The organism is Pseudomonas sp. S5D5, from assembly GCF_003013355.1.
GTDB lineage: Bacteria > Pseudomonadota > Gammaproteobacteria > Pseudomonadales > Pseudomonadaceae > Aquipseudomonas > Aquipseudomonas aylmerensis.
Window position 1 is genome coordinate 6,554,969 of sequence record NZ_PTEO01000001.1, and the last position, 115,343, is coordinate 6,670,311.

General features: G+C 61.3%; 105 protein-coding genes, 1 tRNA gene and 2 pseudogenes (2 of these 108 running past the window's edge). 61 read left to right on the top strand and 47 right to left on the bottom strand.

All coding sequences use genetic code 11. The features are described from left to right. Window positions 1-176, bottom strand: the 5' end (the start) of a protein-coding gene (locus tag C9990_RS29955) for an OprD family porin (protein ID WP_065899631.1). Its footprint begins 1,141 nt before the window's first position; only the first 176 of its 1,317 coding nucleotides appear in the window; its start codon is at window positions 174-176; its stop codon lies beyond the left edge, outside the window. Window positions 177-584: 408 nt separating this feature from the next. On the opposite strand from C9990_RS29955, the pseudogene C9990_RS29960 reads away from it, so the two are divergent. After that, window positions 585-2,673: pseudogene (locus C9990_RS29960) on the top strand (TonB-dependent receptor). Between the two features lie 92 nt (window positions 2,674-2,765). Here C9990_RS29960 and C9990_RS29965 read toward each other — a convergent pair. The 3 genes from C9990_RS29965 to C9990_RS29975 all read right to left on the bottom strand — a co-directional run bounded on the left by C9990_RS29965 (window position 2,766) and on the right by C9990_RS29975 (window position 7,356). After that, window positions 2,766-2,984: a hypothetical protein gene (locus C9990_RS29965; protein WP_065899629.1), complete on the bottom strand. Its 219-nt coding sequence runs from the start codon at window positions 2,982-2,984 to the stop codon at window positions 2,766-2,768. 234 nt (window positions 2,985-3,218) lie between these two features. After that, complete coding sequence (gene aguA, locus C9990_RS29970) at window positions 3,219-4,325, bottom strand: agmatine deiminase (RefSeq protein WP_065899628.1); 1,107 nt, start codon at window positions 4,323-4,325, stop codon at window positions 3,219-3,221. Window positions 4,326-4,446: 121 nt separating this feature from the next. Further along, window positions 4,447-7,356, bottom strand: coding sequence for an aminotransferase (locus tag C9990_RS29975; protein WP_106805429.1), 2,910 nt, complete (start codon window positions 7,354-7,356; stop codon window positions 4,447-4,449). A 148-nt stretch (window positions 7,357-7,504) separates the two neighbouring features. On the opposite strand from C9990_RS29975, the gene rfbB reads away from it, so the two are divergent. The 7 genes from rfbB to C9990_RS30010 are packed head-to-tail and all read left to right on the top strand — an operon-like array spanning window position 7,505 to window position 14,576. After that, the gene (rfbB, locus tag C9990_RS29980; RefSeq protein WP_106805430.1) at window positions 7,505-8,587 is read left to right on the top strand and encodes a dTDP-glucose 4,6-dehydratase; all 1,083 of its coding nucleotides are present in this window, start codon (window positions 7,505-7,507) and stop codon (window positions 8,585-8,587) included. Further along, window positions 8,584-9,459, top strand: coding sequence for a glucose-1-phosphate thymidylyltransferase RfbA (gene rfbA / locus C9990_RS29985; protein ID WP_065899625.1), 876 nt, complete (start codon window positions 8,584-8,586; stop codon window positions 9,457-9,459). The genes rfbB and rfbA overlap by 4 nt, the downstream gene beginning before the upstream one ends. Next, window positions 9,456-10,001, top strand: a complete 546-nt coding sequence (gene rfbC / locus C9990_RS29990) for a dTDP-4-dehydrorhamnose 3,5-epimerase (RefSeq protein ID WP_065899624.1) — start codon at window positions 9,456-9,458, stop codon at window positions 9,999-10,001. The genes rfbA and rfbC overlap by 4 nt, the downstream gene beginning before the upstream one ends. Further along, window positions 9,998-10,867: a dTDP-4-dehydrorhamnose reductase gene (rfbD, locus tag C9990_RS29995; RefSeq protein WP_106805431.1), complete on the top strand. Its 870-nt coding sequence runs from the start codon at window positions 9,998-10,000 to the stop codon at window positions 10,865-10,867. The genes rfbC and rfbD overlap by 4 nt, the downstream gene beginning before the upstream one ends. Before the next feature lie 36 nt (window positions 10,868-10,903). Further along, complete coding sequence (locus C9990_RS30000) at window positions 10,904-12,712, top strand: ATP-binding protein (RefSeq protein WP_106805432.1); 1,809 nt, start codon at window positions 10,904-10,906, stop codon at window positions 12,710-12,712. Then, window positions 12,709-14,094 carry a sigma-54 dependent transcriptional regulator gene (locus C9990_RS30005; RefSeq protein ID WP_065899621.1) on the top strand — a complete coding sequence of 462 codons (1,386 nt, stop codon included), beginning with the start codon at window positions 12,709-12,711 and terminating at the stop codon, window positions 14,092-14,094. The genes C9990_RS30000 and C9990_RS30005 overlap by 4 nt, the downstream gene beginning before the upstream one ends. Window positions 14,095-14,120: 26 nt before the next feature. Beyond that, a complete protein-coding gene (locus C9990_RS30010; protein ID WP_106805433.1) occupies window positions 14,121-14,576 on the top strand; it encodes a YiiD C-terminal domain-containing protein in 456 nt (151 codons plus the stop codon). A 357-nt stretch (window positions 14,577-14,933) separates the two neighbouring features. Here the strand turns inward: C9990_RS30010 and cysQ are convergent, their stop codons facing one another. Continuing rightward, complete coding sequence (cysQ, locus tag C9990_RS30020) at window positions 14,934-15,770, bottom strand: 3'(2'),5'-bisphosphate nucleotidase CysQ (protein ID WP_065899619.1); 837 nt, start codon at window positions 15,768-15,770, stop codon at window positions 14,934-14,936. After that, window positions 15,767-16,333, bottom strand: coding sequence for an ADP compounds hydrolase NudE (gene nudE, locus C9990_RS30025; RefSeq protein ID WP_065899618.1), 567 nt, complete (start codon window positions 16,331-16,333; stop codon window positions 15,767-15,769). The genes cysQ and nudE overlap by 4 nt, the downstream gene beginning before the upstream one ends. Before the next feature lie 87 nt (window positions 16,334-16,420). On the opposite strand from nudE, the gene yrfG reads away from it, so the two are divergent. After that, complete coding sequence (gene yrfG, locus C9990_RS30030; RefSeq protein ID WP_106805435.1) at window positions 16,421-17,083, top strand: GMP/IMP nucleotidase; 663 nt, start codon at window positions 16,421-16,423, stop codon at window positions 17,081-17,083. Between the two features lie 108 nt (window positions 17,084-17,191). On the opposite strand, the gene lysM is transcribed toward yrfG, so the two are convergent. After that, window positions 17,192-17,632, bottom strand: coding sequence for a peptidoglycan-binding protein LysM (gene lysM / locus C9990_RS30035; protein ID WP_106805436.1), 441 nt, complete (start codon window positions 17,630-17,632; stop codon window positions 17,192-17,194). A 132-nt stretch (window positions 17,633-17,764) separates the two neighbouring features. Here lysM and C9990_RS30040 point away from each other — a divergent pair, with 132 nt between their 5' ends. The 4 genes from C9990_RS30040 to C9990_RS30055 all read left to right on the top strand — a co-directional run bounded on the left by C9990_RS30040 (window position 17,765) and on the right by C9990_RS30055 (window position 22,895). Beyond that, window positions 17,765-18,652, top strand: coding sequence for a LysR family transcriptional regulator (locus C9990_RS30040; protein WP_065899615.1), 888 nt, complete (start codon window positions 17,765-17,767; stop codon window positions 18,650-18,652). A gap of 97 nt (window positions 18,653-18,749) precedes the next feature. Beyond that, window positions 18,750-19,589, top strand: a complete 840-nt coding sequence (gene fdhD, locus C9990_RS30045) for a formate dehydrogenase accessory sulfurtransferase FdhD (RefSeq protein ID WP_065899614.1) — start codon at window positions 18,750-18,752, stop codon at window positions 19,587-19,589. Next, on the top strand, window positions 19,586-21,934 hold the full coding sequence (locus tag C9990_RS30050; protein ID WP_065899613.1) for an FdhF/YdeP family oxidoreductase: 2,349 nt from the start codon (window positions 19,586-19,588) through the stop codon (window positions 21,932-21,934). The genes fdhD and C9990_RS30050 overlap by 4 nt, the downstream gene beginning before the upstream one ends. A 481-nt stretch (window positions 21,935-22,415) precedes the next feature. Continuing rightward, window positions 22,416-22,895, top strand: a complete 480-nt coding sequence (locus tag C9990_RS30055; protein WP_065899612.1) for a glycine zipper domain-containing protein — start codon at window positions 22,416-22,418, stop codon at window positions 22,893-22,895. 122 nt (window positions 22,896-23,017) lie between these two features. Here C9990_RS30055 and C9990_RS30060 read toward each other — a convergent pair whose 3' ends face one another. The 3 genes from C9990_RS30060 to C9990_RS30070 form a co-directional block, all read right to left on the bottom strand. Continuing rightward, window positions 23,018-23,449, bottom strand: a complete 432-nt coding sequence (locus tag C9990_RS30060; RefSeq protein WP_065899611.1) for a thioesterase family protein — start codon at window positions 23,447-23,449, stop codon at window positions 23,018-23,020. A gap of 24 nt (window positions 23,450-23,473) precedes the next feature. Continuing rightward, on the bottom strand, window positions 23,474-25,411 hold the full coding sequence (locus C9990_RS30065; protein WP_106805437.1) for an ATP-dependent DNA helicase RecQ: 1,938 nt from the start codon (window positions 25,409-25,411) through the stop codon (window positions 23,474-23,476). 285 nt (window positions 25,412-25,696) lie between these two features. After that, window positions 25,697-26,872: a tetratricopeptide repeat protein gene (locus C9990_RS30070; protein WP_106805438.1), complete on the bottom strand. Its 1,176-nt coding sequence runs from the start codon at window positions 26,870-26,872 to the stop codon at window positions 25,697-25,699. 175 nt (window positions 26,873-27,047) lie between these two features. Here C9990_RS30070 and C9990_RS30075 point away from each other — a divergent pair, with 175 nt between their 5' ends. The 6 genes and pseudogenes from C9990_RS30075 to C9990_RS30105 all read left to right on the top strand — a co-directional run bounded on the left by C9990_RS30075 (window position 27,048) and on the right by C9990_RS30105 (window position 31,317). Then, window positions 27,048-27,218 (top strand): YhfG family protein, encoded by a 171-nt coding sequence (locus C9990_RS30075; RefSeq protein ID WP_106805439.1) that lies wholly within the window; start codon window positions 27,048-27,050, stop codon window positions 27,216-27,218. Further along, window positions 27,218-27,816 (top strand): annotated as a pseudogene (locus C9990_RS30080) (putative adenosine monophosphate-protein transferase Fic). Before C9990_RS30075 ends, C9990_RS30080 begins: the two are co-directional and overlap by 1 nt. Before the next feature lie 718 nt (window positions 27,817-28,534). Further along, a complete protein-coding gene (locus C9990_RS30090) occupies window positions 28,535-29,017 on the top strand; it encodes a hypothetical protein (RefSeq protein WP_065899607.1) in 483 nt (160 codons plus the stop codon). A gap of 4 nt (window positions 29,018-29,021) precedes the next feature. Then, window positions 29,022-29,666 (top strand): DUF1493 family protein, encoded by a 645-nt coding sequence (locus tag C9990_RS30095; protein ID WP_106805440.1) that lies wholly within the window; start codon window positions 29,022-29,024, stop codon window positions 29,664-29,666. 269 nt (window positions 29,667-29,935) lie between these two features. Continuing rightward, window positions 29,936-30,292, top strand: a complete 357-nt coding sequence (locus tag C9990_RS30100; RefSeq protein WP_065899606.1) for a DUF1493 family protein — start codon at window positions 29,936-29,938, stop codon at window positions 30,290-30,292. Between the two features lie 173 nt (window positions 30,293-30,465). Continuing rightward, a complete protein-coding gene (locus C9990_RS30105; protein WP_106805731.1) occupies window positions 30,466-31,317 on the top strand; it encodes an EamA family transporter in 852 nt (283 codons plus the stop codon). A 57-nt stretch (window positions 31,318-31,374) separates the two neighbouring features. On the opposite strand, the gene C9990_RS30110 is transcribed toward C9990_RS30105, so the two are convergent. Both C9990_RS30110 and hslO read right to left on the bottom strand, forming a co-directional pair. Beyond that, entirely contained in the window at window positions 31,375-32,916 is a 1,542-nt protein-coding gene (locus C9990_RS30110) for a phosphoenolpyruvate carboxykinase (protein WP_065899605.1), read from the bottom strand. Between the two features lie 179 nt (window positions 32,917-33,095). Next, entirely contained in the window at window positions 33,096-33,998 is a 903-nt protein-coding gene (hslO, locus tag C9990_RS30115; protein WP_065899604.1) for an Hsp33 family molecular chaperone HslO, read from the bottom strand. A gap of 124 nt (window positions 33,999-34,122) precedes the next feature. Here hslO and C9990_RS30120 point away from each other — a divergent pair, with 124 nt between their 5' ends. Next, the gene (locus C9990_RS30120) at window positions 34,123-34,926 is read left to right on the top strand and encodes a phosphatase PAP2 family protein (RefSeq protein WP_106805441.1); all 804 of its coding nucleotides are present in this window, start codon (window positions 34,123-34,125) and stop codon (window positions 34,924-34,926) included. 185 nt (window positions 34,927-35,111) lie between these two features. Here C9990_RS30120 and C9990_RS30125 read toward each other — a convergent pair whose 3' ends face one another. Then, window positions 35,112-35,519, bottom strand: a complete 408-nt coding sequence (locus C9990_RS30125; protein ID WP_078046385.1) for an RNA-binding S4 domain-containing protein — start codon at window positions 35,517-35,519, stop codon at window positions 35,112-35,114. A 116-nt stretch (window positions 35,520-35,635) separates the two neighbouring features. On the opposite strand from C9990_RS30125, the gene C9990_RS30130 reads away from it, so the two are divergent. From C9990_RS30130 to rimK, 3 genes are read left to right on the top strand one after another with little or no spacing between them, the layout of a single operon-like run. After that, window positions 35,636-36,415: an EAL domain-containing protein gene (locus C9990_RS30130; protein WP_106805442.1), complete on the top strand. Its 780-nt coding sequence runs from the start codon at window positions 35,636-35,638 to the stop codon at window positions 36,413-36,415. A gap of 31 nt (window positions 36,416-36,446) precedes the next feature. Then, window positions 36,447-36,911, top strand: coding sequence for an ATP-dependent zinc protease (locus C9990_RS30135; RefSeq protein ID WP_371856063.1), 465 nt, complete (start codon window positions 36,447-36,449; stop codon window positions 36,909-36,911). After that, window positions 36,908-37,813, top strand: coding sequence for a 30S ribosomal protein S6--L-glutamate ligase (gene rimK, locus C9990_RS30140; protein ID WP_003187674.1), 906 nt, complete (start codon window positions 36,908-36,910; stop codon window positions 37,811-37,813). Before C9990_RS30135 ends, rimK begins: the two co-directional genes overlap by 4 nt. A gap of 102 nt (window positions 37,814-37,915) precedes the next feature. Here rimK and C9990_RS30145 read toward each other — a convergent pair whose 3' ends face one another. Beyond that, window positions 37,916-39,229, bottom strand: coding sequence for an ATP-binding protein (locus tag C9990_RS30145; protein WP_065899599.1), 1,314 nt, complete (start codon window positions 39,227-39,229; stop codon window positions 37,916-37,918). Between the two features lie 116 nt (window positions 39,230-39,345). Continuing rightward, entirely contained in the window at window positions 39,346-40,086 is a 741-nt protein-coding gene (ompR, locus tag C9990_RS30150; protein ID WP_065899598.1) for a two-component system response regulator OmpR, read from the bottom strand. Between the two features lie 357 nt (window positions 40,087-40,443). Between ompR and C9990_RS30155 the strand changes: the two genes are divergently transcribed. From C9990_RS30155 to tauD, 7 genes are all read left to right on the top strand, one after another. Then, window positions 40,444-42,768, top strand: coding sequence for a Tex family protein (locus tag C9990_RS30155; RefSeq protein WP_065899597.1), 2,325 nt, complete (start codon window positions 40,444-40,446; stop codon window positions 42,766-42,768). Next, window positions 42,768-43,151, top strand: coding sequence for a PaaI family thioesterase (locus tag C9990_RS30160; protein WP_106805443.1), 384 nt, complete (start codon window positions 42,768-42,770; stop codon window positions 43,149-43,151). Before C9990_RS30155 ends, C9990_RS30160 begins: the two co-directional genes overlap by 1 nt. Before the next feature lie 214 nt (window positions 43,152-43,365). After that, a complete protein-coding gene (gene gshA, locus C9990_RS30165) occupies window positions 43,366-44,949 on the top strand; it encodes a glutamate--cysteine ligase (RefSeq protein ID WP_106805444.1) in 1,584 nt (527 codons plus the stop codon). 243 nt (window positions 44,950-45,192) lie between these two features. Further along, window positions 45,193-46,170, top strand: a complete 978-nt coding sequence (gene tauA, locus C9990_RS30170) for a taurine ABC transporter substrate-binding protein (RefSeq protein WP_065899594.1) — start codon at window positions 45,193-45,195, stop codon at window positions 46,168-46,170. Window positions 46,171-46,187: 17 nt separating this feature from the next. Next, complete coding sequence (gene tauB, locus C9990_RS30175) at window positions 46,188-46,967, top strand: taurine ABC transporter ATP-binding subunit (RefSeq protein ID WP_065899593.1); 780 nt, start codon at window positions 46,188-46,190, stop codon at window positions 46,965-46,967. Next, entirely contained in the window at window positions 46,964-47,800 is an 837-nt protein-coding gene (tauC, locus tag C9990_RS30180; RefSeq protein WP_106805445.1) for a taurine ABC transporter permease TauC, read from the top strand. Before tauB ends, tauC begins: the two co-directional genes overlap by 4 nt. Window positions 47,801-47,821: 21 nt before the next feature. Continuing rightward, complete coding sequence (gene tauD, locus C9990_RS30185; protein WP_106805446.1) at window positions 47,822-48,658, top strand: taurine dioxygenase; 837 nt, start codon at window positions 47,822-47,824, stop codon at window positions 48,656-48,658. Window positions 48,659-48,839: 181 nt separating this feature from the next. Here the strand turns inward: tauD and C9990_RS32390 are convergent, their stop codons facing one another. The 5 genes from C9990_RS32390 to epsC form a co-directional block, all read right to left on the bottom strand. Then, window positions 48,840-49,127 (bottom strand): hypothetical protein, encoded by a 288-nt coding sequence (locus C9990_RS32390; protein ID WP_157955108.1) that lies wholly within the window; start codon window positions 49,125-49,127, stop codon window positions 48,840-48,842. Between the two features lie 59 nt (window positions 49,128-49,186). After that, on the bottom strand, window positions 49,187-50,224 hold the full coding sequence (mgrA, locus tag C9990_RS30195; protein ID WP_010214105.1) for an L-glyceraldehyde 3-phosphate reductase: 1,038 nt from the start codon (window positions 50,222-50,224) through the stop codon (window positions 49,187-49,189). Window positions 50,225-50,332: 108 nt separating this feature from the next. After that, entirely contained in the window at window positions 50,333-51,661 is a 1,329-nt protein-coding gene (locus tag C9990_RS30200) for an OprD family outer membrane porin (protein WP_106805448.1), read from the bottom strand. Between the two features lie 179 nt (window positions 51,662-51,840). Beyond that, window positions 51,841-53,802: a choline transporter BetT gene (gene betT / locus C9990_RS30205; protein WP_162946137.1), complete on the bottom strand. Its 1,962-nt coding sequence runs from the start codon at window positions 53,800-53,802 to the stop codon at window positions 51,841-51,843. 355 nt (window positions 53,803-54,157) lie between these two features. Beyond that, entirely contained in the window at window positions 54,158-55,084 is a 927-nt protein-coding gene (gene epsC / locus C9990_RS30210) for a serine O-acetyltransferase EpsC (RefSeq protein ID WP_065899585.1), read from the bottom strand. Window positions 55,085-55,250: 166 nt separating this feature from the next. Here epsC and C9990_RS30215 point away from each other — a divergent pair, with 166 nt between their 5' ends. From C9990_RS30215 to C9990_RS30270, 12 genes are all read left to right on the top strand, one after another. Further along, window positions 55,251-56,246: a D-cysteine desulfhydrase gene (locus tag C9990_RS30215; protein WP_065899584.1), complete on the top strand. Its 996-nt coding sequence runs from the start codon at window positions 55,251-55,253 to the stop codon at window positions 56,244-56,246. A gap of 282 nt (window positions 56,247-56,528) precedes the next feature. Continuing rightward, the gene (gene tcyJ, locus C9990_RS30220) at window positions 56,529-57,323 is read left to right on the top strand and encodes a cystine ABC transporter substrate-binding protein (RefSeq protein WP_106805449.1); all 795 of its coding nucleotides are present in this window, start codon (window positions 56,529-56,531) and stop codon (window positions 57,321-57,323) included. Beyond that, entirely contained in the window at window positions 57,323-57,988 is a 666-nt protein-coding gene (gene tcyL, locus C9990_RS30225; RefSeq protein WP_065899582.1) for a cystine ABC transporter permease, read from the top strand. Before tcyJ ends, tcyL begins: the two co-directional genes overlap by 1 nt. A 3-nt stretch (window positions 57,989-57,991) precedes the next feature. After that, on the top strand, window positions 57,992-58,738 hold the full coding sequence (gene tcyN / locus C9990_RS30230; protein WP_065899581.1) for an L-cystine ABC transporter ATP-binding protein TcyN: 747 nt from the start codon (window positions 57,992-57,994) through the stop codon (window positions 58,736-58,738). A 379-nt stretch (window positions 58,739-59,117) separates the two neighbouring features. After that, window positions 59,118-59,894: a hypothetical protein gene (locus C9990_RS30235; protein WP_106805450.1), complete on the top strand. Its 777-nt coding sequence runs from the start codon at window positions 59,118-59,120 to the stop codon at window positions 59,892-59,894. 187 nt (window positions 59,895-60,081) lie between these two features. Beyond that, the gene (locus C9990_RS30240) at window positions 60,082-61,323 is read left to right on the top strand and encodes an SfnB family sulfur acquisition oxidoreductase (protein WP_065899579.1); all 1,242 of its coding nucleotides are present in this window, start codon (window positions 60,082-60,084) and stop codon (window positions 61,321-61,323) included. A gap of 25 nt (window positions 61,324-61,348) precedes the next feature. After that, on the top strand, window positions 61,349-62,542 hold the full coding sequence (locus C9990_RS30245; protein WP_106805451.1) for an SfnB family sulfur acquisition oxidoreductase: 1,194 nt from the start codon (window positions 61,349-61,351) through the stop codon (window positions 62,540-62,542). Then, window positions 62,542-63,894 carry an LLM class flavin-dependent oxidoreductase gene (locus C9990_RS30250; protein WP_106805452.1) on the top strand — a complete coding sequence of 451 codons (1,353 nt, stop codon included), beginning with the start codon at window positions 62,542-62,544 and terminating at the stop codon, window positions 63,892-63,894. Before C9990_RS30245 ends, C9990_RS30250 begins: the two co-directional genes overlap by 1 nt. A 70-nt stretch (window positions 63,895-63,964) precedes the next feature. Continuing rightward, the gene (locus C9990_RS30255; RefSeq protein WP_065899576.1) at window positions 63,965-64,780 is read left to right on the top strand and encodes a MetQ/NlpA family ABC transporter substrate-binding protein; all 816 of its coding nucleotides are present in this window, start codon (window positions 63,965-63,967) and stop codon (window positions 64,778-64,780) included. Then, window positions 64,777-65,892 (top strand): methionine ABC transporter ATP-binding protein, encoded by a 1,116-nt coding sequence (locus C9990_RS30260; RefSeq protein WP_106805453.1) that lies wholly within the window; start codon window positions 64,777-64,779, stop codon window positions 65,890-65,892. Before C9990_RS30255 ends, C9990_RS30260 begins: the two co-directional genes overlap by 4 nt. Continuing rightward, a complete protein-coding gene (locus C9990_RS30265) occupies window positions 65,882-66,526 on the top strand; it encodes a methionine ABC transporter permease (RefSeq protein ID WP_016974994.1) in 645 nt (214 codons plus the stop codon). The genes C9990_RS30260 and C9990_RS30265 overlap by 11 nt, the downstream gene beginning before the upstream one ends. Window positions 66,527-66,634: 108 nt before the next feature. Beyond that, entirely contained in the window at window positions 66,635-67,264 is a 630-nt protein-coding gene (locus tag C9990_RS30270) for a bifunctional 2-polyprenyl-6-hydroxyphenol methylase/3-demethylubiquinol 3-O-methyltransferase UbiG (protein WP_106805454.1), read from the top strand. Here the strand turns inward: C9990_RS30270 and C9990_RS30275 are convergent. The 4 genes from C9990_RS30275 to C9990_RS30290 form a co-directional block, all read right to left on the bottom strand. Beyond that, window positions 67,258-69,432 carry a glycoside hydrolase gene (locus tag C9990_RS30275; protein WP_106805732.1) on the bottom strand — a complete coding sequence of 725 codons (2,175 nt, stop codon included), beginning with the start codon at window positions 69,430-69,432 and terminating at the stop codon, window positions 67,258-67,260. The two genes, C9990_RS30270 and C9990_RS30275, sit on opposite strands and share 7 nt — an antisense overlap. A 228-nt stretch (window positions 69,433-69,660) precedes the next feature. Further along, a complete protein-coding gene (locus C9990_RS30280; protein ID WP_065899572.1) occupies window positions 69,661-72,726 on the bottom strand; it encodes an efflux RND transporter permease subunit in 3,066 nt (1,021 codons plus the stop codon). Beyond that, complete coding sequence (locus C9990_RS30285) at window positions 72,723-73,793, bottom strand: efflux RND transporter periplasmic adaptor subunit (protein WP_106805455.1); 1,071 nt, start codon at window positions 73,791-73,793, stop codon at window positions 72,723-72,725. The genes C9990_RS30280 and C9990_RS30285 overlap by 4 nt, the downstream gene beginning before the upstream one ends. Continuing rightward, the gene (locus C9990_RS30290; RefSeq protein ID WP_106805456.1) at window positions 73,790-74,893 is read right to left on the bottom strand and encodes an efflux RND transporter periplasmic adaptor subunit; all 1,104 of its coding nucleotides are present in this window, start codon (window positions 74,891-74,893) and stop codon (window positions 73,790-73,792) included. The genes C9990_RS30285 and C9990_RS30290 overlap by 4 nt, the downstream gene beginning before the upstream one ends. Before the next feature lie 121 nt (window positions 74,894-75,014). Between C9990_RS30290 and C9990_RS30295 the strand changes: the two genes are divergently transcribed. Then, a complete protein-coding gene (locus C9990_RS30295; protein ID WP_106805457.1) occupies window positions 75,015-76,175 on the top strand; it encodes an AAA family ATPase in 1,161 nt (386 codons plus the stop codon). Between the two features lie 133 nt (window positions 76,176-76,308). On the opposite strand, the gene C9990_RS30300 is transcribed toward C9990_RS30295, so the two are convergent. The 7 genes from C9990_RS30300 to C9990_RS30330 form a co-directional block, all read right to left on the bottom strand. Beyond that, window positions 76,309-77,163, bottom strand: a complete 855-nt coding sequence (locus tag C9990_RS30300) for a transporter substrate-binding domain-containing protein (RefSeq protein WP_106805458.1) — start codon at window positions 77,161-77,163, stop codon at window positions 76,309-76,311. After that, complete coding sequence (locus C9990_RS30305) at window positions 77,160-77,936, bottom strand: amino acid ABC transporter ATP-binding protein (RefSeq protein ID WP_106805459.1); 777 nt, start codon at window positions 77,934-77,936, stop codon at window positions 77,160-77,162. The genes C9990_RS30300 and C9990_RS30305 overlap by 4 nt, the downstream gene beginning before the upstream one ends. Then, a complete protein-coding gene (locus C9990_RS30310; protein ID WP_106805460.1) occupies window positions 77,933-78,592 on the bottom strand; it encodes an amino acid ABC transporter permease in 660 nt (219 codons plus the stop codon). The genes C9990_RS30305 and C9990_RS30310 overlap by 4 nt, the downstream gene beginning before the upstream one ends. Further along, on the bottom strand, window positions 78,573-79,238 hold the full coding sequence (locus C9990_RS30315; protein WP_057725386.1) for an amino acid ABC transporter permease: 666 nt from the start codon (window positions 79,236-79,238) through the stop codon (window positions 78,573-78,575). Before C9990_RS30315 ends, C9990_RS30310 begins: the two co-directional genes overlap by 20 nt. Window positions 79,239-79,930: 692 nt before the next feature. Continuing rightward, entirely contained in the window at window positions 79,931-80,713 is a 783-nt protein-coding gene (locus C9990_RS30320; RefSeq protein ID WP_063033612.1) for a MetQ/NlpA family ABC transporter substrate-binding protein, read from the bottom strand. A 149-nt stretch (window positions 80,714-80,862) separates the two neighbouring features. Further along, window positions 80,863-81,783, bottom strand: a complete 921-nt coding sequence (locus C9990_RS30325; protein WP_106805461.1) for a sigma 54-interacting transcriptional regulator — start codon at window positions 81,781-81,783, stop codon at window positions 80,863-80,865. A 49-nt stretch (window positions 81,784-81,832) separates the two neighbouring features. After that, a complete protein-coding gene (locus C9990_RS30330) occupies window positions 81,833-82,414 on the bottom strand; it encodes an alpha/beta hydrolase (RefSeq protein ID WP_065899566.1) in 582 nt (193 codons plus the stop codon). Between the two features lie 694 nt (window positions 82,415-83,108). Here C9990_RS30330 and C9990_RS30335 point away from each other — a divergent pair. The 3 genes from C9990_RS30335 (at window position 83,109) to C9990_RS30345 (ending at window position 85,314) form a co-directional block, all read left to right on the top strand. After that, window positions 83,109-83,396 carry a hypothetical protein gene (locus tag C9990_RS30335; RefSeq protein WP_256595145.1) on the top strand — a complete coding sequence of 96 codons (288 nt, stop codon included), beginning with the start codon at window positions 83,109-83,111 and terminating at the stop codon, window positions 83,394-83,396. A gap of 122 nt (window positions 83,397-83,518) precedes the next feature. Next, entirely contained in the window at window positions 83,519-84,367 is an 849-nt protein-coding gene (locus C9990_RS30340; protein ID WP_106805462.1) for an EamA family transporter, read from the top strand. After that, window positions 84,367-85,314: a LysR substrate-binding domain-containing protein gene (locus C9990_RS30345; RefSeq protein WP_106805463.1), complete on the top strand. Its 948-nt coding sequence runs from the start codon at window positions 84,367-84,369 to the stop codon at window positions 85,312-85,314. Before C9990_RS30340 ends, C9990_RS30345 begins: the two co-directional genes overlap by 1 nt. A 101-nt stretch (window positions 85,315-85,415) precedes the next feature. Here the strand turns inward: C9990_RS30345 and C9990_RS30350 are convergent, their stop codons facing one another. From C9990_RS30350 to C9990_RS30365, 4 genes are all read right to left on the bottom strand, one after another. Further along, window positions 85,416-85,817, bottom strand: a complete 402-nt coding sequence (locus C9990_RS30350; protein ID WP_010565408.1) for a biopolymer transporter ExbD — start codon at window positions 85,815-85,817, stop codon at window positions 85,416-85,418. A gap of 1 nt (window position 85,818) precedes the next feature. Continuing rightward, the gene (locus tag C9990_RS30355) at window positions 85,819-86,541 is read right to left on the bottom strand and encodes a MotA/TolQ/ExbB proton channel family protein (protein WP_106805733.1); all 723 of its coding nucleotides are present in this window, start codon (window positions 86,539-86,541) and stop codon (window positions 85,819-85,821) included. Window positions 86,542-86,592: 51 nt separating this feature from the next. Further along, a complete protein-coding gene (locus C9990_RS30360; RefSeq protein ID WP_065899560.1) occupies window positions 86,593-87,411 on the bottom strand; it encodes an energy transducer TonB in 819 nt (272 codons plus the stop codon). 238 nt (window positions 87,412-87,649) lie between these two features. Next, the gene (locus C9990_RS30365; RefSeq protein ID WP_106805464.1) at window positions 87,650-88,501 is read right to left on the bottom strand and encodes a LysR family transcriptional regulator; all 852 of its coding nucleotides are present in this window, start codon (window positions 88,499-88,501) and stop codon (window positions 87,650-87,652) included. A 105-nt stretch (window positions 88,502-88,606) separates the two neighbouring features. Between C9990_RS30365 and C9990_RS30370 the strand changes: the two genes are divergently transcribed. From C9990_RS30370 to C9990_RS30380, 3 genes are all read left to right on the top strand, one after another. Then, a complete protein-coding gene (locus C9990_RS30370) occupies window positions 88,607-89,068 on the top strand; it encodes a nucleoside deaminase (RefSeq protein ID WP_106805465.1) in 462 nt (153 codons plus the stop codon). Further along, the gene (locus C9990_RS30375; RefSeq protein ID WP_106805466.1) at window positions 89,055-90,224 is read left to right on the top strand and encodes a CynX/NimT family MFS transporter; all 1,170 of its coding nucleotides are present in this window, start codon (window positions 89,055-89,057) and stop codon (window positions 90,222-90,224) included. Before C9990_RS30370 ends, C9990_RS30375 begins: the two co-directional genes overlap by 14 nt. Before the next feature lie 97 nt (window positions 90,225-90,321). Beyond that, window positions 90,322-91,257, top strand: coding sequence for a LysR family transcriptional regulator (locus C9990_RS30380; RefSeq protein WP_083221306.1), 936 nt, complete (start codon window positions 90,322-90,324; stop codon window positions 91,255-91,257). Here C9990_RS30380 and C9990_RS30385 read toward each other — a convergent pair. Continuing rightward, window positions 91,148-92,242, bottom strand: a complete 1,095-nt coding sequence (locus C9990_RS30385; RefSeq protein ID WP_106805467.1) for a fatty acid desaturase — start codon at window positions 92,240-92,242, stop codon at window positions 91,148-91,150. The two genes, C9990_RS30380 and C9990_RS30385, sit on opposite strands and share 110 nt — an antisense overlap. Window positions 92,243-92,343: 101 nt before the next feature. Between C9990_RS30385 and C9990_RS30390 the strand changes: the two genes are divergently transcribed. Next, window positions 92,344-93,348, top strand: coding sequence for an AraC family transcriptional regulator (locus tag C9990_RS30390; RefSeq protein WP_065899554.1), 1,005 nt, complete (start codon window positions 92,344-92,346; stop codon window positions 93,346-93,348). A gap of 455 nt (window positions 93,349-93,803) precedes the next feature. Here the strand turns inward: C9990_RS30390 and C9990_RS30395 are convergent, their stop codons facing one another. Further along, window positions 93,804-94,175: a response regulator gene (locus C9990_RS30395; RefSeq protein WP_065899553.1), complete on the bottom strand. Its 372-nt coding sequence runs from the start codon at window positions 94,173-94,175 to the stop codon at window positions 93,804-93,806. Window positions 94,176-94,213: 38 nt separating this feature from the next. Further along, window positions 94,214-94,900, bottom strand: a complete 687-nt coding sequence (locus tag C9990_RS30400) for a Crp/Fnr family transcriptional regulator (protein ID WP_106805468.1) — start codon at window positions 94,898-94,900, stop codon at window positions 94,214-94,216. Between the two features lie 83 nt (window positions 94,901-94,983). On the opposite strand from C9990_RS30400, the gene C9990_RS30405 reads away from it, so the two are divergent. Then, on the top strand, window positions 94,984-95,511 hold the full coding sequence (locus C9990_RS30405; protein WP_106805469.1) for a DUF962 domain-containing protein: 528 nt from the start codon (window positions 94,984-94,986) through the stop codon (window positions 95,509-95,511). A gap of 108 nt (window positions 95,512-95,619) precedes the next feature. Here the strand turns inward: C9990_RS30405 and C9990_RS30410 are convergent, their stop codons facing one another. The 6 genes from C9990_RS30410 to dibA all read right to left on the bottom strand — a co-directional run bounded on the left by C9990_RS30410 (window position 95,620) and on the right by dibA (window position 101,990). Continuing rightward, window positions 95,620-96,600, bottom strand: coding sequence for a sulfate/molybdate ABC transporter ATP-binding protein (locus C9990_RS30410; RefSeq protein WP_065899550.1), 981 nt, complete (start codon window positions 96,598-96,600; stop codon window positions 95,620-95,622). Window positions 96,601-96,603: 3 nt separating this feature from the next. After that, on the bottom strand, window positions 96,604-97,476 hold the full coding sequence (cysW, locus tag C9990_RS30415) for a sulfate ABC transporter permease subunit CysW (protein WP_065899549.1): 873 nt from the start codon (window positions 97,474-97,476) through the stop codon (window positions 96,604-96,606). 13 nt (window positions 97,477-97,489) lie between these two features. Beyond that, window positions 97,490-98,308: a sulfate ABC transporter permease subunit CysT gene (gene cysT, locus C9990_RS30420; RefSeq protein ID WP_065899548.1), complete on the bottom strand. Its 819-nt coding sequence runs from the start codon at window positions 98,306-98,308 to the stop codon at window positions 97,490-97,492. A gap of 199 nt (window positions 98,309-98,507) precedes the next feature. Next, entirely contained in the window at window positions 98,508-99,518 is a 1,011-nt protein-coding gene (locus tag C9990_RS30430) for a sulfate ABC transporter substrate-binding protein (protein WP_053137687.1), read from the bottom strand. 75 nt (window positions 99,519-99,593) lie between these two features. Then, window positions 99,594-99,776, bottom strand: a complete 183-nt coding sequence (gene oscA / locus C9990_RS30435) for a sulfur starvation response protein OscA (protein WP_003170956.1) — start codon at window positions 99,774-99,776, stop codon at window positions 99,594-99,596. Window positions 99,777-100,079: 303 nt separating this feature from the next. Continuing rightward, window positions 100,080-101,990: a phosphodiesterase DibA gene (gene dibA, locus C9990_RS30440; RefSeq protein ID WP_106805471.1), complete on the bottom strand. Its 1,911-nt coding sequence runs from the start codon at window positions 101,988-101,990 to the stop codon at window positions 100,080-100,082. Between the two features lie 166 nt (window positions 101,991-102,156). Between dibA and desA the strand changes: the two genes are divergently transcribed. Beyond that, a complete protein-coding gene (gene desA, locus C9990_RS30445; RefSeq protein WP_065899546.1) occupies window positions 102,157-103,341 on the top strand; it encodes a delta-9 fatty acid desaturase DesA in 1,185 nt (394 codons plus the stop codon). Between the two features lie 188 nt (window positions 103,342-103,529). Further along, window positions 103,530-104,531, top strand: coding sequence for a sensor domain-containing diguanylate cyclase (locus C9990_RS30450; protein ID WP_065899545.1), 1,002 nt, complete (start codon window positions 103,530-103,532; stop codon window positions 104,529-104,531). Window positions 104,532-104,630: 99 nt separating this feature from the next. Here C9990_RS30450 and C9990_RS30455 read toward each other — a convergent pair whose 3' ends face one another. The 3 genes from C9990_RS30455 to gabD form a co-directional block, all read right to left on the bottom strand. Then, a complete protein-coding gene (locus C9990_RS30455; protein ID WP_106805472.1) occupies window positions 104,631-105,839 on the bottom strand; it encodes an HDOD domain-containing protein in 1,209 nt (402 codons plus the stop codon). 138 nt (window positions 105,840-105,977) lie between these two features. Next, the gene (gabT, locus tag C9990_RS30460) at window positions 105,978-107,255 is read right to left on the bottom strand and encodes a 4-aminobutyrate--2-oxoglutarate transaminase (RefSeq protein ID WP_025855478.1); all 1,278 of its coding nucleotides are present in this window, start codon (window positions 107,253-107,255) and stop codon (window positions 105,978-105,980) included. Window positions 107,256-107,436: 181 nt separating this feature from the next. After that, window positions 107,437-108,879 (bottom strand): NADP-dependent succinate-semialdehyde dehydrogenase, encoded by a 1,443-nt coding sequence (gabD, locus tag C9990_RS30465; protein ID WP_058426343.1) that lies wholly within the window; start codon window positions 108,877-108,879, stop codon window positions 107,437-107,439. A 371-nt stretch (window positions 108,880-109,250) separates the two neighbouring features. On the opposite strand from gabD, the gene C9990_RS30470 reads away from it, so the two are divergent. The 8 genes from C9990_RS30470 to C9990_RS30505 all read left to right on the top strand — a co-directional run. Continuing rightward, a tRNA-Arg gene (locus C9990_RS30470) sits at window positions 109,251-109,327 on the top strand. 167 nt (window positions 109,328-109,494) lie between these two features. After that, window positions 109,495-110,730, top strand: coding sequence for a tyrosine-type recombinase/integrase (locus tag C9990_RS30475; protein ID WP_106805473.1), 1,236 nt, complete (start codon window positions 109,495-109,497; stop codon window positions 110,728-110,730). Window positions 110,731-111,009: 279 nt separating this feature from the next. Next, a complete protein-coding gene (locus C9990_RS32875; protein WP_256595146.1) occupies window positions 111,010-111,867 on the top strand; it encodes a hypothetical protein in 858 nt (285 codons plus the stop codon). 100 nt (window positions 111,868-111,967) lie between these two features. Further along, window positions 111,968-112,249 carry an AlpA family transcriptional regulator gene (locus tag C9990_RS30485; protein ID WP_106805474.1) on the top strand — a complete coding sequence of 94 codons (282 nt, stop codon included), beginning with the start codon at window positions 111,968-111,970 and terminating at the stop codon, window positions 112,247-112,249. Further along, window positions 112,246-112,551 carry a hypothetical protein gene (locus tag C9990_RS30490; protein ID WP_106805475.1) on the top strand — a complete coding sequence of 102 codons (306 nt, stop codon included), beginning with the start codon at window positions 112,246-112,248 and terminating at the stop codon, window positions 112,549-112,551. Before C9990_RS30485 ends, C9990_RS30490 begins: the two co-directional genes overlap by 4 nt. Before the next feature lie 530 nt (window positions 112,552-113,081). Continuing rightward, window positions 113,082-113,366 (top strand): hypothetical protein, encoded by a 285-nt coding sequence (locus C9990_RS30495; RefSeq protein WP_106805476.1) that lies wholly within the window; start codon window positions 113,082-113,084, stop codon window positions 113,364-113,366. Next, the gene (locus tag C9990_RS30500) at window positions 113,363-113,635 is read left to right on the top strand and encodes a DUF3077 domain-containing protein (RefSeq protein WP_106805477.1); all 273 of its coding nucleotides are present in this window, start codon (window positions 113,363-113,365) and stop codon (window positions 113,633-113,635) included. The genes C9990_RS30495 and C9990_RS30500 overlap by 4 nt, the downstream gene beginning before the upstream one ends. After that, window positions 113,632-115,343, top strand: the 5' portion of a protein-coding gene (locus tag C9990_RS30505; RefSeq protein ID WP_106805478.1) for a DUF927 domain-containing protein. Its footprint extends 1,177 nt past the window's final position; only the first 1,712 of its 2,889 coding nucleotides appear in the window; the start codon lies at window positions 113,632-113,634; its stop codon lies off the right edge, out of view. The genes C9990_RS30500 and C9990_RS30505 overlap by 4 nt, the downstream gene beginning before the upstream one ends.

A 115,343-nucleotide genomic window follows, 5' to 3' on the forward strand; every position in this document is an offset into this window, starting at 1 on the left:
CACTCGGCTTTATCTTGCTTGCCGTTCTTGTAGTCACGGCTGATGTAGGCGTTACGTGCTGCGATGTTCAGGTGGCTGTCTTCAACAAAACCCTTGGATTGCTCCTGGTCGTTGGCCATTGCCTGAGTGGCGCTCAAAATCCCCAGAGCGATCAGACCCATCCGTTGCTTCAACATTTCTTATATTCCTTATTACTGGTTGAGTACGCGCTGTGACACCAGGCTCCGTGTCGCTTTTCTGGTGTCGACTTTTCCAGGAAAAAAGAAAGCCCGCGGACGACTTAACTGCCGCGGGCCTTTTTTATTGGATGAGTCATGGCGGTTAGCCACAGGCGTTGGGCGCAATCCTAGTCGCGCGTTGAACTATGTGTCAATTTCGTGAATCGTCTGTATTTAGGCGAAATAATTCTAAGCAAAGGCCTATTGCCGCTCTGTAAACGACAAAAAATCGCCTTTGGCGACCTCTGAAACACATTTAGTAACATATTTCAAAGCCGATACATTTGGGAATAGATAACGCACGTAAATGCAAAGCATTACCATTAACGCGCAATTTCCTCCCTAACAATTCGGATACATTTCCCCATGCCAGCCCCACGCCTGATGCCCCTCACCCTTGGGCTCTCTGTTCTGCTGTCTGCCGGTTTTGCCAGTGCGGCGACCACCCTGCCCGAAACCTCGATCAGCGCCGACGCCGACGAAGACGATCCCCGCGTCAGGGAAACCACCACCGCCACCCGCACCGCCACTGCGGTGCGTTATGTGCCCCAGGCGATTGACTCGGTAAAGACCGAAACCCTGCGCGCCTACGGCATCAATGACCTCGGCCAGGCGTTGAGCGGTATTCCCAACGTGAGCAGCGGCGCCGACACACGTTTCGACAGTTTGCGCATCCGTGGCTTCGACGCGAGCAATGATTTCTATCTGGATGGCATTCGCGACGACAGCCAATATGTGCGCGACCTGCATAACATCGAGCGCATCGAAGTGCTCAAGGGGCCAGCAGCCGTACTTTAACGGGCGAGGCGGTCAGGGAGGGATCGTCAACCGCGTGAGCAAACTGCCCATCGCCGGCCACGCCTCGAGCATCGAGGCCCAGGGCGGCAGCAATGATTTGCGCAGCCTGTATGCCGATCTCAGCGCCGACCCCAGCGACACCCTCAGCCTGCGCCTGAACATGGGCAACCAGGACAACAACAGCTTTCGCGATGGCGTCAGCGGCAATCGCCAGTTGTTCGCACCGTCCATGAGCTGGCAACTGACCCCGGACCTGAACTGGCTGGTGCAATACGAATACAGCCGCTACAACCGCACGCCGGACCGTGGCATCCCCGGCGTCAACGGCCGCCCGGCGGATGTGAGCCGTGGCACCACCTACTTTGACAGCCGCGATTACATCGACGACAAGACCCAGTCGCTGCGCTCCAAGCTGGCCTACGAACTCAATGACAATTGGCAACTGCGCCAGACGTTGGGCGTGTTCAAGCTCGACAGCGATTTCGACAACACTTACCAGACCGCCTACGCGCCTGCGACTAACAGCGTCACACGCCAGCGCTGGCAGCAGGACCTGACCACCCTGAATATCTTCAACAACCTTGAGCTCGAAGGTGGCTTCAGCACCTTTGGCCTGGAGCATCGCCTGCTCAGCGGCCTTGAGCTGGGCAGCCAGCGTCGCGATCCCAAGCTGTACACCGCGACAGCCGTCAGCCGTGGCGGGCAGGCCGTGCCGAGCCTGGACCTCAACCAGCCGAATCGCCACCTGAGCCACACCGGGCGAATGAGCGTGTCGCGCAACAATCACACTGAAGTCGACAGCCGCGCCGTATACGTACAGGACCAACTGCGCCTGAATGATCAGTGGCAATTGCTCGCTGGCCTGCGCTACGACCGATTTGAAGTGGACACCAAGAACAAGCTGCTCAACACCCGGCAGGCGGTCGAAAGCCACAGCACCAGCCCGCGCTTCGGTGTGGTCTGGACGCCGCTGGAACATCACTCGTTCTACGCCTCGTGGAGCAAAACCTTTTCCCCGGCGGGCGGCGGCGTGATCGGCATCACCCCGAACGCCACCGGCAGTGTCAACGACCTGAGCCCCGAACTGACCAAGCAGAAGGAAATCGGGGTCAAGAGCGACTGGCTCGACGACCGCCTCAGCACCACCCTCGCCGTGTACGAACTGGAACTCTACAACCGCCGCACCAGCGACCCGCTGGACCGCACCATCACCTTGCTCAGCGGCCTGCAGCGCTCGCGTGGCGTGGAGCTGACCGCCACTGGCAAGATTGTCGGCAATTGGTCGGTGCGCGGCGGCATCGGCTTGCAGGACGCTACGGTCGTGAAGGACAACAACGGCTTTGAAGGCAAGCGCGTCAGCGATGTCGCCAAGCGCAATGCCAGCCTGTTCCTCACCTGGAAACCGGAAATGGGTTGGTACGCGGAAACCGGGCTGACCCTGGTGGGCGACCGTTATGCCGACAGCCTCAACACCGTGGTCATGCCAGGTTATGGTCGCTGGGACGCATTGGCCGGGTTCCGTCAAAAGGAATGGGACCTGCGCGCGGCGCTGAATAACATCGCCGATAAAACCTACTACGCCTCGGCGACCAGCGTGGCGCAGATCCAACCAGGCGAGCCACGCAGCCTGGTGGTCACAGGCACCTACAGCTTCTAAATTCCCCCTCCACCTGTAGGAGCCGGCTTGCCGACGATAGCGTCGGCGAGATCAGCGCAGGCCCAAGGCCGTCGCCGCCGGCGAGCCGGTTCCTACAAGGGTGCGATCAATTCACACAGCGCGTGCACTTCTTCCTCACTGAACAACCCTGCGGGGTAGCGTTCACTCATCACGCTGCGCAAGTCAGGCTGCTGCCGGATCTGTCGCGAACCGTTTTCCTTCAACCAGAGCGCCAGCGCATGGATCGCGTCACCGTTGACCCGCAAAGGGTGGAAGGTGCGCGTGTACATCAGGTTGATATCGGCATTCATTTCAGCGCTCTCTCCTACTGCGTGAGCGGCTAACTTACTCAAGGTTTATGACAGAACTGCGCAGTCATCACCCTGGGCCACTGTGACAACACCGATACAAGAGCTATGCCAATGTCCCGTGTTTATAGGCATACGGACACAAAAAAGCCCGCGACCTTGCTGGGCCGCGGGCTTGCTCAAAACGCTGAAACCGGCTAGCGCCCGCTCATCGCTCGAATGCTGTTACAACTGCACTCAGTTTTTGTGCGGGGCTGGCTGTTGTTGGGTCAGGCAATGGATATTGCCGCCGCCCAGTAACAGTTCACGGCCCGGCACCATCACCACTTCGTGCTGTGGGAACAGTTGCTGCAGGATCGCCTTGGCCTGGCTGTCCAGCGGATCGTCGAAGCTCGGCGCGATAATGCCGCCGTTGACGATCAGGAAGTTCACGTAGGAACCCGCCAGCCGCACGCTCGGGTTGCGCTCCTGGGTACCGTCCACCGGGTCCACGCCGGCGCATTCTTCCTCGGTGGCGTACAGCGGCCCCGGGATCGGCATTTTGTGCACTGTGAACGCGCGCCCCTTAGCATCAGTGCTGCTTTGCAGGACGTCGAGGGCGGCATGGCAGCGCGCGTAGTTCGGGTCTTGCGGGTCGTCGGTCCAGGCCAGCAGCACTTCACCCGGGCGCACGTAGCAGCAGAAGTTATCCACATGCCCATCGGTTTCGTCGTTGAACAGGCCGTCCGGCAACCAGATAATCTTATCCACAGCCAGGTTGGCGCTCAGCACCGCTTCGATCTCGCCACGGTCCAGGTGCGGGTTGCGATTGCGGTTGAGCAGGCACTCCTCGGTGGTGATCAAGGTGCCTTCGCCGTCGACGTGGATCGAGCCGCCTTCGAGCACAAAGCCTTCGGTGCGGTAGCGCGGCGCGCGCTCGATTTCGAGGATCTTGCCGCCCACCTGCGAGTCGCGGTTCCACGGCGAATACAGGCCGCCGTCAAAACCGCCCCAAGCGTTGAAGTCCCAGTTCACGCCGCGCACTTCGCCGCTGTTGTTGATCACGAAGGTCGGGCCGGTGTCACGTACCCAGGCATCGTCACTGGACATTTCCACCACGCGGATATTCGGCACATCCAGGCGGGCGCGGGCGTTTTCGTACTGGCCGGCGGACACCGCCACGGTCACCGGTTCAAAGCGCGCAATGGCCTTGGCCACCGCGACGTGCGCCGCCTGCGCTGGCTTGCCGCCCAAGCGCCAGTTGTCCGGGCGTTCTGGCCAGATCATCCAGGTCTGGGTCTGTGGCGCCCATTCGGCGGGCATGTAGAAGCCATCGGCGCGGGGTGTGCTGTGCAGGGTGGTCATGGCGTTCAGGACTCCGAATGGGGTGAAGGCCTACTTTATAACGGATAAAAATCGGCTTTAAAAGCGATCTGCGATCATAGTGGATAAATATGACAATAAATAGCCGATAACAATCGACTATCTACACAAGCTCATCCAGCACCTTCGACAGCATATCGACGAAGAAATCCACGCTGCGGCGGGAGGTGACCATCGGCGGCTTGATCTTGAGGATGTTCAAGTAATCACCGGTAGGCTGCATGAAAATCCCCAGCTCGCGCAGGCGCTCGCAGAGCAGCGCGGTTTCTTCGGTGGCGGGTTCCAGGGTGTGGCGGTCGCGCACCAGCTCCAGGCCCAGGTAAAAACCCGAGCCGTGAACGGCGCCGACCAACGGGTGGCGGTCGATCAATGCTTCCAAACGCGCCTTGAAATGCCCGCCGACCACTTGGGCGTTTTCCCACAGCTTTTCTTCCTCCATCACATCCAGCACTGCCATGCCGATGCGGCAACTGACCGGGCTGCCACCGGAGGATGAGAAGAAATAGCCCTCAGCCTCCAGCGCCTCGGCGATTTCGCGGCGGGTGATCACCGCCCCCAGCGGCTGGCCATTGCCCATGCCTTTGGCCATGGTGATGATGTCCGGCACCACGCCCTGCTCTTCAAAGCCCCAGAAAAAGTGGCCCATGCGGCCATAACCGACCTGCACTTCATCGGCGATGCACACGCCGCCCTGAGCGCGCACCAATGCATACACCTGCTGCAGATAACCAGGCGGCAGCGAGATGCCACCGGCATTGCCGTACACCGGCTCGCAGATGAAACCCGCCAATTGACGTTTGCTCGCGGCGATTTTCGCCAGGTTGTGTTCCACGCTTCGTACATAGTCCGGCGCGCTGTCCTGCCCGCGGAACTCGCCGCGATAGGTATTGGGCGCGGTCACCGGGTGCACCCACTCCGGGCGACTGCTCAAGGCCTGGGGGTTGTCGGCAATCGAAGTCGAGACCGCATCCGCTGCCACCGACCAGCCGTGGTACGCCTCCAGCACGCTGAGCATGTCGCGCCCGCCGCTAAAGGCCCAGGCCAGGCGGATCGCCAGGTCGTTGGCTTCGGTGCCGCTGTTGACCAGGAAGACCCGGTCCATGCCCGCCGGCGCCAGCGCCAGCAAGCGCTCGGAAAACTCGGCAATTGCCGCGTAATGGAAGCGCGAGTTGGTGTTGAGCAGCGACCACTGGCGCGCCGCCACCTCGGCCATGCGCGGATGGCCGTGGCCGAGCACCGCCACGTTGTTGAGCATGTCCAGGTAGGAGCGACCCTGCATGTCGATCAGGTGGTTGCGCCAGCCGCGCTCGATACGCGGCGGATCGGCGTAATAGTGTTTCTGCGAGCGGGCGAAGCTGGCATCGCGGCGCGCCAGCAGGGCCTCGGGGTCCAGCTCGGGCTCGGCATCGCAAGCCAGCCCCAGCAGCGCGGCCGGCGAGGGGCACAGCACCTGCCACGCCTGCGCGCGCGAGGGCGTGCAGAACAACGGCGCCGGCAGCTCGGTACGGCACAGTTGCACGGTGAGCGGGCCTTCGACTTCGCCGATAACCTGGCCCTTGAGCACCGCAGCGCCCGGCCGCAGCGACGCCTTGACACCCCACAACCGCACGTTGGCTTCGCCGCTGTGCACACGCAGTTCGCCGTTGGCGCCCAGGTGCACAGTGCCCGCAAACGGCGCTTCGACGGAGGTACCCTGGGGCACGTGCAGCTCGACGTGCAATGGGAACGTCTGCGGCTCATGGGCACTGTCGGGCTGAGTCCGTGACAAACGGTACTGCCCATAACGACTGGCTGCCAGGCCATGCACGGCGGCCGCGTCCTGCAGCAAACGCTGATCGGCGCCGGCATGTTCCCAGTTGCCCGCCTCGAAATGCGCGCTGAGCACGCCCAGGTCGATCAGCGCAAATTCGCGCCCCACCAGCCCTGGCAACAACGGTGCGAAGCCTTGGCTGACCAGCGCGGCAGGCGCCTGCCCGACGCTGCTGAGAATCGCCGCTTCCATCAACTCAAACGGCACCGATGTCGCTACATGGAAGATTTCCCACTCGTGCTCGGCGTTTTTCAACAGGTAACTGTTATCCGGATCCAGGCGTTGCTGCTGCTCGCTGCTGAGTACCAGCACGGCCGCGCGGGCGACGATCAACGGCCACAGCACCTGCAATTCTTCGAGCTGCAGCGGTGTCACGGCATGGCAAGCCTGGATCGCCGGCAAGATCGCAAACGGGTCGCCCTCGGCATGGTGCAACAGGGCGGCGCAGGTCACGGACAGGTCGGCGATGCGCCAGGTGTGCACCAGGTCGCCGAAATCGATCACGCCCTGGACTTGCCAACGACGCTGGGCATCGCGTTGCCAGACCACGTTGTCGTCGGTGATATCCATGTGCACCGCTTGCCACGGCAAGCGCTCGACCAAGGGCCGGATGCGTTGCTCGACCTGCTCGGCCACCTGCTCCAGGGCCGCGCGATGCGGCAGGTTTTCCAGGCTGGCCAGCAGGTGGGTGATCAGTTCCCGTGCATGGCGCGGGTCCCATTGCAGGGTGCGTTCCAGGCCCGGGTGGGCAAAAGACGCGAGGGCCAGGCTCATACGGCCGCACAGGTCGCCGAAGCCCGCGATCACCTCACGCCCCAGGTGAGGCAGGTGGGTCAACGGCTGTCCGTCGATATAATCCAGCAGACGCACATGCAGGGTTTGCCCGTCGAGGTTGACGCTCAGCAGTTCGTCGCCGCTCAAGGCCGGGATGACCTTGGGTACACGCAGGCCGGCTTGCGCCTGCAAGCTGTTGAAGGCCGCGTGCTGGGCGTGCAATTCCACAGCGGCGTAGTCGCCCCGGCAGATTTTCAGAACAAAGCGCCCGCGCGGGCTGTCGACCTTGTAGTTGAGGTCCTGTTGGCTGCCCAGTGACTGCAATGTGCCCGCGAGGCCGTAATGTTGCTCAAGCAACTGCGCCGCCTGATCGGGGCCTACTTGCGGGCAGGGTAGACTGGCGCGATGAATCAACGTGGCGAGCAACATGGGGTGGCCTCGGTTTTTTTTCAGGGGTGTATATCGCCATTGTTCAGGGGGCTTACGCAACCCCCGGACATATACCGCCCTGTCCAGCGCCACAACACAGGCTATGCTCCATTCGCTAATCGTCCGTCTAAGGAAAAGGGCCCCCGACATGCGCATTCTCATTACCGGTGGCGCCGGTTTTATCGGTTCTGCTTTGGTACGTCACCTGATTCAGCACACCGAGCACGAAGTGCTCAACCTGGACAAACTCACCTACGCCGGCAACCTGGAGTCGCTGACCAGTATCGCCTCCAACAGCCGCTATGAGTTCGTCCAGGCCGACATCATCGACCAGGCCACCGTCAGCGCCGTGTTGGCGCGCTTCGAGCCCCAGGCGATCATGCACTTGGCCGCCGAGTCGCATGTCGACCGTTCGATTGACGGTCCATCGGACTTTATCCAGACCAACATCGTCGGCACCTACAGCCTGCTGGAGGCCGCCCGGGGCTACTGGCAAACACTCGAGGCCGCAGACAAAAACGCGTTTCGCTTCCACCACATTTCCACTGACGAAGTGTACGGCGACCTGCATGGCGTGGACGACCTGTTCACCGAAACCACCCCCTATGCGCCGAGTTCGCCTTACTCCGCCAGTAAAGCAGCATCCGACCACCTGGTGCGAGCCTGGCAGCGCACCTACGGCCTGCCGGTACTGCTGACCAACTGCTCGAACAATTACGGCCCGTTCCATTTCCCCGAGAAGTTGATCCCGCTGGTGATCCTCAACGCGCTCGCGGGCAAGCCATTGCCGGTCTATGGTGATGGTTTGCAGGTGCGCGACTGGCTGTTCGTCGAAGACCACGCGCGGGCGCTGCTCAAGGTGGTCACCGAAGGCGCCGTCGGCGAGACCTACAACATCGGCGGGCACAACGAGCAGCAGAACATCAGCGTGGTTCGCAGCATCTGCGCCCTGTTGGAAGAGCTGGCGCCGCAGCACCCGGACGGCGTCGAGCAATACGCCGACCTGATCACATTCGTAAAGGACCGCCCAGGGCACGATCAACGCTACGCCATTGATGCCAGCAAGATCGAACGCGAATTGGGCTGGGTGCCTTTGGAAACCTTTGAAACCGGTCTACGCAAAACCGTGCAGTGGTACCTGGATAATCTGGAATGGTGCCGCAGGGTCCAGGACGGCAGTTATCAGGGTCAACGATTGGGCAACACCGACATGAGGGATCTGATCGCATGATGAAAGGAATCGTATTGGCCGGCGGCTCCGGCACGCGCCTGCACCCCATCACCCTGGGTGTGTCCAAGCAATTGCTACCGGTGTATGACAAGCCGATGATCTATTACCCGATCTCGGTCCTGATGCTCGCAGGGATCAAGGAAATCCTGGTGATTTCCACCCCGGCGGACCTGCCGCAGTACCGCAATCTGCTGGGTGACGGCAGCCAGTTCGGCGTGACATTCAGCTACGCCGAACAGCCGACCCCGGATGGCCTGGCGCAAGCCTTCCTGATTGGCGAGCAGTTCATAGGCAGCGACCCGGTGTGCTTGATCCTGGGTGACAACATTTTCCATGGTCAGCGCTTCAGCGAGCAGCTGCACGCGGCCGTCAAACGCGGCAAGGGCGCCACGGTGTTCGGCTATTGGGTCAAAGACCCGGAGCGCTTTGGCGTGATCGACTTCGACAGCGAAGGCCGTGCCCTGTCCATCGAAGAAAAGCCGGCGGTACCGAAATCCAGTTACGCGGTGACCGGCCTGTATTTCTACGATAACGATGTGGTCAATATCGCCAAGGCGGTGAAGCCCTCGGCTCGCGGCGAATTGGAGATCACCGACGTCAACAACGCCTACCTGCACCGGGGTGACTTGCAAGTGGAACGTTTCGGCCGAGGCTTCGCCTGGCTCGACACGGGCACCCACGACAGCCTGCTCGACGCCTCGCAGTACGTGCAGACCATCGAGCGCCGCCAGGGCCTGAAAGTCGCCTGTCTCGAAGAGATTGCCTACGGCAACGGCTGGATTGATCGCGACCACCTGCTCGAACGCGCCAAATACTTCGGCAAGACCGGCTACGGCCAATACCTCTACTCACTGGCCGGAGACAACCAGTGAACGTCATTGAAACCTCATTGCCAGGCGTGCTGATCATCGAACCCAAAGTGTTCGGTGATGAGCGTGGTTTTTTCTACGAAAGCTTCAACGCCCGGGCTTTCGAACACGCCACCGGGCTGCAGCGCAACTTTGTCCAGGACAACCATTCACGCTCACAAAAAGGCGTGCTGCGCGGCCTGCACTATCAACTCGAACACACCCAGGGCAAGCTGGTGCGCGTGACCGCCGGTGAAGTATTGGACGTGGCCGTCGACATTCGCCGCAGCTCGCCGAACTTCGGCCAGTGGGTGGGGGTTCGGTTGTCGGCGCAGAACAATCGCCAGCTGTGGATACCGGAAGGCTTCGCCCATGGGTTTGTGGTACTCAGCGATTACGCCGAATTTCTGTACAAGACCACCGACTATTACCAGCCGAGCGCCGAGCGCAGCATCCTGTGGAATGACCCGGCGCTGGCCATCGACTGGGAACTCACTGCACCGCCGCAACTGTCTGCCAAGGACCAGGCAGGCAAACGACTGATGGAAGCCGACCTGTTCCCATGAAAATCCTCATCACCGGCCAACACGGCCAAGTCTCCCTGGCGCTGCAACAGCGGCTGCAGGATTTGGGCGAACTCATCGTGCTGGGCCGCGATCAGCTCGACCTGGCTGACGTCGACCAGATCCGCCAGCAGGTCCGTGCCCAGCGCCCCGACCTGATCATCAATGCCGCGGCCCACACTGCGGTCGATCTAGCCGAAAGCGAAGCAGACGTCGCCTTCGCCATCAACGCGATTGCCCCCGGCGTCCTCGCCGAGGAAGCCGGGGCCCTGGGCATCCCGTTGATCCACTACTCCACCGACTACGTGTTTGACGGCAACAAACCCACGCCCTACACCGAAGCCGACACACCGAACCCCCTGGGCGTCTACGGCCAAAGCAAGCTGGCGGGTGAGCAGGCGATTGCCGCCGTGGGGGGTGAGTACCTGATCCTGCGCACCAGTTGGGTCTACTCCAACCACGGCAAGAACTTCCTGCTGACCATGCAACGCCTGCTGCAAGAAAAACCGCACCTGCGTATCGTCGCCGACCAGATCGGTGCGCCGACCTGGGCCGGCACGATTGCCAACAGCACCCGTGCCTTGATCGACCGTTGGCAGGCCGGCAAGGCCGGTGAATGGGGGATCTACCACCTGACCGCCCAAGGCGAGACCTCTTGGTTCGACTTCGCCGCGGCGATCGCCGAGCAGCTGCGCGCCGGCGGCACAGCCTGTGCCGAGCTGGAGGCGATTCCCTCCAGCGCCTACCCGACGCCCGCCAAGCGCCCGCTGAACTCACGCCTGGATTGCAGTCGCCTGCAGCAACAATGGCAGGTCAGCCAGCCGCAGTGGCAAGACGCATTGCGCGAGTGTCTTGCAAGGCAGCACTAGGCATAATGCGCCTGTACCCACAGGCGCACGACTCCCATGAACCCACCCCTTCCGCGAAGACCCCGCTGGCGCAGCCTCGCCCTGTTGGCGTTGTGCCTGGCGCCGCTGCTGTGGCCGCTGGAGCACTTGGCCGAGCGCTATTACCGCAGTGAACTGGCCGGGCAGAACCGCCAGACCCTCGACCTGTACGTGGCCAACCTGCTCGGCACGCTGCATCGCTATGAAGTGCTGCCGCAGATTCTCGGTGACTTGCCGGCCCTGCGCACGGCCCTGGATGCGCCGCAGGTGAGCACCAACCTGGTCAACGCCAACCTGCTGCTCAAGGACGTCGCGGCCCAGGCCGGGGTGGAAGTGATGTACCTGATGGACACCACCGGCAAGACCCTCGCCGCGTCCAACTGGGACAAACAAGACAGTTTCGTCGGCCGCAATTTCTCCTTCCGCCCCTACTTCAGCGAAGCCATGGCCGGGCGCCTGGGGCGCTTCTTCGGCCTGGGCACCACCTCGGCCAAACGCGGTTACTTTTTCGCCGCCGCCGTGCGCGATGGCGCCACCATCATCGGCGTGCTGGTGGTCAAGGTCGACCTGGACCACACCGAGAGCCTGTGGGGCAATACCCCGGAACAACTGCTGGTCACCGATCACAATGGCGTGGTGATCCTGACCTCGCGCCCGCAATGGCGCTTCCGTGCCACTCGGCCACTGACCGCCGAAGAACGCCAGGCCATCATCGCCATCCAGCCCTACCCGACTCGCGACCCGCAGCCATTGGCACTGAGCTCCACGGCGTGGCTGCGCCAATCCACAGCCATCGCCGAGACCGGCTGGAACGTGGAGATCCTGGCGCCGCGCTCGCTGATCAACCGCCCGGTGCGCACAGTGGTTGCGGTGGGGGGCGCCACACTGCTGGTGTTGATGCTGTTGCTCGGCCTGATGATGCAGCGCCGCCGCCACTATCTGGACCGCATCGCCTTCGAAGCCAAGGCGCGTCGTGAGCTGGAAATGCGCGTGGTCGAGCGGACCAGCGACCTCGAAGGCCTCAACCGCCGCTTGAAGCAGGAAGTGCTCGAACGCGAGCACGCCCAGCAGGAACTGGTGCGCGCCCAGGATGACCTGGTGCAGGCCGGCAAACTGTCGGCTTTGGGCACCATGTCGGCGAGCATCAGCCACGAACTCAATCAGCCCCTAGCGGCGATCCGCAGCTACGCGGAAAACGCCGAGATCCTGCTCGACCACGAGCGCACCAGTGATGCGCGGGGCAACCTCAAGCTGATCAGCGAACTGACCGGGCGCATGGCCTCGATCATCGCGCACCTGCGCGCCTTTGCCCGCCGCGACCGCCATGCGCCGGAAAGCGTGGCGCTGCAGCCGGCGCTGGACGACGCGCTGGCCTTGCTGGCCAAGCGGCGGCGGTCGATGGAAGTCGAGTTGATCCGCGATTTGCCGGAAGCGACCCTGTGGGTGCAGGCCGGCGAAACCCGCTTGCGCCAGGTACTGGGCAACCTGCTGGCCAATGCCCTCGACGCCCTCACCGAAAAAGGCCCGCCGCGCAAGCTCTGGCTGAGTGCCCAAACCACCGAACAGGGCGTCAACCTGTACATTCGCGACAACGGCCCGGGCTTTTGCATGGAAGCCCTGGGCCGCGCCAGCGAGCCGTTCTACACCACCAAGACGCGCACTCAAGGCCTGGGGCTGGGGCTGGCAATCTGTGACACCCTGATGCGTGCCTTTGGCGGCGAGCTGCTGTTCGCCAACCACAAGGAAGGCGGCGCGCTGTTAACCTTGAAATTGCGTGCCGGCTCGCCGGGCGTCAGTCTGCAACCGTCCGAGGACCGCAGTGTATGAGTATCGATAACCAGATTCAGGTGGTGTTGATCGACGACGATCCACACTTGCGTCAGGCCCTGTGCCAGACCCTGGACCTGGCCGGGCTGAAAGTCCTGACGCTGGGCGAAGCCACCGGCCTTACCGCACGCCTGTCCCGCGATTGGCCGGGCGTCGTGGTCAGCGACATCCGCATGCCCGGCATGGATGGCCTGGAGCTGCTGGCCGAACTGCACGGCCAGGACGCGGAGCTGCCGGTACTGCTGATCACCGGCCACGGCGACGTGCCGCTGGCGGTGCAGGCCATGCGCGCCGGCGCCTATGACTTCCTGGAAAAACCCTTCGCCAGCGACGCCCTGCTCGACAGCGTGCGCCGCGCCCTGGCCCTGCGCCGGCTGGTGCTGGACAACCGCAGCTTGCGCCTGGCCTTGAGTGACCGCCAGCAATTGAGCACGCGGCTGGTCGGCCACTCACCGCAAATGCTGCGGCTGCGCGAGCAGATCGGCGCATTGGCGGCGACCAAGGCCGATGTGCTGATCCTCGGTGAAACCGGCGCCGGCAAGGAAGTGGTCGCGCGCGCCTTGCATGACTTGTCGAGCCGACGCAGCGGGCCGTTTGTGGCGATCAACGCCGGCGCCCTGGCTGAGTCGGTGGTCGAAAGCGAGCTGTTCGGCCATGAACCGGGCGCCTTTACCGGCGCGCAGAAGCGGCGTATCGGCAAGTTCGAATTCGCCAACGGCGGCACGCTGTTCCTCGACGAAATCGAAAGCATGAGCCTGGATGTACAGGTCAAGCTGCTGCGCCTGTTGCAGGAGCGTGTGGTCGAGCGCCTGGGCGGCAATCAGCTGATTCCACTGGATATCCGCATCATCGCCGCCACCAAGGAAGACCTGCGCCAGTCCGCCGACCAGGGCCGCTTCCGGGCCGACTTGTACTACCGCCTCAACGTCGCGCCGTTGCGCATCCCGCCGCTGCGCGAGCGCGGTGAAGATGCGCTGATGCTGTTCCAGCACTTTGCCGACGAAGCCAGCAGCCGCCACGGCCTGCCGCTGCACGAGCTGCAACCGGGCCAACGCGCGCTGCTGCTGCGCCACAGCTGGCCGGGCAATGTCCGCGAACTGCAGAACGCTGCCGAGCGCTTTGCCCTGGGCCTGGAGCTGGCACTGGACAACACGCCGGACAATCCGGCGGCCGGTGTACTGACCTCCACTCCTGGAGGCTTGAGCGAGCAAGTCGAACAGTTCGAGAAGAGCCTGATCGCAGCCGAACTCACACGCCCCCACAGCTCCCTGCGCAGCCTCGCCGAAGCCCTGGGTGTGCCGCGCAAGACCCTGCACGACAAGCTGCGTAAACACGGCCTGAACTTCGCCGACAGCGGCAACCACAGTACCGACGACGAATGACCCCGCCCACCCATCAAGAGGCACCCATGAGCCGCGACAGCCGTTACCTGGAATCCATCCTTCACCACGACATTCCCCTCACCCGGGAAATGGGCCTCAAGGTGCTCGACTGGCAACACGGCCAATTGCAGCTGCACCTGCCCTTGCAGGCCAATATCAACCACAAGAGCACCATGTTCGGCGGCAGCCTGTATTGCGGCGCGGTGTTGGCGGGTTGGGGTTGGCTGCACCTGCAGCTGCGCGAGGAAGGCATTGAAGACGGGCATATCGTGATCCAGGAAGGGCAGATCAGCTATCCACTGCCGGTGACGCAGGATGCGACGGTGATGTGCGCAGCGCCGGAAGAAAAGGTGTGGAAGCGCTTTGTCGCCACCTATAAGCGTTATGGCCGAGCGCGTTTGACCCTGGAGACATGGATTGTGAATGAGGGCAGTGAGGCGCGCGCGGTGGCGTTTACTGGCCAATACGTCCTGCACCGCTAAAAGCACCAGCGTGGAAGCGGCCTAGCCTGAACCCGCGCCCGACGCAGTTCCCATGTGGGAGCGGGCTTGCTCGCGAAAGCGGTGGATCAGCCAACATGTTCGGTGACTGGCATACCGCCTTCGCGGGCAAGCCCGCTCCCACATTGGGGGATGCGTCGTCCGATCTTGCGGTACACCCCGGCAATTCCAACCGCGCCGCCAAACGCGAAGCTTCACACCGATCAAAAATGTGGGAGCGGGCTTGCCCGCGAAGGCGGCGGATCAGAACCGGCTAAGCTGGCTGACCCACCGCAATCGCCTCCAAGGTGGCGTAGTTCGAATGTGGGAGCCAGCTCCCGCATTAAATCCCCGACCGACTCAGGAACGCGCCAGGGTGAGCAGGCGGTCCCGCCAGGCGGCCTTGGCTGGCAATGCCAGGAAGAATGGGTTCAACAATGAGGCCCGCGCCGGGTAGCTGAACGGCTCGCCGCTCAACTCCAGTACCTCACCGCCCGCCCCTTCGAGCACGCCCTGGGCGGCTGCGGTATCCCACTGCGACGTTGGCGCCAGGCGCGGATAGCAATCGGCGCTGCCCTCGGCCAACAGGCAGAACTTCAACGAGCTGCCGATATTGGCCAGCTTCAAGGCGCCCAAGCCTTCGCTCAAGCCGTCCAGCAAACGCTCCTGCTCGGGGCTGGTATGCCGACGGCTGGCCACGACGGTGAAGGACTCGCCCACGGCCGGCGACTCGCGTACCTGGATCTGCTTGGGGGCTTCGTTGACATCCGAGCGCCACGCACCGAGGCCCGCGCCACCAAAGTAGCAACGGCCACTGGTGGGCATGGACACTACGCCAAACACCACGCGGCCCTGTTCGATCAACGCCACGTTGACGGTAAATTCCTCGCTGCCGGCGATAAACTCCTTGGTGCCATCCAACGGATCCACCAGCCACCAGCGCTGCCAACCAGCGCGCACGCTCTGGTCAATATCGGCATCCTCTTCGGACAGCACCGGGATACTCGGGTCCAAGGCCGTGAGGCCGGCGAGGATCAGGTGATGGGCGGCCAAGTCTGCCGCCGTCACTGGCGAATCATCGGCCTTGGACGTCACCGCCACATCCGCGCGCCAATACGGCAGGATCACTTCACCCGCCTGGCGAGCCAGCTCAATCACCGGGGCGATAAACGGGTGGCCTAAAAACAGTTCGCTCATGCGATAAACGCTCCACGCTGAATCAACAAATCTCGTACCAGATACAGCGCGGCCAGGGCGCGGCCTTCGCTGAATTGCTCGTTCTGCGCCAGTTGCGACAGCTCGTGCAGGTTGACCCTGTCCACGCGCATTGGTTCGGGCTCATCGCCCTCCAGGCGTTCTTCGTAGAGATCAGTGGCCAGCACCACCTGGATCTTCTGGCTCATATAGCCAGGCGACAGCGACAGCTCGGTCAGATGCTCCAGCTGACGCGCACCGTAGCCAGCTTCTTCCTTGAGCTCGCGGTCCGCCGCCGCCAGCACATCCTCACCGGGCTCGATCAAGCCCTTGGGCAACGACAATTCATACTCGTCCGTGCCGCCGCAGTACTCTTCCACCAGCAACGCATGCTCGTCGTCGATCATCGCCACGATCATCACCGCGCCGTAACCGGCGCCGCGGCCTACCAGGCGCTCGTAGGTCCGTTCCACGCCATTGGAAAAGCGCAATTGCACTTCCTCCACGCGGAACAAACGGCTACTGGCGACTATTTCGCGGGCGAGGACGGTGGGTTTCTGGCGCATAAGCGGCTCCTTGGCGTGATCGGGTTACTATACCGTGGCTTTTCCGATTGTCTGTGTCGGATATCTTTACTTACATGAGACCACTCCATGCCCTCTCTGCCCTGGCACGCCATCGACACCGTCCTGCTGGACATGGACGGCACGCTGCTCGACCTGCATTTCGACAACCACTTCTGGATGGAACACCTGCCCCAGCGTTACGCCGAGCTGCAGGGGGTGAGCCGGGCCATGGCCGAGATGGAATTGCAGCCGCTGTTCGAGCGTAACGCCGGACAGTTGCAATGGTATTGCCTGGATTTCTGGAGCACCGAGCTGAATATCCCGGTGCGCGAGCTCAAGCTGGAAACCGCCCACCTGATCGCCCTGCGTCCGGATGCCGACACGTTCCTGGCGGCGATCAAACAGGCCGGCAAGCGGGTGATCCTGATCACCAATGCTCATCGTGACTCGCTGTCGTTGAAGCTGGAACGCATTGAACTGGCGCCGTATTTCGAGCGATTGATCAGCTCCCACGACTACGGCTTCGCCAAGGAAAACCCGCAGTTCTGGGACGCCCTGCAAGCCGACATTGCCTTCGACCCGGCGCGCAGCCTGTTTATCGACGACACCTTGCCGATCCTGCGCAGCGCCCGTGCGTTTGGCGTGGGGCATTTGCTGGCAGTGAAGGAGCCGGATAGCCAGAAGGGGCCGAAGGACACGGCTGAATTTGCAGCAGTCGGGGATTACCGCGACCTCATTGTCGGACTCTGAACCATGTGGGAGGGGGCTTACCCCCGATAGCAGTGGATCAGTCACCTTGATATCGACTGACACTCCGCTATCGGGGGCAAGCCCCCTCCCACATTTTTACGTTGTGTATTACTCAGGAATACGCAGTGTCTGCCCTGGGTAGATTTTGTCCGGATGCGACAACAGCGGCTTGTTGGCCTCGAAAATCTTGTTGTACTGGTTGGCGTTGCCATACACCGCCAAGGAAATCGCGCTGAGGGTGTCGCCCTTTTTCACCACGACGAAACGGGCTGCCGCCACGGCAGGACCGGGAACTGTAATCTGGTCCTCGACGCTGGCAACACCGGCGATATTGCCCGCTGCCAGGATAATTTTTTCTTTCTCCTCCTGCGTCGCTACCTCGCCGGAAATCGTGACCTTGTCACCCTCGACGGTAGCGTGAACGTTAGGGTTACCCAACCCGACATCCTCGATATGCTTTTTCAAATCTTCACCAGCGTTGGCATTGCCTGGTGTCAGCAGCTTGACCAGCTTCTCGCCGGCCTCCTTAACAAAGCTAAAAAGACTCATGGTGCGCTCTCCTTGGTAGTTGATGTCCAGATGCTCAAGACTAGACCAGTCCGACGGATTTGGGTTCCGGCCCGGCCACAGACCCAAACGCGCTAGAATCCCCCCGCCATTGGAATAAGCCCTGGAGCGAAGATGGACATCAAGCAACTCAAATTCCTCATCGCCCTCGACGAGACCCGTCACTTCGGCCAGGCGGCCGCGCGCTGCCACATCACGCAGCCGACCTTGTCGATGCGCCTGCGCAGCCTGGAAGAAGAGCTGGATTTGCCACTGGTCAACCGCGGCCAGCGCTTCGAGGGCTTTACCGCACCTGGCGAACGCGTGCTGGCATGGGCACGTACGGTGCTGGCGGCCTACGACGGCTTGCAGGCAGAAGCCGCGGCCTGTCGCGGCAACCTCGTCGGTACGTTGCGCCTGGGTGTGGTGCCGCTGTCGAGCTTCGATCCCCTGGCCTTGATGCAACAACTGCACAAGGAGCACCCGAGCCTGCGCTTCGAACTCTCGGCGCTCAGTTCCGAACAGATCCTCGAACAGCTGGCGAGCAATCGACTGGACCTTGGCGTGTCGTACCTGGAGCGCCTCGACACCGAGCGCTTCGACTCCTTTGCCCTCGGTGAAACCCGCATGGGCCTGCTCTACGACCAGCGCTATTTCAGCTTCGGCGACACGCCGTTGAGCTGGGAGGCCCTGACCGAGCTGCCCCTGGGCATGCTCACCAGTGGCATGCATTTTCGTCAGTCCATCGACCACAACTTCCACAGCCGAAACCTGAACCCGCAGCCGCTGCTGCAGACCGACGCCGTCCATCAATTGTTACAAGCTGTACACGGCGGCCTGTGTTGCGCCGTAATGCCACTGGATGGCGGCCTGGACGCACTCACCGAGCATCTACGCCTGCAACCGATCGAAGACGCCCACACCCTGGCACGCCTGGGGCTGATCATGCGCCGCAGCGCGCCACGCTCAGCGCTGGCGGAAGCGTGTTTCGCGCTCTATCAGAAATCGCAAACAACGCCTTGATCGACGTCATCTATCGGTAGATCAGTACTGGCAATTAGACGCGACGCTTTGTCGCGCCTAGTCTAAACACTGATCAATCCGTCGGTGGTACAGCCCCATGAACGCCAAGCGCCCAGTCTGCGCGGCGCCCGCTCCTGAAACACCCGCGCCCGCCGCCAGCCAGAGCTATCAGTTTTGCAACCTCGAACACACTGAAGTCGCCCGCACAGCGCTGGCGGAAGAAGTGGCGTTGGCGATTGCCTATAACGACATCAGCCAGGCGGTCATGCTGGTCACGCCGACGGATCTGGAAGACTTTATTGTCGGATTCAGTATCGGCAGCGGAATTATCGCCGACGTTAGCGACATTTATGACCTAAAACTCAGCGGTTCGGGTTCAGCCCAATACGCCCAGGTGCAAATCTCCAGCCGCGCCTTCTGGAACCTCAAGCAGCAGCGCCGCCAATTGGCCGGCACCAGCGGCTGCGGCCTGTGCGGCGTAGAAGCGGTAGAACAGGCACTGCCAGACCTGCAAGTGCTGCCAGGCGCGCCCTTGCCGCCTGCCGAATGGCTCGACGGCCTGCGCCAACGCATCAGTGCGTTCCAGCCGCTGGGCCAATACAGCGGCGCCGTGCACGCGGCAGTGTTCATGAACAACCAGGGCGAACTGCTGATGGGCCGCGAGGACATCGGCCGGCATAACGCCCTCGACAAGTTGATCGGCGCACTGATCCGCCAAAAGATTCCGACTGACGGTGGACTGGCGATTGTCACCAGCCGTTGCAGTCTCGAACTGATCCAGAAAGTCCTGCGCGCGGGCATCCAGACCCTCGTCAGCTTGTCATCGCCCACCGGCCTCGCCCTGCAATGGGCGCGCCGGCACAACCTCAATCTCATCCACCTGCCGCAGAAAAGCGCGCCGCGGGTCTATAGCCCTGCGATGGAGTACCAGCCATGAGCAATCATCACCAAGCCGACCAAACCCCGACCCCGCGCTACAAGCCTTACAAAGGCCCGGCTGGCGGCTGGGGTGCATTGATCAGCGTGGCGCAGGCGTGGCTGACCAGCGACAACGCGCTGAAAAACATCCGCATGATGCTCAAGACCAACCAGAACGGCGGCTTCGACTGCCCGGGCTGCGCCTGGGGCGACTCGCCGGAAAGCGGCATGGTCAAGTTCTGCGAAAACGGCGCCAAGGCGGTGAACTGGGAAGCCACCAAGCGCCGCGTCGACGCTGCATTCTTCGCCAAGCACAGTGTGACTGCGCTGCTGGAGCAGAGCGACTACTGGCTGGAATATCAAGGCCGCCTGACCGAGCCGGTGAGCTATGACGCCGAGACCGACCGCTACAAGCCCATCAGTTGGGAGGCGGCATTCGACCTGATCGGCAAGCATCTCAATGCGCTGCCCAGCCCGGACATGGCCGAGTTCTACACCTCGGGCCGCGCCAGCAACGAAGCGGCGTATTTGTACCAGCTGTTCGTGCGCGCCTACGGCACCAACAACTTCCCGGATTGCTCCAACATGTGCCATGAGGCCAGCGGCGTGGCCCTGGCGCAAAGTGTGGGCGTCGGCAAAGGCACCGTGACCTTTGACGACTTCGAACACGCCGATGCGATTTTCGTCTGGGGCCAGAACCCCGGCACCAACCACCCGCGCATGCTTGAACCGCTGCGCGAAGCGGTTAAGCGCGGCGCCCAGGTGGTGTGTATCAACCCACTCAAAGAGCGCGGCCTGGAACGCTTCCAGCACCCGCAACACCCGCTGGAAATGCTCACCAACGGTGACAAGCCGACCAACACCGCCTACTTCCGCCCGGCGCTGGGGGGCGACATGGCCATCCTGCGCGGCATGGCCAAGTTCCTGCTGCTGTGGGAACGCCAGGCCCAGGCCGAAGGCAAGGAAGCGGTGTTCGACCACGACTTCCTCAACGAACACACGGCCAACGTGCTCGACTACCTCGGCCAGATCGACGACACCTCCTGGGATGAAATCGTCGCGCAGTCCGGCCTGACGCTGGTCGAGATCGAACAAGCAGCGCGCATGTACGCCAAGGGCAAGAACGTGATCATGTGCTGGGCGATGGGCATCACCCAACATCGCCACTCAGTCCCGACCATCCAGGAAATCGCCAACCTGATGCTGCTGCGCGGCAACATTGGCCGCCCTGGCGCCGGCCTGTGCCCGGTACGTGGGCACAGCAACGTGCAGGGCGACCGCACCATGGGCATCAACGAACGCCCACCGGTGGCATTCCTCGATTCCCTGGAGCGCCGCTTCCAGTTCCAGGTGCCACGCACCAACGGCCACAACGTGGTGGAAGCGATTCACGCGATGCTCGAGGGTCGCTCCAAGGTGTTTATCGGCCTGGGCGGTAACTTCGCCCAAGCCACGCCGGACAGCCCGCGCACCTTCGAGGCCCTGCGCAATTGCGACCTGACCGTGCAGATCAGCACCAAGCTCAACCGCAGCCACCTGACCCACGGTAAAGACGCACTGATCCTGCCGTGCCTGGGCCGCACCGACATCGACATCCAGGCCGAAGGCCCTCAGGCGGTGACGGTGGAAGACTCGTTCAGCATGGTCCACGACTCCAACGGCCAGTTGCAGCCGCTGTCGAAGCTGATGAAGTCGGAACCGGCCATCCTCGCCGGTATCGCCGCCGCGACGCTGGGCAGCAAACCGGTAGACTGGAATTGGCTGGTGGCGGACTACAGCCGTATTCGCGACCTGATCGCCGACACCATCCCGGGCTTCAAGGATTTCAACGAACGCCTGAAACACCCGGGTGGTTTCTACCTGGGCAACTCCGCCGGTGCACGCCGCTGGAACACGCCGTCGGGCCGCGCCAACTTCCGCCCGAATATCCTGCCCAAAGACCTGATCCACGAACGCACCCACGCCACAGGCCGCGTGCCGGACCTGATCATGCAGTCGATGCGCTCCCACGATCAGTACAACACCACCATTTATGGCCTGGACGACCGCTATCGCGGGGTGAAGGGCCAGCGTGACGTGTTGTTCGTCAACGAAGCCGACATCATCCGCCTGGGCTTCAAGCCGGGGCAGAAGGCCGACATCGTGTCGCTGTGGGAAGACGGCCGCGAGCGCCGCGTGAAAGGCTTCACCCTGCTGGCGTTCGATATCCCCGCCGGGCAGGCAGCGGCCTACTATCCAGAAGTGAACCCACTGGTGCCGCTGGAAAGCACCGGCGATGGCAGCCACACGCCAACCTCGAAATTCGTGGCGATTTGCCTGGAAGCGGCGAGCGACAGTGGCTTGATCATGGCCCGCTCAGCCTGACACACGGCGCAAGCCCACGTGCTGTGACAGGACACCATGCTGTGTCCTGCCGGCTTGTTGCTGTGTCCAGCTGACCTGTTGCTATCTCTAGCAGGCTCGTCACTGTGGCGAGCGAGCTTGTTATTGTGGCGAGCGGGCTTGCCCCGCGTTGGGCTGCGCAGCAGCCCCAATAACAGCAGCGCACAGTTCCAGTCAGCCCCCAATCACCTGGTTTCGGGACCGCTTCACAACCCAACACGGGACAAGCCCGCCCACCCCATTACAAAGCACTCTAAAGCTCAAATCGCGGGCAAAAAAAAGGCCGCTTTTGCATAAAAGCGGCCGTTCCGAAGTAACTAGAGACTCGCAAAAATTACTTAAGTTCCCCATACAAAACAGCAACTTAGCAAATTGTATACAACCCATACCACTGGTCGGTTTTCGATTGTCAGTGCCTTGATACAACCTCAGGATCGCGCCGTCATCCTCTTGAGGTCTCTCTATGAAGTTCTCCTCGATTCTCTTGTTGTCCCTTGGCCTGGTCAGTGGCGCAGCCATGGCCGGTGGCACCACCGAAGCCGGTGTGGGCGGCGCATTGGGCGGGGTACTCGGTTCAGTTGTAGGCCAGCAGATCGGCGGTAACACCGGTTCGGCCATCGGCGCAGCACTCGGCGGCGCGGGCGGCAGTGCGGTCGGTGCCGACAAACGCAGCCGTGGCGAAGCCGCCATTGGCGGCGCCCTGGGCGCAGCCGGCGGTAACGTCGTGGGCCGCAGCATGGGCGGCAACACCGGCAGCCTGATCGGCGCAGCCGCCGGCGGTGGCGCAGGTGGCGCACTGGGTAACTACATGGGCAACAAGAGCGATGATGACGATCGTCGCTCCCGTGGGCGTGATAACCGTCGTTATGACCGTGATGACCATCGCGGCCGTGGCCATGCGTACGGGCATCGCAAGAACAAGCATCACTACCGTCATCGGTAATTCAGCGACCTGAAGGACTCACCAGTCCACTGCGGGAGCTGGCTTGCCTGCGATAGCGTTGGATCAGGCTGACCGCCTGGCACCCAACCATCACGGGCAAGCCGGCGCCGACATAAATGGCGTCACACCACCAACCGCTGCAGCGCCTCGCGCAGCGTCCCCGGAATGGCCACCGGCTGGTTCGTCCCGCGATCGACAAACACATGCACAAAGCGCCCCGCTGCGCAGGCGTCTTCTTCGCCAGCCTTGAACACCGCCAACTCGTACTGCACTGAGCTGTTGCCCAACTTGCCCACGCGCAGGCCAATGTCGATACGGTCCGGAAAGGCAATCGAGGCAAAGTAATCGCACGCCGAGCTCACCACAAACCCCACGACCTCACCCTCATGAATATCCAACCCGCCCTGCTCGATCAGGTAGGTATTCACCGCGGTGTCGAAGAAGCTGTAGTAGGTCACGTTGTTCACATGGCCATACACATCGTTGTCGTGCCAGCGCGTGATGATCGGCTGGAAGTGACGGTAATCAGCGCGTTGTGGCATTGACTCAGGCATGGGCAGGTCTCACTGAAAGTGGATTTACAAGTCATTCAGATGGGCTTGGGCCCACTCACGCACATCGGCGTAGGGGTAGTCCTCCAGCGCAGCAAAACCGGGAATGCCCCGCGCCTTCAGCTTGGTAAACAGCGGCACGCTGATACCACCCAGGAACCGCGTCAGCCGCTCGGCGCCGGGCAGTTGGCCGCTATGTTCATGATGCCTGTGGATAAAGTCACCGCACAGGCCCATGAAGTTTTTATCCACAAGCGGCGGCAGGCTGGGCGGTGGTGGCAGATGCGCCACGTCACCGTGGCAGACCGAACAATGTCCGCAACGCTGGGGCGCTTGTTCATCCCCGAAATACTGCGCCAGGCGCTGGCCGAGGCACTGTTCAGTAGCGAACAGATCGAGCATGGCGTGAATCCGCGCCACCTCTCCCACCTCGTGCTGCTTGAAGCCTGTGTATAACTCGGCGCTCAGCGCCTGTGGGTCAAAATCGATATTGAGCAGGCTGTAGACCTCAGTCATCTGCTTGCTTTCCAGCTCGATCAGACCTTGTTCCTGGAAGTAATCCAGCGCCTTCACCACCCGATTGCGCTCGGCATTGTGCTGTTGATAAAGCGCGTCAAAATCTACGGTAGCCCAGGTTTTCGCACGCTTGCACACCTGGACAATCGCCGCGACAAACTGCTGCCGCTCGCCGGAAAATCGTGCGAGCAACGCCTCCGGTTCAATCAGGTACTTGAAGCGGTACTCGGCATAAAACGCATAGCGCGGCGCGATCACGCCCCTGAGCTCCAATTGCACCAGCAGGGTCTTCAGGGGCAGCTCGCGGATATTGCTGTGGTCCGACAATGAGCGCAGCAGGAACTCCCATTGCCCCTCACTGCGCGCGGCCTGCAACTCCTCCAGTACACGGCGAATACCGTCCTGCTCGGGGGTATCGCCGTACACGAAGTTCTCCAGCACGTTGAGGCTGTCGCGGTTAGCCAGCACCAGGCAGTCGGAGGGCTGCCCATCACGCCCGGCACGACCGATTTCCTGGCTGTAGTTCTCGATGGATTTGGGCAGGTCGAAGTGCACCACATTGCGGATATCACTCTTGTCGATGCCCATGCCAAACGCGATGGTGGCGACAATGCAATTGGAGCGCCCACTCATGAATCGCTGCTGGATACCTTCGCGTTTATCGTTGGGTAAACCGGCGTGGTACGCCTCGGCCTGGATGCCATTGCGATTCAGATGCTCGGCGATCTGCTCGGCGGTTTTCTGCAAGGTCACGTAGACGATGCTCGGCTGATCGGCGCGCTCGGCCATCCACTGCACCAACCGCCGACGCTTGTCGGCGCCGGCTACCGGCTCAACCAGCAGGTTGAGGTTGGGCCGGTAGAAGCCCGTGGTGACCACATCCTGCGGTGCGATGGCGAACTTGGCCTGCATGTCGGCAATCACCTTGGGCGTGGCCGTCGCGGTCAGCAGCAGCGCCTGTGGGATATTGAACTGACGCTGGTAGTCCGGCAGCTTGAGGTAGTCCGGACGGAAGTTATGGCCCCACTCGGAAATACAGTGCGCTTCATCCACCACCAGCAGCGAGATCTGCACGCTCTGCAGGAAGTTGCGAAAGCGCTCGTTCTTCAGGCGCTCCACGGAAATCATCAGGATTTTCAACTCGCCCGAACGCGCGCGTGCCATCACATCATTGGCGTCATCGCGGCTTTGCGCCGAGTCGATGCTGCCCGCGCAAATACCGTGGCGCTGCAGGAAACCCAGTTGGTCCTGCATCAACGCCAACAACGGCGACACTACCAGCGTCAGGTGCGGCAGCAGTACCGCAGGCAGCTGGTAACACAGGGACTTGCCCGACCCGGTAGGGAAGATGGCTGCGGCCGAACGGCCGGCCAGTACGGCGCTGACCGTTTGTTCCTGGCCTAAACGAAACTGTGGATAACCAAAGACCTGCTGGAGGGTGTCGTGCATTCGCTGTCACTCCATTGACCGCTGAGTTGGCTCAAAAACATAGCCCGAAAAATTCAGCGAATCGAGAAAGGTCGCATGGAAAAAAGAGACAGGATGATACACAGGCTGAGGGATGGCCTAGGGCCGAAGTGGGAATTTTCGCGGGGTTTTGTAAGAACATCACAAACCAAAAGTGGGAGTTAGCTTGCCCGCGAAGACGGTGTGTCAGTCGATAGAGCACTGACTGATAAACCGCCTTCGCGAGCAAGCCCGCTCCCACATTTTTAGGGCTGTATTACGCCTGAATCAGCGGTTCTGCACGCGCTCGATCGCCGTGTCGTACACCGGGTTGGCCTTCTGCTCCTTGGCCAACTGGTAGTGACGCAACGCATCCGGGAACTGCCCCGCCGCTTCGTAGATCCGCGCGATGTTGTAGTAAGCACCGGCACGCACGGTGGCGGCATTCGCGCCGGTCGCCAGGGCGATGGCCTTGCGGTTGGCCCAGATCGACTCGGCGGTATTGCCAGCCTTCTGATACGCCAGGCCCAGGTTGCCGTAGGCCTTGCCGAAGCCGTTGTCCAATTCGATAGCCTGGCGGAACAGGTCAATCGCCTGGTCCAGCTTGCCAGCCTGGTAGGCCGCTTCACCTTGCACGTTCAGACGTTTCGCATCGGTCTGTGCGGAAGAGCTGACAGCCACCGCCGTGACCGCCACGCTGTCATCCAGCAGGGGTTTGACTTCATTGAGCACGTTCGCGGCATTCACCGTGACACCGCTGAAGGTGTTGATGTCCTGGAAGTCGCCGCTGCCGGTCATGCGGAAGACTGTCCACAGGTTGCCACTGCGGTTTTGCGGCACGTAGTAAGTGCGCACCAGCGATTGGCCCATGTACACAAACACCTTGGCTTCGCTGTTGGACAACTGGCGCGAACCTGGATTGCCGCGATTGGTGAAGTCATGCACAGCGTAGACGTAACTTTCGCCGTAGTGCTTTTTCTGCAGAGTGATGGTTTCCGGGCCATAACTGTCGACGTCATCCACGTCCAGCTCGGCGTCGGTGCCCGTCTTGTTCTCGAAGTAAATATTGTTGCCGGGGAAGATCATGTGGGAGTCGAGGTCTTCCGGATTTTTGCCCCAGGTCAGCACGACGCGCAGGCCGTCGAGGTTTTCCATCACGGGGCTAATGGCGTAGGTCATGCCTGCGCATGGGCACTTCACCACCAGGTTGGAGTAGCCGGGCTTCTTGATGATCAGCAGGTTGCTGGCATCGTCAGCGGCTTCGCTGGTCAGCGTCACCTGGCCCTGGGCGTTGGTGCGGCCCACGACGTTTTGTGCGCCGTTGCGCTGCAACAGCACTTCGGCATCGGCGATTTTCTGGTCCTTGACCACCGCGCTGAGCACCTCGATCGGCAACTGCGCAGCCTGGATGGAAAAGGCCACTGCACACAAAGACATCGCCGAGGCGACACGAAGCAAACCCATGCTTAACTCCCTTTAAGTAGTGGGCGGAATTGCCCTACAAGATTTTGCGGTGAAACATACGCTGAATTCAGCCCGCCGGAGGATTTTTTGTACAGAATGTGACGTGGTTTATATCCCGCCTGGCGACGCAAGCATTGCGCTACAATCAAACCTTGCTACCCAGGAGTACGCTGCGATGAGCGAACTGACGTTTGAGCAAAAACAGGATCATTACCACAAGATCCGCCGTTCCAATTACTTGGCCAGCCTGCGTCTGGAAGGGTTTGACACCCAGCCGACCGACGTCGACAAGCCCCTGCCGACCCGCGAGGCCGTGCTCGCCAAGTACCGCAATAATTCGCGCTGATGCTCGACAAATACGGGGTGGGCCAGGATCCTTACTGCTATCCCGGTAGCAGTGTCCTGCGCAACCGCCTCGATTTGCTCGACGAAGCTGACCTGCACCAGGCCGAGCGCGAACTGTCCGAAATCGCCGTAGGCAACCTCCCCCTCTTTCCCCCGCCCTACGACCTCGAACGCTTGCAACACATCCACCGCACGCTGTTCAGTGACCTCTACGAGTGGGCTGGCGAGCTGCGCAGCGTCAATCTCCAGAAAGGTGACACCCTGTTCTGCACCCCGGAACGCATTCCACCAGAAGCCGCGAAAATCATCCGGCATATGGAGGACGCGAACTGGTACGTCGGCGTGAGCCAGGCTGAGCTGGTGAGCAAGATCGCCGAGGCCTATGGCGACCTCAACGTTATCCACCCCTTCCGTGAAGGCAACGGCCGGGCGCAGCGGATTCTGTTTGAACAGATCATCGTGAATGCGGGATTTTCGGTGAATTGGTGGCTGGTGAAACACGCGGCGTGGGTACCGGCGAATATTGACGCAGTGGCGTGTGATTATCGGGGCTGGAGGCGATTTTTGAGCGGTGTATCAATCGGCCTGGCAGTGCTTGAGCGAACCGCGCACACTTAAACTATCTGTTTATTGTCGAAAACCAACTCAGTTCTAAGGTTCGCGGTGTCGCCGCCAAATCAGCGACTGGGTTTGGTCACCCGAAAAACAGCACACATAAGTTTACTTACTATTCGAACGTCTTTCGTCTCGTATAGCAGTGCTATGGCGGTTGTGGGGGGACGCTTTCGGACGTGCCGGAGTGCTGTTTCCGGCTGGCCAACCCGCGCGCAGTCCGCCGCCCATCAACGCATTCGCGCTGCCACCGACTTGCTGGAAACCTTCTCCCGCCGGACATTCGAACACGCCGACCTCAACGGCATTTTCCACATCACCAATGTCCTGTAGCTGCTAGTCCAGGACGGCTGTGATTTGCTGGAAGCACGTAGCATGTTCAACTGCAACCTCAACAGCCATACACCTCAGCTGTAACCTTTTGTAGGAGCGAGCTTGCTGGCGAAGATCGTCAAAAGTCACGCGGTGTATCTGGAATTACGCGGCGTACCCGAGCTCTTCGCTAGCAAGTTCACTGCAACAACTGAACGTTCTAACAATGGAAAATCTCTGCCGAGCTAAAAATCTCGGAAAGCCCTGTAAGAAACCTCCAAATGTCGTGCCATCCCCTTCCGAAACTGCTTAAAACTCCTGCCCGCCCCCCTACAAAACTCACCTTTCTCTGACTGAAACTAACGCCCTTTCAACAGCTCCCGGCATATATCCGTGAATATCGAAAGGACTCAATACAATGGCCACTACGGCGTCACCTTCACGGTGCTGCGTCTTATCGTCTCGCCTTCCAATCACCTTGCAATGGCAAACCTCTGCTTGCTGGAAGCAGGTATTTCTGCAAACGAGGTGCGCCGAAGACTCGTAGATCTCTACAGAAAAATGCTCGCTCGCGATTTGCCTTGCAGGATGACTGTGGCCATCTCCAAACCGCTGACCCGGCAACAGGCTGAATTACTCAACATTCGTGGGGAGATCGTTGCAGGATTAATCAGCGGCGCCGTGTCAGCACCAATGAGCCTGGCATCGCCTGCGGCGGGGCTCGCCGCTGGAGCCGCTGCAGGCCTGACGATTAAAGGGATCATTCGTAGCTATCACGCTGGTGATGTGGTTATCGGCCTCGACGCACAGGTAAACGGCGGAATTGGTCCTCAGCGATCACTGTCGGCCATGGTCCGGCAATTCCAGGGTGGCTAATGCAATGAATGAATACATTCAGTGGATCAACCTGCTTCTCCTTCTCGTACTGGCTGGAATTGTCGACAGAACAATAAAGCGCCCCTTACTCAGAAGATGGCTTGGATTCTACTTCCTGGTAGCCGGCCCAGCGCTCCTGCTGTATGCCACCTCTTGGATCAGAGAGGCACAGCTTGAAAGCCTGCCGATAATCGCCTTCGTGACAGGCATCGGGTTATTGAGCACCCAAAATATATATTGCAGGGCTAAAACCCATCACCCTTTATTCATCGCCCCAACCTTGAACCTTGCGCCAGACTTCCCTGATGACCCGCTCATGCTCCATCTCCTGCAAATTTTGCATGAAGGCATTGGCCTGCCCAAACACAAAACCATCACCCTCGACACATCAGTCAACCATGACCTCGGGTGTAACAGTGCCGAAGGCAAGCAATTGATGGCACTACTGAAGCTTGAGTTCGGCATGAGGCTAGGGGACTACAACGACAAACGCTACTTCAAGCGTCGAGGCTTTGACGCGTATTTGCGATATGTGGAAAAAGGCAGCGAGGGAAAGCGCCCTATAACCATTGGCATGCTCTACCACGCTGTTAAAGCCAAGTCCTGGGATACCCAGGCACTCGAGACGAAGGGGTATCAGAAACCGTGAATGTCTACCTGCAAGCAATGTGCTTCCTCGGTTTCTACCTGGTACTTCACTATCAAATTAACGACCGCACCCTCAGAAAGCGCTTCGCACTCACATTCCTCACAGCAGGCCTTCTTTTGACGCTCCTTCTACCCTATGTGCAAGTGATCCTCAGATTGCCCTTTCTACCTGTCTTCCTATTCTTGATAGGCTTGGCACTCTTTATCACCCGAAACACACACCGCTCCCAACGCAACCATTCCCCTCACCCATTCCTGCGTGCTCCCACCATGAACCTCGCGCCCAACTTCCCCGAAGATCCCGTCATGCGGCAACTCCTGCAACTGCTGCACGAGGAGATCGGACTGCCGAAACACAAGACCCTTCGCCTGCAGACCTCACTCAACTTCGACCTGGGCTGCGACGGCAGTGAGGCCAAGCAACTCATGGAAGCACTGGAGCAGGAATTTGCCCTCGACCTGGGCGACTACGACACTTATCGTTACTTCAACCCGCCGGTGTTTGATGTGTTTCTCAAGCGTCGGGCCAAGGGCCGTGGTGAGAAGGTGCCGCTGACCATCGGCATGCTCTACCTGGCCATCAAAACCAACAGCTGGGACACGCAGACCCTGGAAAACCTGAGCTAGTCCCAAGAGCACCGAACATCAAATGTGGGAGCGGGCTCGCTCGCGAATGCGCTGGGTCAGGTAGAGTATTTCTCACGGATACCCCCCATTCGCGAGCAAGCCCATTCCCCCATTTGGTTATGCGCTAACCTGGTGAACTGCCTACATACCAAGGACCTTACATGGACGTAATGATGGGCCTGCTGGCCGCCCTGCTCTGGGGCGGCACGGATTTTCTGGTGGGCCTCAATGCCCGCGCCGTGGGCGTTAAACGCGCAGTGTATTTCGGTCAGGCCCTGGGCTTTTTGATCATGACCCTGCTGCTGGTCATCTTCCCCGCCTTGCTGCTCAAATCCCTGGATGCCTCATTGAGCGCCTGGCTGCTGGGCATTGCTGCCGCGCTGTTCACGGTCTCCGGCGCGCTTGCGTTGTCCAAGGCCTTTGCGCTGGGCAAAGCCGCCATTGTGGCGCCGCTGGTGACGTCCTACGGCGTGGTCACCACCCTGCTGTCCTGGGCGACCGGTGAACACATCAGCCTGGTCCAACTCGGTTGCATCGGCCTGTGCGTGATCGGCGTAGTCCTCTCCAGCATCCACAAGGACAACGGCGTTCCTCACAACAGCTCTAACCACTCCATCGCCTACGCCATGCTCGCCGCAACGCTGTACGGCACCAGCTTCTGGCTGCAAGGCCGCTATACATTGCCTGCCTTGGGGCCGATCACCATGCTCTGGCTGGGCTATCTGGTCGGCCTCTGCGTTCTGGTGGTGATGGTGCTGAAGATCAAGGATGGCCTGAAGATTCCGCCGCTGAAAAACTGCGCGACATTGACCGGCGCGAGCTTGATGAACCTGGGCGGGTTCTCGGCATTTTCGTGGGGGGCGATGGCAGGGTCGGTGTCTGTAGTGACGGTGATCAGTACATTGTCAGGTGGGATTGCGGCGATTCTGGGGTTCGTGTTTTTCAAGGAGCGGCTGTCAGCAGTGCAGGTGCTCGGGGTTGTGCTGGTGCTGGTCGGCGCGGTGGTTTTGCATATCGCGCACTGACCCAACGCCCACAAAAAAGCCGCCCACGAGGGGCGGCTTTTTTACAGCGACCGAATCTTACAACTTCGGACCCGCAGCCTTGATCGCATCGCTCACTTCAAACTTCTTGAAGTTCTCGATGAACAGACCAGCCAGCGCTTTCGCTGCTTCGTCGTAGGCAGCCTTGTCAGCCCAGGTGTTACGTGGGTTCAGCAGGCCGGTTTCAACGCCCGGTACGGCCAGTGGCACGTCGAGGTTGATGGTGTCGAGGTGTTCGGTTTGCGCACCAATCAACGCGCCGCTCTGGATCGCTGCGATCACGCCGCGAGTAGTCGGGATGTTGAAGCGCTTGCCGACGCCGTAGCCGCCGCCAGTCCAGCCGGTGTTGACCAGGTAGACCTTGGAGCCGAAACCACGGATACGCTTGATCAACAGCTCAGCGTATTCACCGGCCGGACGTGGGAAGAACGGCGCGCCGAAGCAGGTGGAGAAGGTCGACTTGATGCCGGCGCCCGAACCCATTTCGGTCGAACCCACCAGTGCGGTGTAGCCGGACAGGAAGTGGTAGGCCGCTTGCTCTTCGCTGAGGATCGACACTGGAGGCAGTACGCCAGTCAGGTCGCAGGTCAGGAAGATCACAGCATTTGGCTCGCCGCCCAGGTTCTGCTCGGAACGCTTGGCAACGTGCTCCAGCGGGTAGGCGGCGCGGCTGTTCTGGGTCAGGCTGACATCGGCGTAGTCGGCGTGCTTGGCATCGTCGATCACTACGTTTTCCAGCACGGCGCCGTGCTTGATGGCTTTCCAGATGACCGGCTCGTTCTTCTCGGACAGGTCGATGCACTTGGCATAGCAACCGCCTTCGATGTTGAACACCACGCCCTCGCCCCAGCCGTGCTCGTCGTCACCGATCAGGTAACGGCTTTCGTCTGCGGACAGGGTGGTCTTGCCGGTGCCGGACAGGCCGAAGAACAAGGTCACGTCGCCGGCTTCGCCAATGTTGGCGGCGCAGTGCATCGGCAGTACGTCGGAAGCTGGCAGCAGGTAGTTCTGCACCGAGAACATGGCTTTTTTCATCTCACCGGCGTAGCGCATGCCGGCGATCAGGACTTTTTTCTGGGCGAAGTTGAGGATCACGCAACCGTCGGAGTTGGTGCCGTCACGCTCAGGCACGCACTCGAAGTTGGCCACGTTGAGCACTTGCCACTCTTCACGACCGGCTGGGTTGTACTGGGCCGGGTTGATGAACAGGCAACGACCGAACAGGTTCTGCCAGGCAGTCTGTGTGGTCATTTTGACGGCCAGGTAGTGGTCTTCTGCAGCCCCTACGTGAACGTGGGAAACGAAATGCTCTTGCGCGTTGTTGAATGCCTCGACGCGAGCCCACAGGGCATCGAACTTGTCGGCCGGGAACTTGCGGTTGATCGGGCCCCAGGCGATGGAATCCTGGGTGGAAGGCTCTTCAACGATGAAACGATCGACTGGCGAACGACCGGTACGGTGACCGGTTTCTACGACCAGCGCGCCAGTATCGGCAAGCACGCCTTCACCGCGCTGCAGGGCTTCTTTGACCAGATCGTCAACACTCAGATCGGTGTATACGGCGTTATTGGCTTGCGTCATGAGGTTCCCCGTCGGCCTATGGCCGAGTGCTCCAAACGTTTTGTAGTAGAAAGTTGCGCACTACTACCGCGAAAAAAGTGGGCCGGATTATGCCAGAAAAGCCCAAAAAGAGTAGGGCCCTCCCGTCAGAACAGCGCTAATCCGGCATTCGTCAGGTGATTTACCTGTGCTTAAACGTTTTAGTGGCGGGTGTCGGAAGGGGTGTCGATACCTGCACCGGCAAACAACTGAGCAACATCGGCGGCATCGAACAGGTAGCGCTGGTTGCAGAACTGGCAGTCGATCTCGATATGGCCACCGTGCTCCACCACCAGATTCTGCGCATCTTCCAGGCCCAGGCTCACCAGGGCATTGGCCGAACGCTCGCGCGAGCAGCTGCAATGGAAGCGCAGGGTCTGTGCGTCGAACAGGCGCACGGCCTCTTCGTGATACAGGCGATGCAGGATGGTTTCGTTGTCCAGGGCGAGCAATTCTTCAGCTGTCAGGGTGCCGGCCAGGGCGGTGAGTTTGCGCCAGCTATCGGTACGCTCGTCGTCATCCTTGATGCGGTCAGCCGGCAATTGCTGCAACAGCAGGCCACGGGCGCGCTTACCGTCGGCGTTGAGCCAGAACTTGGTGCCGACTTGCTGGGACATCACGAAATAGTTGGTGAAGCAGTCCGACAGGGTTTCGCCGTCGAGGTCGACGATGCCCTGGTAGCGCTGGCCTTCAGTCGGATCGACGGTGATCGCCAGTACGCCGTTGGCCATGAGGTCGGAAAGCGTGGCGTTTGGAGTAATCAAGTCGGCGTCGTAACGGGCCAGGCCACGGATTTCGCGCTCGCTGGAGCACTCGATCATCAGCATCGGGACCGGGCCTTCGGAACGGGCCTGCAGGATCAGCAAACCATCGAATTTCATCGTGCCGACCAGCAGCGCAGCTGCCGCCATCAACTCACCGAGCAGTTGCGCGACCGGCTCCGGATAGGGGTGCTTGGCAAGGACTTCGGCATAGCTGCGCTCCAGCGAGACCAGTTCGCCGCGGGCGTCGTTCTCGTCGAAGATAAAGCGTTGGGTGAAGTCGGTATCCGGTAGATCAGTCATAGGTCTGGGTATCTGAATTGATGACAAATTGATTACAAGGTTTATAAAATTAAACGCTTTAGCACCATCTTGGTGCGGCTTTCTCCTGGAAACAGAGAGCTTAATTGAGCGAGAGGGACAGTTTATGAACAATCCGGGTTTGTTCCAAGCCAAGTGGAACCTCCGGCGATGGGCTCTTTGTAATCTACTCGCTATCGGACTGCTGTGTTTTTGGCTGTGGCCCACGGGCCAGATGCTGTGTGTGATTTTCGACGAGTGGCTGTTTCATCTGCTCAATGATCCGCTGGCGAGCAACTCAATGTGGCTGCATGTGTGGGCCGTGGCCAGTTTGCGGCCATTTGATGCGGTAGTCGGGGTGATTCTGCTGACGCTGCTGATTCGCGGTGAGTGGGTATTCAAGGCCGTACAAGTGCGCCAGGCAGTGTTAGGTTTTGTCGGCATTCTGCTGCTGTTGCTGTTTATCCGCATGCTGTTTTCCAAACTCGCGGCACAGATGGGCTGGCAACACAGCAGCCCGTCGATGGTGATCAGCGGCGCGATTCATATGAGTGACTATTTCCCGGGGCTGGAGAAGACCTGGGAATTGAAGGACCGCTCCAGCCAGAGCTTCCCGGGGGATCATGCCTCGGTGTTGTTGATCTGGGCGATGTTCATGACGGTGTTCGCCAAACGCATCGGCCAGATCCTGGTGATCTGGGGCCTGGCGCTGTTGTTCATGATGCCGCGCTTGGTAGCAGGCGCGCATTGGGGGCAGGATGATTACATCGGCGGTGTACTGCTGGCGCTGTTGGCACTGGGCTGGGGCTATTACACGCCGTTTGCGGCGAAGGTGTCGAATGGGTTGCTGCGGCTGACAGCGCCGGTGTTCGGGCTGTTTCAGCGGGTGCCGCTGATCGGCCGACTGAGCATCATGAACTCGCCGCAATAACCGACTGTGGCGAGCGGGCTTGTCCCGCGTTGGGCGGCGAAGCAGCCCTGGAAACAGACGCCTCACTGTGCAGGGAAACAGGCGGAGGGGCGGGAGGGGGCTGCTGCGCAGCCCAACGCGGGGCAAGCCCGCTCGCCACGACAAGTCCGCTGCAGCACTGGGACAGATAGGGGCCGCCGGCGGAGCTAGTCGTCATTGCCACTGCCGCGAAACTTGAACAGATCGCGGCGTTGCTTCTTGCTCGGCTTGCCATCGGTGGTCATGCCGGTGGCGCCCGCCTTGCGCATGGCCGCCGCGTTTTCGCGCTTGGCGATACTCGCTTCAGTCTCGGTGTACAACGCCTGCGCTTCGGGCGCACCACGGCGCACAATCGAAAGCGCCTGGACGACTACGGTCTTCTCGTCAAAGCCTGTACGAATCTGCAACTCATCACCGACACGTGGCTCTTTGCCCGGCTTGCAGCGCTCGCCGCGATGATGCACCTTGCCGCTCTCGATGGCAGCCTTGGCCAGGGCACGTGTTTTGTAGAAACGCGCGGCCCACAACCACTTGTCCAGACGGACCTTTTCTTCCTCTTCCTGCTTTTGAGCCACTTGAATTCCCCGCTCTGAAAAATGTCGCAACTTTACCGTTGAAACCCTTCGACGCATAAACCCCAAGGCTCACCTAAGATACGCCAGGTAGCACCCTGATTTCGCGAGGATTCACCGTGACCGACTTTCCCATTTCACTCACCTCGCCTAACCAACGGTGCGTGGGGTGCCAGCAAAGCGAGCCCTTGGGTTTCGATTTTGCCTTTGCCTACCAACCTATCGTAGACCTGCGAGACCATACGATTTTTGCCAACGAAGCCTTGGTGCGCGGTATCAATGGCGAAGGCGCGATGTCGGTGCTGGAGCAGGTCAACGACAGCAACCGCTACCGTTTCGACCAGCGCTGCCGGACCCAGGCAATTGCCCAGGCCAGCGCACTGGGCATGCAAACTCACCTTTCCATCAACTTCATGCCCAACGCCGTGTACCGTCCGGAGTTGTGCATCCGCAGCACCCTGGAGGCGGCTCGCGCGCACAATTTTCCGCTGGACCAACTGATTTTCGAGACACTGGAAAGCGAGCATGTAGATAACTATCGCCATTTGACCAATATTCTGCGTGAATATCGTGAATTCGGCTTCAAGACCGCCATCGACGATTTCGGCGCGGGCTATTCGGGGCTGAATCTGCTGGCCGATTTCCAACCTGACTTGATCAAACTCGACATGGCGCTGATCCGCGATGTCGACCAGGACCGTGTCCGTCAGGTGATCGTCCAGGGGATTGTCACAATCTGTGAGCAGTTGGGGGTTACTGTCATCGCCGAAGGCATCGAAAGTGCCGGCGAGCGCGATTTCCTGTCCGACTGCGGAATATTTCTGATGCAGGGTTATTGGTTCGCCAAGCCCGCATTCAAAGCCCTGGCCGAGGTTTCCCCGCGCGCCTGGGCGAATTGAGCGGTTACCCATATTGAAGACATTTGACCATTTGACCGTTGTGGGTCTGCGTGAGTGGGTGGCACTTCCCGATCTGGGAGTGGCAGGCCTGCGCGCGAAGATCGACACCGGTGCCAGCACCTCCAGCCTGCACGCCACCGATATCGAGCCGTTTGAGCGCGACGGTGAGAAGTGGGTGCGCTTCACCGCCCACCTGGGCAGCGTGGTGCAACTGCGTCACCGCCGCTGCGAAGCGCCCCTGGTGACGATGAAAACCATCAAGAGCTCCAACGGCCATGCGCAGGTGCGCTATGTGATCAGCACCACCCTGGCGATGGGGGATCGGGTATGGCGGGTGGAGTTCACCCTGGCCTGCCGCAAGGCCATGCGTTACCGCCTGTTGCTGGGTTCCAAGGCGCTGATTGACGGCCATCTGGTGGTCAATCCCGGCGTCAAGTACGTTCAAGACAAGCCGGTGTTCCCGGTCTCTACTATTTCTGCCCCAGGTGCTGCATGAAGATTGCTGTGCTGTCGCGAAACCCGCGTCTGTATTCCACCCGCCGCCTGGTCGAGGCCGGCACCGAACGTGGCCACGAAATGGTGGTGATCGACACGTTGCGTGCCTACATGAACATTGCCAGCCACAAGCCGCAGATCCACTACCGGGGCAAGCCGCTGGAAGGGTTTGATGCGGTGATCCCGCGGATCGGCGCCTCGGTGACGTTCTATGGCTGCGCAGTGTTGCGCCAGTTTGAAATGATGGGAGTGTTCCCCCTCAATGAATCGGTGGCCATCGCCCGCTCGCGGGACAAGCTGCGCTCGCTGCAATTGCTCTCGCGTCGCGGCATTGGCCTGCCGGTCACCGGCTTTGCCCACTCGCCCGATGACATCCCTGACCTGATCGAGATGGTCAACGGCGCGCCGTTGGTGATCAAGGTACTGGAAGGCACCCAGGGCATCGGTGTGGTGCTGTGTGAAACCGCGACCGCCGCCGAGTCGGTGATCGAGGCGTTCATGGGGCTCAAGCAGAACATCATGGTGCAGGAATACATCAAGGAAGCCGGTGGCGCGGATATCCGTTGCTTCGTGGTGGGCGACAAGGTGATTGCCGCCATGAAGCGCCAGGCCAAGCCTGGTGAGTTCCGCTCCAACCTGCACCGTGGCGGCAGCGCCAGCCTGATCAAGATCACCCCTGAAGAACGCATGACCGCGCTGCGTGCAGCCAAGGTAATGGGGTTGAGCGTGGCGGGTGTGGATATCCTGCGATCCAACCATGGTCCGCTGGTGATGGAAGTGAACTCATCACCGGGCCTGGAAGGCATCGAGACCACCACCGGCAAGGACGTGGCGGGGATCATCATCCAGCACCTGGAGAAAAATGGCGGGCCGAACATGACCAGGACCAAGGGCAAAGGCTAGGGGTAGTCTCACAAGCTGCAAGCCTCAAGCTGCAAGAAAGAGCAAATCGGCTTGCCCTTCTCTTGTAGCTTATAGCTTGAAGCTTGAAGCTTGAAGCTGCCCCTATACCGCGTCGCGGGGCAACATCAGGCCGAGCGGCAGCCGTACGCGCGCTTCCAGGCCGCCCCCTTCGCGGTTGCGCAGCTCGACATTGCCGCCGTGCATCGAGGCGATCCGGCGGACGATTGCCAACCCCAGACCGGTGCCCTTGCCACCCCGCGCACGATCGCCACGGGTGAACGGGTTGAAGATGCCTTCCAGCTCGGCCGGGTCAATGCCGGTGCCACGGTCCATCACACTCAGCACCACATAAGGTGCCGCGCTGTCGCCGGACACATACGCTGCCACTTCCACATCCGAGCCGGCATGGTGCAAGGCGTTGCCGATGAGGTTGTTCAACAAACGCTTCATGGACACCCGGCGCAGCGCAAACGGCTGGATCGGTTCCAGGCGCATGCGCACCTGTTCGCCGTTCTGGTTGTAAGGCGCTACCACCTCACGCACCAGGTCCGTCAGGTCGACCTCCTCCACCACCTCGTCACGACCATCGCGGATAAACGCCAGGAACTGGTCGAGAATCGCGTCCATGTCCTCGATATCGCGAACCATGTCATCGGTCAGGTCGGAATGATTGCCCATCAGTTCCAGAGAAAGCCGCAAGCGCGTCAACGGTGTGCGCAGGTCATGGGACACGCCCGCCAGCATCAGCTCGCGTTCGCGCCCGGCCTGTTCGACGTCCTCCGCCATCTGGTTGAACGCGCCATACACCTCGGTCATCTCACTGGGCGTATCGCTGACCGGCAAGCGCACGCTGCGACCTTGCCCCAGCTGGCGCGCAGCAAAGACCAGGCGCTTGAGTGGCTGGTTGAGCTGGCGCACGAAAATCCACGCCGAGGCGGTTGAGAGCAGCCCGATCGCCAGGAACCAGCCCAGCACGTTCCAGATCTTCTGCCCCCGCAGCGGATGCGGGTACAGCGGCACCTTGATCCAGGCATCCCCCAGGCTCGGCGCCCTCACCCACAGCGCGGGCGATACATGCATGCGCAACCGAACTTCGGTGTCCTCGCCCAGCTCGGCCTGCATCTGGCGCTGGTAGATCTCGCTGTAAGGCCAATGCTGCTCGCCTTCCGGCACGCCGGCCCCGTCAACCCGAATCAATGTCGACGCCTTGGCGATTTTTTCACGACTCTCGGGATCGGCTGCCCAATAGCCACGTAATGTCAGGGCGACACCGTGGCTGTACTGCCGATCCACCAGCACGTCTTCGTTCATCAACAGATAAACCAGCGTGAGTGCCTTGGAAAACAGAACGACGATCAGCACCAGCCAAAGGGTGCGGGAGAAAAAACTTTGCGGGAACCAAAGAGGGGTTTTCATAGAAGACAGCTGGACACCTGGCAGGAACGAGCGGCGCTCGCAGAATTGCAGACGCCGGGCATCCCGTCGACCCTCATGGAGTCAAACGCTGGAATGCCCGCCCTGCAAATCATTGGTCACTTTGTTGCGGTGCCATCCGGCACAAACACATAGCCCACGCCCCATACCGTCTGGATGTACCGTGGTTTGGACGGATCCGGCTCGATCATCCGGCGCAGACGGGAAATCTGCACGTCGATGGAGCGCTCCAGGGCGTCCCACTCCCGGCCACGGGCCAGGTTCATCAGCTTGTCGCGGGTCAGAGGCTGGCGCGCGTTCATCACCAGCGCCTTGAGCACGGCGAATTCGCCGGTGGTGAGCATGTGCACTTCATCGCCGCGCTTGAGCTCACGAGTGGCCAGCGACAGTTCGTAGTCGCCAAATGTGACGCTCTCGTCTTCGCTGCCCGGGGCACCGGGTACCGGAGCGGCCTGGCGACGCAGCACGGCCTTGACCCTGGCCATCAGCTCGTCAGGGTTGAACGGCTTGGCCAGGTAGTCATCAGCGCCCAGCTCGAGGCCCTTGATGCGGCTCAACTCATCACCCTTGGCGGTGAGCATGATGATCGGAATCTGGTTGTTCGCGCTGCGCAGGCGCTTGCAGGCGGTGAGGCCGTCTTCGCCGGGCAACATCAGGTCGAGCACGACCAGGTTGAACACTTCACGCCCCAGCAGGCGGTCCATTTGCTCGGTGTTCGGCACCGCGCGGGCACGATAGCCCTTGGAGTTGAAGAAACGCTCCAGCAGGCTGCTCAGCCCCGGATCGTCATCAACGATGAGAATTTTTTCGCCTTCAGCAGTTTGTGCAGTGCTGCTCATTGGATGCTCCTCTTATCTCGGCGCGCATTATGGCGTAGCTGCCGTTATACGCACCGTGTGCATTGTTAGCAGATTTTTCCTCTACCGCCAGCGAACCCGCGTCCCACAACCACGGGCGCAGTACCCCCCAAGGACAGAACGCTGGTTATAATGCGGCGCCGTCGTGCAGGGCAACATCAGATCGTTACCGTTTACTGCCGGGCTTTTTTTCACCCGCTTGTCGTGATTTTTTCGATTTCGAGGGTCAATAGGCAGCCTCTTGACCCAGGCAGCGGCGCCAGTCGGGCCGCTCAACCAGCCGCGCAAGGCCTTGTTTTCCGGGCCTGCGGGCTGCTTCTAAGAATTTCAGGTGGTTTTATGGACAGCATCAACAGCCGCATCGCCGAGGAACTCGGTGTACGCCCACAACAGGTCGAAGCGGCCGTCGCTCTACTGGATGAAGGCTCCACGGTGCCCTTCATCGCCCGTTACCGTAAAGAAGTGACCGGCAGCCTCGACGACACCCAACTGCGACACCTGGAAGAGCGCCTGCGCTACCTGCGAGAACTCGACGAACGGCGTATCAGCATCCTCGCCAGCATCGAGGAGCAGGGCAAGCTGACCCCGCAACTGGAACGCGACATCAAGCTCGCCGACACCAAGACCCGTCTCGAAGACCTGTACCTGCCGTACAAACAGAAGCGCCGCACCAAGGGCCAGATTGCCCTGGAAGCCGGCCTCGGCGAGCTGGCTGACGGCCTGTTCAACGACCCGTCGCTGACCCCGGAAACCGAAGCCGCGCGCTTTATCGACGCCGAAAAAGGTGTCGCCGACGTCAAGGCCGCCCTCGAAGGCGCCAAGTACATCCTCATGGAGCGTTTTGCCGAAAACGCCAGCCTGCTGGAAAAACTGCGCACCTACCTCAAGCAGGAAGCCACCCTCAGCGCCCGCGTCATCGCCGGCAAAGAGGAAGAGGGCGCCAAGTTCCGCGATTATTTCGAACACGATGAACCGCTGAAAAGCATGCCGTCCCACCGCGCGCTCGCGATTTTCCGTGGCCGCAACGAAGGCATTCTCAGTTCCGCGCTGAAAGTCGGCGACGAGCTGCCGGGCACCATGCACCCGTGCGAAGGCATGATCGGTCAACAATTCGGCATTCAAAATCAGAACCGTCCTGCAGATAAATGGCTGGGCGAAGTGGTGCGCTGGACGTGGAAGGTCAAGCTCTACACCCACCTGGAAACCGACCTGCTGGGCGAGTTGCGCGACGGCGCCGAAACCGAAGCGATCAACGTCTTCGCCCACAACCTGCACGACCTGCTGCTGGCCGCCCCGGCCGGCCCACGTGCGACCCTGGGCCTCGACCCGGGCCTGCGTACCGGCTGCAAGGTCGCCGTGGTCGATGCCACCGGCAAGCTGCTGGACCACGCGACCGTGTACCCGCACGTGCCACACAACAAGTGGGACCAGACCCTGGCGATCCTGGCGGCCCTGTGCGCCAAGCACGCCGTGGACCTGATCGCCATCGGCAACGGCACCGCCAGCCGTGAAACCGACAAGCTGGCCGCCGAGCTGATCAAAAAATACCCAGCCATGAAGATGACCAAGGTCATGGTCTCCGAGGCCGGTGCTTCGGTGTACTCGGCGTCGGAGCTGGCGTCCAAGGAATTCCCGGACCTCGACGTGTCGATCCGTGGTGCGGTGTCCATCGCCCGTCGCCTGCAGGATCCGCTGGCCGAACTGGTGAAAATCGACCCTAAATCCATCGGTGTCGGCCAGTACCAGCACGACGTGTCGCAGCTGAAACTGGCGCGCGGCCTGGACGCGGTCGTGGAAGACTGCGTAAACGCCGTGGGCGTGGACGTGAACACCGCCTCCGTGGCGCTGCTGGCGCGGATCTCCGGCCTGAATTCGACCCTGGCGCAGAACATCGTCACCCACCGTGACGAGAACGGCGCGTTTAAAACCCGCGCCGCGCTGAAAAAAGTCGCACGCCTGGGTGAAAAAACCTTCGAACAAGCCGCCGGTTTCCTGCGCGTGATGAATGGCGACAACCCGCTGGACGCCTCGGCGGTTCACCCGGAAGCCTATCCGCTGGTGCAGCGCATTGCGGCCGAGACCGACCGCGACATCCGCTCGCTGATCGGCGACGCCGCGTTCCTCAAGCGCCTGGATCCGAAAAAGTACACCGATGAAACCTTCGGCGTGCCGACCATCACCGACATCCTGCAAGAGCTGGAAAAACCCGGCCGTGACCCGCGTCCCGAGTTCAAGACCGCCGAGTTCCAGGACGGCGTCGAAGACCTCAAGGACCTGCAACTGGGCATGATCCTCGAAGGTGTGGTGACCAACGTGACCAACTTCGGTGCCTTTGTGGACATCGGCGTGCATCAGGACGGTTTGGTGCACATCTCTGCGCTTTCGGAGAAGTTCATCAAGGACCCGCGTGAAGCGGTGAAAGCCGGTGACGTGGTCAAGGTCAAGGTCATGGAAGTCGACATCCCGCGCAAGCGCGTCGGCCTGTCGATGCGCATGAGCGACACCCCCGGCGAGAAAATCGACGGGGCTCGCGGTGCCCGCCCAGGCTCGGCGCCGCGCCAGTCGCAGAACAACGCGCCGCGCAAGGAAACCGCGACCGCCGCGCCGTCCAACAACGCCATGGCCTCGCTGTTCGCCAACGCCAAACAGTTGAAGAAACGCTGATGGAAATCCCAGCCGGCTTGACCCAGAGCGCCTTCAGCGAACTGATCGGCTGCCGCCTGCAACGCCTGGACGAAGGCGTTGCCGAGGTGGCCCTGACCCTGGAGCCGCAACTGCGCAACCGCGCAGGCAAGCTCCATGGCGGGGCGATTTTCAGCCTCGTGGACATCACCATGGGGCTGGCCTGTTCCAGCTCCCATGGCTTCGACCAGCAGAGCGCGACCATCGAATGCAAGATCAATTACATTCGCGCGGTCTCCGACGGTGACGTGTTATGCACCAGCCGCGTGATTCACGCCGGTCGACGCACCCTGGTGGTCGAGGCCGACGTGTACCAGGACGAAAAACTGGTCGCAAAAGCACAAGGCACCTTCGCTGTCCTATAGCTCCCCGCCCTCGATTTGAGTTAATTTCGGCGCTGCGACAACAGCGTCGGAATTTTCTTGCTGCGCTATAGCCCAATTCAAGGAGTGAAGTAGGCTTTTCCAAAGCGAGTCAAATCGACTCAAAACCAGGCGATAACGCCAGTTTTAACTTCACCCTTGTAGACCGTCTTGCCCACCCCCATATTGGGGCGACTGACGCGTGAAGGAATCTAACTTGAGCGAACTTCTCAACCGCCGCCTGGCCCTGCTCGGCAAGCGCGAACACCTCTCCCTGCTAGAGCAATGCTTGCACGGCATCGAGCGTGAATGCCTACGTGTCACCGGTGAGGGTCGCCTGGCGCAAACGCCGCACCCCGAAGCCCTGGGCGCCGCGTTGACCCATGAACAGATCACCACCGACTACTCGGAATCGCTGCTGGAGTTCATCACCCCAGCCCTGCCCAACCCGGCCGATACCCTGAGCAGCCTGGACAAGATCCATCGCTTTGCCTACACCAAGCTCGGCAGCGAATACCTGTGGAGCCCTTCGATGCCGTGCCCGTTGCCGGCCGAGGAAGACATTCCGATTGCCTACTACGGCACCTCCAATATCGGACAGCTCAAGTACGTGTACCGCAAGGGCCTGGCCCTGCGCTACGGCAAGACCATGCAGTGCATCGCCGGTATCCACTACAACTTCTCGCTGCCGGAACAGTTGTGGCCGCTGCTCAAGGAGACGGAAGGGTTTGTCGGCACCGACCGCGACTACCAGTCCACTGCCTATATCGCGCTGATCCGCAACTTCCGCCGCTACAGCTGGCTGTTGATGTACCTGTTCGGGGCCTCGCCGGCACTGGACGCGGGTTTCCTGCGCGGTCGCTCGCATCAATTGGAAGTGCTCGACGCCGACACCCTGTACCTGCCGTACGCCACCAGCCTGCGCATGAGCGACCTGGGTTACCAGAGCAACGCCCAGGCCGGCCTGACGCCGTGCTACAACGATCTGGCCAGCTACACCGACAGCCTGCGCGAAGCGGTGGCAACGCCCTACGCGCCCTACGTCGAAGTCGGCACGCACAAGGACGGTGAATGGGTACAACTCAACACCAACATCCTGCAGATCGAAAACGAGTACTACTCCAACATCCGCCCCAAGCGCGTGACCTACACCGGCGAACGGCCGATCCAGGCGCTCATGGCGCGTGGCATCCAGTACATCGAAGTGCGCTGCCTGGACATCAACCCGTTCCTGCCGATGGGTATCGACCTGCCGGAGTCGCGCTTCCTCGACGCGTTCCTGCTGTACTGCGCGCTGAACGACAGCCCGCTGTTCGCCAATAACGAATGCGGCAACGCCACGTCCAACTTCCTCAGCGTGGTCAAGGAAGGCCGGCGTCCGGGCCTGCAATTGCAGCGCCAGGGCCAGGCAGTGGACATGAAGGAATGGGCCACCGAATTGCTCGAGCAGATTGCGCCGCTGGCGGCCCTGCTGGATGCGAGCCACGGCATCAGCGAACACAGCGAGGCGCTGGACGCCCAACTGGCCAAGGTCAAGGACCCGTCCCTGACGCCATCGGCCCAAGTGCTGGCGGCAATGGCCGAGCGCAAAGAGAGTTTTGCGCAGTTCTCCCTGTATCAGAGCGAGGTCCACGCCGAGCATTTTCGCCGCGAGCCGTTGCCAGCCGAAGAGCAGGCGCGCTTTGAAGAGCTGGCGCGCACGTCGCTGGCACAGCAGGCGGAGCTGGAACAGAACGAAGTGGGCGATTTTGACGTGTTTGTCGGGTCGTACCAGGCCAGTATCCTGGCGATCAGTAACTAAGGCATCACGCCACCCCGTGTGGGCGCTGGCCTGCCTGCGATAGCATCAACCCGGTAGATCTGAACTACCGAGTCGTGAGCATCGCAGGCAAGCCAGCTCGCACATTTGGCCAATGCGCCCTCAACACCAGCATTCACTCTTCTCCTCATAAGCTAATTCGAAAATGTTATTTATTTTCGGATTCTTAGATCATTTAGTCTCCTCACACGCCGACCCTCGGCCGCCTGATTGAGGAGCTTCCCTTTGAAACTTTTGACCCCACTGCGCCTCCTGGCGGCGTTGTCCTTGGCCGGTGCCAGTCTGTTTGCCCACGCGGCGGATGTAACCATCGCCTACCAGACCACCGTGGACCCGGCGAAAGTCGCCCAGGCCGACGGCGCTTATGAAAAAGCCACCAACGCCAAGATCGACTGGCGCAAATTCGACAACGGCGCCGACATCATCGCCGCCATCGCCTCCGGCGACGTGCAGATCGGCTACCTCGGTTCCAGCCCGCTGACCGCAGCGATCACGCGCAAAGTGCCGGTGGAAACCTTCCTCGTTGCTACCCAGATCGGCGGTGCCGAAGCCCTGGTAGCGCGCAACGGTTCGGGGATCAACAGCCCGCAGGACCTGGTCGGCAAGAAAGTCGCGGTACCGTTCGTGTCCACCGGACACTACAGCCTGCTCGCCGCGCTGAAGCACTGGAACATCGACCCCTCGAAAGTGACCATCCTCAACCTCGCCCCGCCGGCAATCATCGCCGCCTGGAAGCGCGGTGACATCGATGCCACTTACGTATGGGACCCCGCCCTGGGCGTGGCCAAGGAAAACGGCAAGGTGCTGATCACCTCCGGCGAACTGGCCAAGTTCGGCGCGCCGACCTTCGACGCGTGGATCGTACGTAAGGATTTTGCCGAGAAGCACCCGGAAATCGTCACGGCCTTCGCCAAGGTCACCCTGGACGCCTACGCCGCGTACCGCAAAGACCCACAAGCCTGGATCGCTGACAAAGGTAACGTCGACAAACTGGTGAAGCTCTCCGGCGCCAAGGCCAGTGATATCCCGCTGCTGCTGCAAGGCAACGTCTATCCATTGGCGGCTGACCAGGTAACCCTGCTGGGCGCCCCGACCACCAAGGCGGTGACCGACACTGCAGCGTTCTTGAAGGAGCAAGGCAAGGTCGACGCCGTGCTGCCGGACTACGCCCCTTACGTCAGCGCCAAGTTCATCACTAACTGATTCAGGAGTTCATCGCGATGGCCTTGCTACAACTGGAGCGCATCAGCGCACAGTACCCAGGCGCCACAGAACCGGTACTGTCTGATATTTCATTGGAGCTTGGGCCCCAGCAATTGCTGGTAGCCCTCGGCCCGTCCGGCAGTGGCAAGACTTCGCTGTTGAATCTGATTGCCGGCTTTGTCGAACCGTCCGCCGGGCGCATCACCCTTGATGGCGTGCCGGTCAAAGGCCCGAGCGCCGAACGTGGCGTGGTGTTCCAGGACGACGCCCTGCTGCCCTGGCAGGACGTGCTTGCCAACGTCGGCTTCGGCCTCGAACTGGCCGGAGTGGCCAAGGCACAACGCGAAGTGCGCGCCCGGGAAATGCTCGCACTGGTGGACCTCGCCGGTTTCGACAACCGCCGCATCTGGCAGCTCTCCGGCGGCCAGAAACAGCGCGTCGGCCTGGCCCGCGCCTTGGCAGCAGACCCGCGCGTGCTGCTGATGGACGAACCCTTCGGCGCCCTCGATGCCTTCACCCGCGAGCAGATGCAGGAGCTGTTGCTGCAAGTCTGGCGGCGCACGGCCAAGCCGGTATTCCTGATCACCCATGACATCGAAGAGGCGGTATTTCTCGCCACTGACTTGATCCTGCTGGCGCCCAACCCCGGCCAGATCGTCGAACGGCTGCACCTGGACTTTGGCCAACGCTACGCCGCCGGTGAGTCGGCGCGGGCGATCAAATCCGACCCGCGTTTTATCGAAACCCGCGAACACGTGCTGGGCAAAGTGTTCTCGCAACGGCAGGTGTCCGCATGAGCAGCTACGAACTTCCCGCCACCGCGACCAAGCCGGTGACGCACGCCGTTACCCCCGTGCGCCGCAGCCTGAGCACGCGCTGGATCAGCCTGCTGACCCTGGTGGCCTTGCTGGCCATCTGGTGGGCCGTGACCGCCACCGGCCTGATCGAGCCGCTGTTCCTGCCGCCGCCGTCTGCCGTGCTGCAAAAAGGCTGGCTGCTGGCGACCACGGGCTACATGGATTCCACCCTATGGCAGCACTTGGGCGCGAGCCTCAGCCGTATCGGCCTGGGCCTGGGCTTTGCAGTGCTGACCGCCGTGCCGGTGGGCATTGCCATCGGCGCCAACCGTATTGCGCGTGGCATTCTCGACCCGCTGATCGAGTTCTACCGGCCGATTCCGCCGTTGGCGTATCTGCCGCTGATTGTGATCTGGTGCGGCATCGGCGAACTGTCCAAGGTGCTGCTGATCTACCTGGCGATCTTTGCCCCGATTGCCATCGCCACCGCGACCGGCGTGCGCACCGTCGACCCGGCCAAACTGCGCGCGGCGCAGTCGCTGGGTGCGACCCGCGCCCAGTTGATTCGCCATGTGATCCTGCCGAGCGCCCTGCCCGACATCCTCACCGGCGTGCGCATCGGCCTGGGGGTGGGCTGGTCGACCTTGGTTGCTGCCGAGCTGATCGCGGCCACCAGCGGCCTGGGGTTCATGGTGCAGTCGGCGGCGCAGTTCCTGGTCACCGATGTGGTGGTACTGGGGATCCTGGTGATCGCACTGATCGCCTTCGCCATGGAAATGGGCCTGCGCGCCCTGCAGCGCAAATTGGTGCCTTGGCATGGCCAGGCACACTAAGCACTTATTGACGAGAACCGCATGAGCAGCCTGACCGTTACGCCATTAAGCACCGCTCTGGGCGCCCAGATCAGTGGCGTCGATATCACCCAGCCGCTGAACGTCGAACAGCGCGACGCCATCGAACAGGCGTTGCTCACGCACTCGGTGCTGTTCTTCCGTGGCCAGCCGATCACCCCGCAGCAACAGGCGCGGTTCGCGGCGAATTTCGGTGACCTGCACATCCACCCGATTTACCCCAACGTGCCGGAACAGCCCGAAGTGCTGATCCTCGACACCGCCGTCACCGACGTGCGTGACAACGCCGTGTGGCACACCGACGTGACGTTCCTGCCCACCCCGGCGCTTGGCGCGGTGCTCAGCGCCAAACTGCTGCCGGCGTTTGGTGGCGACACGTTGTGGGCCAGTGGCATCGCGGCGTATGAGGCGCTGTCCGAGCCGTTGAAGCGCTTGCTCGACGGGCTTACCGCCACCCACGACTTCACCAAATCCTTCCCGCTGGAACGCTTCGGCAACACCGCCGAAGACCTGGCGCGCTGGGAAGAAACCCGCAAGAAAAACCCGCCGCTGTCGCATCCGGTGGTGCGCACGCATCCGGTGAGTGGGCGTAAATCGTTGTTTGTGAGCGATGGGTTTACCACCAGGATCAATGAGCTAGAACCTGCCGAAAGCGAAGCGATCCTGAAGCTGCTGTTTGCTCACGCGACCCGCCCGGAGTTCACCATCCGCTGGCGTTGGCAGGAAAATGACGTGGCGTTCTGGGACAACCGCGTGACCCAGCATTACGCGGTAGATGACTACCGGCCGCAACGGCGAGTGATGCACCGGGCGACGATTCTTGGGGACGTGCCGTTCTAGATCACACAGAAGATCGAAGATGGGGCTGGCTTGCCTGCGAAAGCGGTGGATCAGCCAACACTTCATCGACAGACCCACCGCCATCGCGGGCAAGCCCGGCTCCCACAGTGATTTGGATCGTGCCGAAAAAATTCGCCCCACTGAAGATCAACTGTGGGAGCTTGCCTGCGAAAGCGGTGGATCAGCCAACACCTTCATCGACTGACACACCGCCCTCACCGGCAAGCCCAGCTCCCACAATGACCGAGTCGGGCCAAGGAAATTCGCCCCACTGAAAATCAACTGTGGGAGCTGGCTTGCCTGCGAAAGCGATCGCCCAGCCAACATCTTCATCGACTGACCCACCACCCTCACAGGCAAGCCCGGCTCCCACAGTGATTTGGATCGTGCCGAAAAAATTCGCCCCACTGAAGATCAACTGTGGGAGCTGGCTTGCCTGCGAAAGCGGTGGATCAGCCAACACCATCATCGCCTGACACACCGCCCTCACCGGCAAGCCCAGCTCCCACAGTGACCGACTACTGCAGATTACTCAGCAGTAGAAGGCTTCTCCCACAAGTTGATCCCGCCTTCCTGCGCGAACCGATCGATCTCCGCCAGTTCTTCGGCACTGAAGCTCAGGTTCTTCAACGCCCCGACGTTTTCAATGATCTGCTCCGGCCGGCTCGCACCGATCAGCGCACTGGTCACCCGTGGGTCGCGCAAGGTCCAGGCCAGGGCCAGTTGCGCCAGACTCTGGCCACGGCGCTGGGCGATTTCATTCAGCGCACGCACATGGGCGATGTTGGCTTCGGACAGGTGCTTGGCCTGCAACGAACCGCCACCCGGACGATTCACTCGTGCGTCGGCCGGCACGCCGTTGAGGTACTTGTCGGTCAGCAGCCCTTGAGCCAGCGGTGTGAACGCAATCACCCCGGCGCCGAGTTCTTCGGTGGTGTCCAGCAGGTCTTTTTCCACCCAACGGTTGAGCAGGTTGTAGGCCGGTTGGTGGATCAACAGCGGCACTTTCCACTCTTTGAGCAGCGCGGCGATTTCGCGGGTTTTTACCCCGGAGTAGGAAGAGATGCCGATGTACAACGCCTTGCCCTGTTGCACGGCGGTGGCGAGGGCGCTGGCGGTTTCTTCCAGGGGGGTGTCGGCATCAAACCGGTGCGAGTAGAAAATATCCACATAGTCGACGCCCAGGCGTTGCAGGCTCTGGTCGAGGCTGGCCAGCACGTATTTGCGCGAACCGCCGCCCTGGCCGTAGGGGCCGGGCCACATGTCCCAGCCGGCCTTGCTGGAGATGATCAATTCGTCGCGGTAGTGCTTGAAGTCTTCGCGCAGCAAACGGCCGAAGTTGATCTCGGCGCTGCCGTACGGCGGGCCATAGTTGTTGGCCAGGTCGAAGTGGTTGATCCCCAGGTCGAACGCGGTGCGCAACAGGGCGCGCTGGGTGTCGATCGGGGTGCTGTCGCCAAAGTTGTGCCACAGCCCCAGGGACAGTGCCGGCAGCACCAGTCCACTGCGGCCTACGCGGCGATACGGAATAGATTCATAGCGGTTTTCGGCAGCAATGTAAGTCATCGAATCCTCTCTTGGACGTAGGCAAATAAGGCCTGGGAATAAGGTTATTCCCAGGCCTTTTAACCAGCTGAATCGCTTAAGTCTGCCTTTCCGTTTTACAGCAATTGCCTACCAGAGTGGAACGACATAGCTGACATAAAAGCGGTTTTCATCTTGCACGGTGGCACCGCTGATGTCCGGGCTGGCGTGGGCATTTTTCCAGGTCACGCCGAGCCCTTTAAGAGTGCCGGTGGGGACTTGATACGCCACGGCAACGTTACGTTCCCATTCGCTGGTGGTGCCTTGTGCGGTGCGGATGTCAGCGCCGTGGGCATACGCCGCGGAGAACGTCAGGCCGGTAAGGCCGAGTTTGCCAAAGTCATATTTGTACTGCGCCAGCCAGGTGCGTTCGCCGGCATGCTGGAATTTGTTCAACTGCATGTTGGTCAGGGCCGGGGTGTCGGCACCTGAACCTGGGCCCTGGCGGTTGTCGCCGCTGTTCAAGCCGGAATCCAGGTAGGGAAAGTCGCTGTCGCCGCTGTTTTTCTGGATACCCAGGCCGACGGTATGGCCGTCCAGGCTGTAGCTCTCAAGCAAGCTGGCGGTAGTTTGGTTGATGCGCCCCTTGTTCACGCCGTCACCGTAGAGACCCGCCGCCGCGAAGTCCTTGTCACCGTCGGCGTTGCCGCCCACGCCCAGGCTGCGGAACACCCGCACATCGGTGTCGATCGCGCCGACCGACAAAGCGTCATGGCGCTTGGCACCGAGGAAGAACTGCTGGTAGTAGTCCTCAAGATTGGAGTACCACAGGCTGACGGTGGTGTTCTGGATGCCGGTGTAGTCCGCACCGCCGAACAGGAAGCGATCGCTTTCCTTGGTGCCGCCGGCGGTGATCATGCCCTGGTCGCCGGTCTCGTTACGGATCTTGGTCTTGAGGATATCGCCGCCAGTGAAGGTGAAGTCGGTAAGGTCCTTGGACACCAGTTGCACGCCGGTATTGGTCTGCTGGTACAGGCGCCCGTCGGTGTTGGCCAGGACCGGGTTGTTGCCGTACAGCGTACCGACGCGCAGCTCGTCCTGGGCGAAGCGCATCTTGAACGTCGGGCTGAGCACGCCGAACTGGTCGGCGGACTTGCCGTTGTCCAGCGGGAACATGCTGCCGGGGTAGCGGCTCTGGTGATCCTTGTCGTTGAGGTCGCCACCGGAATCCAGTTTCAGTCCGTAGAACGCCTGCAGATCCAAGCCGAAACCCACCGGCCCCTCGGTATATCCCGACTTGAAGTTGAACTCGAAACCCTGGCCCCAATCGCGAATGCTGTGGGCCTTGGCGTTGCTGTTCACCACATCACGCCCCTGCTGGTTGAGATAGCGATTGAGCAGGGTCACGTCGGCGTGGCTGTCATCGATAAAATCGGCATGGGCGGACAGCATAAAGCTCGCCATGGCGGCACCCACCATAGGGCTTAATAACGTCTTCATTGTTACCGGTCTCCGTCACTGTTTTGAAATGAAAGCGTCAAACGCTTCACACAATTACGCAGTGGCCAGATGACAGTTGCGCGTCAAACCGAGGGTTTGACGAATGAAATTAAATTTAAGAAAGCCCCGTAGAACGGGGCTTTGCGAGGAGTTACAGGTCAGCGCACCAGGTGCAGGAACTGCAGGTGGCGCTCGTACTGGTCGAGGATGTCGTTGATGATCTGCTCCTTGGTGTAGCCCACCAGATCGTAGTCCTGGCTGCCCTCACTCAGGTGCACTTCCGCGCGGTAATAGCGACGGTTGTTGATCTCTTTGGAACCCATGCCACCCCGGGCGAACGACGGCGTGAAGTAGCCGCGCATCTGCACCTGGTAGATGAACGGATGCTCCTCGCCATGCCCGATTTCGAGGCTGACGCTGTCGTTGGCCGGGTCCGGCTGAGTGACCACGCTCAGGCCCTTCTCGACGAACACCGCCGTCACTTCTTCGATCGCCGGGCGCACCGTCGATTCGAGGAAGCGGTACACCTCATCGCGTGACGGGAAATGCACGGCCTGGCTCAAGCGCTGGCGCCAGCCGCCACGGCCCTTGCGGGAGGCCGAGATCGGCGCCAACGAGTGCAACTGCGCGATCTGCTTTTGCGACTCGAGGTAGAAGGCTTTGTGCAGCCCCCACATCATCAGCAGCAAGATCATCGAGAACGGCAACGAGGTCAGCACCACGGCTGATTTCAACGAGTCGATGCTGCCGGCAAACAGCAGCGCACTGGTGACCAGCGCCGTCATCGCGCCCCAGAACACCCGCAGCCATTTCGGCCCGTCTTCATCGGCGTTGCCGCCCTTGGACGACAGCGTCGAGAGCACTACGGTGCCGGAGTCGGCCGAGGTCACGAAGAATACGAAGCTGATAAACACGGTGACCGCAATGACCGTCTTGCTCCACGGGTAGGTTTCCAACAACAGGTACAGGCTCATCGACGGGTCATCGATGGCCGACTGACCGAGGGCCGTCAGCCCGTGATTGAGCACCTGGTCGATGGCGCTGTTGCCGAAGATCGACATCCACGCCAGGGTGAAGCCCAGCGGGATCAGCAGCACGCCGAAGACGAACTCACGGATGGTCCGGCCACGGGAAATCCGCGCGATAAACAGGCCGACAAACGGCGACCACGCGATCCACCAGGCCCAGTAGAACACCGTCCAGCCGCCGAGCCAGTCGCTCGGCTTGTCGTAGGCGTACACGTCAAAACTCTTGGTCGGCAACGCGCCAAGGTAGTCGCCGATGTTCTGGATCAGCGTGTTGAGCAGGTGCTGGGTGGGACCTGCGAACAACACGAACAGCAGCAGCGCACAGGCCAGCAGCATGTTGATGTCGGACATCACTCGCACGCCCTTGTCGACGCCGGCCACCGCGACCAGAATCGCCGCGCCCATCATCAAGGTGATCAATCCAACCTGGATCCACTGGGTATGGGCAATGCCAAACAGGTAGTCGAGGCCGGAGTTGAGGTGCAGCACACCAAAGCCCATGTCGGCCCCCAGGCCGAACACCGTGGCGATAATGCCGAAGCCATCCACCGCATAGCCGATGGGGCCGTTGATGCGCTTGCCGATCAGCGGGTACAGCGCCGAACGCAGCGCCAGCGGCAGGTTATGCCGGTAGGCGAAGTACGCCAGGGCCATGCCGACAAAGGCGAACACGCCCCAGCCATGCAGGCCCCAGTGCAGGAACAGGATCTGCATGGCCTGGCGCGCGGCGTCGGCATTCATCGGTGCGCCCTGGGGCGGTTGCACCAGGTGCGTCAGCGGCTCGGAGACGCAGAAGAAAAACAGCGTGATGCTGATCCCGGCGGCAAACAACATGCCGGCCCAGGACAGGTAGCTGAATTCGGGCTCGTCGTGGTCGGCACCGAGTTTTATCTTGCCGTAGCCTGATAGCGCGGTGACCACCACGAAGACCAGATACAGGGTCATCGCCAGCATGTAGTACCAGCCGACCGTATTGGCCGCCCAGTTTTGCGCGGCCAGCAGCCAGGCGCCGGCCTGTTGCGGGATAGCGATGACAGTGATGCCGAACAGCAAGATGAAGGTTGCAGCAAAGTAGAAGACGGGCGCATTCATGCGCACCAGGCCGCTGGCTGGGGTCGACGATGCACTCATGAACGATGCACCCCTGGGGCGGGAGATGTGGCTGTAAAAAACGGACTCAGCAAAGGTAAGCCTCCTGTTGTGAGCGGGCAGCGAACCACCGGTTTAACTTGAACGAACATTCAAGTTAAACATGGATAGGCGGTCTGGGACTAATCGCAGGGCTGAGTGGTAGATAATTCCTACACTAGCTCAAGGACTGGTATGACGGGTGCAGGAGGTAAAACGTTCAGCGATTTTCGGGAGAAATCCGCTCAGGTCTGGAATGCATTCCAACTGTGGGAGCTGGCTTGCCAGCTCCCACAGTTGCCCGGTGTTTGGCTCAAGACTATTTCTGCGCCCCATCATCATGCTGCAGATTCGCCTGGGTGATATTCGCCCCGGCCGGCACGCTGCGGGTCAGCCACACATTGCCGCCAATCGTTGAGCCCTTGCCGATGGTGATCCGCCCCAGGATCGTTGCCCCGGCGTAGATCACCACGTCATCCTCGACAATCGGGTGGCGCGGATGGCCCTTCTGCAGCTGCCCATCCTCATCCGCCGGGAAGCGCTTGGCGCCCAGGGTCACGGCCTGGTAGATACGCACCCGCTCGCCGATGATCGCGGTTTCGCCAATCACCACGCCGGTCCCGTGGTCGATAAAGAAACTCGGGCCGATCTGCGCACCCGGGTGGATATCGATACCGGTGGCCGAGTGGGCGATTTCCGCGCTGATCCGCGCCAGCAGCGGCAAACCGGCGCGATACAGATGGTGCGCCAGGCGATGGTGAATCACCGCGAGGATTCCCGGATAGCACAGCAGCACCTCATCCACGCTGCGCGCGGCCGGGTCGCCGTGGTAGGCGGCCAGCACGTCGGTGTCCAGCAGGCTGCGCAGGGATGGCAAGGCCAGGGCAAAATCCTGGATCAGGCGGATGGCCAGGGCGTCGACCGCGCTGTCATCCTGGCCGCCCTGGCGCGCGGCGTAGCGCAGCTCCAGGCGCGCCTGTGCCAGCAAGGCATTCAGGGCGACGTCGAGGGTATGGCCGACGTAGAAATCTTCACTTTCTTCACGCAGGTCCACCGGCCCCAGGCGCATGGGGAACAGCGCACCGCACAGTGCTTCGAGAATCTGCGCGACGGCCTCGCGGGACGGCAACTCGCGGCCGCCATGCTCGCCGCTCAAGCGGCCATTGCGCGTTCGCCACTGGTCCCGGGCACCGCGCAGTTGGCTGACGATGGTCTGTAATTGCCAATGACTGGAACGCTCACTCACGGTCTTCACTCCTGACGAAATGGCCATCACTTTACGGTATGCACCCTGGCCGCCCTTAAGAACCAATGGTGCGATGCTAAGAACTTCACGGAATAAGCGATTGGCGGTTGCCCGATGAAAAGTGCCTGCCTATAGTCGGCCAATCATTCAGTCACCGTGCGTAGCCATGATCAAACAACAGCTCGACCGTTTTAACCGCCTGGAACTGCTGGGCGGTGCCACTGCCCTGGAAAAACTCGAGCGGCTGTCGGCCTGGTTGGGCAGGGACATCTACGTCAAGCGCGACGACACCACGCCGCTGGCCATGGGCGGCAACAAACTGCGCAAACTCGAATACCTGGCGGCCGATGCCCTCGCCCAAGGTGCCGATACCCTGGTAACCGCCGGCGCGATCCAGTCCAACCACGTGCGCCAGACCGCCGCCCTCGCCGCCAAGCTCGGCCTGGGTTGCGTAGCGCTGCTGGAAAACCCCACCGGCACCGAAGACCCCAACTACCTGGGCAACGGCAACCGCCTGCTGCTGGACCTCTTCGACGCCAAGGTCGAATTGGTGGAAAACCTCGACAATGTCGACGACCAACTGAATGCCCTCGCCGACCGCCTGCGCAGCAACGGCAAGAAGCCGTACCTGGTGCCGATCGGCGGCTCGAACGCCCTCGGCGCCTTGGGTTACGTGCGCGCCGGCCTTGAGTTGGCGGCGCAAATTGAAGACAGCGGCATCGAATTTTCCGCCGTGGTGCTGGCGTCCGGCAGTGCGGGCACCCACAGTGGCCTCGCCCTGGCCTTGAGCGACGTGCTGCCGAACCTGCCGGTGGTTGGCGTCACCGTGTCGCGTACCGAAGAAGCACAGTTTCCGAAAGTGCAGGGCCTGGCCGAACGCACCGCCGAGTTGCTGGGCGTAACGGTGCCCGAGGCGTTCAAGGTGATTCTCTGGGACGAATACTTCGGCCCCCGTTATGGCGAGCCGAACGCCGGTACGCTGGCGGCCATCAAGCTGCTCGCCAGCCAGGAAGGCCTGCTGCTGGACCCGGTCTACACTGGCAAGGCCATGGCCGGCTTGTTGGATGGGATCGGGCGTCAGCGTTTTGAAGAGGGTCCGATCATTTTCCTGCATACCGGCGGGGCGCCGGCGTTGTTTGCCTACAACTCGGTATTCAATTGAATAAACGCGGACTAAAAAATGTGGGAGCAGGCTTGCCTGCGATAGCGGTGCAAAGGTCAGCACATCGGTAGCTGACAGAGTGCTATCGCAGGCAAGCCAGCTCCCACATTAAATAGCTCGCATATTCGATAATCGAATATCAATTTAGATTTATATTATTTTCAAGTCTTAAAAACCCGCTCTATCATCGCGCCGTAGGCGAAGACGCGCTACGCGCTTTAAGGCAGGATACGACTACTGCGTCACCTGCTTCGCTCAACATAAAAAACACAGGGGCTCTTCATGACTATTTCTGTATTGCGTCGCACGTTGTTGGTTGGCACTTTGGGCCTGGCACTCGGGGCTGGCCTGCTCGGCCAGGCAGTGGCCGGCGAGCAGTTGAACAGCATCAAGAAAGCCGGCGAGATCAAGATCGGTCTCGAAGGCACCTACCCACCGTTCAGCTTTGTCGATGAAAGCGGCAAGCTCAGCGGTTTCGAAGTCGAGCTGTCCGAGGCGCTGGCCAAAGAGCTGGGCGTGAAGGTCAAACTGCAAGCCACGCCATGGGACGGTATCCTCGCCGCCCTGGAATCCAAGCGCCTGGACGCCGTGGTCAACCAGGTGACCATCTCTGAAGAGCGCAAGAAGAAATACGATTTTTCCAAGCCTTACACCGTCTCCGGTATTCAAGCGCTGGTGCTGAAGAAGAATGTCGACAGCATCAAGACCGCCGACGACCTGGCCGGCAAGAAAGTCGGTGTGGGCCTGGGCACCAACTACGAGCAATGGCTCAAGGACAACCAGCCTAAAGCCATCATCAAGACTTACAACGATGACCCTACCAAGTTCCAGGACCTGCGCATCGGCCGCATCGACGCCATTCTGATCGACCGCCTGGCCGCTCTGGAATACGCCAAGAAAGCCCCGGACACTGCCACCGCCGGCGATGCCTTCTCCCGCCAGGAAGCCGGTATTGCCCTGCGCAAAGGCGAGCCTGAACTGCTCGACGCGGTGAACAAGGCCCTCGACAAGCTGCGCGCCGACGGCACCTTGAAGAAGCTGTCCGTGAAGTACTTCAACGCTGACGTCACTCAATAATGGAAGCAGGTTTCCAACTCGCGCTGGACTCCGCGCCCTTTCTACTCAAGGGCGCGTACTACACGGTGATTCTTAGCCTTGGCGGGATGTTTTTCGGCTTGCTGCTGGGCTTCGGCCTGGCCTTGATGCGCCTGTCGCGCTTCAAGTCAGTGAGCTTGCTTGCCCGCGTCTACGTGTCGTTCTTTCGCGGCACGCCCTTGCTGGTGCAGCTGTTCCTGATCTACTACGGCTTGCCGCAAGTGGGCATCGAGCTGGATCCGATTCCGGCGGCCCTGATCGGCTTCTCGCTGAACATGGCCGCCTACGCCTGTGAAATCCTGCGCGCGGCCATCAGCTCCATCGAGCGTGGCCAGTGGGAAGCCGCGGCCAGTATCGGCATGACCCGTGCGCAGACCCTGCGCCGGGCCATTCTGCCGCAGGCGATGCGCACGGCTTTGCCGCCCTTGGGCAACAGCTTTATTTCGCTGGTCAAGGACACCGCGCTGGCGGCCACCATCCAGGTGCCCGAGCTGTTTCGCCAAGCGCAACTGGTGTCGGCACGCACCTTCGAAATCTTCACCATGTATCTCTCTGCAGCCCTGATCTACTGGATCCTGGCGAGCATCCTGGCGCATTTTCAAAATCGTCTGGAAGACCGGGTCAACCGGCATGACCTGGAGTCCTGAAGCATGATCGTGGTTGAAAAACTGACCAAACAATTCAAGGGTCAGGTGGTACTCAACGGCATCGACCTTGAGGTCAAGGAAGGCGAAGTCGTCGCCATCATCGGCCCCAGCGGTTCCGGCAAGACCACCTTCCTGCGCTGCCTGAATTTCCTCGAGCAACCCACCAGCGGCCGCATCAAGGTCGGGGACATCGAGATCGACAGCAGCAAGCCGATCAACCAGCAGCAAACCCTGGTGCGACGCCTGCGCCAGCACGTCGGCTTTGTGTTCCAGAACTTCAACCTGTTCCCCCATCGCACCGCGCTGGAAAACGTCATCGAAGGGCCGACCGTGGTCAAGAAGATGCCGCGCGAAGCCGCTGAGGCCCTGGGGCGTAAGCTGCTGGCCAGGGTTGGCCTGGCGGGCAAGGAAGACGCCTACCCTCGACGCCTGTCCGGTGGCCAGCAACAGCGCGTGGCGATTGCCCGCGCGTTGGCCATGGAGCCGGAAGTGATCCTGTTCGACGAACCGACCTCGGCGCTCGACCCGGAGTTGGTCGGCGAAGTACTGGCAACCATCCGCAGCCTCGCCGAGGAAAACCGCACCATGGTGATCGTCACCCACGAGATGAGTTTTGCCCGTGACGTGGCCAACCGGGTGATCTTCTTCGACAAAGGGGTGATCGTGGAGCAAGGCGAAGCCAAGGCGTTGTTCGCCAACCCCAGGGAAGAACGCACGAAGCAGTTCCTGAGCAAATTCCTCGCCCACTGACACCCTCCCGGGCTTGTGTGGGGGCTGGCTTGCTGGCGATAGCATCACTGCGGTGCGGCGGATACACCGAGGTGCCTGCATCGCGGGCAAGCCCTGCTCCCACCTGAGCGCGTTCCTACGCGAAGTCCTCGTTTCAACGAGTAAAACGCCCCGCCACACACCCGCTGAAATCCCCCTCACAGTCAGACCCTTCTGAATCTGCAGCAACCCGCCGTTTAGCCCTTTGCCGCCATTGACGCCCCTTGGCCAACCCTCTTATCTAGCACTCAGAGGATTGGATCCTATCCCGGCTATTTTCTGAATCGTTCATTTCGACCCCGTGCGCACCCGCGCCAAGGGGCCGGAACGATTGCTGCTGGCTGCATCAAGGAGATTACTTATGACGCGCACCGCCACCCCGGCCATGCTCAACGCCCCGACGTTGCCCCAGGCACTTCGCACCGGCATCAATGCCCTCGCCGCCACTCAGCTGCAGGTCGATATCGCGCCGTACCCCGGCATGGATGAAGGCGACCTGATCGAGCTGTTCTGGAACAACTGCTTTGCGGCTTCACGGCGAGTCACGGCCGGCAAGGTCGGCACGTCGACGCGCCTGCGCGTACCGGAAAGTTTTGTGCAGGACGGCCCGGCGCAGGTGCACTATCAGGTCATGCAGATCGGCCATGGCCCTGCGCGCTCGGCGACCACGCAGGTGCGCGTCAAGACCCAATGCCCGGGCGGGCAGCCTGCGCAGCTGTACAGCGACGAAAACCACAACCTCGCCCCCGTCGGCCTGCCCGAGACGATCCGCCGCTACGGCGTCAACAGCAGCCAGGTGCGGCGCGGAATTCCCCTGACCATCGAACCCTACCAGCACATGACCACCGGCGATGCCATCACCCTGCGCTGGGGCGATGTACGCATGGACCTGCCAAGCATCCAGGCCAAGGCCGTCGGCCTGGCCGTGCAGGTCTGGGTACCGTCGACGGTGATTGTCGAAGCCGGCGACGACTGCCGGCTGGAGGTGACGTACTGCATTCTGGACCGCGTCGGCAACAATTCCCGCTGGGCGCCCGCCCGCACGTTGAGGATCGCCGCCTGGGTACCCGCCCGCCCCGGCGGGGCCGCGCAGAGCTATCAGCCACGCCCCCTCGGTTCACCCTGCGAACCTGGGTGACAGACCTTCTATGCATATTCCCAAAAGTTAGTTTATTTAAATATTTAACACGCTTAGGGTATATGCACCGGACCACCGGACATTCCTGATTTTCCTGTTGTCATTTCATTGAATGCGAGGTCGGTATGGTCAGAATTACCCCGGTGCATAACGCCAGGGCATTACGTGCAGCCAAGGAGCGGCGCTGATGTCTAACTTGGCTCTAACACCCCCCCAGAGTGATCTGGACGTAGCCCCTCTGTTGTTGCCGGCCGTCGTGCTGCGCAACGATGCAGAGGCGCTGAACGCCGCCCATGAGCTGGCCCAGGCTGCGCGCCTGCAAGCCGCCAAGCGCGACCAGCAACGCAAGTTGCCGTGGGCACAGATCGAGCAGTTCACCCGCAGTGGGCTGGGCAGTATTTCCATTCCCCGCGAATACGGCGGCCCACAGGTGTCATTCACCACCCTGGCCGACGTGTTCGCGATCATCAGCGCGGCCGATCCGGCCCTCGGACAGATCCCGCAGAACCATTTCGGCATCCTCCACGTGTTGCAGGGCGCCGCCACCGAACGCCAGAAAAAACAGCTGTTCCAGAGCGTGCTCGACGGCTGGCGCATCGGCAACGCCGGCCCGGAGCGCGGCACCAGGAACACCCTGGAACTCAAGGCCCGCATCACCGCCGAGGGTGACGGCTACGTGATCAGCGGCCAGAAGTTCTACTCCACCGGCGCGCTGTTTGCGCATTGGGTTGCGGTGAAGGCGCTCAACGATGACGGCAAGCAAGTCATGGCGTTCGTGCGCCGTGGAACCGAGGGGCTGCGCATCGTCGACGACTGGTCCGGCTTTGGCCAACGCACCACCGCCAGCGGCACCGTGCTGCTGGACCGGGTGCCGGTGGACGCCGAGCTGGTGGTCGAGAACTGGCGCCTCGGCGAAACCCCGACCATCCAGGGCGCCGTGTCGCAACTGATCCAGGCCGCCATCGATGCCGGCATCGCCCGTGGCGCGCTGGATGACACCATTGCCTTCGTGCGCGAGCGCTCGCGCCCGTGGATCGACGCCAAGGTCGAACGGGCCAGCGATGACCTGTACGTGATCGCCGATATCGGCAAGCTGAAAATCGAACTGCACGCCGCCGAAGCGCTGCTGCGCAAGGCCGGCCAGGTGCTGGACCAGGTCAGTGCCGCGCCGATCACCGCGCAGTCCGCCGCCCGTGCGTCGATTGCCGTCGCCGAAGCCAAGGTGCTGACCACTGAAGTGTCGCTGCTGGTCAGCGAAAAGCTCTTCGAACTGGCCGGCAGCCGCGCCACCCTCGCCGAATTCAACCTCGACCGTCACTGGCGCAATGCCCGCGTGCATACGCTGCACGACCCGGTGCGCTGGAAGTATCACGCGGTGGGCGCGTATCGCCTGAACGGCACCTTGCCGGCTCGTCACTCCTGGATTTAACCGACCAGACCTCTGGAGAATACGCATGACCCTTTCTCATCACGTCGCGGTTATCACCAGCGACGAACAAGCCCTTATTGTCGCCAGCGACCTGGCCGAAGACTTCCGCCGCGACAGCGCCCAGCGCGACCGCGAGCGCCGCCTGCCGCTGCCTGAGCTGGACGTGTTTTCGCGCTCCGGCCTGTGGGGCATCAGCGTGCCCAAGGAATACGGCGGCGCCGGTGTGTCCAACGTCACGCTGGCCAAGGTCATCGCACTGATCGCCCAGGCCGATGCCTCGCTGGGCCAGATTCCGCAAAACCATTTCTATGCCCTGGAAGTGCTGCGCGTAAACGGCACGCCGGCGCAGCAACGCCGCCTGTACGCCGAAGTGCTCGCGGGCCAGCGTTTCGGCAATGCCCTGGCGGAACTGGGCACCAAGACCGCCCATGACCGCGTCACCAGAATTACCCGCGACGGCGACGGCTTTCGCATCACCGGCCGCAAGTTCTACTCCACCGGCGCGATCTACGCCCAGCGCATCCCTACTTCAGTGGTGGATGAACACGGCGTGCAGCAACTGGCGTTTGTCCCCCGTGACAGCGAAGGCCTGAGCGTGATCGACGACTGGAGCGGCTTCGGCCAGCGCACCACCGGCAGCGGTTCGGTGGTGTTCGATAACGTCTGGGTCGCCGCGCAAGACGTGATCCCGTTCCAGAGCGCCTTCGAGCGCCCGACCACCGTCGGCCCGCTGGCGCAGATCCTCCACGCCGCCATCGACACCGGCATCGCCCGCGCCGCCTTCGAGGACGCGCTGCACTTTGTGCGCACCAAGACCCGCCCGTGGATCGACTCCGGTAACGACAAGGCCACCGAAGACCCGCTGACCCTCAAGAGCTTCGGCCACCTGAGTATTCGCCTGCACGCCACCGAGGCATTGCTGGAGCGCTCCGGCGAATTCCTCGACCGCGCCCAGGCCGACAGCAACGCCGAGACCGTGGCGGCAGCGTCCATCGCCGTCGCTGAAGTGCGCGCCCTGAGCACCGAGATTTCCCTGGCCGCTGGCAGCACGCTGTTTGAACTCGCCGGCAGCCAGGCCACCCTCGCCGAGCATGGTCTCGACCGGCACTGGCGCAACGCCCGCGTGCACACCCTGCACGATCCGGTGCGCTGGAAGTACCACGCGGTCGGCAACTACTACCTCAACGATGAAAACCCGCCACTGCGGGGGACCATCTGATGGCGAAGAAAAAGATCCTGCTCAATGCCTTCAACATGAACTGCATCGGGCATATCAACCACGGCCTGTGGACCCATCCACGGGACACCTCGACCCAATACAAAACCCTCGAGTACTGGACCGACCTCGCGCAATCCCTGGAGCGCGGGCTGTTCGACGGTTTGTTCATCGCCGACATCGTCGGCGTGTACGACGTGTACCAGAACTCCATCGATGTGCCGCTCAAGGAGTCGATCCAACTGCCGGTGAATGACCCGCTGCTGCTGGTCTCGGCGATGGCGGCGGTCACCCGGAACCTCGGTTTCGGCCTGACTGCCAACCTCACCTACGAGCCGCCGTATCTGTTCGCCCGGCGCATGTCCACCCTCGACCACCTGAGCCGTGGCCGGGTCGGCTGGAACATCGTCACCGGCTACCTCGACAGCGCCGCCAAGGCCATGGGCCTTACCGAGCAGGTCGAGCATGACCGGCGCTACGACCAGGCCGATGAGTACCTGGAGGTGCTCTACAAACTCTGGGAAGGCAGTTGGGAAGACGACGCGGTGCTCAACGACCCACAGGCGCGGGTGTATGCGCAGCCGGGCAAGGTGCACAAGGTCGAGCACCATGGCGAGTTCTACCAGGTGGAGGGTTATCACCTCTGCGAGCCTTCGCCACAACGCACGCCGGTGCTGTTCCAGGCCGGCAGTTCGGAGCGTGGCTTGCTGTTCGCCGGGCGCCACGCCGAGTGCGTGTTCATCAGCGGGCAGAACAAGGCCGCGACCAAGGTCCAGGTGGACAAGGTGCGCGCCAGCGCGGTCGAGGCCGGGCGCGACCCGGACGCCATCAAGGTGTTCATGGGCCTCAATGTGATCGTGGGCGCGACCGAAGAACTCGCCTGGAAGAAGCACGCCGAGTACCTGGGATACGCCAGCCCGGAGGCGGGCGTGGCGCATTTCTCGGCGTCCACCGCGATTGATTTTGCCCAGTACGAACTCGACGAACCGATCCAGTACGTGAAGAGCAACGCGATCCAATCCGCCACCAAGAATCTGCAAAACAACGACTGGACCCGGCGCAAATTGCTTGAGCAACACGCCTTGGGCGGTCGCTATATCACCCTGGTCGGCTCGCCCGAACAAGTCGCCGACGAGCTGGAGTCGTGGATCAGCGAAACCGGCCTGGATGGGTTCAACCTCACGCGCATCGTCACCCCGGAAAGCTACGTCGACTTCATCGACCTGGTGGTGCCCGAGTTGCAGAAGCGCGGGTCGTACAAAACCGAATATGCGCAAGGGACGCTGCGGGAAAAAGTCTTCCACGGCACTGCGCGCCTGCCCGAACAGCACACCGGCTCCACCTACCGCCACTGAACCCTGGAGGAGCCGGCTCCTACAGTTGATCGCGTTATTAACATCGACATCTTATGACTGGAAAACCACTATGAAAAAGACGCTCCTCACTCACCCAGTCAAAGCACTGGTCCTGGCCTTCGGCTTGTTCAGCTCGGCGGTGTTCGCGGCCGATGCGCCGCTGAAAATCGGCACTACCGCCGCCTTCGCGATTCCGCTCGAAGCCGCCGTGGCCGAAGCCGGAAAGCAAGGCCTGAAAGTCGAACTAGTGGAGTTCACCGACTGGATCGCGCCCAACGTCAGCCTGGCCGCCGGCGACATCGACGTGAACTACTTCCAGCACATCCCGTTCCTGGAAAACGCCAAGGCCGCCGCCGGCTTTGACCTGGTGCCGTACGCGCCGGGCATCATCAACAACGTCGGGCTGTATTCGAAGAAGTACAAAAGCATCAACGACCTGCCCCAGGGCGCCAGCGTGGCGATTGCCAACGACCCGATCAACAGCGGTCGCGGCCTGCAACTGCTGGCCAAGGCCGGCTTGATCACGCTCAAGCCGGGCGTGGGCTACAAGGCCACTGAAGAAGACATCGTCGCCAACCCGAAGAAGATCAAGATCCTGCAAGTCGAGGCCGTGCAACTGGTGCGCGCCTATGACGATGCCGACCTGGTGCAGGGCTACCCGGCGTATATCCGCCTGTCCAAGACCTTCGATGCCGAGTCGGCGCTGCTGTTCGACGGCCTCGACCACCCGGAATACGTGATCCAGTTCGTGATCCAGCCGAAGAGCAAAACCGACCCGCGTGTGATCAAGTTCGTCGACATCTACCAGCACTCGCCGGTGGTGCGCGCCGCGTTGGATAAATCCCTCGGCAAGCTCTACCAAGTGGGCTGGGAAGATAAAAAATGACCGCCGCCCACTCTCAACTGCGCGACCTGGGCTTGCCGCCCAGGGACGCCGAGCAGACAGAACTGCACCCTGACCTGAACCGCGCGCACGTGCGCTTTATCAACTTGGGCAAGACCTATGACGGCAACGTGCATGCCCTGCAAGGCATCGACCTGGCGATCCAGCGCGGTGAAGTGTTCGGCATCATCGGCCGCAGCGGCGCCGGTAAATCCTCGCTGATCCGCACCATCAATCGCCTGGAGCAACCGAGCAGTGGGCGGGTGCTGATCGATCAGGTGGACATCGGCGACTTCGATGAGGACCGCCTGGTGGCGCTGCGGCGGCGCATCGGCATGATCTTCCAGCACTTCAACCTGATGTCGGCCAAGACCGTGTGGCAGAACGTCGAGCTGCCCCTCAAGGTCGCCGGCGTGCCCAAGCCCCAGCGTGAGCAGAAGGTGCGCGAGCTGCTCGAACTGGTCGGCCTGCAGGACAAACACAAGGCCTACCCGGCGCAACTTTCCGGCGGGCAGAAACAGCGCGTGGGCATCGCCCGTTCGCTGGTGCACGACCCCGAGATCCTGCTGTGCGACGAGGCCACTTCGGCCCTCGACCCGGAGACCACCCAATCGATCCTCGGCCTGCTGCGCGAGATCAACCAGCGCCTGGGCCTGACCATCGTATTGATCACCCATGAGATGGCGGTGATCCGCGAAATCTGCGACCGCGTGGTGGTGCTCGAGTACGGACACATCGTCGAGCAAGGCCCGGTGTGGGAAGTGTTTGGCAACCCGCAGCATGAGGTCAGCAAGACCCTGCTGGCGCCGCTGCAACACGGGCTGCCGCAAGAGCTGCAAAACCGTCTGCAACCCACGCCCGGCCAGGCAGACGCGGCGGTCGTGCTGCGCTTGCAGTTCACCGGCAACGACACCGACGAGCCGGACCTGGCCGCCTTGTTCGCGGCCCTCGGCGGGCGCGTGCGCTTGCTGCAGGGCGGTGTGGAACGCATCCAGGGCCACGCGCTGGGGCAATTGCTGCTGGCGGTGAATGGTTCACCGCACGACGCCGACGTGCTGCGCAGCCGCGCCGGTAACTGGGCACAACAGGTGGAGGTGCTGGGTTATGTGGTTTGATCGTTTAGTACAAGGCGCCATCGACACCCTGTTGATGGTCGGCGTGTCTTCGTTGATCGCGTTGCTGGTGGGGATTCCGCTGGCGGTGTTCCTGGTCACCAGCGACAAGGGCGGGATCTATCAGGCCCCGGCACTGAACCGCGTGCTGGGAGCGTTCGTCAATCTGTTCCGCTCGATTCCGTTCCTGATCCTGATGGTGGCGCTGATCCCGTTCACCCGGCTGATCGTCGGCACCACCTATGGCGTGTGGGCAGCGGTCGTGCCGCTGACCATCGCCGCTACGCCGTTCTTCGCGCGCATCGCCGAGGTGAGCCTGCGTGAGGTCGACCACGGCCTGATCGAAGCGGCGCAGGCCATGGGCTGCCGGCGCTGGCACATCATCTGGCATGTGCTGTTGCCGGAGGCGCTGCCGGGGATTGTCGGCGGTTTCACCATTACCCTGGTGACCATGATCAACTCGTCGGCCATGGCGGGCGCGATTGGTGCGGGTGGCCTGGGTGACATTGCGTACCGCTATGGTTACCAGCGCTTTGACACGCAGATCATGCTCACGGTCATCGTACTGCTGGTGATTCTGGTGGCGGTGATTCAGTTGGGTGGCGACCGGTTGGCGCGGGTGCTGAACAAGCGCTGAGTATTGGGGGCTGCTGTGCAGCCCCACGCGGGGCAAGCCCGCTCGCCACAGGGTGGGTCGATCGATTGGGGTATAGTCGGGCCCTCTCAGTGCCCGGTATTGCTCACCATGCCTCTCAAGCCCGACGACCTCGACCAGATCACGTCCACCACCCTCGGCCACTACAACAGCGTGGCCGAGTCTTTCCGCGAAGGCACCCGCGACCACGATGTGAGCCAGAACATCGACGCGCTGTTGCGGCATATCCAGGGTACGGCGCCGTTCACCGTGCTGGATTTCGGCTGCGGGCCGGGCCGGGATTTGCAGACGTTTACCCGCCTGGGTCACATCGCTGTCGGCCTCGACGGCTCCGAGCGCTTTGCGCAGATGGCGCGCGAGGACAGTGGTTGTGAGGTGTTGCAGCAAGACTTCCTCAAGCTGGACCTGCCGGTCGAGCGCTTCGACGGGATATTCGCCAATGCGGTGCTGTTTCATATTCCCAAGCAGGAATTGCCGCGCGTGCTCAAACAGCTGCATGGCGCGCTGAAGCCTGGCGGAGTGTTGTTCAGCTCCAATCCCCGTGGTGAAAATCGCGAGGGCTGGAATGGGCCGCGCTATGGGTCTTATCACGACCTGCAGGCGTGGCAGGCCTTGCTGACGGCGGCAGGGTTCGTGGAGTTGGAGCATTACTATCGGCCGGCCGGGTTGCCTCGGGAGCAACAACCGTGGCTGGCGAGTGTGTGGCGCAAACCTCAGTAGGAGCCCACCTGATAGACCTGGGGCGGCTGCCCCTCGACTAACGCTGTCACACTCCGCGCGGCAAAATCCGCGACCAACCGCGTGCCATCGGCAAAAGTGGTTTCCTGCACTTGCCTGTCCGCCGTCAGCCAACGAAACCCCGTCATCGCCTGGGTTGCCAGCCGCTGGTGCAACGGCCGGAAAAACCGATCCTGGCGCTGTATCAGCGGCAGCCGCTGCTCAATCGTCGAAGCACTCAGGTGATACAACGGCGGCACGTTGTACAGCAGTTGGGTCAACTCATTCTCAGCCTGCACATTGGTCAGCTTCAGGCTGTCGAACAGCCAATGGTGAGTGGTGATGACCGAGCCGTGGAACACCGCCTGGTACAGCGGCAGGCGCATGGTCGGCGCGAAATACACGGTACGAAGCGGCTCATTCAGCGGGACCGCCTTGAAGAACACCGTCGGCTGCTCAGGCGGGTACCAGTTGCCGACGTAATAGGGCGACTGCTTGTCCTGGGTCATCTGGCGATCGCCCCAACCGATCACCGGCGTCTGCATACCGTGGGCGAACAGAATGCCCTGGGCGGTGACAGCGTTGCCATCTTCGGAACCGGCAGGCAGCTTCAGCGCAGTATTCAGCCAGCGGGACGCGTCAACATTGCCTTCGGCATTTTGCGCCTGGGTCATTGGCGCGCCATCACGATAGCTGTCAAACAGCATGCTGGTGGCGTAGGCATCGAGGAACCAGGCGTTGAAACCCGCCTTGGCTTGCACCGCCTTCACCCGCGCTTCCAGCAGCGGCCGTACGCAGCGCGGGTCGGTGTAATGGCCGGATTGCTGGAAGCCGGTCTTGAACGTGCCGTCTTTCAGCACAATGGCACAGTCGCGATAGGCCTTGCTGCCCAGGTGGGCGGTGGTCCAGTCCGGATTTTCGGTGGTGGATAACGCGGTTTCATAGGAGTCGTACGGGGCCATCAGGTAACCGGCGTTGACGCCCGCCTGAATCGCTTCCGGGTGCCAGAGGCCGCCCTCCCAGCCTTCGCCTAGGGTCAGCAGCAGGCGCTTTAGCCCAGCATCTTGCAGCGCCTGGACGGTCTTGGCCGACAGCGTGCTGCCCCAGGTCTCGGGGCTGTCACTCAAGGCGCCCGCAAACGCCATCGCCAATTCACGGCGCAAGACGCCATAACCTTCGGCCAGTTTGAGCATGTCCGGCTCGTCGGTGGCCAACCAGGTTTGCCGAGCCTTTTGGTTGATCGCCGCGTTGAAGCCGCGCAGCAGCACGGACTTTTGATAGCGATCCAACGTGCCGGTTTGAGCCAGCACCTGCGCGGCCTCTTTGTCCAATCTGCCCTTGAGCTCATGACCACGCAGCACCTTCACCAGCAGCGGCCAGTCACGCACATCCTCCGACCCCAGCAGGTCATTGCCCCACAGGTAGACATGACTGGCGCCCAGCAGCTTTTCGGCTTCGGGCGTGTTTCGCAGTTTGTCCGCCAAGGGTTCAAAACGGCCCTGCTCCACCAACCATTGACGGTAGCGCTTGGCGCCGGCCAAGGGATCGGCTTCCCCCAGGTGCAGCAGCAGGGTCATCGGTGCGTCCGGGTCGAGCGCGGTAAATTCATGGGCCACTGACAGCGCCATTCCTGCCTGCCAGCGCAGGCGATTGTTGTAGGGATTGGTCAGCAACCAGTTCAAGGTGAACCGCCCGTGGTCCAACCCCCACAGAGGCAGGCTGAGGTCCTGGGTCGTGTTGAAATCACCTTGCTCCAGCAAAAACGCTTTCCACACAGCATTATCGACCGGCACGTAATGCCCTTCGGCCAACGGCCACATCAGCCCTTTGCCCAGGGCACTGGCGGGTTGCTGAAGAATGGTCAACTCGCCCGGCTCCCGCGCGCGAAGGGTCAACTTCAGATCACGCTGCTCAAGGCTGGCGCTCACCCGAAAGGCGCCGTCGTCCCAATGCCAGCTCGCTTGCTGATCGCGCTGTTCAAGCTGGCTGACAGCACGGGCCGCTACGCCGCTGGAGGCTTCTACGCCCGGTTGACCGTTCGGTGTAACGCGGATGGCTAGAGTGGCCGGCTCGATTTCGACCCGCCACAGGGCGTTTTCCAGAACGGTGGCGAATGTCAGCGGCGAGAGCAGGAGACCGCAGAGCAACGTTATTGAACGCAAGTAGCGCATGGGATTCGGCCCGGACGAAGTGAAAGTCGGCAGGGTAAACCACTCGATGGCGTGCAAGAGTTGTACACGCTAATTCGGGAAGTTTCATACATGCCTCAAGGCCGGTGAGATCCACGCGTGGCACGGGAGCTTGCTCCCGCTGACTGCGCAGCGCGCCCCCGGCTTTTCAGGCGGCGCTCCACACCCCAACGCAAGCAAGCTTGCCCACCACAGCAAGCCTGCACATTTTCAACCACGTTTTTCCTGTTGCTCTGGCTTCGGCTCGCGAATCTTGTACCAAGCCACATACAGCGCCGGCAGGAACAGCAGTGTCAGCAACGTGGCGATGATGATCCCGCCGATCATCGCGTAGGCCATCGGGCCCCAGAACACTTCGCGGGCGATGGGGATCATGCCCAGGCTGGCCGCCGCCGCCGTCAGCAGGATCGGCCGGCGCCGGTGTTCGGTGGCTTCCACCACGGCGTCCCACGGCGTGTAGCCGTCGCGCTCGTAGGCATCGATCTGGGTCACCAGGATCACCGAGTTGCGGATGATGATGCCGATCAGCGCCAGAATCCCGAGGATCGCCACAAAGCCCATCGGCGTGCCCGTGGGAATCAGCGCCAGCACCACGCCGATCAGCCCCAGCGGCGCGACACTCGCCACCAGGAACATCTTCTGCACGCTGTGCAGCTGGATCATCAGGAAGGTGGCCATCAAGAACAGCATCAGCGGCACCACGCTGGCAATCGGGCCCTGGGCCTTGCCGCTTTCTTCCACGGTACCGCCGGTGGCGACCTTGTAGCCCACCGGCAGGCCGGCGCTGAACTTGTCGATCTCGGGCTTGAGTTGCTTGACCAGGTCGGTCGGCTGCATCTCATCGCGCACCGACGCTTTGATCGTGATGGTCGGCTTGCGGTCGCGGCGCCACACCAGCGGCTGTTCAAGCTCGTAACGCACGGTGGCAAACGCCAGCAGCGGAATCGAGGTGCCGTTGGGCGTGACGATCTGCAGGTTCTGCAGGGTTTCCGGGGTGCCGCGCTCGGCATCTTCGGCGCGGCCGACCACGTTGATCAGGTAGATATCATCATGCACCTGGGTCACCGAGGCACCACTGACCACGCTGTTCATCAACTGCGCGACGTCTTCCGACGACAGCCCCAATTGCCGCGCCTTGTCCTGGGCGATGTCCACCCGCAGGACTTTGCCCGGCTCGTTCCAGTCGTAGATGATCTCGCCCAGGTGGGTGTTTTTATCCAGCAGGGTCGCCAGCTCGATGGCGTGCTTGCGTACCTGGTCGGTGTCTTTGCCCGACACCCGATACTGGATCGGGCGTCCCACCGGCGGGCCCATTTCCAGCGGCTGCACAAAGCTGCCGACGCCGACAAAGTCATCACGCAGGCGTTTTTGCAGGCGCGCAATCAACGCCCCGCGCTCTTCCAGGCCCTTGCTGACGATGACCAACTGCGCGTAGTAGGGGTTTTCCAATTGCTGGTCCAGCGGCAAGTAGAAACGGATCGCGCCCTGGCCGATATAGGTGCTCCAACGCGCGATGTCCGGGTCGTCCTTGATGATCGCTTCGAGGCGGTCGACGGCCTTGCGGGTCTCGTTGATCGAGGCGTTTTGCGGCAGGTTGAGGTCGACGAGGATTTCCGGGCGGTCCGACGACGGGAAGAACTGGTTCTGCACAAACTGCATGGAGAACACCGACGCCACAAACAGGCCCACGGTGATGCCAATGGCCCACCAGCGGTTGCGCATGGCCCACAGCATGCCGTAATTGAAGCCGCGCCCGATTCGCCCTGGCTCGTTGCTGTGGGGCTTCACGTTGGCGCTGAGGATATGCACGCCGATCACCGGCGCAAACAGCACCGCCACCACCCATGACACCAGCATCGCCACGGCAATCACCGCGAACAGCGTGAAGGTGTACTCGCCCGCCGAACTGGCGTTGAGGCCGATCGGTACAAAACCGGCGACGGTAACCAGCGTACCGGTCAACATCGGGAACGCCGTGGAGGTGTAGGCGTAGGTCGCCGCCTGCTCCTTGGTCTCGCCTTTTTCCAGGCGCGTGATCATCATCTCGACGGTGATCATCGCATCGTCCACCAGCAGGCCGAGGGCGATGATCAATGCGCCCAGCGACACGCGCTGCATGGTGATGCCGCTGTATTCCATGAACACGAACACCAGCGCCAGCACCAGCGGAATCGAGCACGCCACCACCAGCCCGGCGCGCATGCCGAGGCTGATAAAGCTCACCACCAGCACGATGATCACCGCTTCGAACAGCGCGCTGGTGAAGCCGCCCACGGCCTCTTCCACCACTTCCGCCTGGTCCGACACCTTGTGCACGCCGACGCCCACCGGCAGGTCGGCGGTCAGCTCATCCATGCGTGTGTGCAAGGCCTTGCCGAACGACTGGATATTGCCGCCCTTCTGCATGGCGATGGCCAGGCCAATTGCCGGCTTGCCGTTGAAGCGGAACATGGGCCGCGCGGGGTCGACGTAGCCACGGCTGATGTCGGCAATGTCCGCCAGACGATAGAAACGGTCATTGAGCCGCAGGTTGACGTTGGCCAGGTCCTTTTCCGAGGCGAATTGCCCCGAAGTGCGCACCGAGATCCGCTCCGGTCCGGCTTCGATCACCCCGGCCGGCGTCACCGCGTTCTGCGATTGCAGGCTCTGCACCACCTGGCGCTGATCAATGCCCAGCGCCGCAAGTTTGCGCGTGGAGAAGTTCAGGTAAATCACTTCGTCCTGCTGGCCGATCATCTCGACCTTGCCCAAGCCCGGCACCGAACGGATCTCGGCACGCACCTGTTCCACGTAGTCGCGCAGTTGGCGCATCGACAGGCCATCGCCGGTAAACGCGTACACCGAGCCGAATACGTCACCGAACTCATCGTTGAACGACGGTCCCTGCAGGCCCTGGGGGAAGGTGCCGCGAATGTCGTCGATTTTCTTGCGGACCTGGTACCAGATCTCCGGGATGGCCTTGGCGCTGGTGGTGTCCTTGAGGAACACGAATACCGTGGACTCGCCCGGCCGGGTGTAGCTCTTCACGTAGTCGAGGGAGTCGAGTTCCTCGAGTTTCTTCTCGATGCGGTCGGTGACCTGCTTGAGGGTTTCTTCCTGGGTCGCGCCTGGCCAGCGGGTCTGGATCACCATGGTCTTGATGGTGAACGACGGGTCTTCCTCGCGGCCCAGGTTCATGTAGGAGAACACGCCCATCAGCAGCGCGACGAACATCAGGTACCAGACGAAGGACTGATGCTTGAGGGCCCAGTCGGATAAGTTGAAGCTCCCTTTCATCGCGGGCTGTCCTCGTCGATTTTGACTTTCTGCCCGGGTTTCAGGCTGTTCACGCCGGCAGTGACCACACGCTCACCGGGTTTGACGCCGCCGCTGAGCAAGGCGCTGCTGGCGTCACGGCTGATGACCGTGACGTCACGCGGTTGCACGGTCTGGCTCTGGGTGTCGAGCAGCCAGATGCGGGTCTTGCCGTCGACTTCCTGCAAGGCGCTGATGGGCAATTCGATACGCGGTGCGATGGTTGAACTCAAGGTCACGCTGATCGCGGTGCCAAGACGAAACGCGGGCGGCGTCTCGGCCAGGGTCAGGCGCGCGCGACGGGTGCGCGTGGCGCTCTGGGCCTGGGGTTCGATCTCACGCACGACGGCGGTGGTGTGCACGCTGGGGTCGAGTTGCCCGGCCACCAGGAACACCACATCCGGCGGCAGGCGCTCGGCCAGGCCGGCGGGCAGGTCGATCACCGCTTCCTTGATGTCCGGGCGGGCCAGGGTGACCACTTGCTGGCCGGCGCTGACCACCTGGCCGGCCTCGGCGTTCCAGGCGGTGACAATGCCGGCGTGGTCGGTGCGCAGTTCGGCGTAGTTGAGTTGGTCCTTGGCCTGGTTGACCGAGGCCTGGGCCTGGTCGAGGGAAGCCTGGGTAGTCTTCAGGTCGGTCTGGGCCACGTCCAGCTGGGCTTGGGCACCGACGCCCCGGTTGAACAGCTCCTGCTGGCGCCGCGCGTTGGCCTGGGCGTTGATGAACTGCGCCTGCACGCGGGCAAGGTCGCCCTGGGCGGCGCGCAACTGGTTTTGCTGGTCGGTGGGGTCAAGCACGGCGAGCAAGGCGCCCTTCTCCACTTCGGCGCCGACGTCCACGGCGCGGCGGGCGATGCGACCGGGCACACGGAAACCCAGGTTGCTCTCGTAGCGGGCCTGGATGGTGCCGGCGAAGCGACCGAGGTTTTCCTGGTCTTCGGACTTCACTTCCATCGACAGCACCGGGCGCAGTGGCTCGGGCGGCGGCTCTTCCTTGGAGCAGGCCATCAGCAACAAGCTGGCAGCGAGTACCACCGTCAACTGCTTCATGGTTGCACTCCTTGCGCCTGGGCCTGATCCGGCGGCTGGGCGATTTCCACCACCATGCCCGGATGCAGCAACTGCCCGCCGGCCACCACGACTTTTTCGCCGCCCTTGAGGCCGTCGCTGATGATGACTTTGCCGGTGAGATAACGTGCCACGGTGACCTTGTGCAGTTGCGCCTTGCCGTCGCCGTCGATCAGCCACACGGCGGGTTCGCTGAGGTCTTTGGTCAGCGCCGCCCACGGCAGTTCGATGCTGGCCTTGGCCGGGCCATTGGCGGTGGCGCTCACCACCGAGCCCAACTGCATGCCTTTGGGCAACGCCTGCAGGGCGATCTTCACTTGCACGGTGCCGGTGTTGGCCGCCACGGCCGGGGTGACTTCGCGGACTTTGCCCACCGCCTTGATGCTCGGATTGTCGAGCAGGCTCACGGTGATCGGTGCATCGGGCGGCGGCTCGACCAGCAGCGATTCATACACGTTGAACACCGCATCGCGCTCGCCATCGCGGGCCAGGCTGAAGATCGGCACAGTGGCCTGCACCACCTGGCCGACTTCAGCCTGGCGCGCGGTGATGATCCCCGGTGCATCGGCCACCAGCGCGGTGTAGCCGAGCTGTTCGCGGGCGTTGGCCAGTTGGGCCTGGGCCGCGGCCAGGGCGCTTTGGCTGCTGCGCAACGCGGCCTGGGCAGAATCGTATTCACTGCGGCTGGTGTAGCCCTTGGGCAACAGCTTTTCCTGGCGCACGAACGCGGCGGCGGTCTGCTTGACCCGCGCCTGCTCGGCCACGACCTGGGCCTGGGCGGAATCGACGTTGGTCTGCAAGTCCTTGGGGTCGAGCCTGGCCAGCACTTGCCTGGCGCTGACGCGGTCACCGACATCCACCGTACGCTGGATGATCTTGCCGCCGACGCGGAACGACAAATCGGTTTGCACGCGCGCCTGGATGTCCCCGGTGAGCGTGACCGCCGCGGCGAAATCCGCCGGCTGTACGGTCTGTACAAACACCCGGGAATGCTGCTTGGGCTCGGCTTTGTCCTGGCCACAGCCGCTCAGCAGCGCCAGGAGGCCAAGGCTCAGAATAATGTTTGCAGTGCGACCGCCCATGCAGGCTCCTTTTGCGTGATGCCGACTTGCCAGTGTGTATGCGACTGTGAGCTTAGATCAGGGTTCCTTATCTGCATGGAGGCTCCCATACTCCAATGGTTCCCAAGCTGACTGAATGCCCATGCTCAAGACCCTCGCGGTGGCCAATTACCGCTCGATCAACAAATTGGTGGTGCCGCTGGACCGGCTGAACCTGATCACCGGGCCCAACGGCAGCGGCAAGTCCAACCTGTACCGCGCCTTGCGCCTGCTGGCCGAAACCGCTCAGGGCGGAGTGATCAATGCACTGGCCCGTGAGGGCGGGCTGGACTCGACCTTCTGGGCCGGCCCCGAGACCATCAGCCGACGCATGCACAACGGCGAGGTGCCGGTGGAAGCGGTCGTGCGCCAGGGTGTGAAGCGTCTGCGCCTGGGGTTTGCCGCCGAGGATTTCAGCTACGCGATTTCCCTCGGCTTGCCGGAGAAGACCCTGTCGTATTTTTCGCTGGACCCGGAGGTGAAGAAGGAATGCATCTGGGCCGGCCACGTCTACCGCCCGGCCAGCCTGCTGGTGCAACGCTCCGGGCCGATGGTGCGCGCTCGCGAAGGCCGCGCCTGGGATGTGCTGGCCCAGCACACGCCGAACTACCACAGCCTGTTCGACCAGGTCGGCAGCCTGCGCGGCTCACCGGAAGTGTTGCTGTTGCGCGAAAGCATTCGTGGCTGGCGTTTTTATGATCACTTTCGCAGCGATGCCGATGCCCCCGTGCGCCAACCGCAACTGGGCACGCGCACACCGGTGCTGCACCACGACGGTCGCGACCTGGCGGCGGCGTTGCAGACCATTCGCGAGATTGGCGACCCCGAGGCCTTGCAGCGCGCGGTCAGCGATGCATTTCCCGGTGCACGCCTGAATATCCAGCCGTTGCAGGGCGGGCGCTTCGCCCTTGAGTTTTATCAGGAGGGGTTGCTGCGGCCACTCTCGGCGGCGGAGTTGTCGGACGGCACCTTGCGATACCTGCTGCTGATCGCGGCGCTGCTGACGCCTCGGCCGCCGACCATGATGGTGCTGAACGAGCCGGAAACCAGCTTGCATCCGGACCTGCTGCCGGCGTTGGCGCGCCTGATTATCCAGGCGTCACAGCAGTGTCAGGTGTGGGTGGTGTCGCATGCCAGCCGGCTGATTGCGGCGTTGCAGCAGGATGAAGGGTGCAATTCGATTGTGCTGGAGAAGGTGCTGGGGGAGACGCGGATTGTGGGACAGGGAATTCTGGATGCACCGGCTTGGCATTGGCCGGAATAAGAGGGGCCTGGAACGGCCTCTTCGCGAGCAGGCCCGCTCCCACATTTGTCCGCATTCCAGAGGTGGAACTCGGTCGATGTGGGAGCGGGCTTGCTCGCGAAGACGGTAGATCAGTCACCCAACAGCTGACAGATCAACCCTGCCACTTGCCGCCTTCAACAATCACGCTCTCAGGCTTGGTGTCATCGCTCAGCTCTTTACGCACGTACTGGTCGTACAGCTTGAGCAGGAATTTCTCCTCACCCAACTTCGCCAGCTCGGCATTCACCCAGTCGCGCAGTTCGATGTTGCCCTTCTTCACCGCCGGCGCAATCGGCGCTTCGTCGCCGAGTTTTTCTTCCAGCACGCGGTAGCCCGGGTTCTGCTTGGCCCAGCTGAACAGCACCAGGTTATCCTGCGCGTACGCATCACCACGGCCGGCCGACAGCGCTTGCAGCGATTCGGAGTTTTTCTCGAACTTGAGCAGTTTCCAGTCCGGGTGGTTCTTGGTCAGCCAGATATCGGCGGTGGTGCCGGTGGTAACGATGGTGGTGCGGGTGGCCAGGTCATCCAGGCTTTTTACCGCGCTGTCGTTAGGCACCAGGGCCTGCACCGCGACTTTCAGGTTGGGGTTGGTGAAGTCCACCGCTTCCTTGCGTTCCGGGGTCACGGTCATGTTGGCGAGGATCAGATCGACCTTGTCGCTTTGCAGGAACGGAATACGGCTGGCCGGCTCGACAGCGACGAACTCAACCTTGTTTTCATCGCCCAGCAGGTCCTTGGCGAATTGGCGGCCGATGTCGGTATCGAAGCCCACATAGCGCCCGGCTTCGTTGACGAAGCCGAACGGCGGTTTGTCAGTGAATACGCCGACAATCAGCTTGTCGCGCGCCTTGATCTTGTCCAGCGAACTCACGGCGGCAGCCGCTGGTTTTGCAGGCTCTTCGGCCTTTTTGTCGCAGCCGGCGAGTAATGCGACGGCAATCAGGGGCAGTAGTAACTTTTTCATATCAGCTCCAGTTCCTGGTTCTTCTTGGGCAGTGTTGAAACAAAGGAAAACTTCTCCAGGAACTGCTGCGCGCGTGCGGTTTGCGGGTTCGTAAAGAATTCTTCGGGGGGGTTGTGTTCGAGGATGCGACCGGCCTCCATGAAGACGACGCGGTCGGCGACGGCGCGGGCGAAGGCCATTTCATGGGTGACGATCAGCAGGGTCATGCCATCGCGGGCCAGGCCCTGGATCACTTCCAGCACTTCCTTGACCATTTCCGGGTCAAGGGCGGCGGTGACTTCGTCAAACAGCATGACCTGCGGGTTCATGCACAACGAGCGGACGATCGCGATACGTTGCTGCTGGCCGCCGGACAACTGACGCGGGAAGGCGTCGCGCTTGTCGGCCAGGCCGACGCGCTCGAGCAGTTTTTCCGCCTGTTCGCGGGCTTCGCGAGGGTCGCGTTTTTGCACTTTCAGCGGGCCGAGCAGGATGTTGTCGAGCACGCTCATGTGCGGGAACAGGTGGTAGCTCTGGAACACCATGCCCACGTCCTGGCGCACCTGGCGCCAGTCGGTGGCTTTGTCCAACAGTTCGTTGCCGGCGAATCGCAGGCTGCCGCTGTGCGCCACTTCCAGGCCGTTGAGGCAGCGCAGCAAGGTGCTTTTGCCGCAGCCGCTGGGGCCGAGGATCACCACCACTTCGCCGCTTTGCACGCTCAAGTCGATGCCCTTGAGCACCTGCTGCTCGCCGAAGAATTTGTTGAAACCCTTAAACTCGATCAATGCGCTCATGCTTGGGCCCAGCGCCGTTCCAGCACCTTGGAGGCGGCCGACAACGGGTAGCAGATAAAGAAGAAAAACAGGAACAGCACGCCATAGATCAATACCGACTCGTAGGTGCGTTCGATGATTTGCTGGCCGACCTTGATCACGTCCACCACGCCGATCAGCACCGCCAGCGAGCTGGTCTTGATGATGCGCGTGTACACGTTGATGGTCGGCGGCGTCATGCGCTTGAGGGCCTGAGGCAACAGCACATAGCCGTACAGCTGTGGGTCGGACAGGCCAATCGACAAGCCGGCTTCACGCTGGCCACGGGGCAGCGAATGCAATGCGCCACGCACCACCTCGCCCACCTCACTGGCGCCCCACAGCGACAGCACCAGCACGGCGCACCAGAAGCTCGGAATGCTCAGGCCGAAGAAAATCGGCAGTCCGAAAAACAGCAGGTACAACCAGACCAGCACCGGGATCGCGCGAAACAGCTCCAGGTACACCCGCAGGACCGCGTTGATCAGTGCGTTGTTCAAGGTCCGCAGCACGCCATACAACACGCCACCGACGGTGCTGAAGGCGATGCTCAGAAACGAAATCGACAGGGTTTGTGCGGCGCCCTTGCCCAGTTGCGGCAACGACACCCACAACAACTCAAGACCCGAACTGGCCATGCTGGAGCCTCCTTTCCAGGCGGCTGAGCAGCAGCGACAACGGCAAAAACAGCAGTACGCAAATCAGCGTCAGCACGGCGAGCATTTCGTAAGTCTTGTAGTAGAGGGCGATGTAGCTCTTGGTGGTGTAGAGAATCTCCGGCACCGCCACGGCGGAAACCACCGTGGTTTCCTTGAGCAGGAAGATGAAATTGGCGAACAGCGCCGGCAGGCTGAGGATGCCGGCCTGGGGCAGGATCACATGGCGCAGCAGTTGCCAGTCGGAGAGGCCGATGGACTTGCCGGATTCGATCTGCGCCAGCGGCACCGCTTCCACGCCGGCGCGCAGTACTTCGGTGAGGTAGGCACCGCCAAGGAACGTCATGGTGATGATCGCCGCCCAGAAGCCAGAGATATTCAAGCCCAGCGCGGGCAAGGCGAAGTACACGAAGAACAGCTGGATCAGCAGCGGCGTGTTACGCGCCAGCTCGACGTACAGCGCCACCAGGCGCGACAGGTAGGGTGTGCGAAACACCAGCAGCGCGGCGTTGATCAGCGCCACCAGCAACGAGGTGGCAATGGCGATCAAGCCCACTTGCAGCGTCACCCCCACGGCCTTGAGAAACGCCGGCAGGGTGCTGAGGATAAAAGCGAAATCGAAGGTCATCTTGAGTCCATGACGCCGCAAGGGTAATGCAGCGGGCGCAATCCAGTCCGGCGTGGGTAACGTCGGGTAGCACGAACTCTAAAGGTATAAAAAGCAAAATTTAAATACCCAAATAGCATATTGATATCACCCAAAAAGATAACCGCCGGATTCGCGGGTTTGATGGGTGGCAGCTATGGTTGGGGGGTCTGTGATTCGAGGGAATGAATAATGAACAACACGAAGCCGATTGATCCGCAGGAGCTGGTGAAATGGTTGGTGGCGTTGCGTAGGGCGATCAATAGCCGCGCGGCCTGATTGTGGGAGAGGTCGAGCTGTAGCGAGGCTGTGAAGGCGGCGGCACTGACGGTCCTTTTGTGGCTGACACACCGCCTTCGCGGCCTCGCTGGGGCTCGACGGCTCCCACAGGGGGGGTCTGCTGTGTGGCTGGGATTTGAGCAAGAGCCGGCGTTCGCTGGTTGCAGTTTCTCCAGAGTGTCGCTGTGTGGCAGGGATTCCAGCCCCCACACCGCCCAACTGTGGGAGCTGGCTTGCCTGCGATAGCGGTCTTTCAGTCGCCGGTAGGCCGGCTGACCCACCGCTATCGCCGGCAAGCCAGTGCCTACAGTCTTGAAGCCTCTGAAGCCCATAAAAAAACGCCGACGCTGTAATAGCCGTCGGCGTTCAAACCTTGAAGGGGGTTTTGGGTTACATCAGAACGCAGGCACTACGGCGCCGTTGTACTTCTTCTCGATGAAGGCTTTGACTTCCGGGCTGGTCAGGGCCTTGGCCAGTTTCTGGATGGCGTCGCTGTCCTTGTTGTCCGGGCGGGCAACCAGGAAGTTCACGTACGGCGACTTGGCGTCTTCGATGATCAGCGCGTCCTTGGCTGGGTTCAGGCCAGCTTCCAGGGCGTAGTTGGTGTTGATCAGGTCCAGGTCAACCTGGTCCAGCACGCGTGGCAGCAGCGCCGATTCCAGCTCTTTGAATTTCAGGTTTTTCGGGTTGCTGGCGATGTCTTTCGGCGTGGCCAGGGCGTTGGTCGGGTCTTTCAGGGTGATCACGCCGGCTTTCTGCAGCAGCAACAGGGCGCGGCCGCTGTTGGAGCCTTCGTTCGGGATGGCCACGGTGGCGCCATCTTTGAGCTCAGAAATGTTCTTGATTTTTTTCGAGTAGCCGCCGAAGGGTTCAACGTGCACACCGACCACGGTGACCAGGTTGGTGCCCTTGCCCTTGTTGAAGTTTTCCAGGTACGGCAGGGTCTGGAAGTAGTTGGCGTCCAGGCGCTTCTCGGCAACCTGCACGTTTGGCTGTACGTAGTCGGTGAAGACTTTGATTTCCAGGTCCACGCCTTCTTTGGCGAGGGTTGGCTTGACCAGTTCGAGGATCTCGGCGTGCGGGATCGGGGTGGCGGCAACCACCAGTTTCTCGTTGGCCTGGGCGAAGCTTGCAGTCAGGGCAGCCGCCAGTGCGGTAAACAACAGAACCTTTTTCATGCAGTGTCCTTATCGAAATTCCGGGGCGTCTCTGACGACCGTTTTTTATGTGGTGTGCCAGCGAAGTGCTATCGCGGCGTGGAATGGACAATACCTAGATTTTTTATTCCCGAACAATATCTTTTATTCACGTTGATATTCCATTTTGTTCATGTAGCGGCTTGCTCACGTAGAAAGGCGCGCAAGGCTTCCTGCTCGGCAGGGCTGGCGGCGGCAAAGATGCGCTGCACCTGTTCCAGCGGCGAGCCCGCTACCGGCAGGTTCAAATGCTCGGGCAGAATCTCGTCGCCGCTGCTGACGAGCAAGGCGAAGTGAATAACGTTTTCCAGCTCGCGGGTATTGCCCGGCCAGCTGTGGTGTTCCAGCACCTTTTGCGCCGCATCGCTGATCAGCGGCACCGGCAGGTCCAGGCGCTGGCTGTAGATGCCCAGGAAGTACTCGGCCAGGGACAGGATGTCGCCGACGCGCTCGCGCAATGCGGGCAAGTCCAGCTGGCCTTCGCTCAGGTAATGGAACAGGCGCTCATGGAACTTGCCGGCCGCTACAGCCTGGGCGAGGTCGATGCTGGTGGCCGCCACCAGCCGCACATCCACCGGGCTTGGCTGGTGGGCGCCGACGCGGGTGACTTCGTGATTCTCCAGGGCCGCGAGCAGCTTGACCTGGATCGGCAGTGGCAAGTCGCCAATCTCGTCCAGGTACAAGGTGCCGCCATTGGCCGAGCCGAACCAGCCGGCCCGGCTGCTGGCCGCCCCGCTGTGGGCACCGGCGGCGTAGCCGAACAACTCGGCGTCGGCGTAAGTCGGGCTGATGGCGCCGCAGTTGACCGAGACAAACAAGCCAGTACGGTCGCTGCCCCGATGGATATGCCGGGCCAACAGCTCTTTACCGCTGCCGGTCTCGCCGCGAATCAACACGGGCAAGGCGCGCGGCGCGAGGTTTTCCAGGTCTTCGCGCAGCTGGCGCGAGCGCGGATCGACAAACACCAGGGCCTTGGCGCGGATGCTCAGCGGGCTTTTTTCGGCGTCGGGGAAGGTCAGCAGGGGCTGACCGTAGGTTTCATGCAGACTCATGGCAGGCTCCCGCCCCAAATCCACTCAGGGACGGGGCGTTGAAAAAAGGTCAGGCAGTGCGCCGGGCGTGATGCTCGAGGCGGCTTTGCAGGCGATAGAGGTAAGCGAAGCCCTGCTCCCAGCGCTGGTGACCGGACTTCACATTGATATGCCCGGCCCCCGAGAGGATTCCGGCTTCGGCGCCCCAATTGCGCGCCAGCTCCAGCGCCCGAGGGGCACTGACGGCGCTGTCGTTGTCGGAACTGACCACCTGGCTGGGAAACGGCAGCAGGTCGGTCGGGATCGGGGCGAAGTTGCGCAAGGCGGGCGAGCAGGCCGGGCGTTCGACATCGGCCGGGGCCACCAGCAAGGCGCCGCGCACCTGCCGCAAAAACTGCACGGGTGCGGTGGCGGCCCAATGAGCCACTGTGATGCAGCCCAGGCTATGGGCGATCAGGATCACCGGCGTGCTGTCGGCGGCGATAGCCTCGGCCAGCGCGGCCACCCAGTCTTCGCGGCGTGGCGTCAGCCAGTCGGCCTGCTCCACGCGCGCGCTGTTGGGCAGGCTGTTTTGCCAATGGGTTTGCCAATGATCTTCTGGCGATCCTTGCCAGCCCGGCACGATCAGATAACGAATCGACTCGCTGTGCATGGGTGTGCCCTCCTGCAGCGTTTAACGTTGCTGATCAGTATAGGGACGCGGTTTATATTCGTTAAGGAATAAGAAGCTATTTATTAATAACCAAAACCTCAATTCAAAGGAGAATCAAACTGTGGGAGCTGGCTTGCCTGCGATGGCGGTGTGTCAGCCAGCTTATCTGTATCTGTAAGACCGCTATCGCACGCTGCTAAACGGTAGGTAGCAGCTGTACGCGGGTTAGCAGACTGGTCAATAGGAACACCAGCGCACCCGTGGGCGCCCCACGCACAGCCACCATAAGGTAGATGTGACAGTGTGCCTATTGAGCTCAGGCTGCTAAACCCGATCACTGAAAACCAGCGACGGGCCGAAGACTAGCCATCCATTCCAACAGCCACACGGCGGCAGCGATTGCCTCGGAAACGTCCTGCAATTTAAAGGGACACGCCTTGCTGGCCCTTTACAAGACATGACGAAATGCCACTTCCGTTCAGATGATGGCTTTTTTGTAGGAGAGGTCTCCCATGACGGATTTTGATGGCAGCGCTGACGATGTTTCGCTTTTTCAGGGCGTGGTGAGCTTAGTTAAATAAGGACTTCAACTAACCTTCGTAAGGGATTGCGATGAACGTCAATGTCAGTATGTTTCGCCAAGAAGTATCTAAAGGAAGAGCTTAAGTGCGATTTTTACTTTGAACACCGCGGCATGGCAATCGAAGAACAATTGTTCAGAGCCCCCATCCTGAGCTTTTCCAAAGAAGGTATTCCTTTGATCAGGTACTTTCGCGTCTACATTGAGTCGGCTTACCTCAAGGCTGGAGTGCCCCTCACCTCCGGGCAAATTCAGGCATTGGATTTTTTAGATACCGTTCTTGATCAATCATCAGTCCAACATCGAGTGCTGCTCGAACCAGGACAGGTACTTATTTCAGCTGACAACAAGTTTCTCCATACCCGAACGCACTTCATCGATATCAACGCTCCGTCCGAATAGATTGATGACGCGACACCTTTAAAAGACTTGAATCGGTACATGCTACGGATGTGGTTGCGCAAACAATGATGCCTTAACGGTCATCGCCTCCGACTTCCAATACCTATCAACAGCAGAGCCCCATGGACAACTCCGACATCGCGATCACCCTCGTTTTGATTTCCGCCATCATGCACGCGACCTGGAACGCGGTCGTTCGGGCCGGTAGCAGTCGTTTCATGACATTGGCCATGGTCGATGGTACGGCGTTGCTGATCTGTCTGGTGGTGCTGCCTCTGGTTAATGTGCCAAGCCTGCAGGTGTGGGGCTACGTGCTGGTTTCCGTGGTGCTCAACACGGCCTATCGATTGTTCTTGATCAAGGCCTACGAAACCGGCGACTTTGGCCAGGTCTATCCGGTCATGCGCGGCGTGCCACCGGTTTTGGTCGCGCTGTTTTCTTACTTCCTACTGAATGAGCACCTTTCGATTCATGCAATGGCAGGGGTGCTGCTGATATGTGCAGGCATTATCAGCCTGACATTCGTGCGAAAAATGACCGCACGCATGTTCAAACCTATCCTGATGGCAGTGTGCGCGGGTGCCTTCATCGCGTCCTACACGGTGGTGGATGCCAAGGGAGTAAGAGCCAGTGAAACGGTCCTGCAATACATCATCTATCTGACGGTATTCCAAAGCATTCCGATTCCGGCGCTGGCGTTTTTCAAGCAGCGTTTGTCACTCGCACAGGCCATTCGCGGCCAGTGGCGGGTCGGCCTTATGGGCGGCGTTTTTTACCTCACATCCTACGGGTTGGTGCTGTTTGCACTGTCGCTGGACGCGGTAGCCAAGGTCTCAGCGCTGCGAGAAACCAGTGTTATTATCGGCGCCATTATTGCCGCGCTGTTCTTTCATGAACGCTTCGGCTGGCGGCGGATGCTTTCGGCACTCGTCATTGTTTGCGGGATCATCCTGATCAAAGTGAGCACCTGATGTCCCAACGCCCGCCTCCTACCCCCATGCTGCAAGCCTTTGTCAGTGCGGCGAAAACGGGGAGTTTTGCCCGTGCGGCCATAGAATTGAATCTCACCGCTAGTGCAATCAGCCATCAAATTGCAGGTCTGGAGGAGTGGTGGGGCGTGCCGTTGTTCGAGCGTCACTCACGGGGCGTCAAGCTCACAGCAGCAGGACAGGTTTTGCTACCGGTAGCCGATGGCTTCTTCAAAGAGCTTGATGCGGTGCTGCATTCGCTCAACCCGAGCAAATCCCAGCCGCTTTACCTGTCGTGCACATCTTCACTCTGTTCCACCTGGCTGATTCCAAGGATGCACGGCTCTCACACGCAAGCTTCATTCAATATCGACCTGATCCTGACCAGTGCAGATATGAACAGCGCCAATCTCGGAGCTCATCAATTCGATGTCGCGATTGTGATGGGATACGGCGATTACCCGGACCATCATGCTGAACTGCTGATGCGCGATGCGGTGTTCCCGGTTTGCGCAGCTGAGTTTCAACGAGTGAATGGCGATATTTCCCTGACGGATGTAGCACGATACCCGCTGATTCACCGCGTGGACGATCAAGTGTGCCCGGGATGGGAAAGCTGGTTTTCATTCCAGGGGCTAGCGGCTCCGCCTTATCACCATGGGCCACGCTTTCCGGACTCCAGCCTGGCAATCAGTCTGGCGGTGAAGGGCGGCGGGATTGCGCTGGGCAGGACTGCGTTGGTGTATGACCAATTGGAGGCGGGTACATTGGTCGCACTGGAAGCACAAGTAATGATGTCGCCTGCTGCGTACTACGTTATTTGTCGGAATGGGCGGCAGTCGGAGCCCGATATCGCTCGGTTAATTGACTGGCTCAAGACCAATGCTGGAGAGTTTTCGCGGGAAGTTGCAGTCAGGCACCCACACATCGCTGGGGTTAGCTTGACCTAAACGGCTGAGCCGTCGCGCTCACTCGATTGGCTGAAATCGAGGCAAAAAAAAGGCCGCACCCTGCCAAGGAGACGGCCAAAAAATTGTCGAGGCATTTGAAGCTAACGTGCGGTAATCACCGACAACTTGGTAATGCCCGCGCGCTCGATAGACGCCATGGCTCGCGCCACTTCGCCGTAGTTCACACCATCATCGGCCTGCAGTTGCACCCGCACATCGGGGTCCTTGGCCTTGGCCGCCTGCAGGTTGAATTCCAGCAGGTCCGGCTGGATTTCGTCCTTGTTGATAAACAGCTTGCCGGCGCCGTCGATGCTCACCACCAGCGGGTCCTTCTGCTCCACCGGGGCGACGGCCTCGGTCTTGGGCAGGTTGATCGGGATCGCGTTGGTCAACAACGGCGCGGTGACGATAAACACCACCAGCAGTACCAGCATCACGTCCACCAGCGGCGTGACGTTGATCTCGCTCAGCACCTCATCACTGTCTTGCGTGGAGAAGGCCATCTCAGGACGCCTCCTTCACTTTTTGCGGGTTGCCGGCGGCGTTTTTGGTCAGGGCCGGGTGCAGCAGCACGCGGAAGGAGTTCTTCTGCGCCAGGCTGTAGAAGTCGTGGGCAAAGTCGTCCAGGTCGGCAGCCGTGAGCTTCAGGCGACGCAGGAAATAGTTGTAGACCAGCACCGCCGGTACGGCGACGGCGATCCCCACACCGGTGGCGACCAGCGCGGCACCAATCGGGCCGGCCACGGTTTCGAGGCTGGCGGAACCGGCCGCGCTGATGCCCTTGAGCGCTTCCATGATGCCCCACACGGTGCCGAACAGACCGATAAACGGCGAGGTGCTGCCGATACTGGCGACCACGGCCAGGCCGGTTTCCAGCGAGCGGCGCTCACGCACGATCTGCTGGCGCAGGGCACGTTCAAGACGGTCCTGATGGTTGATCGCCTGGCTCAGGTCGGCAGCATGCGGTGCATCGCCAACCTGGATCGCGGCATAGCCGGCCTGGGCTACGCGGGCAGCAGCGCCAGGCTGGGTTTCAGCCAGCTCTGCCGCCGAGTCCAGGCTGGATGCCGCCCAGAACTGCTTATGGAACTTGCGATCCTGCGCCTTGAGGCGACCGAACTGCACGCCCTTGAGCAGGGCCAGGCCCCAGGTGGCGACCGAAAAGACCACCAGCAGCCAGATCACCGCGCTTTCGATGGATTCAAGTGGAGATGCTAATGCCATGATGTTTTCCCTCTGTGCAGGTCGCGGCGTGTGCAACACACCGCAGCCGAATAGTTAGTGAATCTTGAAATCGATCGGTACGCTGACCCAGCCGTCCTGGGCGACATCGCCCTGCTTGGCCGGCACGAAACTCCAACGCTTCACCGCGGCCAGTGCGGCGTCGTCGAGTTGCTGGCGACCGCTGCTCTTCTGGATCTGGATCTCGCCCGGCTTGCCGCTGGCCAGTACATGCACCCGCAGCAGCACGGTGCCTTCCCAACCGCGACGCTGGGCCAGTGACGGATACTCCGGCGCCGGGTTCTTCAAGTACGCCGCGTTCGCTGAAGCGGGCGTTACTGGAGCCGGTGCAGGCGGAGCCACTGGCGCCGGAGCCGGAGGTGCCGGCGTGGGCGGCGCAGGCGGTTGCTCGACCGCCTTGGGTGCAGGTTTCGGCTCAGGCTTGGGCACAGGCTTCGGCTTGGGCTTTGGAATCGGTTTAGGCGGCGCCGGCTTGGCAGCCAACTCGTCCACCACCGGTGGCGGTGGCTCGACCACGGGCGGCGGTGGTGGCGGCGGAACAGGCGGTGGCGGCTCGACCACCGGCGGTGCCGGCTGGGAAAATTCGATGGTCATCGGCGGGATTTCCGGCGGCACAATCGGCAGCACCGGGGTGGGCTTCTGGCTCACCCAATAAATCACCGCACCGTGCAGGGCCAGTACCAGCAACCCGAGCAGGATCCCTTCGCGACGGCTCGAAAAGCGCTTCGGGGTTTTCTGCAGACGCAATTGCCCCAACGGCGCGCGGTGCGGCCGGCCAAGGTCGACCAACTCACCACTCGGTGCCTGGCGCCATTGCGCCTCGTGTGCACTGGCGGCGGTCTGGACATTGCCCATTGATTCACTCCCTACGGTTTTGAAACAAAAAAACCGACAGGCCTGCCTGAGGCCGTCGAGGGCTGAATCATCGGGGCCAGACGCTTATCTCTTAAAGTAATCTTTAAAGTTATACATAGATCTAAACTGAATAAACGAAACATTCGGAAACGCCAAAGCCCCGTCCTGCGGGGCCTGGCGCCGCCGCGCGGTTTTCTGATGCTTTACAGGCATAAAAAATATTCAGAAAAGGCATGGCTCAAGCAGGGCTGTTTGCACACAAATCGAGCAATTGACCCTGCAAACTCTGTCCCGCCGCCCCCAGGCCCGTGCGGCCATACAGCGCCAGTCGCACACCTTCCACCGGCGGCAAGCCGCTGTCTGCAGCCACTATCACATGCCCGGCCTGCACCACGCGGCGGGGCAACAGGCTGATGCCCAATCCTGCCGCCACGGCTGAACACACACTGGCCAGGCTTGCGCTGGAATACCCGATGCGCCAGCGCCAGCCGCCGACTTCCAGGTGTTGGAGCATCTCATTGCGGTACAGCCCGCCCACCGGGAAGGCCACCAACGGCAACGGATCGCGGCCCAGAGACGGCGTGCTGCGGCTGTCGACCCAGCACAACGGCTCAGGCCACGAGGCCAGGCAGTCGGCGCTGTCGCCCATCTGCTTGACCAACAACACATCGAACTCACCGCTGCGGTACTGGCGCTGCAATTCCGGACCAAGGCCGCTGGTGACCTCCAGGCGCACCCGCGGAAATGCCTGCACAAACGCCGAAAGCAATGGCATGAGGCGTTCGGCGGCGAAGTCTTCGGGAACGCCCAGGCGCAGCACGCCGTCGCTTTGCTGGTTGATCAACACATCGGCGGCTTCTTCGTGCAGCGCGAGGATGCGCCGCGCATAGGCCAGCAGGCGCTCGCCCTCCGCCGTGGCCACCACATGGCGCTGGTCACGGTCCAGCAACTGGCACGCCACTGCTTCTTCCAGGCGGCGGATCTGCTGGCTGACAGTCGACTGGGTCAAGTGCAGGCGCTCGGCAGCGCGGGTGAAATTGCCGCAGTCCACCACGGCGACAAAACTGCGCAACAACACGGGATCAAACATCGCTGTCACCATTGCGTTTGCCACTGATTGGCATGGTTATATTTAATTTCAGAATACCTCAGCGGCTGGCCATACTTCACCCCTGCATTCTGCCCAGAGGCCTCCATGACCGACGATCATCAGCACCTGCAACGCGCCATCCGACTTGCACAAGCGAACATCGCCCAAGGTGGCCGGCCCTTTGGGGCGGTGTTGACGCGCAATGGCGAAGTGCTGGTGGAGGCCGTGAATGAAATTCACCTGACCCAGGACCCCACCGCCCACGCCGAGCTACTGGCGATCCGCGCTGCAAGCCGACAGCTCGGCGCGCGCCTGGACGGTTGCGTGGTCTACGCCAGCGGCCAACCCTGCCCGATGTGCCTGAGTGCCATGTATTTGTGCGGTGTCCAGCGCGTAGTGTTTGCCGCCAGCAATGAAATGGCCGAGCCGTTCGGCCTGTCGACGGCGGCGATCGGGCAGCAGGTGGGCTTGCCCTTGAGCGAGCAACGCCTGCCGATTCAGCACCTGCCGGACGCGGCGATGACCCAGTTGTACCACCAGTGGAAAACCCTGCATGACCCTGAATAAATCCCTCGCCGGCTGGGGCCTGCTGGTGGTGCTCGGCCTGAACCTGCGGCCGATCCTCAGTTCCATCAGCCCGTTGCTCGGCGAGATTCGCCAGGCCACCGGCTTGAGTTTCCAGAGCAGCGCCCTGCTGACCAGCCTGCCGGTGGTGTGCATGGGCCTGGTGGCGCTGGTGGGGGTGCGCGTGGAGGCACGCCTGGGTGAGCGGCGTGGCATCGCCCTGGGCCTGATGATGATCCTGCTGGCGTGCCTCGCGCGCTGGCTCATGGGCCAGGGTTCGGCACTGCTGGTCACGGCACTGCTGGGAGGTGCCGGTGTGGCGTTGATACAGGCATTGGTGCCGGCGATGATCAAGCGCGAGTTTCATCACCGTGTGCCGGTGGCGATGGGCGTGTATTCGGCCTCGCTGATGGCCGGTGGCGGGCTGGCGGCACTGCTCAGCCCGGTGGTGGCCACGCACTTCCAGCAATGGCAGGCGGGGCTCGGCGTGTGGCTGCTGCCGGCGCTGGGGGCGTTGCTGTTGTGGGCCTGGTTGCCCCTCGGCGCGGCGCGAAATCCTCAGGTGGCGCCGGCGTTCCAGGGCCTGCGCAATCGCCGCGCCTGGCTGCTGGCGCTGTATTTCGGCCTGGTCAATTGCGGCTACATGAGCATGGTGGCTTGGCTGCCGGCCTACTACCAGCAACTGGGCTGGGGCGTGTTGCCCAGCGGTTCGTTGCTGGCGTTCATGACGATCTTCCAGGTGATCGCCGCGCTGTTGATGCCGGTGCTGGCGCAACGCGGGATCGACCGCCGGCCCCTGCTTGGCATCAGCCTGCTGGCGCAGACCGTGGGTTACCTCGGCCTGATCCTCGCGCCGCAGGATTATCCGCACCTGTGGGTGGCCTTGTGCGGTTTCGGTCTCGGTGCGTGTTTCGCCCTGAGCCTGCTGCTGACCCTCGACCACCATCGCGACCCGCGCCAGGCCGGGCAACTGGCGGCCTTTGTGCAGGGCGTGGGGTTCTTGATCAATGCCCTCTCGCCCTGGCTGACCGGCTCGCTGCGTGAGCTGACCGGCAGCTTCGTCAGTGCCTGGGTCGTGCTGACCGTGACCGTGGTGACGATGCTGGTGGTGACGCGGGTGTTCAGCCCGGCGACCTACCGCACGGCCCCCGCTCTATAGATATGCATTTAAGATCTAGATAAAACAATCATGCTTCGTTGACGGAATAAGAAGCCGCCTTAAAATCCCGGTTCTCCTACAGGATGCCGGGCACACCATGGATCTTCGCCAACTGCGCTACTTCATCGCGCTCAACGAGCACCGCAGTTTCGTGCGCGCGGCGGATGCCATGGGTATCACCCAGCCGGCCTTCAGCCGCAGCATCCAGGGCCTGGAGCAGGAGTTCGGCTGCGTGCTGGTGGATCGCGCCAACAAAGACTTGCGCCCGACCCCGGAAGGCCAGGTGGTGCTGCAACACGCGTTGAGCCTGGTGCAAGGCGCAGCGCTGCTCAGTCATGAGGTCACGCGCATGACCAAGCTCGACGCCGGTGAAGTGCGCTTGGGCAGTGACGCCGTGGCAGCGGTGAACCTGGTGCCCCAGGCCATGGCGCGCTTTATCACCACCTACCCCAAGGTGCGCACCGCGTTGCAGGTGGATAACTGGGAAAAGCTCGGGCGCAGCCTGAACCGCGAAGAGATCGAATTCTTTATTGCCGATGTGCGCCATTTCGAAGCCGACCCGAATTTCCAGACCCAGGCCCTGACGCCGCGCCGCAGTGCGTTTTTCTGCCGCGACGGGCACCCGCTGCTGGCCAAGGACAGCCTGTCCACCAACGACCTGTTCGGCTACCCGCTGGCCACGCCGCTGATCGCGCCCGGCATTCGCAAGCTGTTGGCCAACCTCAGCGGGCGCGTCGACTTTGCGCCTGCCATCGAACTCGAGCAGTTTGCCGCGCTGGCCAGCATCGTGCGCCAGTCGGACGCCATTGGCCTGGGCGCCGAAGAAGCCTTCGTCGATGCCTTTGCCCGCGGTGAATTGCGCGTGTTGCACTGGCGCAACCTGCCCCACGCCCTCGACAGCCTGAGCAACCGCTGCGGCGTGATCAGCCGCGCTGGGGTGCGCTTGTCGCCTGCGGCGAAGGCGCTGATCGAGACGCTGCTGGCGGTGGAAAGCCAAGCCGATTGGCCCGCGCAAACGTCCCGAAATCATTGAAGCGCACGCCCATCTCGGCCATGACTTCATGCGCCACCTTGGCCGTCATCTGGCGGATGTAAAACGGCTCCTTCACCACAAAGTGGTGGATGCCGTGGGTGCTGCCGAAGTTGAAGCAGAACGCCTGCAACGGCCACAGCCACCAAGGGTTCAACACCTGGGTTTGCTCGATCACATTGCCCAGCTCCACGTCGCCGTAGTAGTGCATGTTGGAGCTGACAAAGTGCAGGCAAAAGGTGCGCAGCACGTTGGGGCCGATGATCACCACGGCGGCGATATCGATGACCTGCATCATCTGCACAGTGCTGGCCGACCAGTCGATGGGCGTGCCCATCACGCTGGCGATGCCGTTGGCGGCATGAAAGCCGAGGAAGACGTACCAGGCGCCCCAATGCAGCAACGCCAACGGCGCGTACACCAGCAATGAGCGCTTGAGGATGCTGAGTTTGTGCTTCCAGGTCTTGGCGCGCAGCATGCGGATGAACGCCGACATGATGTTGTCCCCGACCATCAGCAGACGCGCGATGCCCCAGGGCTCGCCGTTGGTGATCGCGCGTTCTTCCACATCGGTCTCGGTGCCCGACACCTTGTGATGGTTGAGGTGCAGATGCCGGCGGATCCACGGGTTGATCGTGCTCGGCCGCGCCAGCCACACCAGGCCCATCATCAGGTTGTGGGGCAGGCGTTGCTTGCGAAAGTACATGCTGTGGATCAGGTCGTGTTCCAGCTCATGGGTCAGTGAGGCCAGGAAGGCATTGAGCAGCAGGCACACCCACCAGGCCATGTGCCCGGTGATAAACAGCGCCGCCGAACCGACCATGCCGAGCAGCGCAAAGGCCAGGATGCCCGCGCCCAATGCGTCCTGATGCAGCAGCCAGGGGTGCTGCCGGCGCAACCGGACGCCTTCGGCGAGCACCACTTCACGAATATGCGCCGAGCGTTGTTGTGCGTTCATCTGCTGGGGACTTGCAGAAGTACCGTCCATGCTTCCATCCTCTTGTTCATTGATGGCTATATCCTGCACCAAGCCCTCTTGCCGGACGCTAGCCGCACACGCCAACCTGTTGACCGCAAGCGCCAATCGTCATGACCGAACCCACGTCCCTCGCCAGCTGGACCCGCGCCCTGCGCAAGCAGCTCGACGCCCTGGGCCTCGACAGCGCCGCACTGTGCACCGAGGCCGGGCTCGACCCACAGCAGATGGACGACCCGAATGCGCGCTACCCGCTGTCAGCCACCACGCGGTTGTGGGAACTGGCGGTGCAGGCCAGCGGCGATCCGGCGATTGGGCTGCGAGTGTCGCGGTTCGTCAGCCCCACCACGTTTCATGCGTTGGGGTACGCCCTGGTGGCCAGCGGCAGCCTGCGCGAGGTGTTCGAGCGCATCGTGCGCTATCACCAGGTGGTCAGCGATGCCCTCGCGCTTGAGCTGAGCGGCGACGGCGAGCGTTACCGTTTTCGCCTGCTGCAACCGCCCGGCAGCCCGGCGCCGGCGCTGGAAGCCATCGACGCGTTTGCCGCGATCTACGTGCGCACCTGCCGCAACCGCCTGGGCCGCGACTATGCACCGTTGGCGGTGTACCTGCGCCGACCGCCACCGGCCGATCCCACGCCGTGGCACACGGTCTTTCGCGCGCCGGTGTTCTTTGCCGCCGAGGAAGACCGTATTGAATTCGCCGCGCACGATTTCGACAGCCATCTGGACGACGCCAACCCGGAACTGGCCGAGCACAACGAAACCGTACTCAAGCGCACCCTCGCCCAGCTGCAACCGCTGACCTGGGAGCGCAAGGTCCGTGCGACCATCGAGGCGCAATTGCCCGACGGCGAACCGAGTGCCGAGCGCGTTGCCCAGGCCTTGCACTTGAGCCTGCGCAGCCTGCAGCGGCACCTGGCGGATGAAGGCTGCCGCTTTGATGCACTGCTCAATGAATGCCGGCAGAACCTGGCCTTGCTGCACCTGCGCGACCTGCAGTGCTCACTGGCCGAGATCAGTCATTTGCTCGGCTTTGCCGATACCAGCAGCTTCAACCGCGCGTTCAAGCGTTGGACGGGGATGACGCCGGGGCAGTTTCGGGATGGCTTGCGCTAAGTAAATCTGTGGTGTGTGTGATGGCCCCTTCGCGAGCAAGCCCGCTCCCACAGGGGAATGCATTCCAAATGTGGGAGCAGGCTTGCTCGCGAAAGCGATGGACCAGACACCCCCTACCCTGATCCTTCAACACCTCATCGCGGGCAAGCCCGGCTCCCACATTTGATCTGTGAACACCTGCCAATGTGGGAGCGGGCTTGCTCGCGAAAGCGATGGACCAGACACCCCTTACCCTGATCCTTCAATGCCGCATCGCGGGCCAGCCTGCTCCCACATTTTGATTTGTGAACACCTGCCAATGTGGGAGCGGGCTTGCTCGCGAATGCGATGGACCAGACACCTCTTAACCTGATCCTTCAATGCAGCATCGCGGGCAAGCCCGGCTCCCACTTTTTGATTTGTGAACACTTTCCAATGTGGGAGCTGGCTTGCCTGCGATAGCAATGGTTCAGGCACTAGAGTTGCCGGCTCCGGTCCCGCCGAAGCAGCTTTTTCACCCGCGCCACCAACGCCTTGCTCTCGAACGGCTTGAGCAGGTAATCATCTTCATGCAGCTCCAGGCCGCGCAGACGGTCTTCAATCCCGCCTGGCGTGGTCAGGAACAGCAGCGGCGTGGCGCCCTTCTGCCGGATCGCCTGCTGCAATTTCCAGGCATTCAGGCCGGGCAGCATCACGTCCAGGATCACCAGGTCGTACTCGGTGCTTTCGACAAAACGCTGCGCCGCCATGCCGTTGGCGGCGACTTCCACGCTGTAGCCCGCCTCGTTCAAGCCCTGGGCCATCCGCTGTGCCTCTTCGGATTCATGTTCCACTAACAGCACGCGCATAACACACCTCGATTGATCAGGTGTGCAGGCTACCACCCTCAGGTCTGCGCCGCCTCTCGCAGCCGCCGGGCGTCGAGGATTTCGATCTCGCCGTACCCCAGGCGCACGACGCCCTGGGCTTGCAGGTCCTTTAGCAAGGCGTTGGTGGTCTGGCGCGACAGGCTCAACATCGCCGCGAGGTCTTCCTGGGGCAATTGCAGCACGCGCCTGGAGTGCTCGATATCGCCATAACCCTCGACGATCATCAACAAACGATGAGCCAGGCGCACCGAGGCCGGCATCAGGCTCAGTTGCTCCAGGCCGATGAAGCTCAGGCGCAGCTTCTGGCTCATCAGCAATGCGAGGTCCCGCCAGTAACGGGGGTGTTCATCGAGGACTTTCAACAGCGCCTGCTGCGGCACCTGCAACAGCGTGCACGGCCCGACAGCGCAGGCGTCGTGGGTGCGCGGCAAACCGTCGAACAGGCAGATTTCGCCGAACCAGTAGGGCAGTTCCACCAGGCTCAACACCGCCTCCTTGCCGTGCTCATTCACCGCACTGACGCGCAGCGTGCCCTCAAGCACCGCATACAGGCCACAGGGCGGATCACCGCGCTTGAACAGGTACTGCCCCGGCGCCAGCTGGCGCAACCGGGCATGCGCCAGCAGGCTATGCTGAAACGGTGCGGGCAGGTGGCTGAACCAGTGACCGGTGGCCAACCGGGAGCGCCATTGCTCTACGTCCATGCGAACTCCGAAGATTGTCGCCCAGCTGACAGTTAGTCACAGGCGGACAGGGCATGATCAAACATCCTACAGGAGGAACAACAATGAAAAGCCTCGTCGACCACCTCAGTCAATACGCTGCCTACCACCGCGACCCGCGCAATATTGCCAGCCACTTTATCGGCATCCCGTTGATCGTGGTGGCCGTGGCCGTGCTGCTGTCACGCCCCGAATGGCCGGTGGGCAGCCTGTGGCTGTCGCCGGCGGTGCTTGTCGCGCTGTTTTCGGCGTGGTTTTACCTGCGCCTGGAACTGGCACTGGGTGTGCTGATGACGGTACTGATGGGTTTATCCGTGTGGGCCGGGCATGTGCTGGCGGCGCAAAGCACGCTGGTGTGGCTCAGCAGCGGTATTGGGATGTTCGTGGTGGGCTGGGTGATTCAGTTTGTCGGCCACTATTACGAGGGCAGGAAGCCGGCGTTTGTGGATGACGTCTCGGGGCTGATTGTAGGGCCGCTGTTTGTGGTGGCGGAGCTGGCGTTTTTGCTGGGGCTGCGCCAGGGGCTCAAGCAGGAGATTGAAGAGCGGTCGGGGCCGGTGGTGCGCCGGGATCTAAAGCCTGGCGAGGCCTGAATGTGGGAGCGGGCTTGCTCGCGAATGCAGTGTGTCAGTCAGTACATGGAGTACTGATAGACCGCATTCGCGAGCAAGCCCGCTCCCACAGTGGGTGTTGCGGTGCCCTCAGGCTTTTTGCCAGACCTTGGGCTTGAAGAACAACGTCTCACCGCGCGCCAAGCCGGTCAGGCTGTCGTGATCCTTGACCACTTCAGCTTCGATCAGCTCGCTCTGGCCTTCCACCTTCAAGGTCACCCGCGTGGTAGCGCCGAGTGGGCGAATGTCGCGCACTTCAGCCGCATGGTGATCTTCGAGTTCATGCCGCGACAGCGACACTTCATGCGGGCGGAACAGCACGTGCTTGTCTTCCCCCAAGTGCAGGCGGTTGGAGTCGCCGAGGAAGTGGTAAACGAAATCGCTGGCGGGGTTTTCATACACTTCGCCCGGTGAGCCGATCTGCTCGATCACGCCTTTGTTCATCACTACGATACGGTCGGCGACTTCCATGGCCTCTTCCTGGTCGTGGGTCACGAACACCGAGGTCAAGTTGATGTCTTCGTGCAGGCGCGCCAGCCAGCGGCGCAGCTCTTTACGCACCTTGGCGTCGAGAGCGCCGAAAGGTTCGTCCAGCAGCAGCACTTTCGGTTCCACCGCCAGGGCGCGGGCCAGGGCGATACGCTGGCGCTGGCCACCGGAGAGTTGCTCCGGGTAGCGATCCGACAGCCAGTCCAGCTGCACCATGTTCAACAGCTCATGCACCTTGACCGCGATCTGGCTTTCGCTCGGGCGCTGGTTTTTCGGCTTCATGCGCAGGCCGAAGGCGACGTTGTCGAACACCGTCATGTGGCGGAACAGCGCGTAGTGCTGGAACACAAAACCGACGTTGCGATCACGCACATCGTGGCCGGAGACGTCTTCACCGTGGAACACGATGCTGCCGTCATCCGGGGTTTCCAGGCCGGCAATGATGCGCAGCAAGGTGGTCTTGCCGCAGCCGGACGGGCCGAGCAACGCCACCAGCTCGCCACTCTGGATGTCCAGATTGATGCTGTTCAGGGCCTTGAAGGCGTTGAAATTCTTGCTGACATTACGGACTTCAATCGACATGACTTATTCCTCAGCCGCACTGGCACGCAGGCGATTAATACGGTTCTCGCTCCACTGCTTGAGCAGCAGGATGAAGAGCGCCAGGATCAGCAACAGACTCGCCACCGCAAACGCAGCGACGTGGTTGTATTCGTTGTAGAGAATCTCGACGTGCAGCGGCAGGGTGTTGGTCACGCCGCGAATGTGGCCGGACACCACCGACACCGCGCCGAACTCACCCATGGCCCGTGCGGTACACAGCACCACGCCGTAGATCAGGCCCCATTTGATGTTCGGCACGGTGACATGCCAGAACATCTGCCAGCCGTTGGCACCGAGCAGGCGCGCGGCCTCTTCTTCCTGGGTGCCCTGCTCCTGCATCAGCGGGATCAGTTCACGCGCAACGAAGGGCACGGTGACAAAAATGGTCGCGAGCACGATGCCGGGCAAGGCGAACACGATCTGGATGTCATGGTCTTGCAGCCATGGGCCGAAGAAGCCCTGGGCGCCGAACATCAGCACATAGACCAGGCCCGCGATCACCGGCGAGACCGAGAACGGCAGGTCGATCAGCGTGACCAGGATGCTCTTGCCACGGAACGAGTACTTGCTCACGCACCACGCGGCGCTGACCCCGAACACCACGTTGAGCGGTACCGAAATCACCACGGCGATGACCGTGAGTTTCAGCGCCGACAGCGCGTCGGGTTCGAGGATCGCGGTGAAGAATGCGCCGAGGCCATTCTTCAACCCCTGGGACACCACGATAAACAGCGGCAGCAGCAGGAACAGGAAGAACACCAGCCAGCCGAGGCTGATCAGGATGCGTCGCGACACCGCGCTGCCACGACGGGCAGCGTTGGCCGAAGACGCGGCGGAAATAGACGATTGGGACATGTTCCGCGCCTCCTTATGGGTGTTCGATGCGACGCTGCAGCAAGTTGATCAGCAGCAGCAAAATAAAGGAAACCACCAGCATCAGCACACCGATGGACGTGGCGCCGTGGTAGTCGTACTGGTCGAGCTTGACCATGATCAGCAGCGGCAGGATCTCGGTTTTCATCGGCATGTTGCCGGCGATGAAAATCACCGAACCGTACTCGCCGACGCCACGGGCAAAAGCCAGGGCGAAACCGGTCAGCCAGGCAGGCAGCAGCGCGGGCACGAGGATGTAGCGGAACACTTGCAGCGGCTTGGCGCCCAGGCAGGCGGCGGCTTCTTCGATTTCCCGGGGGATATCGGCGAGTACCGGCTGCACGGTGCGCACCACGAACGGCAGGGTGACGAACGTCAGCGCCAGGGTGATGCCCAGCGGGGTGTAGGCGATCTTGAAGCCCAGGTCAGTGGCGAACTGGCCGACCAGGCCGGTCGGCGTGTACAGCGCCGTCAGCGCGATACCGGCCACGGCGGTGGGCAGGGCGAACGGCAGGTCGATCATCGCATCGATGATCTTGCGTCCGGGGAAGGTGTAGCGCACCAGCACCCAGGCCAGCAGCGTGCCGATCACGCCATTGATCAGCGCGGCATACAGCGCGGTGCTGAAGCTCAGTTTCAACGCCGCCAGCACGCGCGGTGCGGAAATGATGTTCCAGAACTGATCCCAAGTGAGTTGAGCGGCGTGTACAAACATCGCCGCGAGGGGGATGAGTACGATCAGGCTGAGGTACACCACGGTGTAGCCCAGCGTCAGCCCGAAGCCGGGTATGACGGGGGAAATACGACGCGACATAAGAGTCCTTGGTTAGCGGGTAGATACCACTGTAGGAGCGCGCTTCCTGCAGGAGCTGGCGCTTCCGTGGGCGCCGGGCTTGCCCGCGATGCAGGCACCTCGGTGTATCAGTCGCACCGAGGTGATGCTATCGCAGGCAAGCCAGCTCCCACACAAGCCCAGCTCCCGCCGAAAGGCGGGCTCCTACCGGTAGTTTGGCTTACTGCGCCGTGTAGATCTGGTCGAACACGCCACCGTCATTGAAGAATTTCGGTTGGGCAGTTTTCCAGCCGCCGAAGTCTTTGTCGATAGTCACCAGGTCCAGTTTCGGGAACTGCTGGGCGTATTTGGCGGCAACTTTTGCATCGCGTGGGCGGTAGAAGTTCTTCGCCGCAATCTCCTGGCCAGCCGGGCTGTACAGGTGCTTGAGGTATTCGGTCGCGATCTCGGTATTGCCCTTTTTCTCGGCGTTCTTGTCGACCACGGCCACTGGCGGCTCCGCGAGGATCGACAGGGAAGGCACGACGATGTCGAACTTGTCGGCGCCGCCGTCTTCTTTCAGGGCCAGGAACGCTTCGTTTTCCCAGGCCAGCAACACGTCACCCTGACCGTTGTTGACGAAGGTGATGGTCGAGCCACGGGCGCCGGTGTCGAGGATCGGCACGTGCTTGAACAGCTCTTTCACGTATTCCTGCGCCTTGGCTTCGCTGCCACCGGATTTCAGGCCGTAGGCCCAGGCGGCGAGGAAGTTCCAGCGCGCACCGCCGGAGGTTTTCGGGTTCGGGGTGATCACCGAAACGTCTTTCTTGATCAGGTCGCCCCAATCCTTGATGCCTTTAGGGTTGCCCTTGCGCACCAGGAACACGATGGTCGAGGTGTACGGGGTGCTGGCGTCCGGCAGGCGGGTCTGCCAGTTTTCCGGCAGGGTCTTGCCCAACTTGGCGATTTCGTCGATGTCGCCGGCCAGGGCCAGGGTCACTACGTCGGCGCGCAGGCCGTCGATCACTGCCCGGCCTTGCTTGCCCGAGCCACCGTGGGATTGCTGGATCTTGACGTTGTCACCTGGGTGGGACTGTTTCCAGAAGTTGGTGAACTCAGCGTTGTAGTCCTGGTACAGCTCACGGGTCGGGTCGTACGAGACGTTGAGCAACTCGTAGTCCTTGGCAACAGCGGAACCGGCAAACACGGCACTGGCCAGGGCGGCCAGGGCATAACGGCGAATCGACGACATAGAAGGCTCCTGAAATTCTTGGGTGTTGGCTTTTTCTTATAATTGCGGGTCTAGCATGCGAATCGCCGTTTTTGCTTAGCTCGGTTTGTTACCCGGGTTCTGCAAACGGAATTTTTCTTTGCGTTCGATCTGTACCACTTGGGCGTTGTGCACAGTAATTTCCACCGCGCCAAACCGCAGATCGCGCAGGGCGCTCTGGATCTCACGCAAAATGGCTGCTTCGTCCTGGCCGTCGACGCTACGTAGAGATGCGCTCATGGTCTCGCTCCTGAAATGAATAGTGCCTCGCAGTGGCGGCACTGCTTGCGGCGTGAGGGCGATAGTAGATAAGCAGGGATATTCTTAAAAATACTATTTAAGAATGTTTATATAACCAGAAAGAATTTTCTGGCGGGGCGCGGGGTTGCGAGGACTTTGGCCATGAAAATACTCACGCACAGGCGCCGCTGAACCCTGTGGGAGCCGGGCTCGCCCGCGATGGCGGTGTGTCAGGCAGCGAATATTTCGCCTGACAGTTCCTCATCGCCGGCAAGCTCGGCCCGGACATTGACCGCGGTGTGCCTAACGAATGGCAGGGGCCCTTGCCCAATCAATCTCCTGCGCCGGCATCGGCCGCCCGAACCAGTAACCCTGCCCCAGGTCGCACGCCTGCTCCAACAGAAACCGTGCCTGCTCCACCTGCTCGATCCCCTCGGCGTGCACTTGCATGCCCATGCTCTTCGCCAGGGCGATCACCACACGCACAATCGCCGCGTCATCCTCGTCCCACGGCAGCCCGGCGACAAAACCCTGGTCGATCTTGAGCTTCTGCACCGGCAGGCGCTTGAGCCGCAGCAGCGAGGAATAGCCGGTCCCGAAGTCGTCGATGGCCAGGCGCAAGCCCAGCTCACGCAGGCGATGCAGTTGTTCCAGGGCCACTTCAGGGTCGTCCATCACCGCGCTTTCGGTGACTTCCAGCTCCAGGAAGGCCGGGTCGAGGCCGGTTTGATGCAGCACCTGGGCGACCTGCTCGTACAGTTCGCGCCGGGCAAACAAGCGGCTGGACACATTGATCGCGATAAAGCTCAAGGGCGTACCCTCGGCCAGCCACTGGCACATCTGCCGACAGGCCTGATGCATCACCCAGCCATCGATGTCGGCAATCAGCCCGGTGCGCTCGGCGATGGGGATGAATTCGCCCGGCGGCACCAATCCGCGTTCCGGGTGTTGCCAGCGCACCAGCGCCTCGACGCCGATCAGCCGGCTGGTGTGCAGATCGTGGACCGGCTGGTAGTACACGCGCAGTTCCTGCTGGTCGAGGGCACGCCGCAGCTCACTGGCGATTTCCACACGGTTCTGCGCATGGGCGGTGAGTTCTTCGGTGTACAGCGCGTAGCCTTCACGCCCGGCGCTCTTGGCCTTGAACAACGCGGAGTCGGCGTTGCGCAGCAGCTGTTCGGCGCTCAGGGCGTCATTGGGGAACAGGCTGATGCCAATACTCGCGCTGATAAAAAGTTGGTGGCCGTCGAAAATGAACGGCTGCTTCATCGCCTCCAGCATGCGCTGCGCCAATGCGGCCGCCTGGACCACCTGCGGGCAGCTTTCCGCGAGCACGGCGAACTCATCCCCGCCCAGCCGCGCCAGGGTCACGCCGGGGCCGAACAAGCCCTGCAGCCGCTCGCCGACCAGCTTGAGCAATTGGTCGCCGACGTTGTGGCCCAGGCTGTCATTGATGATCTTGAAGTGGTCGAGGTCCATCAGCAGCAGGGCGCAGCCGCGCTTGTGCAGTTGCGCCGAGGCCAGCGCCTGCTCGGCGCGGTCGGTGAACAGCAGGCGGTTGGGCAGGTCGGTCAGCGGGTCGTGATGGGCCAGGTGGGCCAGTTCGTGCTCGGAATCCTTGATGGCACTGATGTCGGAAAACACCGCGACGTAATGGCTGACGCGGCCCTGGTCATCGTGGATCACACGGATGGTCTGCCACTGTGGATAAATTTCACCGCTTTTGCGCCGGTTCCAGATTTCACCGCTCCATTCGCCGGTGCGTTCCAGGCTCTGGAACATCTGCTGGTAAAAATGCGACGAATGGCGTCCGGACTTGAACAGGCTGGGCTGCTGCCCCATGACGTCTTCGCGCCGATAGCCGGTGATCTCCATGAAGGCCCGGTTGACGTGCACGATCAGCCCCTGGGCATCGGTCACCAGCACGCCTTCACGCGTGCAATCAAACACTGCGGCGGCCTGGCGCAGGCGTTCGCGGTTTTCCTTGAGTGGCTGCTGCAACTGATGCGCGCGGGCAAATCGCGCGCACATCAGGTAGATGGCCAGTGCGCTCAAGGCCACCCACACGTACCCGCGCACCTGCAGCCAGCGCCCCAACTCCCGCGGTTCATCGAGAAAGTTGATCAATAAATGGTTGCTGAGCTGGAGCCACGCAATGGAAACCAGCAGGTATACCAGCCCTGCACGCAGGGCACCTCGGCATGGAAACAGCATATGGTCAGTAATCCTTACCCAAAAAACACAATCGCCCTACAAAGGCTGCGGATTATAGAATAAGAAACATCCAGTCACTCCTATCTGAAAGGGCTGCTGGTTTTCTCTGTAGGCTTAGTGATAATGCGTGAGCTGTTCTTTTCTTTTTCTGAGGGCCATACAGCCTATGTGGTACAACGGTTTTCTTGACTTGTCAGCCTGGCAACTGGTGGCAGTCACTCTGTTGATGACCCACGTGACCATCGTCGCGGTCACCGTCTATCTGCACCGCTATTCAGCCCATCGTTCCCTGGAACTCAATGCTGGCCTGAAACACTTCTTCCGCTTCTGGCTGTGGCTGACCACGGCGCAGAACACCCGCGAGTGGACCGCTATCCACCGCAAGCACCACGCCAAGTGCGAAACCGTCGATGACCCGCACAGCCCGGTGATCAAGGGCCTGTCCACCGTATTGCGCAAAGGCGCCGAGCTGTACCGCGCCGAGGCAGAAAACCCTGAAACCCTGCGCATCTACGGCAAGAACTGCCCGGACGACTGGATCGAACGCAAGATCTACACGCCCTACCCGCTGCTGGGCGTGGCGATCATGGGCGTGATCGACTTGCTGCTGTTCGGCACCATCGGCATCACCATCTGGGCGATCCAGATGATGTGGATCCCGTTCTGGGCCGCCGGCGTCATCAACGGCCTGGGGCATGCCGTGGGCTATCGCAACTTCGAATGCCGTGACGCCGCCACCAACCTGGTGCCGTGGGGCATCATCGTCGGCGGCGAAGAACTGCACAACAACCACCACACCTACCCCAATTCGGCGAAGTTGTCGGTGAAGAAGTGGGAGTTCGACCTCGGCTGGGCGTGGATCAAAGTGTTCAGCTTCCTGCGCCTGGCCAAGGTGCAGCGTGTCGCGCCGATCGCGCACCGCGTCGAGGGCAAGGGTCACCTGGACATGGACACCGCCATGGCGATCCTCAACAACCGCTTCCAGATCATGGCCCAGTACCGCAAGTTGGTGATTGGCCCGCTGGTCAAGCAGGAGCTGGAAAAGGTCGATCACTCGGTGCGCCACCAGTTCCATCGCGCCAAGCGCCTGCTGTCCCGCGAGACCAGCTTGCTGGATGACCGCCACCACGTGCGCATCCAGAGCATGCTGGAGCACAGCCATGCCCTGCAGGTGATCTATGAAAAGCGCCTGGCATTGCAACAGATCTGGCTCAAGACCAGCTCCAATGGCCACGATATGCTCGCAGCCATCAAGGAATGGGTGCATGAAGCCGAGGCCAGCGGCATCCAATCCCTGCGCGATTTTGCCCACCAATTGAAGACCTACTCGCTGCGTCCTGCAGCCGTCTGAGAGTGCGGCGGGAGGGCCTTCCCTCCCGCCAATCAGCTTTTTGGCGTCATTTCTCGGTCACCGTCAATCGGTCCAGTTGACGGAACTTCACTGCAAATCCCCTCTCTCAATGAACACTTCGCCATCATGGTGGCCCCTTGTAGTGACCGCTGCTCCATCCTGCGGCGCGCCCAGAGAGAGTTGTGCCGATGGTTCACGAAAAGTCCTACTTACACGACGCCCCCACTGCTGAGCATCCTCGCCCAGCAGCGGCGGCGACCCTGCTGGCGCTGATGCATGCCCAGGGTGAAGTCGAGCGGCTGAGTGAGCGCGAGCAGTTGCTGAGTTCGCTGCTGGTCAGCGTCAACGCCGTGCTGTGGGCCATCGATTGGGAAACGCGCCGCGTGCTGTACGTGAGCCCGGCCTACGAACGTATTTTCGGTCGCTCCGCCGGCCTGCTGCTGGCCGACCATCGGGAATGGCGCAACAGTATCCACCCCGAAGACCTCGACTACGCCGAGCACAGCATGGCCCGCGTGCTGGAGCAAGGTGCCGTGGAGGACCGCGAGTACCGCATCATCACCGCGGATGGCCAGATCCGCTGGCTGAGCGACAAGTGCTACATCAACCAGCAGGTCGAGCCCGGCGAACCGGTGATCGTGGTGGGCATGGCCGAGGACATCACTGAAAAGAAGCAGATGGAACTGGAGCTGCATCGCCTCGCCACCACCGACGTGCTGACGCAGAGCAGCAACCGCCGGCACTTCTTCGAGTGCGCCAACCAGGCCTTCGACAGCGCCTGCGCCCAGGGGGCGCCGCTGGCTTTCCTGCTGCTGGACATCGATGATTTCAAGGACGTCAACGATACCTACGGCCACCTGGAAGGCGATCAGGTGCTCAGGCGTATCGCCGAAAGCGGTCGCGGTGTATTGCGCCGTGGCGACTTGTTCGGGCGCATTGGCGGCGAGGAATTCGCCGCCGTACTGCCGGGCTGCGCGCCGGAAATGGCGCTGCAAGTGGCCGAGCGCCTGGGCAGGGAGATTCAGGAGCTGAGTTTCAGCTATGAAGGCCAGGCCTTCAGCGTGACGATCAGCCAGGGCCTGGCCAGCCTCAAAGAAGAAGACTCGACCCTGGACAGCCTGTTCGCCCGCGCCGATGCCGCCATGTACGAGGCCAAGCGGCTGGGCAAGAACCGCGTGATCGCGGGCTAACCCCGATCAACTGTCGGAGCCGGCTTAGCTGGCGATTTCGGTGTGTCAGTTACCACGGCTATCGCCGGCAAGCCGGCTCCTACAGAGGGGGCGCGGACTTCAGGGTTTGCGCACTCGGGTCAGTTCGGACAGGCCAACCTTGAGCAACCGCGCAGTCTTGCTCGCGGCCAGAGCTTCCAGCCCTTCATGCTCGGTCAACCGCGCCATTTGCGCGGCCAGGTTCACCACCAGAGCGTCCCGCGCATACACCCCGCCTTCCAGGGAGTAGATCGCCGCAATCAATTGACGCAGCTCCAGCGGCAAACGCCAGCGCGCGCGCAGCGCCGAGCCATAGGCGGCGCCAAAGGCATACAGCGACTCACCAATCGCTTCGTCATCCAGCGCACCACCGCCCTGTCGCCAGTCCTCCAGGCAGCGCAACAAGGCCAGATCGCCCAGCCGATGCAGGATGCCGGCGGTGTAGCAGCGCTCGTGATCCAGCTCCAGCATGCGCGCCAGGCGCCGGGCGTAGTCGGCAGTGTCCTGCGAGAGATGCCAGTGGCGCTCGGCATAGGCCACCAGCGCCGGGTCCCCCAGCACCACGTTGTGCTTGAGGGCCAACCCCAGGATCAGGTTCATGCTCTGTCCGGCCACCAGCTTGTGCAACGCTGCAGGCAGGGTCTGAACCGGGGTGCCGTGGTGGCCGGCGCTGTTGGCAGCGGCGATCAGCACGGCAGTGATTTGCGGGTCCATGCGCACCTGGTCTTCCAGGCGCTTGAGGTCCAGGCCGTCGGCGCCGAGGCTGTGCTGCACGGCCGCCTTGACGTCGACGCGCAATGGCGCGCCGTCGCAGGCATCACGGCGGCGCTCAAGGAAGACTGGCAAGGTCATGCCGGGCGCAAGCGGCGGAATCTCGCAATACACGCTTTCGCCTTCGTTGAGCAGCAGGTCTTGCAGGCGCTGGGTCAGGCCTTCCATGTTCAAGGGTTTGGTCAGATAGGCGGTGGGCGCCAGCGGCAAGGCTTCGCGCACGCTGGCGCTGTCATTGCGACTGCTCAGCAGAATAAACGGCAAGGCCGGCGTACGGCGCTTCTGGCGCACGCTACGCAACAAGCTCAGGCCATCAATGCCGGGCAGCTCCCAATCCGCCAGGATCAGGTCGTAGGATTTTTCGCGCAGCAGCGTGGCCGCTTGCTGCCCATCGGCACACACGTCCAACCGTGCGTCACAGCGCACAGTCAGTAACACTTGCTTGAGCAGATCCCGTGACCAGGGGTCTGCCTCGGCGATCAACACTCGGGGTACAGCGGGTAAATCAACAGCAGTCATCTGCACGCTCCATCGGCAATCCTTGCACCTTAGACAATGCAGGCACCTACGTACAATGAACAACACCTGAATGTGCCGCAATGGGCACAAAAAAACCCGCCGAGGCGGGTTTTTTCTGTCGATCAGATCAGCTTGTGATTACAACTCGGAGAAGCACTCTTCGATAATCGCCAAGCCTTTGTCCAACTGCTCGTCCGGCGAGGTCAGCGGGACCAGTACGCGCAATACGTTGCCGTAGGTGCCGCAGGACAGCAGGATCAGGCCCTTGTCACGCGCCTTGGCAACCACCGAGGCAACAGCGGCAGCGTTTGGCTTGTGGCTGTCGCCGTCTTCGAACAGCTCGACTGCGATCATCGCGCCCAGGGCACGCACTTCGCCGATCACCGGGTACTTGGCTTGAATGGCTTTGAGGCCAGTCACCAAGCGCTCGCCGACAGCCTTGCAGCGGTCCAGCAGGTGCTCTTCTTCAAACACTTCCATCACGGCCAGGGCCGCGGCGCAAGCGATCGGGCTACCGGCGTAGGTGCCGCCCAGGCCGCCTGGGGCGATGGCGTCCATGTACTCGGCCTTGCCGCACACACCGGCGAGCGGGAAGCCGCCAGCGATGGATTTGGCGAAGGTGGTCAGGTCGGCAGCAACGCCCATCTGTTCCATGGCGAAGAAGGTCCCGGTACGGCCGGCACCGGTTTGCACTTCGTCGGCGATCAGCAGGATGCCGTGCTTGTCGCACAGTTCGCGCAGGCGCTTCATGAAGGCTTTAGGCGCGACGTAGAAACCGCCTTCGCCCTGTACCGGCTCGATGATGATTGCGGCGATATCACGCGGCTCGGCATCGTTCTTGAAGATGCGCTCGATGCTGGCGATGGAGTCGTCGACGCTCACGCCGTGCAGCTCGTTCGGGTACAGCGCGCGGAACACGCCGCCAGGCATCAGGCCCATGCCAGCGGAGTAAGGCACGACTTTACCGGTCAGGCCCAGGGTCATCATGGTGCGACCGTGGTAGGCGCCGGTGAACGCGATCACGCCGGCACGGCCAGTGGCAGCACGGGCGATTTTCACGGCGTTTTCTACGGCTTCGGAACCGGTGGTGACCAGCAGGGTTTTCTTGGCGAAATCACCAGGGACCTTGGCGTTCACTTTTTCGCACAGTTCCACGTAAGGCTCGTAGGCCAGAACCTGGAAGCAGGTGTGGGTCAGCTTGTTCAGCTGCTCGGTCACGGCGGCGATGATTTTCGGGTGCACGTGACCGGTGTTCAGCACGGCGATACCGCCGGCGAAGTCGATGAACTCGCGACCTTCAACGTCGGTCACGGTGGCGTTCTTCGCGGATTCGGCGAAGATCGGGTGAATCTGGCCAACACCGCGCGGTACAGCGGCTTCGCGGCGTTTCATCAAAGAAGCGTTGGTCTTGCTCATAAAGTCCTCATTCGCCACTCATCGGGTGGCGTAGCTCAAGGAATACGTGGCGGGGAGGCAACTACGGCAGCATGCGATGATCGACTGCCACAGCTTTCCCGGCCACTACGAATAACGTTTTGAAACACGCAAAGGGTCAGCGCTCTCGTGCCCTTTGCGTTTGCTGCGATCCCTTCCCGGCTTAGATACCCAGGCAGAGGTATTTGATTTCCAGGTAATCCTCGATCCCGTACTTGGAGCCTTCACGGCCCAGGCCCGACGCCTTGATGCCGCCGAACGGCGCCACTTCGTTGGAGATCAACCCGGTGTTGACGCCGACCATGCCGTATTCCAGGGCTTCAGCCACACGGAACACACGGCCCAGGTCGCGGGCATAGAAGTAGGAAGCCAGGCCGAACTCGGTGTCGTTGGACATCGCGATGACTTCGGCTTCGTCCTTGAAGCGGAACAACGGCGCCAATGGGCCGAAGGTTTCTTCCTTCGCCACAGCGGCGTTTTTCGGCACGTCGACCAGAATGGTCGGCTCGAAGAAGTTGCCTTCCATCACCTTGCCACCGGCCAGCAGCTTGGCGCCTTTGCTCAGGGCATCAGCAATATGCTCCTGAACCTTGGCCACGGCTTTTTCGTCGATCAGCGGGCCGGTAGTGGTGCCATCTTCCAGCCCGTTGCCGATCTTCAACTTGGCCACTGCGACTTTCAGTTTTTCCGCGAACGCGTCGTAGACCGAATCCTGGATGTACAGGCGGTTGGCGCAGACGCACGTTTGGCCGTTGTTGCGGTACTTGGAGATGATCGCGCCTTCGACGGCCTTGTCCAGGTCCGCGTCGTCGAACACGATAAATGGCGCGTTGCCGCCCAGCTCCAGGGAGACTTTCTTGATGTCCTTGGCGCATTCGGCCATCAACTGGCGACCGATTTCAGTCGAGCCGGTGAAGGACAATTTACGCACGATCGGGTTGCTGGTCAGCTCGCCGCCGATGTCGCCGGCGCTGCCGGTGACCACGCTCAACACGCCTTTAGGGATACCGGCACGGTGCGCCAGCTCAACCAGGGCCAGGGCCGAGAACGGGGTTTGCGAAGCTGGCTTGATCACCATGGTGCAACCGGCGGCCAGGGCCGGGCCGGCTTTACGGGTGATCATCGCGGCAGGGAAGTTCCACGGGGTGATCGCAGCGGTCACGCCGATCGGCTGCTTGATCACGATCAGGCGCTTGTCGGGCTGGTGGCCGGGGATCACATCACCGTAGATGCGCTTGGCTTCTTCGGCGAACCACTCGATAAAGGAGGCGGCGTAGACGATTTCGCCCTTGGCTTCAGCCAGCGGCTTGCCTTGCTCGAGGGTCATCAGGCGACCGAGGTCTTCCTGGTTTTCGATCAGCAGTTCGAACCAACGGCGCAGCTTGTTCGCGCGTTCCTTGGCAGTCAGCGCGCGCCAGGCCGGCAGCGCCTTGTCGGCGGCTTCGATGGCGCGGCGGGTTTCAGCGGCGCCCATCTTCGGCACGGTACCGAGGATTTCGCCCGTGGCAGGGTTGTTGACCTTGATGGTCTGACCGTTGTCCGCATCGACCCAAGCGCCATCGATAAAGGCTTGCTGGCGGAACAACTGGGTATCTTTGAGCTGCATGTCGGCTTTCCTTAACAGCACCGCGCGCACGCGGAGCGAATTAGAGTTGTTGAAAGGCGCCTTGTGGGCTGCCGTCAGGGAAATCAGCCCCAGCGCGCGGGATCAGTGAAAGAGCGCACGGGAGACAGAGCGTTTGAAATCTCAAACGAATCCTAGGATCAATGGGGGTACAGGGCAATAGTCTGTTCGAAAAAAAGAACGAAAACCGCGCATTTGCCGAATCTTTCAGATCAGCGTAACCGGGACCGGTTCCGCCACACCGACCGCTGGCGCCCGGCGCAGGGCCGCTTTACGGAAAATTCCCACCTTTAAACGTCCAAAGACCGGCATGGACGCCCAAGGACGACATGGGTATGATGTCGCCCGCACAAGCATCCGTAGCTCAGCTGGATAGAGTACTGCCCTCCGAAGGCAGGGGTCGTGGGTTCGAATCCCGCCGGGTGCACCATATAGCAGTCTCGGACTGTCTCAGACAGTCTACGAAACACCCCAAGAAGCCCGCCCCGTGCGGGCTTTCTTGTTTCTGGCTATCCATCCCTGTCCACCCCTATAACTTCCCGCCGTGTATGCCCACGTGTATGCTTTGAGATTCCTATAACTGGAGGCATACAGGAAGTGAAGCGCTCTGAAATCAAACGCCGCCCCTTAGCAGATACCACGCTTTCGGGCCTGGAGCCTGAGCACGCTACATATCGGGAGCAGGACGGGAATGGCCTGTACTTTCGGGTGAAACCTAACGGGCAAAAATCGTGGGAGCTGCGATACAAAAAGCTAGACGGCAAATGGTCCTGGCTGGGCCTCGGCGGTTACCCGGAAATCAGCGGCTCATTGGCGAGACAGAAAGCAGCTCAACTGCGGGAAGACGCATCGACCGGCAAAAATCCATTGGTGAGCAAGCAAGCTCGGAAGGTTGCAGACCAGATCGCTGCCAACAACACCTTTGAAGCGTTAGGCCGAGAGTGGTTTGAGGCCAGACGCACAAGCTGGGAATCAGGTACGTCTCGACGAGTGCTTGGCGCACTTGAGCTTCACGTGTTCCCCGTCTTCGGCAAACGCGTGTACACAGAAATATTGCCTCTGGAATGGATGGAGTTTCTACGCGGCATGGAGCAGAAGGGGATAATTGAACAAATGGGCCGAGTTCGAGCCTTTTGCAAAGAGATCTATGACCTGGCCCGCGTAACAGGACGAGCAGTCCACAACCCTCTTGAAGGTCTCAGCAAATTCCTGCAATCACGTAGCGCTGAAAACTATGCACACGTTTCGATTGAAGAACTGCCTGCGCTACTTCGAGCGATCAACTCCTACCCTCACGCAAAGGACGTTCGTATTGGGCTTCGCTTGCTTTCCTTATTAGCATCGCGCCCGAGCGAGATCCGCGAAGCACGCTGGTCAGAAATCGACCTCTCCAAAAAGCTATGGACGATCCCAGCCGAGCGAATGAAACGTCGTCGCGAACATGTGGTGCCTCTCTCTCGACAGGCAATTGAAGCACTCACTGAGTTACGAACACTGACAGGTGCGTACCCTCTCCTATTCCCAGGCAGGAAAGACAGGACAATCCCCCGTAGCAATACAGTCTTTCTAATGGCGCTCCGAAGACTGGGATATGCCGGTCGGCAAACAGGCCACGGATTTCGACACATCGCGAGCACCATACTCAATGAGCAGGGTTTCGATGAGAATCACATCGAGGCCCAGCTCTCTCATGCAAAGGAGGGTATCGCCGGGGTCTATAACAAAGCGGTGTACCTACCTCAGCGTAGAGTGATGATGCAGTGGTACGCCGATCACCTTGATGCCCTAGTGAGTGGAAATGTGGTGCAGGGCCAATTTGGAAAGGCAATGTGAGAGCACATACCCACCCCCTCTCTAAAACCGGTGTAACGGGTGTTACTCGTGTAACGAACATCGCCAAAGGCCCGGTTTCATTGGCCTCCACGCCTGTTACACAGTTAAGCGACATAGCGTACACCCGATGTAACGCTGCCCATGGGTGTAACGCAAAAGTCAGCGCTCAGATGCTGCGGGCAGGCGTTTTCGCCCCAGCCTGCCAAGCGACCCTCGCTGGCCCCGCCCTTCAAGCGCAGGGCGTGGGACTTTCGGTTATACGGCGGATGAGACCTGGCGATGACTGATCACCAAGTCATATTGCGATCGGCACTAGGCAGCGGCCTGCTCAAATCTCTCTCAGCACAACCGCTCTATGATCTCTGCCGTGGACAGGTCGCTGACGCCTGCCACCTGATCGACCAGTGCTGGCTGCGCATTCATCGCGACGATATCAATAAAGATCTCGCTGGCATGAAAGATCTCGGAAGTATGTGCATTCAGACGATGATCCATGAGGAGAGCATTTTTCAGTATGCCTCCACCGACACCACGGCACGCCTGGCGCATTGGGTACGAATGTACAGCGGTTATTACTCAGTGTCGGAACGCGACGCTCATGCGGGCTACATCATGGCTTGTGCCGTAAAAGCGCTGGAGACATTAGCCAGTTGGATGCAAACAGCCGATCAAGAGGCCTGGTCTCATGTCTCTGAACCTCCTAATGACTGGCCCAAGGATCTGTATTGCCAATTCGTAGAGATGCAGGTCGACCCGGACAAGCACATCGAAGTGCTCGATCAGTACACCCTCTACCTGGAACCGATCACGTCCCTACCCTGCCTAAACAACGATGAACTGAGATCCATCGCCGTGAGAGCGATTGATAGCGTGGCCCGCAAAAAGGGCGGCATCATCAGCGGAATGGAGCGTAACGATGAGATTAGCGTTCGAGACGCTGCGATAGTTAAACAGGGACATCACTACCGCGCAGCGGGGATGCCCAAACGTAACGTGGCAACGAAGGTACATGCCTGGCTACAGCGTGAAGTCGCAAAACCTTCAAAACAACGGCCTGAGTGGATTGCGCTCGAGACTGAAAAGGCCTTATCTCGCAAAAGAGTTGATGCCATCCTCAAACGCCATTTCGTGCTCTAAGCCAGAAATTTCAATCGGATTTCAATTGGAAGTGAACTGCTCACCGCTGACCCGCACCTAGATCATTGCTCTCAGTCCTAACCAGTCGAGAGCAAGACCTATGAAAGCCCCTATCACCGAAATTCCCCGCTTTAACTCAACCACACTAAGCCCAATCTTTGACGCTTCGTCGACATTGATCCGTATGCCCGAGGTCGAGCGGATCGTGGGCATGAAGCGTTCCACCATCTACAAACTCATGCAGCGCACCGATAGCGGCTTTCCCCTGCCCGTCAAATTGAGCAACAGCAACGCACGCGGTGCGCCCGTAGGTTGGGTTTTATCTGAAATCCAAACATGGGCACGAAGCCGCATAGATGCTCGCGACCAGGTGGCAGCATGAAAAGTCGTGTTGCCAATAGGGCCATCTTGCAGCCCTTTTCTGTACTCAGAAAAGTCGGGTTCTCATCACGCGGTATGCAGCGTTTTGAACGTTACCGCACGGAGCAAAAACGCCTTAACCGGGACGTCATGGTGATGCGATGGAGAGATGGAATCTGGTGCGCATTGTCAGTTCCCTGCCAAGCCCCCCAAGCAATCATCGTCGACGAAGGCCAACAAATCGACGCCTACGAGGATGCGCGCGCCTGCCTCGAAGGCGATCTGTTGCCCTTTGTTTCCCTTCGCTGGGACATCCATGCCTGAAACGAAAACGCCCCCGGCGGCAACCGGAGGCGTTGAGGTAAATCTACATGCCTGATCAATTTATGCCGCATCGAAAAAATCCGCAAGCGATCCGCACAGTTGCACTTTCAAATAACGGGCGTTACTCTCTGACCGTCGTTGCAAATTCAACGACCGGGTTTAGCGGCCCGAGCACATACAGGCGCACAAGCGCTTCCGACTCGATTGCATGCGCTTTTTTTGTGCCTGCGACTCTCGTTTATGGTGGCTGTGCGTGGGAGACCTTCGGGTCTGCCGGGGTCCTGTATGCCCGGCCCGCTAACCCGCGCACAGCTGCCACCCTAATTCGTTTAGCGGCGAACCGTGGCAGCTCCTCACATACAGGAGCTTCACCTGATGCACGCCCTCAATCCGTCCAAAATTCGCGCCGCCGCTCATCGAGCTATGGCTCTCGCCGCTTTACACGCCAACTCCAGCCTCGCTACACGCCTTTCCCGTTACAACGCCCATATGTCCAAGGCTCGCGCCCTGGAAGCCGCAGGGGGTGCCCAATGAGCATGCTCCCGGGCTTTTCACTACCCGAGGATCTCCTCTGTGTCAGCCAGGACGCCGAAGCCGGTATTCCCATTGATGCCATCACCTGCGCCCTCGAACGTGCCGACTCAGTTCTGATGCTGCTGGAAGATCATTTAGACGGCGACAAACCCGTACTCTCCAACCGCGTGCTGTCATCCGTCATTTGGGACGTGCGCGGCACCTTGGGTCTGATCAAAACACTCGCCTTGTACGGTGACGCCTCCTCTGTGCCAATGGGCCAGAAAGGCGGTGCCCTGTGAACTCTGCCACTACTATGGGGCGTACCGAGTTTTCGAGTGCCAACGACACCCACCAGAAATTATTTCGGGTGAATGCAGGCGTGCCTCTTGAGGATGCGCTTGAAGCAATTCCACTGTTTCAACACTACGCCAATCAACTGACTCTCGATGCCGCCATGAGTGACGAAGGCGAGCGTTTCAGTTGGCCGGCGTTCTACCTGGGCGAGATGGCTAAAGCGTTGATTGATGACGTGAACGATGCACTGTGTGTAGCGAGTACCGCGCCATGACCCAGCGCATCGGCGACACCTCAAAACGTCCCAGCTTTGCCGACGTAAAAAGCGCTGCCTTGAAGAACATCGAACGCGTCCTTACTCACTGGCTGCCAAACGGCAAACGCATCGACGGCGGAAAGGAATACACCGCACCGAACCCCACACGCACGGACAAACGTGCAGGCTCACTCAAGGTCAATTTGAGCAAAGGCACCTGGGCGGATTTTGCCACCGGCGATAAGGGCGGCGACCTGATCGACCTGGTGCGCTACATCGACGGCGGCACCGACGTTGATGCCTGCAAAAAACTGGCGGATCTGCTCAGTGTTTCCGCAGGATCTGCAACCACCAAAGGCGCACCGGCCAAGCCCGCAGCGCCGGAGTGGATTTCGATACAGCCGATCCCCGCCGAGGCCATGAATAAGTGCCCTGCCAAGCACCGGCAACACGGAGCTCCGTCCAAGGTATGGATCTATCGCGATGCGCAGGGCCAACCGGTCATGGCGCTGTATCGCTTCGACTTGGGCCCCGATGAAGACGGCAAACCACGAAAGGTCTTTGCGCCGTTGACCTGGTGCAAGCGCTCCGATGGACAAACCACACAATGGCGCTGGCAAGGCTTGCCGGAACCTAGGCCATTGCTGCGCCTGGATGAGCTGGTACAGCGTGCCCATGCGCCTGTGGTGCTGTGTGAAGGCGAGAAGGCTGCTGATGCCGCCGCTGAACTGATGCCCGACCATGTAGCCACGTGCTGGCCGAACGGCTCCAACTCTTGGCACAAGGCCGACCTGACGCCACTCAAAGGGCGCACGGTGGTGCTATGGCCGGATAACGATGCCAGCGGCAAGACCTGCATGGACTCCATCGAGCTTAAGCTGATTGAGCTGGGCGCCGCTTCGGTACAACGAATTGCGCTCGACGTGTTCAAGCTCAAGCCCAGCAGCAAAGGCGGAAAGCCCACGCTCATCAAGGGTGGAAAATGGGCAGACGGCGATGATGCAGCGGATGCGCTAGCCAAAGGCTGGACCGCTGGGCACGTAGCCGAGCTGGTGCGCAACGGCGAGTTTTTCGGCGGTGCCGCTGAGCAAACTGCCCCCAAAGAACAGGCGACCAAGGCGCCCGTCAAACGCCCCGCAAAATCAAAAAATGATCTGTTGCCGGGCGGCTTTCGCCTGACGCCTGAAGGGGTGTTTTATTCCGGTGATGATGGTGAGGCGCGCCCCGTGTGTTCGCCTCTGGAAATCATCGCTCGCACTCGCGACGACAAGGGCCACAACTGGGGCTTGTTGGTTGAGTTCGATGACCCGGACGGCGCCAAAAAACGTTGGAACATTCCGGCCCGGACCATGACCGGCGACTTCGGCAAAGACGTACTCGGCCCGCTGGTAGACATGGGCCTGCGCCTTGCCGGAAGCCGATCAGGGCGCAATGCACGCAATGACCTGCAGAGTTACCTCGGCGGCTTCGACAGCGCCCAGCGAGCACGTTTGGTAACGCGCCTGGGGTGGCACAACAACGCCTTCCTTCTGCCCGAACAACAGATCGGCTCGCACGCCGAACACCTGCATTTTTATGAGGCCGGTGCGCAGTTGCCACCGATCAGCGAGGCGGGCTCTCTTGAGCAATGGCAGCAGCAAATCGGCGCCCTGTGCGTTGGTAACCACCGCTTGGCGTTCGTCGCCTCTGTGGCCTTTGCAGGCCCGCTGCTGAACCTGCTGGGGCA

Coding starts and splice junctions, on each gene's coding strand:
- C9990_RS29965 (WP_065899629.1), bottom strand. CDS start 2,984: ATGAATGCCGATATCAACCTGATGTACACGCGCACCTTCCACCCTTTG.
- aguA (WP_065899628.1), bottom strand. CDS start 4,325: ATGACCACCCTGCACAGCACACCCCGCGCCGATGGCTTCTACATGCCC.
- C9990_RS29975 (WP_106805429.1), bottom strand. CDS start 7,356: ATGTTGCTCGCCACGTTGATTCATCGCGCCAGTCTACCCTGCCCGCAA.
- rfbB (WP_106805430.1), top strand. CDS start 7,505: ATGCGCATTCTCATTACCGGTGGCGCCGGTTTTATCGGTTCTGCTTTG.
- rfbA (WP_065899625.1), top strand. CDS start 8,584: ATGATGAAAGGAATCGTATTGGCCGGCGGCTCCGGCACGCGCCTGCAC.
- rfbD (WP_106805431.1), top strand. CDS start 9,998: ATGAAAATCCTCATCACCGGCCAACACGGCCAAGTCTCCCTGGCGCTG.
- C9990_RS30000 (WP_106805432.1), top strand. CDS start 10,904: ATGAACCCACCCCTTCCGCGAAGACCCCGCTGGCGCAGCCTCGCCCTG.
- C9990_RS30005 (WP_065899621.1), top strand. CDS start 12,709: ATGAGTATCGATAACCAGATTCAGGTGGTGTTGATCGACGACGATCCA.
- C9990_RS30010 (WP_106805433.1), top strand. CDS start 14,121: ATGAGCCGCGACAGCCGTTACCTGGAATCCATCCTTCACCACGACATT.
- cysQ (WP_065899619.1), bottom strand. CDS start 15,770: ATGAGCGAACTGTTTTTAGGCCACCCGTTTATCGCCCCGGTGATTGAG.
- nudE (WP_065899618.1), bottom strand. CDS start 16,333: ATGCGCCAGAAACCCACCGTCCTCGCCCGCGAAATAGTCGCCAGTAGC.
- yrfG (WP_106805435.1), top strand. CDS start 16,421: ATGCCCTCTCTGCCCTGGCACGCCATCGACACCGTCCTGCTGGACATG.
- lysM (WP_106805436.1), bottom strand. CDS start 17,632: ATGAGTCTTTTTAGCTTTGTTAAGGAGGCCGGCGAGAAGCTGGTCAAG.
- C9990_RS30040 (WP_065899615.1), top strand. CDS start 17,765: ATGGACATCAAGCAACTCAAATTCCTCATCGCCCTCGACGAGACCCGT.
- fdhD (WP_065899614.1), top strand. CDS start 18,750: ATGAACGCCAAGCGCCCAGTCTGCGCGGCGCCCGCTCCTGAAACACCC.
- C9990_RS30050 (WP_065899613.1), top strand. CDS start 19,586: ATGAGCAATCATCACCAAGCCGACCAAACCCCGACCCCGCGCTACAAG.
- C9990_RS30055 (WP_065899612.1), top strand. CDS start 22,416: ATGAAGTTCTCCTCGATTCTCTTGTTGTCCCTTGGCCTGGTCAGTGGC.
- C9990_RS30060 (WP_065899611.1), bottom strand. CDS start 23,449: ATGCCTGAGTCAATGCCACAACGCGCTGATTACCGTCACTTCCAGCCG.
- C9990_RS30065 (WP_106805437.1), bottom strand. CDS start 25,411: ATGCACGACACCCTCCAGCAGGTCTTTGGTTATCCACAGTTTCGTTTA.
- C9990_RS30070 (WP_106805438.1), bottom strand. CDS start 26,872: ATGGGTTTGCTTCGTGTCGCCTCGGCGATGTCTTTGTGTGCAGTGGCC.
- C9990_RS30075 (WP_106805439.1), top strand. CDS start 27,048: ATGAGCGAACTGACGTTTGAGCAAAAACAGGATCATTACCACAAGATC.
- C9990_RS30095 (WP_106805440.1), top strand. CDS start 29,022: ATGAATGAATACATTCAGTGGATCAACCTGCTTCTCCTTCTCGTACTG.
- C9990_RS30100 (WP_065899606.1), top strand. CDS start 29,936: ATGAACCTCGCGCCCAACTTCCCCGAAGATCCCGTCATGCGGCAACTC.
- C9990_RS30105 (WP_106805731.1), top strand. CDS start 30,466: ATGGGCCTGCTGGCCGCCCTGCTCTGGGGCGGCACGGATTTTCTGGTG.
- C9990_RS30110 (WP_065899605.1), bottom strand. CDS start 32,916: ATGACGCAAGCCAATAACGCCGTATACACCGATCTGAGTGTTGACGAT.
- hslO (WP_065899604.1), bottom strand. CDS start 33,998: ATGACTGATCTACCGGATACCGACTTCACCCAACGCTTTATCTTCGAC.
- C9990_RS30120 (WP_106805441.1), top strand. CDS start 34,123: ATGAACAATCCGGGTTTGTTCCAAGCCAAGTGGAACCTCCGGCGATGG.
- rimK (WP_003187674.1), top strand. CDS start 36,908: ATGAAGATTGCTGTGCTGTCGCGAAACCCGCGTCTGTATTCCACCCGC.
- C9990_RS30145 (WP_065899599.1), bottom strand. CDS start 39,229: ATGAAAACCCCTCTTTGGTTCCCGCAAAGTTTTTTCTCCCGCACCCTT.
- ompR (WP_065899598.1), bottom strand. CDS start 40,086: ATGAGCAGCACTGCACAAACTGCTGAAGGCGAAAAAATTCTCATCGTT.
- C9990_RS30155 (WP_065899597.1), top strand. CDS start 40,444: ATGGACAGCATCAACAGCCGCATCGCCGAGGAACTCGGTGTACGCCCA.
- C9990_RS30160 (WP_106805443.1), top strand. CDS start 42,768: ATGGAAATCCCAGCCGGCTTGACCCAGAGCGCCTTCAGCGAACTGATC.
- tauB (WP_065899593.1), top strand. CDS start 46,188: ATGGCCTTGCTACAACTGGAGCGCATCAGCGCACAGTACCCAGGCGCC.
- tauC (WP_106805445.1), top strand. CDS start 46,964: ATGAGCAGCTACGAACTTCCCGCCACCGCGACCAAGCCGGTGACGCAC.
- tauD (WP_106805446.1), top strand. CDS start 47,822: ATGAGCAGCCTGACCGTTACGCCATTAAGCACCGCTCTGGGCGCCCAG.
- C9990_RS32390 (WP_157955108.1), bottom strand. CDS start 49,127: ATGATGGTGTTGGCTGATCCACCGCTTTCGCAGGCAAGCCAGCTCCCA.
- mgrA (WP_010214105.1), bottom strand. CDS start 50,224: ATGACTTACATTGCTGCCGAAAACCGCTATGAATCTATTCCGTATCGC.
- C9990_RS30200 (WP_106805448.1), bottom strand. CDS start 51,661: ATGGTGGGTGCCGCCATGGCGAGCTTTATGCTGTCCGCCCATGCCGAT.
- betT (WP_162946137.1), bottom strand. CDS start 53,802: ATGAATGCGCCCGTCTTCTACTTTGCTGCAACCTTCATCTTGCTGTTC.
- C9990_RS30215 (WP_065899584.1), top strand. CDS start 55,251: ATGATCAAACAACAGCTCGACCGTTTTAACCGCCTGGAACTGCTGGGC.
- tcyJ (WP_106805449.1), top strand. CDS start 56,529: ATGACTATTTCTGTATTGCGTCGCACGTTGTTGGTTGGCACTTTGGGC.
- tcyL (WP_065899582.1), top strand. CDS start 57,323: ATGGAAGCAGGTTTCCAACTCGCGCTGGACTCCGCGCCCTTTCTACTC.
- tcyN (WP_065899581.1), top strand. CDS start 57,992: ATGATCGTGGTTGAAAAACTGACCAAACAATTCAAGGGTCAGGTGGTA.
- C9990_RS30235 (WP_106805450.1), top strand. CDS start 59,118: ATGACGCGCACCGCCACCCCGGCCATGCTCAACGCCCCGACGTTGCCC.
- C9990_RS30240 (WP_065899579.1), top strand. CDS start 60,082: ATGTCTAACTTGGCTCTAACACCCCCCCAGAGTGATCTGGACGTAGCC.
- C9990_RS30245 (WP_106805451.1), top strand. CDS start 61,349: ATGACCCTTTCTCATCACGTCGCGGTTATCACCAGCGACGAACAAGCC.
- C9990_RS30250 (WP_106805452.1), top strand. CDS start 62,542: ATGGCGAAGAAAAAGATCCTGCTCAATGCCTTCAACATGAACTGCATC.
- C9990_RS30255 (WP_065899576.1), top strand. CDS start 63,965: ATGAAAAAGACGCTCCTCACTCACCCAGTCAAAGCACTGGTCCTGGCC.
- C9990_RS30260 (WP_106805453.1), top strand. CDS start 64,777: ATGACCGCCGCCCACTCTCAACTGCGCGACCTGGGCTTGCCGCCCAGG.
- C9990_RS30265 (WP_016974994.1), top strand. CDS start 65,882: ATGTGGTTTGATCGTTTAGTACAAGGCGCCATCGACACCCTGTTGATG.
- C9990_RS30270 (WP_106805454.1), top strand. CDS start 66,635: ATGCCTCTCAAGCCCGACGACCTCGACCAGATCACGTCCACCACCCTC.
- C9990_RS30275 (WP_106805732.1), bottom strand. CDS start 69,432: ATGCGCTACTTGCGTTCAATAACGTTGCTCTGCGGTCTCCTGCTCTCG.
- C9990_RS30280 (WP_065899572.1), bottom strand. CDS start 72,726: ATGAAAGGGAGCTTCAACTTATCCGACTGGGCCCTCAAGCATCAGTCC.
- C9990_RS30285 (WP_106805455.1), bottom strand. CDS start 73,793: ATGAAGCAGTTGACGGTGGTACTCGCTGCCAGCTTGTTGCTGATGGCC.
- C9990_RS30290 (WP_106805456.1), bottom strand. CDS start 74,893: ATGGGCGGTCGCACTGCAAACATTATTCTGAGCCTTGGCCTCCTGGCG.
- C9990_RS30295 (WP_106805457.1), top strand. CDS start 75,015: ATGCTCAAGACCCTCGCGGTGGCCAATTACCGCTCGATCAACAAATTG.
- C9990_RS30300 (WP_106805458.1), bottom strand. CDS start 77,163: ATGAAAAAGTTACTACTGCCCCTGATTGCCGTCGCATTACTCGCCGGC.
- C9990_RS30305 (WP_106805459.1), bottom strand. CDS start 77,936: ATGAGCGCATTGATCGAGTTTAAGGGTTTCAACAAATTCTTCGGCGAG.
- C9990_RS30310 (WP_106805460.1), bottom strand. CDS start 78,592: ATGGCCAGTTCGGGTCTTGAGTTGTTGTGGGTGTCGTTGCCGCAACTG.
- C9990_RS30315 (WP_057725386.1), bottom strand. CDS start 79,238: ATGACCTTCGATTTCGCTTTTATCCTCAGCACCCTGCCGGCGTTTCTC.
- C9990_RS30320 (WP_063033612.1), bottom strand. CDS start 80,713: ATGAAAAAGGTTCTGTTGTTTACCGCACTGGCGGCTGCCCTGACTGCA.
- C9990_RS30325 (WP_106805461.1), bottom strand. CDS start 81,783: ATGAGTCTGCATGAAACCTACGGTCAGCCCCTGCTGACCTTCCCCGAC.
- C9990_RS30330 (WP_065899566.1), bottom strand. CDS start 82,414: ATGCACAGCGAGTCGATTCGTTATCTGATCGTGCCGGGCTGGCAAGGA.
- C9990_RS30335 (WP_256595145.1), top strand. CDS start 83,109: ATGGCAATCGAAGAACAATTGTTCAGAGCCCCCATCCTGAGCTTTTCC.
- C9990_RS30340 (WP_106805462.1), top strand. CDS start 83,519: ATGGACAACTCCGACATCGCGATCACCCTCGTTTTGATTTCCGCCATC.
- C9990_RS30345 (WP_106805463.1), top strand. CDS start 84,367: ATGTCCCAACGCCCGCCTCCTACCCCCATGCTGCAAGCCTTTGTCAGT.
- C9990_RS30350 (WP_010565408.1), bottom strand. CDS start 85,817: ATGGCCTTCTCCACGCAAGACAGTGATGAGGTGCTGAGCGAGATCAAC.
- C9990_RS30360 (WP_065899560.1), bottom strand. CDS start 87,411: ATGGGCAATGTCCAGACCGCCGCCAGTGCACACGAGGCGCAATGGCGC.
- C9990_RS30365 (WP_106805464.1), bottom strand. CDS start 88,501: ATGTTTGATCCCGTGTTGTTGCGCAGTTTTGTCGCCGTGGTGGACTGC.
- C9990_RS30370 (WP_106805465.1), top strand. CDS start 88,607: ATGACCGACGATCATCAGCACCTGCAACGCGCCATCCGACTTGCACAA.
- C9990_RS30375 (WP_106805466.1), top strand. CDS start 89,055: ATGACCCTGAATAAATCCCTCGCCGGCTGGGGCCTGCTGGTGGTGCTC.
- C9990_RS30380 (WP_083221306.1), top strand. CDS start 90,322: ATGGATCTTCGCCAACTGCGCTACTTCATCGCGCTCAACGAGCACCGC.
- C9990_RS30385 (WP_106805467.1), bottom strand. CDS start 92,242: ATGGACGGTACTTCTGCAAGTCCCCAGCAGATGAACGCACAACAACGC.
- C9990_RS30390 (WP_065899554.1), top strand. CDS start 92,344: ATGACCGAACCCACGTCCCTCGCCAGCTGGACCCGCGCCCTGCGCAAG.
- C9990_RS30395 (WP_065899553.1), bottom strand. CDS start 94,175: ATGCGCGTGCTGTTAGTGGAACATGAATCCGAAGAGGCACAGCGGATG.
- C9990_RS30400 (WP_106805468.1), bottom strand. CDS start 94,900: ATGGACGTAGAGCAATGGCGCTCCCGGTTGGCCACCGGTCACTGGTTC.
- C9990_RS30405 (WP_106805469.1), top strand. CDS start 94,984: ATGAAAAGCCTCGTCGACCACCTCAGTCAATACGCTGCCTACCACCGC.
- C9990_RS30410 (WP_065899550.1), bottom strand. CDS start 96,600: ATGTCGATTGAAGTCCGTAATGTCAGCAAGAATTTCAACGCCTTCAAG.
- cysW (WP_065899549.1), bottom strand. CDS start 97,476: ATGTCCCAATCGTCTATTTCCGCCGCGTCTTCGGCCAACGCTGCCCGT.
- cysT (WP_065899548.1), bottom strand. CDS start 98,308: ATGTCGCGTCGTATTTCCCCCGTCATACCCGGCTTCGGGCTGACGCTG.
- C9990_RS30430 (WP_053137687.1), bottom strand. CDS start 99,518: ATGTCGTCGATTCGCCGTTATGCCCTGGCCGCCCTGGCCAGTGCCGTG.
- oscA (WP_003170956.1), bottom strand. CDS start 99,776: ATGAGCGCATCTCTACGTAGCGTCGACGGCCAGGACGAAGCAGCCATT.
- dibA (WP_106805471.1), bottom strand. CDS start 101,990: ATGCTGTTTCCATGCCGAGGTGCCCTGCGTGCAGGGCTGGTATACCTG.
- desA (WP_065899546.1), top strand. CDS start 102,157: ATGTGGTACAACGGTTTTCTTGACTTGTCAGCCTGGCAACTGGTGGCA.
- C9990_RS30450 (WP_065899545.1), top strand. CDS start 103,530: ATGGTTCACGAAAAGTCCTACTTACACGACGCCCCCACTGCTGAGCAT.
- C9990_RS30455 (WP_106805472.1), bottom strand. CDS start 105,839: ATGACTGCTGTTGATTTACCCGCTGTACCCCGAGTGTTGATCGCCGAG.
- gabT (WP_025855478.1), bottom strand. CDS start 107,255: ATGAGCAAGACCAACGCTTCTTTGATGAAACGCCGCGAAGCCGCTGTA.
- gabD (WP_058426343.1), bottom strand. CDS start 108,879: ATGCAGCTCAAAGATACCCAGTTGTTCCGCCAGCAAGCCTTTATCGAT.
- C9990_RS32875 (WP_256595146.1), top strand. CDS start 111,010: ATGACTGATCACCAAGTCATATTGCGATCGGCACTAGGCAGCGGCCTG.
- C9990_RS30485 (WP_106805474.1), top strand. CDS start 111,968: ATGAAAGCCCCTATCACCGAAATTCCCCGCTTTAACTCAACCACACTA.
- C9990_RS30490 (WP_106805475.1), top strand. CDS start 112,246: ATGAAAAGTCGTGTTGCCAATAGGGCCATCTTGCAGCCCTTTTCTGTA.
- C9990_RS30495 (WP_106805476.1), top strand. CDS start 113,082: ATGAGCATGCTCCCGGGCTTTTCACTACCCGAGGATCTCCTCTGTGTC.